111 protein-coding genes, 2 tRNA genes and 2 pseudogenes (2 of these 115 only partly in view) are annotated in these 112,166 nt (G+C 61.4%); 52 read left to right on the forward strand and 63 right to left on the reverse strand.

Features of this window, described 5'->3' with window-relative positions:
- From PCOSP_RS05885 to recX, 25 genes and pseudogenes are all read left to right on the forward strand, one after another.
- Positions 1–279, forward strand: partial view of a phage tail tape measure protein gene (locus tag PCOSP_RS05885; protein WP_139647416.1) — the 3' portion only. The gene continues 1,800 nt to the left of window position 1, outside the view; the window shows 279 of its 2,079 coding nt (coding positions 1,801–2,079); the start codon falls outside the window, past its left edge; the stop codon is at positions 277–279.
- Positions 279–662, forward strand: coding sequence for a phage tail protein (locus PCOSP_RS05890; protein WP_024779062.1), 384 nt, complete (start codon positions 279–281; stop codon positions 660–662). Before PCOSP_RS05885 ends, PCOSP_RS05890 begins: the two co-directional genes overlap by 1 nt.
- On the forward strand, positions 655–867 hold the full coding sequence (locus PCOSP_RS05895) for a tail protein X (protein WP_047701972.1): 213 nt from the start codon (positions 655–657) through the stop codon (positions 865–867). Before PCOSP_RS05890 ends, PCOSP_RS05895 begins: the two co-directional genes overlap by 8 nt.
- Positions 868–876: 9 nt before the next feature.
- Positions 877–1,893, forward strand: a complete 1,017-nt coding sequence (locus PCOSP_RS05900; protein WP_139647418.1) for a contractile injection system protein, VgrG/Pvc8 family — start codon at positions 877–879, stop codon at positions 1,891–1,893.
- 719 nt (positions 1,894–2,612) lie between these two features.
- Entirely contained in the window at positions 2,613–3,197 is a 585-nt protein-coding gene (locus tag PCOSP_RS05905; RefSeq protein ID WP_139647420.1) for a phage tail terminator protein, read from the forward strand.
- Complete coding sequence (locus tag PCOSP_RS05910) at positions 3,194–3,376, forward strand: DUF2635 domain-containing protein (RefSeq protein ID WP_007907211.1); 183 nt, start codon at positions 3,194–3,196, stop codon at positions 3,374–3,376. Before PCOSP_RS05905 ends, PCOSP_RS05910 begins: the two co-directional genes overlap by 4 nt.
- Entirely contained in the window at positions 3,376–4,872 is a 1,497-nt protein-coding gene (locus tag PCOSP_RS05915) for a phage tail sheath subtilisin-like domain-containing protein (RefSeq protein WP_464710525.1), read from the forward strand. The genes PCOSP_RS05910 and PCOSP_RS05915 overlap by 1 nt, the downstream gene beginning before the upstream one ends.
- Positions 4,873–4,938: 66 nt before the next feature.
- Positions 4,939–5,286 (forward strand): phage tail tube protein, encoded by a 348-nt coding sequence (locus tag PCOSP_RS05920; protein ID WP_464710526.1) that lies wholly within the window; start codon positions 4,939–4,941, stop codon positions 5,284–5,286.
- Positions 5,283–5,579: a phage tail assembly protein gene (locus tag PCOSP_RS05925; RefSeq protein ID WP_041020046.1), complete on the forward strand. Its 297-nt coding sequence runs from the start codon at positions 5,283–5,285 to the stop codon at positions 5,577–5,579. The genes PCOSP_RS05920 and PCOSP_RS05925 overlap by 4 nt, the downstream gene beginning before the upstream one ends.
- Before the next feature lie 130 nt (positions 5,580–5,709).
- The gene (locus PCOSP_RS05930; protein ID WP_464710528.1) at positions 5,710–7,284 is read left to right on the forward strand and encodes a phage tail protein; all 1,575 of its coding nucleotides are present in this window, start codon (positions 5,710–5,712) and stop codon (positions 7,282–7,284) included.
- Entirely contained in the window at positions 7,271–8,509 is a 1,239-nt protein-coding gene (locus PCOSP_RS05935; RefSeq protein WP_464710529.1) for a DNA circularization protein, read from the forward strand. Before PCOSP_RS05930 ends, PCOSP_RS05935 begins: the two co-directional genes overlap by 14 nt.
- 3 nt (positions 8,510–8,512) lie before the next feature.
- Positions 8,513–9,553, forward strand: coding sequence for a phage baseplate assembly protein (locus PCOSP_RS05940; RefSeq protein WP_464710530.1), 1,041 nt, complete (start codon positions 8,513–8,515; stop codon positions 9,551–9,553).
- Positions 9,554–9,935: 382 nt separating this feature from the next.
- Positions 9,936–10,445, forward strand: a complete 510-nt coding sequence (locus PCOSP_RS05945) for a phage baseplate assembly protein V (RefSeq protein ID WP_139647432.1) — start codon at positions 9,936–9,938, stop codon at positions 10,443–10,445.
- Positions 10,445–10,843: a phage GP46 family protein gene (locus tag PCOSP_RS05950; protein WP_139647434.1), complete on the forward strand. Its 399-nt coding sequence runs from the start codon at positions 10,445–10,447 to the stop codon at positions 10,841–10,843. The genes PCOSP_RS05945 and PCOSP_RS05950 overlap by 1 nt, the downstream gene beginning before the upstream one ends.
- Positions 10,833–11,872, forward strand: a pseudogene (locus tag PCOSP_RS05955) (baseplate J/gp47 family protein). The gene PCOSP_RS05950 and the pseudogene PCOSP_RS05955 overlap by 11 nt, the downstream one beginning before the upstream one ends.
- The gene (locus PCOSP_RS05960; protein ID WP_464710532.1) at positions 11,860–12,459 is read left to right on the forward strand and encodes a YmfQ family protein; all 600 of its coding nucleotides are present in this window, start codon (positions 11,860–11,862) and stop codon (positions 12,457–12,459) included. Before PCOSP_RS05955 ends, PCOSP_RS05960 begins: the two are co-directional and overlap by 13 nt.
- Before the next feature lie 11 nt (positions 12,460–12,470).
- Complete coding sequence (locus PCOSP_RS05965) at positions 12,471–13,709, forward strand: hypothetical protein (protein ID WP_464710534.1); 1,239 nt, start codon at positions 12,471–12,473, stop codon at positions 13,707–13,709.
- Positions 13,710–13,717: 8 nt separating this feature from the next.
- A complete protein-coding gene (locus PCOSP_RS05970) occupies positions 13,718–14,158 on the forward strand; it encodes a DUF4376 domain-containing protein (RefSeq protein WP_464710536.1) in 441 nt (146 codons plus the stop codon).
- An 88-nt stretch (positions 14,159–14,246) separates the two neighbouring features.
- A pseudogene (locus PCOSP_RS05975) lies at positions 14,247–14,625 on the forward strand (cell wall hydrolase).
- A 169-nt stretch (positions 14,626–14,794) separates the two neighbouring features.
- Positions 14,795–15,853, forward strand: a complete 1,059-nt coding sequence (locus PCOSP_RS05980; protein ID WP_464710537.1) for an acyltransferase family protein — start codon at positions 14,795–14,797, stop codon at positions 15,851–15,853.
- Positions 15,854–15,912: 59 nt separating this feature from the next.
- The gene (locus PCOSP_RS05985; RefSeq protein WP_464710539.1) at positions 15,913–16,335 is read left to right on the forward strand and encodes a cell wall hydrolase; all 423 of its coding nucleotides are present in this window, start codon (positions 15,913–15,915) and stop codon (positions 16,333–16,335) included.
- 11 nt (positions 16,336–16,346) lie between these two features.
- A complete protein-coding gene (locus PCOSP_RS05990) occupies positions 16,347–16,841 on the forward strand; it encodes a lysis system i-spanin subunit Rz (protein ID WP_139647681.1) in 495 nt (164 codons plus the stop codon).
- A 71-nt stretch (positions 16,842–16,912) separates the two neighbouring features.
- Complete coding sequence (locus tag PCOSP_RS05995) at positions 16,913–17,413, forward strand: CinA family protein (RefSeq protein ID WP_175385081.1); 501 nt, start codon at positions 16,913–16,915, stop codon at positions 17,411–17,413.
- 83 nt (positions 17,414–17,496) lie between these two features.
- Complete coding sequence (gene recA / locus PCOSP_RS06000) at positions 17,497–18,549, forward strand: recombinase RecA (RefSeq protein ID WP_464710541.1); 1,053 nt, start codon at positions 17,497–17,499, stop codon at positions 18,547–18,549.
- A gap of 8 nt (positions 18,550–18,557) precedes the next feature.
- Positions 18,558–19,025, forward strand: coding sequence for a recombination regulator RecX (recX, locus tag PCOSP_RS06005; protein ID WP_139647445.1), 468 nt, complete (start codon positions 18,558–18,560; stop codon positions 19,023–19,025).
- Between the two features lie 46 nt (positions 19,026–19,071).
- On the opposite strand, the gene PCOSP_RS06010 is transcribed toward recX, so the two are convergent.
- Positions 19,072–20,190: an LOG family protein gene (locus tag PCOSP_RS06010; RefSeq protein ID WP_139647446.1), complete on the reverse strand. Its 1,119-nt coding sequence runs from the start codon at positions 20,188–20,190 to the stop codon at positions 19,072–19,074.
- A gap of 235 nt (positions 20,191–20,425) precedes the next feature.
- Here PCOSP_RS06010 and PCOSP_RS06015 point away from each other — a divergent pair, with 235 nt between their 5' ends.
- On the forward strand, positions 20,426–20,626 hold the full coding sequence (locus PCOSP_RS06015; protein ID WP_024780146.1) for a hypothetical protein: 201 nt from the start codon (positions 20,426–20,428) through the stop codon (positions 20,624–20,626).
- 48 nt (positions 20,627–20,674) lie between these two features.
- Here PCOSP_RS06015 and PCOSP_RS06020 read toward each other — a convergent pair whose 3' ends face one another.
- Positions 20,675–21,097 carry a quorum-sensing-regulated virulence factor family protein gene (locus tag PCOSP_RS06020; protein ID WP_139647447.1) on the reverse strand — a complete coding sequence of 141 codons (423 nt, stop codon included), beginning with the start codon at positions 21,095–21,097 and terminating at the stop codon, positions 20,675–20,677.
- Between the two features lie 184 nt (positions 21,098–21,281).
- Here PCOSP_RS06020 and PCOSP_RS06025 point away from each other — a divergent pair, with 184 nt between their 5' ends.
- The 3 genes from PCOSP_RS06025 to PCOSP_RS06035 all read left to right on the forward strand — a co-directional run bounded on the left by PCOSP_RS06025 (position 21,282) and on the right by PCOSP_RS06035 (position 23,288).
- Entirely contained in the window at positions 21,282–22,028 is a 747-nt protein-coding gene (locus tag PCOSP_RS06025; RefSeq protein WP_175361577.1) for a tRNA-uridine aminocarboxypropyltransferase, read from the forward strand.
- Positions 22,029–22,200: 172 nt separating this feature from the next.
- Complete coding sequence (gene erdR, locus PCOSP_RS06030; RefSeq protein ID WP_055128116.1) at positions 22,201–22,854, forward strand: response regulator transcription factor ErdR; 654 nt, start codon at positions 22,201–22,203, stop codon at positions 22,852–22,854.
- A 71-nt stretch (positions 22,855–22,925) separates the two neighbouring features.
- Positions 22,926–23,288, forward strand: a complete 363-nt coding sequence (locus PCOSP_RS06035; RefSeq protein WP_041023590.1) for a diacylglycerol kinase — start codon at positions 22,926–22,928, stop codon at positions 23,286–23,288.
- Here PCOSP_RS06035 and PCOSP_RS06040 read toward each other — a convergent pair whose 3' ends face one another.
- Positions 23,289–24,215 (reverse strand): LysR family transcriptional regulator, encoded by a 927-nt coding sequence (locus tag PCOSP_RS06040; protein ID WP_024780141.1) that lies wholly within the window; start codon positions 24,213–24,215, stop codon positions 23,289–23,291.
- A gap of 121 nt (positions 24,216–24,336) precedes the next feature.
- Between PCOSP_RS06040 and fpr the strand changes: the two genes are divergently transcribed.
- On the forward strand, positions 24,337–25,116 hold the full coding sequence (gene fpr, locus PCOSP_RS06045; protein ID WP_003198368.1) for a ferredoxin-NADP reductase: 780 nt from the start codon (positions 24,337–24,339) through the stop codon (positions 25,114–25,116).
- A gap of 201 nt (positions 25,117–25,317) precedes the next feature.
- On the opposite strand, the gene tsaA is transcribed toward fpr, so the two are convergent.
- The 5 genes from tsaA to rimO form a co-directional block, all read right to left on the reverse strand.
- Positions 25,318–26,016, reverse strand: coding sequence for a tRNA (N6-threonylcarbamoyladenosine(37)-N6)-methyltransferase TrmO (gene tsaA / locus PCOSP_RS06050; protein ID WP_139647449.1), 699 nt, complete (start codon positions 26,014–26,016; stop codon positions 25,318–25,320).
- 9 nt (positions 26,017–26,025) lie between these two features.
- Positions 26,026–26,487, reverse strand: a complete 462-nt coding sequence (locus PCOSP_RS06055) for a YehS family protein (RefSeq protein ID WP_139647450.1) — start codon at positions 26,485–26,487, stop codon at positions 26,026–26,028.
- Positions 26,488–26,543: 56 nt separating this feature from the next.
- Complete coding sequence (locus PCOSP_RS06060) at positions 26,544–27,254, reverse strand: rRNA pseudouridine synthase (RefSeq protein ID WP_464710543.1); 711 nt, start codon at positions 27,252–27,254, stop codon at positions 26,544–26,546.
- A 75-nt stretch (positions 27,255–27,329) separates the two neighbouring features.
- Positions 27,330–27,803: a GNAT family N-acetyltransferase gene (locus PCOSP_RS06065; RefSeq protein ID WP_175361574.1), complete on the reverse strand. Its 474-nt coding sequence runs from the start codon at positions 27,801–27,803 to the stop codon at positions 27,330–27,332.
- 260 nt (positions 27,804–28,063) lie between these two features.
- The gene (gene rimO / locus PCOSP_RS06070; RefSeq protein WP_139647454.1) at positions 28,064–29,404 is read right to left on the reverse strand and encodes a 30S ribosomal protein S12 methylthiotransferase RimO; all 1,341 of its coding nucleotides are present in this window, start codon (positions 29,402–29,404) and stop codon (positions 28,064–28,066) included.
- 333 nt (positions 29,405–29,737) lie between these two features.
- Between rimO and PCOSP_RS06075 the strand changes: the two genes are divergently transcribed.
- The 4 genes from PCOSP_RS06075 (at position 29,738) to PCOSP_RS06090 (ending at position 35,297) form a co-directional block, all read left to right on the forward strand.
- Positions 29,738–31,579, forward strand: coding sequence for a potassium transporter Kup (locus PCOSP_RS06075; RefSeq protein WP_373682512.1), 1,842 nt, complete (start codon positions 29,738–29,740; stop codon positions 31,577–31,579).
- Positions 31,580–31,797: 218 nt separating this feature from the next.
- Positions 31,798–32,793, forward strand: coding sequence for an L-tyrosine/L-tryptophan isonitrile synthase family protein (locus PCOSP_RS06080; protein ID WP_464710544.1), 996 nt, complete (start codon positions 31,798–31,800; stop codon positions 32,791–32,793).
- Positions 32,790–33,509 (forward strand): HAD family hydrolase, encoded by a 720-nt coding sequence (locus PCOSP_RS06085; RefSeq protein WP_175385075.1) that lies wholly within the window; start codon positions 32,790–32,792, stop codon positions 33,507–33,509. The genes PCOSP_RS06080 and PCOSP_RS06085 overlap by 4 nt, the downstream gene beginning before the upstream one ends.
- Before the next feature lie 27 nt (positions 33,510–33,536).
- Positions 33,537–35,297 carry an isocyanide synthase family protein gene (locus PCOSP_RS06090; protein WP_139647462.1) on the forward strand — a complete coding sequence of 587 codons (1,761 nt, stop codon included), beginning with the start codon at positions 33,537–33,539 and terminating at the stop codon, positions 35,295–35,297.
- A gap of 113 nt (positions 35,298–35,410) precedes the next feature.
- Here the strand turns inward: PCOSP_RS06090 and PCOSP_RS06095 are convergent, their stop codons facing one another.
- The 4 genes from PCOSP_RS06095 to PCOSP_RS06110 form a co-directional block, all read right to left on the reverse strand.
- Positions 35,411–36,700 carry a virulence factor family protein gene (locus PCOSP_RS06095; RefSeq protein ID WP_139647464.1) on the reverse strand — a complete coding sequence of 430 codons (1,290 nt, stop codon included), beginning with the start codon at positions 36,698–36,700 and terminating at the stop codon, positions 35,411–35,413.
- On the reverse strand, positions 36,700–39,339 hold the full coding sequence (gene mprF / locus PCOSP_RS06100) for a bifunctional lysylphosphatidylglycerol flippase/synthetase MprF (RefSeq protein WP_464710547.1): 2,640 nt from the start codon (positions 39,337–39,339) through the stop codon (positions 36,700–36,702). Before mprF ends, PCOSP_RS06095 begins: the two co-directional genes overlap by 1 nt.
- A gap of 167 nt (positions 39,340–39,506) precedes the next feature.
- A tRNA-Met gene (locus PCOSP_RS06105) sits at positions 39,507–39,583 on the reverse strand.
- A 263-nt stretch (positions 39,584–39,846) separates the two neighbouring features.
- Positions 39,847–39,923: transfer RNA gene (locus PCOSP_RS06110), tRNA-Met, on the reverse strand.
- Between the two features lie 283 nt (positions 39,924–40,206).
- On the opposite strand from PCOSP_RS06110, the gene dinB reads away from it, so the two are divergent.
- Positions 40,207–41,268 carry a DNA polymerase IV gene (dinB, locus tag PCOSP_RS06115; RefSeq protein WP_139647468.1) on the forward strand — a complete coding sequence of 354 codons (1,062 nt, stop codon included), beginning with the start codon at positions 40,207–40,209 and terminating at the stop codon, positions 41,266–41,268.
- A gap of 65 nt (positions 41,269–41,333) precedes the next feature.
- On the opposite strand, the gene PCOSP_RS06120 is transcribed toward dinB, so the two are convergent.
- The 4 genes from PCOSP_RS06120 to PCOSP_RS06135 form a co-directional block, all read right to left on the reverse strand.
- The gene (locus tag PCOSP_RS06120) at positions 41,334–42,287 is read right to left on the reverse strand and encodes a hypothetical protein (protein WP_464710549.1); all 954 of its coding nucleotides are present in this window, start codon (positions 42,285–42,287) and stop codon (positions 41,334–41,336) included.
- 17 nt (positions 42,288–42,304) lie between these two features.
- Entirely contained in the window at positions 42,305–44,020 is a 1,716-nt protein-coding gene (locus PCOSP_RS06125) for a proline--tRNA ligase (protein WP_139647472.1), read from the reverse strand.
- Between the two features lie 129 nt (positions 44,021–44,149).
- Positions 44,150–45,709 carry an AmpG family muropeptide MFS transporter gene (locus PCOSP_RS06130; protein ID WP_175364270.1) on the reverse strand — a complete coding sequence of 520 codons (1,560 nt, stop codon included), beginning with the start codon at positions 45,707–45,709 and terminating at the stop codon, positions 44,150–44,152.
- Positions 45,710–45,753: 44 nt separating this feature from the next.
- Entirely contained in the window at positions 45,754–46,107 is a 354-nt protein-coding gene (locus PCOSP_RS06135; protein ID WP_139647475.1) for an MGMT family protein, read from the reverse strand.
- A 163-nt stretch (positions 46,108–46,270) separates the two neighbouring features.
- Between PCOSP_RS06135 and PCOSP_RS06140 the strand changes: the two genes are divergently transcribed.
- On the forward strand, positions 46,271–47,278 hold the full coding sequence (locus PCOSP_RS06140; RefSeq protein ID WP_041022880.1) for a DUF481 domain-containing protein: 1,008 nt from the start codon (positions 46,271–46,273) through the stop codon (positions 47,276–47,278).
- A 217-nt stretch (positions 47,279–47,495) separates the two neighbouring features.
- Here PCOSP_RS06140 and PCOSP_RS06145 read toward each other — a convergent pair whose 3' ends face one another.
- A complete protein-coding gene (locus PCOSP_RS06145; protein WP_024780123.1) occupies positions 47,496–47,705 on the reverse strand; it encodes a cold-shock protein in 210 nt (69 codons plus the stop codon).
- A gap of 341 nt (positions 47,706–48,046) precedes the next feature.
- Between PCOSP_RS06145 and dcd the strand changes: the two genes are divergently transcribed.
- On the forward strand, positions 48,047–48,613 hold the full coding sequence (gene dcd / locus PCOSP_RS06150; protein WP_017126297.1) for a dCTP deaminase: 567 nt from the start codon (positions 48,047–48,049) through the stop codon (positions 48,611–48,613).
- A gap of 99 nt (positions 48,614–48,712) precedes the next feature.
- On the forward strand, positions 48,713–48,919 hold the full coding sequence (locus PCOSP_RS06155) for a hypothetical protein (RefSeq protein WP_041022879.1): 207 nt from the start codon (positions 48,713–48,715) through the stop codon (positions 48,917–48,919).
- A 26-nt stretch (positions 48,920–48,945) separates the two neighbouring features.
- Here the strand turns inward: PCOSP_RS06155 and pdeM are convergent, their stop codons facing one another.
- The 11 genes from pdeM to PCOSP_RS06210 all read right to left on the reverse strand — a co-directional run bounded on the left by pdeM (position 48,946) and on the right by PCOSP_RS06210 (position 63,072).
- Positions 48,946–49,602: a ligase-associated DNA damage response endonuclease PdeM gene (pdeM, locus tag PCOSP_RS06160; RefSeq protein WP_464710552.1), complete on the reverse strand. Its 657-nt coding sequence runs from the start codon at positions 49,600–49,602 to the stop codon at positions 48,946–48,948.
- Positions 49,602–52,088, reverse strand: coding sequence for a ligase-associated DNA damage response DEXH box helicase (locus tag PCOSP_RS06165; protein ID WP_464710553.1), 2,487 nt, complete (start codon positions 52,086–52,088; stop codon positions 49,602–49,604). The genes pdeM and PCOSP_RS06165 overlap by 1 nt, the downstream gene beginning before the upstream one ends.
- Before the next feature lie 264 nt (positions 52,089–52,352).
- Positions 52,353–53,117, reverse strand: coding sequence for an ABC transporter ATP-binding protein (locus PCOSP_RS06170; RefSeq protein WP_139647481.1), 765 nt, complete (start codon positions 53,115–53,117; stop codon positions 52,353–52,355).
- Between the two features lie 13 nt (positions 53,118–53,130).
- Positions 53,131–54,249 carry a succinylglutamate desuccinylase/aspartoacylase family protein gene (locus PCOSP_RS06175; protein WP_464710554.1) on the reverse strand — a complete coding sequence of 373 codons (1,119 nt, stop codon included), beginning with the start codon at positions 54,247–54,249 and terminating at the stop codon, positions 53,131–53,133.
- Between the two features lie 18 nt (positions 54,250–54,267).
- Positions 54,268–54,978, reverse strand: a complete 711-nt coding sequence (locus PCOSP_RS06180; RefSeq protein WP_024780118.1) for an ABC transporter permease — start codon at positions 54,976–54,978, stop codon at positions 54,268–54,270.
- Positions 54,975–55,703, reverse strand: a complete 729-nt coding sequence (locus PCOSP_RS06185; RefSeq protein ID WP_041022874.1) for an ABC transporter permease — start codon at positions 55,701–55,703, stop codon at positions 54,975–54,977. The genes PCOSP_RS06180 and PCOSP_RS06185 overlap by 4 nt, the downstream gene beginning before the upstream one ends.
- A gap of 57 nt (positions 55,704–55,760) precedes the next feature.
- The gene (locus tag PCOSP_RS06190) at positions 55,761–56,543 is read right to left on the reverse strand and encodes a transporter substrate-binding domain-containing protein (RefSeq protein ID WP_139647485.1); all 783 of its coding nucleotides are present in this window, start codon (positions 56,541–56,543) and stop codon (positions 55,761–55,763) included.
- A gap of 384 nt (positions 56,544–56,927) precedes the next feature.
- Positions 56,928–58,616 (reverse strand): ATP-dependent DNA ligase, encoded by a 1,689-nt coding sequence (locus tag PCOSP_RS06195; RefSeq protein WP_175386021.1) that lies wholly within the window; start codon positions 58,614–58,616, stop codon positions 56,928–56,930.
- Positions 58,613–59,638: a ligase-associated DNA damage response exonuclease gene (locus tag PCOSP_RS06200; RefSeq protein ID WP_464710557.1), complete on the reverse strand. Its 1,026-nt coding sequence runs from the start codon at positions 59,636–59,638 to the stop codon at positions 58,613–58,615. The genes PCOSP_RS06195 and PCOSP_RS06200 overlap by 4 nt, the downstream gene beginning before the upstream one ends.
- Positions 59,639–59,784: 146 nt before the next feature.
- A complete protein-coding gene (locus PCOSP_RS06205) occupies positions 59,785–62,235 on the reverse strand; it encodes a penicillin acylase family protein (RefSeq protein WP_464710559.1) in 2,451 nt (816 codons plus the stop codon).
- A gap of 192 nt (positions 62,236–62,427) precedes the next feature.
- The gene (locus PCOSP_RS06210) at positions 62,428–63,072 is read right to left on the reverse strand and encodes a glutathione binding-like protein (RefSeq protein WP_139647493.1); all 645 of its coding nucleotides are present in this window, start codon (positions 63,070–63,072) and stop codon (positions 62,428–62,430) included.
- 155 nt (positions 63,073–63,227) lie between these two features.
- Between PCOSP_RS06210 and PCOSP_RS06215 the strand changes: the two genes are divergently transcribed.
- Positions 63,228–63,785: a cysteine hydrolase family protein gene (locus PCOSP_RS06215; RefSeq protein WP_464710561.1), complete on the forward strand. Its 558-nt coding sequence runs from the start codon at positions 63,228–63,230 to the stop codon at positions 63,783–63,785.
- 147 nt (positions 63,786–63,932) lie between these two features.
- On the opposite strand, the gene PCOSP_RS06220 is transcribed toward PCOSP_RS06215, so the two are convergent.
- From PCOSP_RS06220 to PCOSP_RS06235, 4 genes are all read right to left on the reverse strand, one after another.
- Complete coding sequence (locus PCOSP_RS06220) at positions 63,933–64,136, reverse strand: SEC-C metal-binding domain-containing protein (protein WP_003198420.1); 204 nt, start codon at positions 64,134–64,136, stop codon at positions 63,933–63,935.
- Positions 64,137–64,141: 5 nt separating this feature from the next.
- A complete protein-coding gene (locus PCOSP_RS06225) occupies positions 64,142–64,627 on the reverse strand; it encodes an LEA/WHy family protein (RefSeq protein ID WP_175364218.1) in 486 nt (161 codons plus the stop codon).
- 63 nt (positions 64,628–64,690) lie between these two features.
- On the reverse strand, positions 64,691–65,167 hold the full coding sequence (locus PCOSP_RS06230; protein WP_464711882.1) for a YchJ family protein: 477 nt from the start codon (positions 65,165–65,167) through the stop codon (positions 64,691–64,693).
- A 14-nt stretch (positions 65,168–65,181) separates the two neighbouring features.
- A complete protein-coding gene (locus PCOSP_RS06235; RefSeq protein WP_464710563.1) occupies positions 65,182–65,679 on the reverse strand; it encodes a DUF6231 family protein in 498 nt (165 codons plus the stop codon).
- A 191-nt stretch (positions 65,680–65,870) separates the two neighbouring features.
- Here PCOSP_RS06235 and PCOSP_RS06240 point away from each other — a divergent pair, with 191 nt between their 5' ends.
- The 3 genes from PCOSP_RS06240 (at position 65,871) to PCOSP_RS06250 (ending at position 67,759) form a co-directional block, all read left to right on the forward strand.
- A complete protein-coding gene (locus PCOSP_RS06240) occupies positions 65,871–66,566 on the forward strand; it encodes a PA1041 family peptidoglycan-binding anchor lipoprotein (protein WP_139647501.1) in 696 nt (231 codons plus the stop codon).
- A 169-nt stretch (positions 66,567–66,735) separates the two neighbouring features.
- On the forward strand, positions 66,736–67,008 hold the full coding sequence (locus tag PCOSP_RS06245) for a DUF1145 domain-containing protein (protein WP_139647503.1): 273 nt from the start codon (positions 66,736–66,738) through the stop codon (positions 67,006–67,008).
- The gene (locus PCOSP_RS06250) at positions 67,001–67,759 is read left to right on the forward strand and encodes a collagen-like protein (RefSeq protein ID WP_139647505.1); all 759 of its coding nucleotides are present in this window, start codon (positions 67,001–67,003) and stop codon (positions 67,757–67,759) included. Before PCOSP_RS06245 ends, PCOSP_RS06250 begins: the two co-directional genes overlap by 8 nt.
- 123 nt (positions 67,760–67,882) lie before the next feature.
- Here the strand turns inward: PCOSP_RS06250 and PCOSP_RS06255 are convergent, their stop codons facing one another.
- Positions 67,883–68,347: a CopD family protein gene (locus PCOSP_RS06255; RefSeq protein ID WP_139647507.1), complete on the reverse strand. Its 465-nt coding sequence runs from the start codon at positions 68,345–68,347 to the stop codon at positions 67,883–67,885.
- Positions 68,348–68,445: 98 nt separating this feature from the next.
- Between PCOSP_RS06255 and dinG the strand changes: the two genes are divergently transcribed.
- From dinG to pdxH, 4 genes are all read left to right on the forward strand, one after another.
- Positions 68,446–70,590 carry an ATP-dependent DNA helicase DinG gene (gene dinG / locus PCOSP_RS06260; RefSeq protein WP_139647509.1) on the forward strand — a complete coding sequence of 715 codons (2,145 nt, stop codon included), beginning with the start codon at positions 68,446–68,448 and terminating at the stop codon, positions 70,588–70,590.
- Between the two features lie 152 nt (positions 70,591–70,742).
- The gene (locus PCOSP_RS06265; RefSeq protein WP_139647511.1) at positions 70,743–71,888 is read left to right on the forward strand and encodes a serine hydrolase domain-containing protein; all 1,146 of its coding nucleotides are present in this window, start codon (positions 70,743–70,745) and stop codon (positions 71,886–71,888) included.
- 117 nt (positions 71,889–72,005) lie between these two features.
- Positions 72,006–73,118, forward strand: a complete 1,113-nt coding sequence (locus PCOSP_RS06270) for an OmpA family protein (RefSeq protein ID WP_464710566.1) — start codon at positions 72,006–72,008, stop codon at positions 73,116–73,118.
- A 24-nt stretch (positions 73,119–73,142) separates the two neighbouring features.
- Complete coding sequence (gene pdxH, locus PCOSP_RS06275; RefSeq protein ID WP_464710568.1) at positions 73,143–73,790, forward strand: pyridoxamine 5'-phosphate oxidase; 648 nt, start codon at positions 73,143–73,145, stop codon at positions 73,788–73,790.
- Here the strand turns inward: pdxH and PCOSP_RS06280 are convergent.
- A complete protein-coding gene (locus tag PCOSP_RS06280; RefSeq protein WP_464710569.1) occupies positions 73,738–74,022 on the reverse strand; it encodes a hypothetical protein in 285 nt (94 codons plus the stop codon). The genes pdxH and PCOSP_RS06280 overlap by 53 nt on opposite strands.
- 170 nt (positions 74,023–74,192) lie before the next feature.
- Between PCOSP_RS06280 and PCOSP_RS06285 the strand changes: the two genes are divergently transcribed.
- Complete coding sequence (locus PCOSP_RS06285; RefSeq protein ID WP_464710571.1) at positions 74,193–74,657, forward strand: outer membrane lipoprotein; 465 nt, start codon at positions 74,193–74,195, stop codon at positions 74,655–74,657.
- Positions 74,658–74,909: 252 nt separating this feature from the next.
- On the opposite strand, the gene nhaA is transcribed toward PCOSP_RS06285, so the two are convergent.
- Positions 74,910–76,097 carry a Na+/H+ antiporter NhaA gene (nhaA, locus tag PCOSP_RS06290; RefSeq protein WP_175363970.1) on the reverse strand — a complete coding sequence of 396 codons (1,188 nt, stop codon included), beginning with the start codon at positions 76,095–76,097 and terminating at the stop codon, positions 74,910–74,912.
- Between the two features lie 250 nt (positions 76,098–76,347).
- On the opposite strand from nhaA, the gene PCOSP_RS06295 reads away from it, so the two are divergent.
- Positions 76,348–77,442 carry a PLP-dependent cysteine synthase family protein gene (locus PCOSP_RS06295; protein WP_139647520.1) on the forward strand — a complete coding sequence of 365 codons (1,095 nt, stop codon included), beginning with the start codon at positions 76,348–76,350 and terminating at the stop codon, positions 77,440–77,442.
- Between the two features lie 188 nt (positions 77,443–77,630).
- Here the strand turns inward: PCOSP_RS06295 and PCOSP_RS06300 are convergent, their stop codons facing one another.
- The 3 genes from PCOSP_RS06300 to PCOSP_RS06310 form a co-directional block, all read right to left on the reverse strand.
- The gene (locus PCOSP_RS06300) at positions 77,631–79,244 is read right to left on the reverse strand and encodes an NAD(P)/FAD-dependent oxidoreductase (protein WP_175363969.1); all 1,614 of its coding nucleotides are present in this window, start codon (positions 79,242–79,244) and stop codon (positions 77,631–77,633) included.
- A gap of 87 nt (positions 79,245–79,331) precedes the next feature.
- Entirely contained in the window at positions 79,332–80,006 is a 675-nt protein-coding gene (locus PCOSP_RS06305) for a COG3650 family protein (protein WP_139647685.1), read from the reverse strand.
- 79 nt (positions 80,007–80,085) lie between these two features.
- On the reverse strand, positions 80,086–80,685 hold the full coding sequence (locus PCOSP_RS06310; RefSeq protein WP_139647524.1) for a short chain dehydrogenase: 600 nt from the start codon (positions 80,683–80,685) through the stop codon (positions 80,086–80,088).
- Between the two features lie 104 nt (positions 80,686–80,789).
- Between PCOSP_RS06310 and PCOSP_RS06315 the strand changes: the two genes are divergently transcribed.
- Positions 80,790–81,704 carry a LysR family transcriptional regulator gene (locus PCOSP_RS06315; RefSeq protein WP_175363968.1) on the forward strand — a complete coding sequence of 305 codons (915 nt, stop codon included), beginning with the start codon at positions 80,790–80,792 and terminating at the stop codon, positions 81,702–81,704.
- An 84-nt stretch (positions 81,705–81,788) separates the two neighbouring features.
- Here the strand turns inward: PCOSP_RS06315 and PCOSP_RS06320 are convergent, their stop codons facing one another.
- The 9 genes from PCOSP_RS06320 to PCOSP_RS06360 all read right to left on the reverse strand — a co-directional run bounded on the left by PCOSP_RS06320 (position 81,789) and on the right by PCOSP_RS06360 (position 89,649).
- Positions 81,789–82,274: a DoxX family protein gene (locus tag PCOSP_RS06320; RefSeq protein ID WP_464710573.1), complete on the reverse strand. Its 486-nt coding sequence runs from the start codon at positions 82,272–82,274 to the stop codon at positions 81,789–81,791.
- Complete coding sequence (locus PCOSP_RS06325) at positions 82,271–83,032, reverse strand: HvfC/BufC N-terminal domain-containing protein (RefSeq protein WP_464710574.1); 762 nt, start codon at positions 83,030–83,032, stop codon at positions 82,271–82,273. The genes PCOSP_RS06320 and PCOSP_RS06325 overlap by 4 nt, the downstream gene beginning before the upstream one ends.
- Positions 83,029–83,916, reverse strand: coding sequence for an MNIO family bufferin maturase (gene bufB / locus PCOSP_RS06330; protein WP_139647532.1), 888 nt, complete (start codon positions 83,914–83,916; stop codon positions 83,029–83,031). Before bufB ends, PCOSP_RS06325 begins: the two co-directional genes overlap by 4 nt.
- Positions 83,917–83,941: 25 nt before the next feature.
- Positions 83,942–84,247 (reverse strand): BufA1 family periplasmic bufferin-type metallophore, encoded by a 306-nt coding sequence (locus tag PCOSP_RS06335; RefSeq protein ID WP_139647534.1) that lies wholly within the window; start codon positions 84,245–84,247, stop codon positions 83,942–83,944.
- A 358-nt stretch (positions 84,248–84,605) separates the two neighbouring features.
- Positions 84,606–85,307, reverse strand: coding sequence for an ABC transporter ATP-binding protein (locus PCOSP_RS06340; RefSeq protein ID WP_041023136.1), 702 nt, complete (start codon positions 85,305–85,307; stop codon positions 84,606–84,608).
- Entirely contained in the window at positions 85,308–86,075 is a 768-nt protein-coding gene (livG, locus tag PCOSP_RS06345) for a high-affinity branched-chain amino acid ABC transporter ATP-binding protein LivG (protein WP_041023135.1), read from the reverse strand.
- Positions 86,072–87,325, reverse strand: a complete 1,254-nt coding sequence (locus PCOSP_RS06350) for a high-affinity branched-chain amino acid ABC transporter permease LivM (RefSeq protein ID WP_139647536.1) — start codon at positions 87,323–87,325, stop codon at positions 86,072–86,074. The genes livG and PCOSP_RS06350 overlap by 4 nt, the downstream gene beginning before the upstream one ends.
- Positions 87,322–88,245, reverse strand: a complete 924-nt coding sequence (livH, locus tag PCOSP_RS06355) for a high-affinity branched-chain amino acid ABC transporter permease LivH (protein ID WP_041023133.1) — start codon at positions 88,243–88,245, stop codon at positions 87,322–87,324. The genes PCOSP_RS06350 and livH overlap by 4 nt, the downstream gene beginning before the upstream one ends.
- Before the next feature lie 276 nt (positions 88,246–88,521).
- The gene (locus PCOSP_RS06360; RefSeq protein WP_175363965.1) at positions 88,522–89,649 is read right to left on the reverse strand and encodes a branched-chain amino acid ABC transporter substrate-binding protein; all 1,128 of its coding nucleotides are present in this window, start codon (positions 89,647–89,649) and stop codon (positions 88,522–88,524) included.
- A 337-nt stretch (positions 89,650–89,986) separates the two neighbouring features.
- Here PCOSP_RS06360 and PCOSP_RS06365 point away from each other — a divergent pair, with 337 nt between their 5' ends.
- On the forward strand, positions 89,987–90,292 hold the full coding sequence (locus tag PCOSP_RS06365; protein ID WP_024776370.1) for a DUF2288 domain-containing protein: 306 nt from the start codon (positions 89,987–89,989) through the stop codon (positions 90,290–90,292).
- Positions 90,293–90,588: 296 nt separating this feature from the next.
- Here the strand turns inward: PCOSP_RS06365 and PCOSP_RS06370 are convergent, their stop codons facing one another.
- On the reverse strand, positions 90,589–92,766 hold the full coding sequence (locus PCOSP_RS06370; protein ID WP_139647540.1) for a hypothetical protein: 2,178 nt from the start codon (positions 92,764–92,766) through the stop codon (positions 90,589–90,591).
- Positions 92,767–93,048: 282 nt separating this feature from the next.
- Between PCOSP_RS06370 and PCOSP_RS06375 the strand changes: the two genes are divergently transcribed.
- Complete coding sequence (locus tag PCOSP_RS06375; RefSeq protein WP_139647541.1) at positions 93,049–94,398, forward strand: spinster family MFS transporter; 1,350 nt, start codon at positions 93,049–93,051, stop codon at positions 94,396–94,398.
- A 183-nt stretch (positions 94,399–94,581) separates the two neighbouring features.
- On the opposite strand, the gene PCOSP_RS06380 is transcribed toward PCOSP_RS06375, so the two are convergent.
- Positions 94,582–96,099 carry an MDR family MFS transporter gene (locus tag PCOSP_RS06380; protein WP_464710576.1) on the reverse strand — a complete coding sequence of 506 codons (1,518 nt, stop codon included), beginning with the start codon at positions 96,097–96,099 and terminating at the stop codon, positions 94,582–94,584.
- Positions 96,100–96,169: 70 nt separating this feature from the next.
- Positions 96,170–97,360, reverse strand: a complete 1,191-nt coding sequence (gene pobA, locus PCOSP_RS06385; RefSeq protein WP_139647545.1) for a 4-hydroxybenzoate 3-monooxygenase — start codon at positions 97,358–97,360, stop codon at positions 96,170–96,172.
- Between the two features lie 173 nt (positions 97,361–97,533).
- Between pobA and PCOSP_RS06390 the strand changes: the two genes are divergently transcribed.
- Positions 97,534–98,427 (forward strand): helix-turn-helix domain-containing protein, encoded by an 894-nt coding sequence (locus tag PCOSP_RS06390; RefSeq protein ID WP_139647547.1) that lies wholly within the window; start codon positions 97,534–97,536, stop codon positions 98,425–98,427.
- A 7-nt stretch (positions 98,428–98,434) separates the two neighbouring features.
- Here PCOSP_RS06390 and PCOSP_RS06395 read toward each other — a convergent pair whose 3' ends face one another.
- The 13 genes from PCOSP_RS06395 to gap form a co-directional block, all read right to left on the reverse strand.
- Complete coding sequence (locus PCOSP_RS06395; protein WP_167355727.1) at positions 98,435–98,611, reverse strand: hypothetical protein; 177 nt, start codon at positions 98,609–98,611, stop codon at positions 98,435–98,437.
- A gap of 229 nt (positions 98,612–98,840) precedes the next feature.
- The gene (locus PCOSP_RS06400; RefSeq protein ID WP_464710578.1) at positions 98,841–99,200 is read right to left on the reverse strand and encodes a DUF5064 family protein; all 360 of its coding nucleotides are present in this window, start codon (positions 99,198–99,200) and stop codon (positions 98,841–98,843) included.
- A gap of 64 nt (positions 99,201–99,264) precedes the next feature.
- Entirely contained in the window at positions 99,265–100,194 is a 930-nt protein-coding gene (arcC, locus tag PCOSP_RS06405; protein WP_464710580.1) for a carbamate kinase, read from the reverse strand.
- A gap of 132 nt (positions 100,195–100,326) precedes the next feature.
- Positions 100,327–101,337, reverse strand: coding sequence for an ornithine carbamoyltransferase (locus PCOSP_RS06410; RefSeq protein WP_139647556.1), 1,011 nt, complete (start codon positions 101,335–101,337; stop codon positions 100,327–100,329).
- 67 nt (positions 101,338–101,404) lie between these two features.
- Positions 101,405–102,661: an arginine deiminase gene (arcA, locus tag PCOSP_RS06415; RefSeq protein WP_139647558.1), complete on the reverse strand. Its 1,257-nt coding sequence runs from the start codon at positions 102,659–102,661 to the stop codon at positions 101,405–101,407.
- A gap of 30 nt (positions 102,662–102,691) precedes the next feature.
- Positions 102,692–104,119 carry an arginine-ornithine antiporter gene (gene arcD / locus PCOSP_RS06420; protein WP_139647561.1) on the reverse strand — a complete coding sequence of 476 codons (1,428 nt, stop codon included), beginning with the start codon at positions 104,117–104,119 and terminating at the stop codon, positions 102,692–102,694.
- Between the two features lie 87 nt (positions 104,120–104,206).
- The gene (locus PCOSP_RS06425; RefSeq protein WP_464710582.1) at positions 104,207–105,553 is read right to left on the reverse strand and encodes a CoA transferase; all 1,347 of its coding nucleotides are present in this window, start codon (positions 105,551–105,553) and stop codon (positions 104,207–104,209) included.
- Between the two features lie 45 nt (positions 105,554–105,598).
- Positions 105,599–106,003 (reverse strand): YbaN family protein, encoded by a 405-nt coding sequence (locus PCOSP_RS06430; protein WP_464710583.1) that lies wholly within the window; start codon positions 106,001–106,003, stop codon positions 105,599–105,601.
- A gap of 171 nt (positions 106,004–106,174) precedes the next feature.
- Positions 106,175–106,765: a biliverdin-producing heme oxygenase gene (locus PCOSP_RS06435; RefSeq protein ID WP_464710584.1), complete on the reverse strand. Its 591-nt coding sequence runs from the start codon at positions 106,763–106,765 to the stop codon at positions 106,175–106,177.
- A gap of 163 nt (positions 106,766–106,928) precedes the next feature.
- Positions 106,929–109,520, reverse strand: a complete 2,592-nt coding sequence (locus PCOSP_RS06440; protein WP_464710585.1) for a TonB-dependent receptor — start codon at positions 109,518–109,520, stop codon at positions 106,929–106,931.
- A gap of 119 nt (positions 109,521–109,639) precedes the next feature.
- Positions 109,640–110,545 (reverse strand): FecR family protein, encoded by a 906-nt coding sequence (locus PCOSP_RS06445; protein ID WP_217505853.1) that lies wholly within the window; start codon positions 110,543–110,545, stop codon positions 109,640–109,642.
- A gap of 165 nt (positions 110,546–110,710) precedes the next feature.
- Positions 110,711–111,229, reverse strand: coding sequence for an RNA polymerase sigma factor (locus tag PCOSP_RS06450; RefSeq protein WP_139647573.1), 519 nt, complete (start codon positions 111,227–111,229; stop codon positions 110,711–110,713).
- Positions 111,230–111,432: 203 nt separating this feature from the next.
- Positions 111,433–112,166, reverse strand: partial view of a type I glyceraldehyde-3-phosphate dehydrogenase gene (gene gap / locus PCOSP_RS06455; RefSeq protein ID WP_041022917.1) — the 3' portion only. The gene runs 268 nt beyond the window's last position; 734 of the gene's 1,002 nt are visible here — the last part of the coding sequence; the start codon falls outside the window, past its right edge; the stop codon is at positions 111,433–111,435.

Here is a 112,166-nt window from a genome sequence, read left to right on the forward strand (position 1 = left end):
GGTAGCGAGGGCGGTGAATCCCTGGGCGAGGCTATCTACACCGGGGGTGATCGCCTCAAGTCGCCGGAACAGGTCAGCAAAGACCTCACCAGCAGCCAGACCAGTACCCAACAAAACACCATGACCGCCAACATCTACATCAACGGTCAGGATCAGGCCAGCGCCAGTCAGTTGGCCAATCTGGTGGTGCAGCAGATCACCGGCCAGTTCGGCCTGACAACCATGCCCAACTCACTGGCCATGCGCAGTGACGCGGCCCTGACCGACGGAGGTACGTGATGCGTCAGCAAATGGCACTCGGCAGTTTCATTTTCGGGCTGTCGAGAAACTTCGCGTACCACTCGCTGGTACGCACCTCGGATGGCGGCTGGAAGAGCATCGACATCCTCACCAGCAAACCCAAGTCCAGCCAGGTCGGTCAAGGCCTGCAAGGGCTGACGATTACGGGCAAGTCGATGTACGCGACCGCCATGGATCGGCTCGATGAGCTGCGTGCATTGCAGGCCTTACGCGTGCCTGTGCCGTTGGTGGATGGCATCGGGCGCAACTGGGGTCTGTGGCAGATCAACAAGGTGTCGGAAACCCAGACCGAGGTCATCGATGACGGCACGGCGATGGTGGTCGGCTGGGTGATTGAATTGACGGAGTTCGCCAATGCGTAGGGTTCGAAGTATCGCCGGTGATTCGGTGAATCTGTTGCTGTACCGCGAGCTTGAGTGTTGTGACGATGCCACCGAGCAAGCGCTCTGGCTGCTCAATCCCGGGCTGGCCGAATGGGGCCCGGTGCTGCCGGCGGGGGTGTGGGTTGCCTTGCCGGAGGTGGATCTGAAACCCGTTGCACCCGCACCGGTATCGGCTTGGGATTAAGGAGGCAACATGTCACTGGGTTTCACGCCAACAGTAGAAATCTATGGTGCGAATGCGGCACTGCTCAATGAGCGATTGCTCAGTTGGACCCACGTCGACGCGGCGGGGATCGAGTCCGATCAGTTGACCCTCGTCATCAGCCTGGAAGGGCTTGAGGGGTTACCCAGCCTCGGCGGAAAAATCGGTCTGCGGGTGGGTTACCTGGAGTCCGGACTGGTGGACAAGGGGGAGTTTGTCATTACCCGGCGCACGCCGACGCTGTTTCCCCTGCGCTTGACGTTGGTGGCCATGGCCGCGCCGTTCAGTGCGGCGGACCAGACCGGGTTCAAGCAGCGCCGGTCCGTCAGCCATGGCCCGACGACCTTGGGCGCGCTGTTTCGTGAACTGACAACCCGGCATGGTTTTTCGCCGCGTGTGGCGCCGGAGCTGTCGCTGATAAAAATCGAGCACATCGACCAGTCCAACGAAACCGATATGGGCTTCCTGACGCGCTTGGCCCATCGGCATGACGCCGTCGCCAAACCGATCAACGAATGGTATGTGCTGGCTCGGCGTGGTCAGGCGAAGTCGCTGTCGGGCAAGGTTTTGCCGGAGATCAAGCTGTCGGTGACGACGAACAATCGTCCAGGCGATCAGGCCTTTATCTCCGCTGTCCTCGATGAAACCGCCCGGGCGAAATACCAGGGCTGCAAGACCCGTTGGTGGGACGCGGCAGCTGGCAAAGTGCAGGTGGAGGAAAGTGGCATCGCGCCGTTCAAGATTCTTCGACAGCATTTCCAGAGCGCAGAAGACGCCCGCGCCGCCGGTGAAGGCGAAGTGCGCAGGCTGATGCGCGAAGCCCTCAAGGTCGCCATCGAATGCCCGGGCAACCCGGGGTTGTCCGCCGAAGGCATCGTTCTGCTGGACCCGACCTGGCCGGATTTCATGCGCGGCCGCTGGTCGATCGACAAGGTCACCGCCACCGGTGACCGGGAAAAGAGCTATCGCTGCAAGATCGACGCAACCTGCCTCGACGCCAAGGCCTGATTCTCACCCAGGATCGCCCTCAATCACGACATCCGGGAATGACGCGGGGCCTGTGGGAGCGAGCCTGCTCGCGATGAGGTCGGCACATCCGACATCTATTTCAACTGACCCGCCGCCATCGCGAGCAGGCTCGCTCCCACCCTGGATTGCTGGCGATCCCAGCATTCGGGAACACCACCGGACCTTTGTGGGAGCGAGCCTGCTCGCGAAGACGTCGGCACATCCGACATCTCTCTCGACTGACCCACCGCCATCGCGAGCAGGCTCGCTCCCACCCTGGATTGCTGGCGATCCCAGCATTCGGGAACACCACCGGACCTTTGTGGGAGCGAGCCTGCTCGCGAAGACGTCGGCACATCCGACATCTATCTCGACTGATCCACCGCTTTCGCGAGCAGGCTCGCTCCCACCCTGGATTGCTGGCGATCCCAGCATTCGGGAACACCACCGGACCTTTGTGGGAGCGAGCCTGCTCGCGAAGACGTCGGCACATCCGACATCTATCTCGACTGATCCACCGCTTTCGCGAGCAAGCCCGCTCCCACCCTGGATTGCTGGCGATCACAGCATTCGTGAATGACGCAGGACCTGTGGGAGCGGGCTTGCTCGCGAAGACGTCGGCACATCCAACATCTCTCTCGACTGACCCGCCGCTTTCGCGGGCAAGCCCGCTCCCACAGGGCTTCTGACTTTACTTGCCTATCACCGGAGCACTCTCCATGCAGATCACGCCGATCCTCACGCAGTTGCGTGAGCAATGCCCAACGCTCGCCAGTCGAGTGATCGCGGGCCTGGACCTCGTCGCGTTGCAAGCCGGCACGCCCCTGCAAACCCCGTGTGCCTATGTTCTGTCGAGCACCGATGTGGCGAGCCGGAACACGGCACAGAACGTCACGCTGCAAACGGTGCGTGACCGTTTCGACGTGGTGTTGGTGCTCGATGCCAGTGACGCGACAACCGCGCTGGATCTGTTGCACGACCTGCGAGCCGAATTGTGGCGCGGGTTGGTGGGGTTCAAGCCTGGCGCCACTTACTCCGGCATTGAATACGACGGCAGCGAACCGGTCTCCGTCAACAGCGACCGAGCGTTGTTCCGGTTGCGCTTTTTCGCTGAGTTCCAGCTGGGCCGCAATCTGGCGAGCCAGCCTGCCGAAAGCTGGCACGAACGTGAACTGGACGGATTGTCGTCCTTTACCGGGGCCACCGTGCAGGTCGATGCCATCGACCCGGCGGACCCCAACCTGAAACGTCCCGGCCCCGACGGGCGCCTGGAACTGACTTTCTCTGGAGACGTAACCCCATGAGCAAACGCATCACCGTGCTGCCGGCCCCGGGCCGTGTGGTACCGGACCCGGAAGCGGGCGATCTGTTGCCCCTCGAAGGCCGTGAAGTGCCGGACAACGCCTGGTGGCGTCGCCGTCTGGCCGACGGCGATATCACTACCAAAGCCGTGAAAGCGGCCAAACCACAGGGAGCCAAATAATGGCGATCGGATTCAGCAACATCCCCGCGGACATTCGTGTTCCGCTGTTCTACGCCGAAATGGACAACTCGGCCGCCAATAGCGCATCGTCGGCCATGCGCCGGTTGATCGTCGCCCAGGTCAACGACAACATTGCCCCGGCAGAAGCCGGCAAGCTGGTGCTGGTCTCCAGCGTCGCCCTGGCCAAAAGCATCGGCGGGCAGGGCTCGATGCTCGCCTCGATGTACGAGACCTGGCGCAAGACCGATCCGATTGGCGAAATCTGGTGCCTGCCGCTGCACAACGTCGAAGGCGCCATCGCCAAGGGCGTGCTGACCCTTACCGGCACCGCCACCGAAAGCGGTGTGCTCAACCTTTACATCGGTGGCGTACGTATCCAGGCAGCCACCGTCAACGGTGCTACCGCGGCCCAGGCTGCCACGGCGCTGGCCTTGAAAGTCAATGCGACAGCCGACCTGCCAGTGACCGCCGCGGCCGTCGACGGAGTGGTGACCCTCAGCGCCAAATGGACCGGCGACAGTGGCAACGACATCAGCCTGCAGTTCAATCGTCTGGGCAAGAGCAACGGTGAAGACACCCCCGCGGGCCTGACCACTGCCATCACCCCCATGACCGGTGGCGCTGGCGTGCCGGACCAGACCGCCGCCATCGCGGCCCTGGGCGATGAGCCGTTCGAGTTCATCGCCATGCCGTGGTCCGACTTGTCGAGCCTGAACATCTGGCAAGCGGTCATGGACGACAGCACCGGTCGCTGGTCCTGGGCCAAGCAGTTGTTCGGCCATGTCTACAGTGCCAAGCGCGGCACCATCGGCACTCTGGTGGCGGCCGGCCAGGCGCGCAACGACCAGCACATGACCATTCAGGCCCTGGAGCCGGGCGTGCCGCAACCGTCGTGGGTCCAGGCCGCCGCACTGGCCGCCCGCACCGCCGTGTTTATCTCGGCCGACGCCAGCCGTCCGACCCAGAGCGGCAGCCTGCCGGGCCTGGATCCGGCACCGGCCAGCGAACGCTTCACCTTGACCGAGCGCCAGTCGCTGCTCAACTACGGCATCGCAACCGCCTACTACGAAGGCGGCTACGTGCGTATTGAGCGTTCCATCACCACGTATCAGAAAAATGCCTTCGGCCAGGCTGACAACTCTTACCTGGACAGCGAAACCATGCACCAGTCGGCGTTCATCGTACGTCGCCTGCAAAGCGTGATCACCAGCAAATACGGTCGCCACAAACTGGCCTCCGACGGTACCCGTTTCGGCGCCGGCCAACCCATCGTGACCCCGAGCACGATTCGCGGCGAGCTGATCGCCCAGTACGCCAAGCTGGAGCTGGAAGGTCACGTGGAAAACGCCGAGTTGTTCGCTGAACACCTGATCGTCGAGCGCGACAGCCAGGACCCGAGCCGGGTCAATGTGCTGTTCCCGCCGGATTACATCAACGGCCTGCGGGTGTTCGCGCTGCTCAACCAATTCCGCCTGCAGTACGACGCTGCTGCCTGAGTGTTGTGTTTGAACGCATGAATTCAGCCCACCCCGCGTGGGCTTTTTATTTGAAGGAGAAACACCATGGGTCAACTGATTGCGGGCACCTGCTACGTCAAAGTGGACGGCGCCCAACTGACCATCAACGGTGGTTGCGAAGCGCCGCTGATGTTCACCAAACGTGAAACCGTCGTACCGGGTTTCTACAAGGAAACCGACATTGCTCCGTCCTTCAAGGTGACGGCGCTGCACACCGCGGATTTCCCGCTCAAGCAACTGGTAGCCGGCACCGACATGACCGTCACCTGCGAGTTCAACAACGGCAAGGTCTACGTGCTGGCCGGCGCCTACCTGGTGGAAGGGCCGGTGTCCAAGGGCGACGACGCCACCATCGAGCTGAAATTCGAAGGCATCAAGGGGACCTGGCAATGAGTGATGTGGTGACGTTGCGCGTGGCCATCGAGGCCCACGGCGAGCCGTTGAACGAACTGACCCTGCGTCGTCCGACGGTGCAGGAAGTCCGGGCGATCAAGGCGCTGCCGTACAAGATCGACAAGAGCGAGGAGGTGAGCCTGGACATGGATGTCGCGGCCAAATACATCGCGGTCTGCGCCGGCATCCCACCGTCGTCGGTCAACCAGCTGGACCTGGCCGACCTCAACGCGCTGAGCTGGGCCGTCGCGAGTTTTTTCATGAGTGCGGCGTCGCAGCCATCGGCGACCTGATCGCCGCCGCCTATGACCTGGCCTGGTTCTGGAAGGTTGACCCCGAACAGATGATGGCCAGGCCACTGGATGTGCTCCGTGAATCCCTGGAGCACGCGCAACGGATCAATGCGATGCAGCAGGTGCAGTGATGGCAGACACACAAAAGGTAGAGAAAAAAGCGGTGTTGCTGACCGGCATCGACGAACTGTCACCCAAGCTCGCCGGCCTTCGGGCGAAGGTCCAGGGCTTCAAGCAGAACCTCGATGCGACCGGTCTCGGCAGCCTGGACATTTCCGGGCTGCTGCCGGACGGTGGTCTCGCCAAGCCGTTCATGGAAGGGCTCAGGTCAGCAACGGCTCTCAAGAGTGAAGTCGCCGAGGTGAACGTGGTGACGGGTGCCCTGCAGGCCCCTGAAGCGCCCCGTGTGGCGGCACAGAGCCTGGATGGATTGAAGACTTCCATCAGCAATGTGTCGGTGCAGTTCGGTTCGGCGCTCGGGCCGGCGGTCAACGCCGTGGCGATCGGTTTGCAACCGATGGTCAACGGTGTGGCCCAGGTGCTGCAGGACAACCCACAGCTGGTGCAGGGCCTGGCCACCGGCGCGGTGGCGTTCAGCGCGATGCAGACAGCAGTCAGCGGTGCGAGCCAGGCGCTGGAAGTGGTCAACCTGGCCCTGAAGATGAACCCCATCGGCCTGATCGCCATGGGCATCGCCTTGGCGGCAGGGATGATCATTGCCTACTGGCAACCGATCTCGGCGTTCTTCGCCGGGCTCTGGCAACGGCTGGCGCCCATCGTTGTGCCGATGGCCGAGTTCTTCAGGGCGCTGTTCGCCTTCACCCCGATGGGGCAGGTGATCAGCAACTGGGGGCCGGTCAGCAGTTTCTTCGGCGCGCTGTGGAATGTGCTCGTGGCGGCGGCGACGCCCATCATCGGCTTTATGCAGACGTTGTTCGCTTGGTCGCCCCTGGGTTTGATCATCAATAACTGGGGCCCCCTGACCGGGTTGTTCTCGGCCATCTGGGATCTGCTCAAGGCCTTGACCGTGCCGGTGATGGACGCGCTCCAGGGCCTTTTCAACTGGACGCCGTTGGGCCTGATCATGGCCAACTGGGGCACCCTTGTGGACGTCTTCGCCGGAATCTGGGAAGGCCTGCGCAATCAGGTGTCGATCATGTTGGCAGTGTTCGGCGGGCTATTCGACTGGTCGCCCATCGAGGGCCTCACGAAGCAGTGGGGGCCAGTGAGTGAGTGGTTCAGCCAGTGGTGGGACGAGCTGCAGGGGGTGATCGCGCCGATCAAGGCGTTCTTCAACGGTGGTTTTGGCGAGGTCATCACCACGTTTACCGGCAAGGTCCAAGGGCTGACCGACGAGCAGCAGAAGACCAATGCCGAAGGTAAGGGTGAACTGGCGCCGGCGTTTTTTGGCGCGGCCAATGAATCGTCGTCGGGGCTGGCCTCCAGCTTGGCGCCGATGCCTGGCAATCTTGCGCAGAAAGCCTCGCTGGCGCCCGGTGCGCTGCCGCAGACCTCCAGTGCACTGGTGCAACAAAGCGCCGCGAACAGTCGCACCCAGCTTGAAGGCGGCCTGACCGTACGCTTCGAAAACGCGCCGGCCGGTTTGCGCGCCGAGCCTCCGCAGACCAATCAACCGGGCCTGGCGGTGAGTTCGCGCATCGGTTATCGCTCTCTGTCCGCAGGAGGTTCCAATGAGCTGGCGTGATCGTTTGTTGCCGGCGTCGTTCCGTGGCGTCGGGTTCTGGGTCGACCAGGCGAAAACCCCGGTGGGGCACAAGGGTCAGTTGCATGAATATCCGCAGCGCGACCAGCCGTTTTTCGAAGGGCTGGGCCAGCAGGCGAAGATCCATGAACTGACCGCGTTTATCGTCGGCCCCGACTGCCTGGAGCAGCGTGACAAACTGCTCAAGGCGTTGGAGCAGGGCAGTGGCGAGCTGGTGCACCCTTGGCTGGGACGGATGCAGGTCAAGGTCGGCGAGTGCGACATGACCCAGACCCGCCAGGACGGCGGGCTGGTCACCTTTGCCCTGAAGTTCTACCCCAACCAGCCGCTGCAATTTCCCTCGGCCGCGATCAACAGCCAGAAACTGCTGCTGGTGTCGGCTGACAGCTTCCTGGGTTCGGCGGTGCGGCGTTTCGAAGACGCGATGAGCTTGATCAAGGCCGCGCGGATCGGCATCGCCGACCTGCGCAACAGCCTCAAGGAGGTCTACGGGGTTATCGAGCAGGAGCTGAAGCCGTTGATCGAGGTTTATGGGCAGCTCAGCGATCTGGTCAAGGCGGTAAAGGAGTTGCCCAAGGAAGTGGCAGCCGAGTTCAAGGGATTGTTGGGGGACATCCGAGAGGTGAAGGACTTTGCCCGTGACGGCTATCGCGGCGTGATTGCCAGCGTGTCGCAACAGGTCGAAGCCATCCGTCAGGCGGACGCGCCCAAACTCACCACCGGCAAGGACACCACGGCGGCGGCCCAGGCCGTGGCCGATCTGGTCCAGGACACGCTGCTGGTCCAGGCCGCGCAATGGATTGCGGCGATGCCCGTGGCGGCGCCGGTGGTCAAGCTTGGCGCCACGCCTTCAGTGGCGCAGCAGGCCGTGCAGCCGATCCAACGCCGGGATGTACCGGTGGCCGACGATGTCCTGGCCCTGCGTGATGCCCTCAACGAAGCCATTTGGCAGGCCTCCCTCAAGGCCGATCCGGATCATTACCAGGCATTGAACAACCTGCGTCAGCAAATGGCCGCGCACCTGACGGCGGTGGCGTCATCGGGTGTCCGGTTGATCAACCTGTCGTTCAAGCAAAGCCTGCCGGCGCTGGTGGTGGCTTATCAGCAATTTGCCGATGCCACCCGGGTGACCGAAGTGATCCAGCGCAACGGCGTGGCCCACCCAGGTTTCCTGCCGCCCAACGACCTGAAAGTCTCGGGGGAGTAAGCCATGAGCGAGTTCGATAACGTCGTCACGCTCACCGTCGGTGGGCTGGACTACGGCGGCTGGAAAAGCGTGGAAATCAGTGCGGACCTGGAGCGGCAGTTCCGCACCTTCAAACTCGACATCACCTGGCAATGGCCGGGGCAGATCCAGGCGGTGCCGATCCGTCCCGGTGATGAATGCCAGGTACGCATCGGTGCCGACCTGGTACTCAGCGGCTACGTGTTCAAGGCTCCGGTCAGCTATGACGGGCGCCAGATCACGCTGAGCATCGAAGGGGGTTCCAGAACCCAGGACCTGGTGGATTGCGCAGCGATCAATCGTCCGAGCCAATGGCGGGGGCAGACGGTGCTGAGCATCGTTCAGGCCCTGGCCTCGCAATATGGCGTAGGGGTGGTCAGTGAAATCCCGGAAACGGCGCGTTTGAGCGAGCACAGCATCGTGCCGGGAGAAACCGTCTTTCAATCCATCGACCGTTTGCTGACGTTGTTCCGGGTGTTTTCCACCGACGACGCCGAAGGCCGCGTGCTGCTGGCCAAGCCCGGCAGCGCAGGGCGGGCCAGTGATGTGCTGGAGCTGGGCAAGAACATCCTTTCAGGCAACGCGCCGATGGACTACAGCCAGGTGTTCTCCGAATACCGGGTCATCGGCCAGCACAAGGGTAGCGACCAGCAGAGTGGGGCGGCAGTCAGCGAGGTGTCGGGCACCGCCACCGACTTGGGTTTCAAACGCAAGCGGGTGACGGTGATCAGCGAAAGCGCCCAACTGACCTCCGAGCTGGCCCAGCAACGAGCGGACTGGGAAAGCGCCATCCGCACCGGTCGCGCCCTGACCACCACCTACCGCGTGCAGGGCTGGCGCCAGGCCAATGGCGACTTGTGGCGCCACAACAGCCTGGTGCGGGTGATCGACCCGGTGCTGGGGTTCGATGGCGACATGCTGATTTCCAAGGTGACCTATTCACTGTCTGCCCAAGGCTCGGTGACCACCTTGCAAGTCGCCCCGCCCCATACCTTCGACGCGACCCCGGCCAAGCCCAAGTCCTGAGCCCGGCAGCGCCCACCTGTGGGAGCGGGCTTGCTCGCGAAGGCGGCGTATCAGTCACCCCAGCGTCCACTGACCCACCGCCATCGCGAGCAGGCTCGCTCCCACCCTGTTCCGGGGATGACCACAAAGTGCCCGCCCACCACAAATCCCCTGTGGGAGCGGGCTTGCTCGCGAAGGCTGAGTGTCAGTCACCTCAGCGTCCACTGACCCACCGCCATCGCGAGCAGGCTCGCTCCCACCCTGCTCCGGGGGCGGCCACAAAATCCCCGTCCAGCACAAACCCCCTGTGGGAGCGAGCCTGCTCGCGATGACGGCGGACCAGCCACCGCCAACCTCAACTGACGTCCAGCCAACCCGCAACCCGATTTCCGAAGGAACCCCAATGAGCCTACTGACCCGCCTCCTGGCGCGCGGCACTGTCGTGCTCGCCAATTCGGCCTCCAAACTGCAGTCGCTGCAGATGCGCCTCACCGCCGGCGAAGTGAACGACGACATGGAGCACTTCGAACCCTACGGCTTTACCAGCAACCCGCTGGCCGGCGCCGAGGGCATCGCCACCTTCCTGGGCGGCGACCGTTCCCATGCCGTGGTACTGGTAGTCGCCGACCGCCGCTTTCGCCTCAAGGCCCTGGCCCCCGGCGAAGTGGCGATCTACACCGACGAGGGCGACAGGATTCACTTCAAGCGCGGCCGTGTTATCGACATTGACACCGCCACCCTGAACATCCGCGCCAGCAGTGCGGTGAACATCGACAGTCCTGTCATCAACCACACCGGCAAGATCATTTCCCAAGGCGACCAGATCGCCGGCGGCATCAGCCAGATCAAGCATGTGCATGTCGGCGTACAGGCCGGCAACGGCCAGACCGGCGCGCCGGCGGGAGGCCAATGATGTTCATCAGCCAGAACCTGCACGCCGCGTTGACCCGCTCGGTACTGATCAGCCTGTTCACCTGGCGCCGCGCCGCTGACGACGATGCCGTCGATGACGAGGAGCGTTTCGGCTGGTGGGGCGACACTTTTCCTACGGTCGCCGATGACCGCATCGGCTCGCGGCTGTGGCTGCTGCGCCGGGTCAAGCTGACCCGCCAGACCCAGCTCGACGCCGAGTTCTACGCCCGCGAAGCCCTGCAATGGCTGATCGATGACGGCCATTGCAGGGCCATCGACATCATCAGCGAACGCCTCGATGCCCAGCGCCTGAACCTGCGCACGGTCCTGACCCTGGCCGACGGCCAGCGCCTGGACATCAATCCCGATAACAGTTGGCAGGTGACCTATGCCGTTTGAAACCCCTTCGCTGCCGGTGCTGATCAAACGCACCCAAAGCGACCTGGCCAGCGATTCGCTGCGCCAGTCCGATGCCCAAGTGTTGGCCCGTACCCTGGGGGCGCAGCCTATGGCCTGTACGGCTATCTGGACTGGATCGCCGAGCAGATCCTGCCGGACAAGGCCGACGAGTCCACCCTGGAGCGCATTGCCGCCCTGCGCCTGAACCAGGCGCGCAAAGCCGCTCAGGCAGCCAGCGGCAGCGTCAGTTTTAACGCTGCCGGCGGTGCGGTGCTGGATGTCGACACGCTGCTGCAATCGACCGATGGTCGCGCCTACAAAGTGACCACCGCCCGTACCACCAGCAATGGCCTCAACACCACCACCATCGCTGCGCTGGAGGCCGGCAGCCTGGGCAATGCCGATGCCGGCCTGGTGCTGACGCCGGTGCAACCGATCCTCGGTATCTCCGGCAGCTTCACCGTGCTGGCGCCGGGGCTGACCGGCGGTGTCGCCCGGGAAAGCCTCGAGTCCCTGCGGGCGCGGGTGATCCGCTCTTACCGCATCATCCCCCATGGCGGCTCGGCCCAGGACTATGAAACTTGGGCCCTGGAATGCCCTGGCATCACCCGCGCCTGGTGCCGCGGCAGCTACCTGGGACCCGGCACCGTCGGCCTGTTCGTCATGCGTGACGACGATCCGCAGCCGATTCCCAATGCCGAGCAACTGGAGGAAGTCCGGGCCTACATCGAGCCCCTGCGCCCGGTGACCGCCGAGGTGCATGTGCTGGCGCCGGTGCAGGTCCCGGTGACCTACAGGCTGCGTATCACCCCTGACACCAGCGCCATACGCGCCGCCATCGAGGCCCAGTTGCGCGACCTGCACAACCGTGAAGCCGGCCTCGGCGAAACCCTGCTGTTGACTCACATCGCCGAAGCCATCAGCAGCGCCACCGGTGAAACCGACCACACGCTTACTGTGCCCACCGCCGATGTGATTGCGGCGAGCAATCAGTTGCTGACCTTCGGAGGCTGCGTATGGCTGGAATAAGAACCGCCGGGGAATACCAGGCCCAACTGCGCAGCCTGCTGCCCAACGGCCCTGCGTGGGACCCGGAGCGGGTGCCGGAACTGGAGCAAATGCTGGGGGGCATCGCCGAGGAATTGGCGCGCCTCGATGCGCGTGCGGGTGATTTGCTCAATGAAATGGATCCGGCGGGGGTGAGTGAACTGGTGCCGGATTGGGAGCGGGTGATGAACCTGCCGGATCCGTGTCTGGGGGCCACGCCGCTGTATGACGACCGGAGGCTGGCGGTGCGTCGGCGGTTGTTGGCGGTCGGTAGCCAGACCTTGGCGTATTACGTGGAAATCGCCAGGAGCCAGGGCTACCCCAACGCCACCGTCACGGAGCATAGGGCGCCTCGCATGGGCCGTGCACGTTTTGGAGACGCGCATTTCGGCACGTGGCAGGCGCAATTCATGTGGACCCTCAATACCGGCGGGCGTCTGCTGCTCGGTCGGCGTTTTGGCGCGAGCTACTGGGGAGAGCGTTTTGGCGTTAACCCGGGGTCGGCGCTGGAGTGTCTGGTTCATCGCAGTGCACCGGCGCATACGCAGGTGCATATCAATTATGACTAAGGAGTAGATGGATGGATTATCCAAAAAGCGTTCCCAGTGCAGGGCTGGTGAATGGGAAATTTGTAGATGAAAATCCGGTAACGGGGACCCCGGGATCTTTGATTCCGGCTCAATGGGGGAATGCCGTTACAGAAGAGGTGTTGAATGTCATTACTTCTGGCGGTCTTACGCCGAGCGAAAGTAGCAATACTCAACTTCTTACGGCAATCAACGCAAAAATCACCAATGCAATTCCCGCGTCGCCACCTGATGCTTCAGTCACGCAGAAGGGGCTTGTTGAGTTGGCTACGAATGCAGAGGCTCAGTCCGGAACGGATGCCTTGCGTGCGGTCACACCAGCAGCACTTGCGTCTCGTACGGCCACGGAGTCCCGTTCCGGCATGGCGGCAATTGCTACTCAATTGGTGGTCAATGGAGGCGTTGATGATGCAACAATCGTCAGTCCCAAAAAGCTGGCGCAGCGATTGTCTGTATTTTTGCCGATTGGATACTTCTCCGGTTTGCGCATGTGGAATAGCCCTGGCGCTCCGGCAACTGTTATCAACGTAGACCCAGGTGCAGCAAAGTCTTCTGACGACCTTTTCGATATTGTTCTTCCTAACAACCTGGCTGCCGGTCTTCTGGCTTCTGGAGCTTGGACGTCGGGGTCCGGCAACCAGAAGCTCGACGTAGGCTCTCGCGCTGCGAACACTTGGTATCACTTGTTCCTGATCCGAAAGGCCGCTGATGGCGTAGCCGAGCTACTGTTTTCGCTGAGTGCTACCGCCCCGACACTGCCTGCCGGGTATTCCGGATCGCGGCGTATTGGTTCCGTCAAGACAGACGGCAATGGGAATATTGTTCCGTTTATTAATGTCGGGCGTCAGTTTTATTTCTTAACGCCGATCAAGGACTTTGTCGGTTCTGCTCCAGCCTCAACCACCGGTACCCAGGGGGCGGTCACGTTGATCCTGTCTGTGCCGCCAGGTGTTAGAACCAAGGTAATCACTCATGTTGCTATGAGTGGTATTGCCGGATTCGCTTACATGCGGCCGACAGATTCCAGTGCTGTAGCGATGGTGTTGGTTGCTGGAACTGTCTCTGCTTGGCAGGCAGGCATCGGCGGAAATACAGCGAACGTCGACTACTTTGCGTTTCCCTTTGAATGTGTGACGGATACAACCGCAGCGGTAATTTTGCAATGGAACATGGCATCAGGTGATGGCACTGCTTATTACGCAGTATCGACTTTGGGATATACAGAGCTCTAGGAGAAAAAATGCCTTACGTTCAAAGAAATAACGCCGGTGAGATTACAGGTCGCTTTGCTAATGCTCAGCCTGGGTACGCTGAAGAGTGGGTTGATGAGAATGATATACCGGTCTTAGTTGCCGACTTGACCGCGCTGATCGCCAGCACTCGTTTTGATCATGAAGTTGCCGGCACTGTCGTTAACGGATTAAGTGTTTCTACCGACCGGACAACGCAGAACAAGTTGACTGGTGCGGCGTTACAAGCCAACCGCAATGAGGACTATACAGTCGATTGGAAGTTGTCCGATGGTTCATTCATAGCGTTGACGTCTCCCGCAATTCTTGCGTTGGCGGATGGCGTCTCTGACTACGTGCAGGCGTGTTACAGCCGGGAAGCTGTGCTTCTAGCTGCATTGAGTGACGGCTCATTTACTGAGGCAATGTTAAGAGAGGGCTGGCCTGTGTGAATCGGTTCTTGTACGACGCGAATAGGCGGTACCACGCAATACACAAACAACCCGACCAGGTCGGGTTTTTTTATGCCTGGAGAAAGCGATGACGGTTTTTGAGACGGACCGCGAAGTTCTCGCCCTTACGCTTTGGGGCGAAGCTCGCGGTGAGGGCTTCGCCGGCCAGGTCGCTGTGGCCTGGACCATCCGCAATCGTGTGGAAGATGGCAAGGCCAAGTCATGGTGGGGGAGGGGTATGTTGGCGTTTGCCTGAAACCATACCAATCAGTTGTTGGAACAAGAATGACCCGAACTATCCCTACCTGAGTGGCGCCAAGCCGATCCCCCCGAAGCAGTTCGCCCAGGCGCAGCGGGCTGCAAATCTGGTGATATCGAGCACTGAGCCGGACATGACGAAAGGCCCGACGTACTACTACGCGGCCGCGATGCCTAAGCCGCCGGCCCGGGCAGCCAAGGCCACGTAGACCCTGCGCCTGGGTAATCACCTGTTCTTCAAGCATGTGCCATGAACCCCGTGGGCGTGAAGGCGTGGTCCGTCGGCGTGCTGGTGGTCGTACTGACGATGGAATGGCCCAATATATTGCCTAAGAATGCTGGTATCATTGCGGTGAGCTGAACAAGGCGCTGTTATATATGCAACGGAAAATGGAAGTAAAAAATCGTATATCCACGCTCGATGGGGTTCGGGGCTGGGGGGCGCTCTTCGTAGTAATCTACCACGTCTTTGTTCAGAACTTCCCACTTACAGCGACTTTAGCAGAGTGGCTTGGTAGGCTTCTCCCGTTTCGTGGCAATTCAGCCGTTTTTGCATTCTTTGTTGTTTCTGGATATGCGTTGTCTGTTGGTTATTTGCGTAGACAAGATTTAGGCGTGCTAGTTCGAATTGCTGTTGGTCGATATTTTCGATTGGTTGTTCCTATAGTTTTGGGGTGTGCTGTTGTTTATATATGTGTGATGTCAGGGGTTGTCATCAGTCCGGCCAGAATTGCGGCAGCAAGCGATCTATCTGTGGTTACGCATTTCGCGTTCATTGGGGCATTTATGTTCGAGCCGCCATTGGCAGGTCGGCCAATTCCGCAGCTTTGGACAATGCCCTACGAGCTTCTTGGAACGTTTCTAACATTGTTGTTTGTTTTTTTATTATCTCGTCGTAACTGGCGGTTCTACGGTTATTTCGTAATTTCAATCGTGCTCCTGATTATTCAACCAATTTATGCGGCGTTTGTGGCCGGTATCGTTCTTGCCGAAATGCGTAGTTCTACCGGCTCAGGCAGAACCAATGTACCGTATTCGGGATACGTTTTTTTTGTTTCAGTTGTTGCGCTTGCGTTCGTTCCGCAGATTGGATATCTTGCCTTAGTGGCTATTCTGGCTGCAGCCATAGTCTGGTCAGCAGTTTGCAATGTCAGAATCCGGAGCTTCTTGGATCACCCGTTCAGTCAGTTCTTGGGCAGTATTTCATTCCCAGTTTATCTATTGCACGGTGTTGTTATTCACTCGCTTGGTGTTAGGTTGAACCAACTCGTAGATGGTTCTAGCTATGCGTGGATCGCGGTTAATTCTATTACTGTTATTGTTGCTGTGATTGTTGGATGGGCTTTTCGTTGGATTGACGGTTTAGGGATAAAGTGCTCTCATGCCGTCACCAGACTACTTTTGCCAGAAAAATTCCAGCGTGTAAGTATTCAATAGCCCCTCAAAACTCTTTTAAATCCCGCCTTGAGCGGGATTTTTTTGCCTGGAGAAAAGCTATGACTGTATCCGAGAAGGACCGCGATATCTTGGCGCGGACATTATTTGGCGAGGCACGCGGCGAGGGCGAGGCCGGTCAGATTGCCGTGGCCTGGACCATCCGCAACCGGATGGAGGATGGCCGAGAAAAATCCTGGTGGGGCGAAGGCTATGCCGGCGTCTGCCAGGCGCCGTACCAGTTCAGCTGCTGGAACAAGAACGACCCGAATTATCCGTACCTGAGTGGCGCCAAGGAGATCCCGCCGAAGCAGTTCGAGCAAGCCAAGCGCGCGGCAGACTTGGTGATCTCCGGTGCCGAGCCTGACATTACGAAGGGCGCGACCCACTACTACGCGACGAGTATTCCGGCGCCGGCCTGGGCTGCCAGAGCCACGCAAACCCTGCGCCTGGGCAATCACCTGTTCTTCAAGGATGTGCCGTGAACGCGGTGAACATGAAGGTCTGGGCCGTCGGCGTGTCAGTGGCCGTGCTGCTGGCCTTCGGTGCAGCGTGGAAGGTCCAGGGCTGGCGCTATGAGGCGAAGCTGGCGCAGCTGGCCGGCCTGCACAAGGATGATCTGACCGCCATCAGCAACGCGGCAGCCGCCCAGGTACAGGCGGAGCAGGCCAAGCACCTTGTGCTCGAGCAACGGTTATCGGCCAGCGAACAAACCCACTACAAGGACCTGAGCGATGCTCAATCAAATCAAGCTCGCCTGCGTGATCGCCTTGCCACTTCTGACTTGCGGCTGTCAGTCCTCCTCGAGAATGCAGGCAGTTGCAGCTCAGTGCCTGCCGGTGCCGTCGCCGGCGGCGTGGTTCATGAAGGAGCAAGAGCCCGACTTGACCCGGCGCATGCTCAACGAATTATCGCCATCACCGACGAAGGCGACCGCGGATTGATCGCCTTGCAGGCCTGTCAGGCCTACGTCAAGGCGTTGGGTCAGTAGTCCGCCGAGCCTTGCAAGCGGCGAATGCTCGTGTACGGTAGGCTCCAATTGCGTCGAATCAGGAGAGCATCATGGACGACATCACCGAACTGGCGGCTGAGCTGGGCAGGCGTCTGCAATTGCTCAATGCCCATGTGACCACGGCCGAGTCCTGCACCGGTGGCGGGATTGCCGAGGCGATCACCCGGATTCCCGGGAGTTCTGCCTGGTTCGAGGCGGGCTACGTGACCTATTCCAATCGCCAGAAAACCCAGCAACTGAATGTACCGGGCGAGCTGTTCGAGAGGGTCGGGGCGGTCAGCCGCGAGGTGGTCGAGGCCATGGTGCGGGGTGCCCAGCAGAAAAGCCTGGCGCGGTTCGCCGTGGCGGTCAGCGGCGTGGCCGGGCCGGACGGTGGTTCGCCGAACAAGCCGGTGGGCACCGTGTGGCTTGCCTGGGGTGTGGGCGACAGGGTCTTCAGCGAGCAGCGATTCTTTCCCGGCAACCGCGACGAGGTCCGCCGACAGACGGTGAAGGCCGCGCTAGAGGGGCTGCTGCAACATGCCGCCGTAGAAATCTCAAATCAGGGGTAGGCGATCCTGAATCCCTGTGGAATAATACTGGCTACTTATACAGGTGTTGGCCGCCAGGCCTTATTGATTACGTGAGGACTTTAATGGACGACAACAAGAAGAAAGCCTTGGCTGCGGCCTTGGGTCAGATCGAACGTCAATTCGGCAAGGGTGCCGTAATGCGTATGGGCGATCAGGACCGTCAGGCTATTCCTTCCATCTCCACCGGTTCCCTGGGCCTGGACATTGCGCTCGGCATCGGCGGCTTGCCAAAAGGTCGTATCGTCGAGATCTACGGCCCTGAATCCTCCGGTAAAACCACACTGACCCTGTCCGTGATCGCCCAGGCCCAGAAAGCCGGTGCGACTTGCGCCTTCGTCGACGCCGAACACGCCCTGGACCCTGAGTACGCCGGCAAGCTGGGCGTCAACGTCGACGACCTGCTGGTGTCACAACCGGACACCGGCGAGCAGGCCCTGGAAATCACCGACATGCTGGTGCGTTCCAACGCGGTTGACGTGATCATCGTCGACTCCGTGGCGGCATTGGTACCCAAGGCAGAAATCGAAGGTGAAATGGGCGACATGCACGTGGGCCTCCAGGCTCGCCTGATGTCCCAGGCCCTGCGCAAGATCACCGGTAACATCAAGAACGCCAACTGCCTGGTGATCTTCATCAACCAGATCCGCATGAAGATCGGCGTGATGTTCGGCAGCCCGGAAACTACCACCGGTGGTAACGCGCTGAAGTTCTACGCCTCGGTTCGCCTGGACATCCGCCGTACCGGTGCGGTGAAGGAAGGCGACGAGGTGGTCGGCAGCGAAACCCGCGTCAAGGTCGTGAAGAACAAGGTGGCTTCGCCGTTCCGTCAGGCCGAGTTCCAGATTCTTTACGGCAAGGGCATCTACCTCAATGGCGAGATGATCGACCTGGGTGTGTTGCACGGTTTCGTCGAGAAGTCCGGCGCCTGGTATGCCTACAACGGTACCAAGATCGGTCAGGGCAAGGCCAACTCGGCCAAGTTCCTGGCGGACAACCCGGAGGTTGCCGCAGCGCTCGAGAAGCAACTGCGTGACAAGCTGCTGAGTCCGGTTGCCGACGTCAAGGCAGTGGCCAGTCGCGAAACCGCTGACGACCTGGTCGACGCTGATATCTGATCGATTCGATGACCGCCGTACTCGATACCCTCGTCGCGGTGCGGCGAACCGCGATGGACCTGCTCGCCAGACGCGAGCACGGTCGAGTCGAGCTGACGCGAAAACTGCGTCAGCGCGGCGCTCCCGATGACTTGATCGAAACGGCCCTCGACCGCTTGACGGAAGAGGGCCTGTTATCGGAAAGCCGATATCTCGAAAGTTTTGTCTCTTATCGCGCCCGCTCAGGCTACGGTCCGTTGCGAATTCGTGAGGAATTGGGCCAGCGCGGTTTGCAACGTCCGGATATTGAACAGGCCTTGCGTGAAAGTGGTATCGATTGGCAGGACCAGTTAATGGATACCTGGCGTCGGAAGTTCTCCGGGCATTTGCCCATCGATGCGCGAGAACGGGCCAAGCAGGGACGTTTCCTGGCGTATAGAGGCTATTCCATGGACATGATCAACCGCTTGTTCAGCGGTCGTGGCCTGGATGATTGAACAGAAACGGCCCGCTATTTTGATAGCGGGCCGTTTTTTTATGGGTTCAGGTGACCTTGATGGGCTCCCATGTCAGCGGATGTGCCTTGGAGGAGGGCGTCGCCCAGTTTTCCGGCAGGTTGATATAGTCCACCAGTTCTCTTAATCGTCCCTGGTTGCGGGCGTTGAAATTGAACGCCAGTCGCGTCAAATGGCTGAACGAGGCCTCGTCCTGTTCTTCGCCACTGCAGCCTTGCTGATAAAAACAGTCGTTCAGGCACAGGTCGGCGAACTCGATCTGTAGTTGGGCCATGGCCTGTTCGTTGAGCTTATGGTTCATGCGGATCACGAACTGGTGCTTGAGCCAGCGGCTGGAGTGGAAGTTGCGGTAGAACTGGTTGATTTCTTCCACTGCGTCTTCAGCGCTGTGCACCAGCCGCATCAGTTTCATGTCGGTGGGCAGGATGTAGCGGTTTTCTTCCAGTTGCTCGCGGATGAAATCCAGGGCGCTCTGCCAGAACCTGCCCCCTGGTGCGTCCAGCAGCACTACCGGCACCAGGGGGCTTTTACCCGTCTGCACCAGCGTCAGGACCTCCAGGGCTTCATCCAGGGTCCCGAAGCCGCCCGGACAGAGCACCAGGGCGTCTGCCTCTTTGACGAAGAACAGTTTGCGCGTGAAGAAAAAGTGGAACGGCAGCAGGTTCGGCGTGCCCTCGACCGTTGGGTTGGCATGCTGTTCGAAAGGCAGGGTGATGTTGAATCCCAGGCTGTATTCCCGACCCGCGCCTTCATGGGCGGCGGCCATGATGCCGCCACCGGCACCGGTGATAACCATCATGTCCGAACGGGCCAGCGCGGCCCCCAGCTCACGAGCCAAGCCATACAGTGGGTGTTCGACGGGCGTTCGGGCCGAGCCGAAGACGGTGACCTTGCGTCGGCCCTTGAACTGTTCGAGCGTGCGAAACGCATGTTCCAGCTCTCGCAGTGCCTGCAGGGTGATCTTGGCATTCCAGCGGTTGTGGTCTTCCTGGGCCATGCGTAGCACGGTCAGGATCATGTCGCGGTAGATGGGAAGGTTCGGGCTGTCGGGCGATACCAGGTTGAGTTGCTCTTCGACCTTGCGGGTGAGGTCGTGGCCATGGTTCTCAAAATGACGACTGAGCTGGTCATTCGGTTTATAAGGCATTCAGCTACTCCTTCTTCCTTCTGAATCCTAGACCCTCGCGTTGATCTTCGCTGCCTTGATCATGGCCCTCGAAAGTGACAGTTGGCAACCAGCAGTGGTCGGGCACGCCGCTCGTCAGATTACCGACCGGGTACGGGCCGCTCTGATTTACTGATAACAGGCGTGCCAGGCAATTCGATGCCCACGGCTGGGCCACGCGATGGATTGAGGTAGATCGGGCAAGGAGGCGGGAAAGATGACCAGGGTAACTCTGGAACTCGATAGGCAGTTGTATCTGGCGCTGTTGGAAGCGGCTCAGGCCAATCGGGTCAGTCTCGAGGAAGAATGTTGCCGCCGTCTGGAAGGCAGGGCGTGGCGTTCGCGCTATTTACAGGCGCTGGTAGCGGAGCTGCGCGCCGACGATGAGCAACGGCGCGACAGTGGCCTGTGTGGCTAATTCATGAGTCGAATCAATCGGACAGGCCGCTGGCGTGGCGTGGTTTGATTACTTCTTGGTCTTGGCCGGTTTCGGGCAATCCGACTCCTTGAAGCGTTCGGTGGCGACCGGGCGATTGGTCTTAACCTCGGTGAACTCGTAGCGCATGGTTGCACCCTTGGCCATCAATTTGCGGAAACCCGGGTTGGTACAGACTCTGGCGCCCAACTGGAAATACACAGCCTTGGGGTCAGCGCGCATTTGCTGGGCATGGCTGCTTTGCACACTGAGGTGGTTGATCAACTCGGTGCCTTCGACGGTATAGCCTTGATCGAGAATGTCTTCGTTGATTGCTCGCGGGGTGCCGACGCTGCTTTCCGCGGCGACGTTCTGCAGCATTTTGTTCAGTTCGAGTTCTTTCAGCGAGGCAGCCTGGGCGCTGAAGGACGTAGCCAGCAGAACGGCAACGGTAGGGACGATAAGGCGCAGCATGAAACTCTCCTGGTTCAGTGACGGCTATTTCGACCGGTCACATGACTGTGCGTTCAGTGGCGGCGAATTATAGGGGAGGCCGGGTGGACGGTACAGGTTTACGCGCTCTGGTAGACTGGCGGCCTCTATTGCCTTGCCGAGAGTTGTTCGTGTCGAGTTCTTTTGTCCATCGGCGTTGCCCACGATGAATCATGCCCCTAACGCGGTCGCCCGCTTGCGCGACCAGCGCATCGATGAAGGCATCAAGCCGCTACAGGCCCGTGGCTGGCGCGCTCCCCGATGCAGCGCCTGCCGGGTGATCGAGAGCCACTGCCTGTGCGCCTGGCGTCCAAGCGTCGAAACCCGTTCCGGGGTCTGCCTGATCATGACCAACAAGGAAGTGTTCAAACCGAGCAACACCGGCTGGCTGATCGCCGATGTGGTGCGTGACAACCATGCCTTCATCTGGTCGCGCACCGAAGTCGACAAGCAACTGCTGGCGCTGCTCGACGACCCGCAATGGCAACCCTACCTGGTATTTCCCGGCGAATACGTCGAGCCATCGCGCGTCACCCAGACGGTGGACCTCGATCGTTCCAGGCGCCCACTGTTTATTCTGCTGGATGCCACCTGGACGGAGGCGCGCAAGATCTTCCGCAAGAGTCCGTATTTCGACCGCTTGCCGATCCTCAGCCTGCAACCCGACAAGCTGTCGCGCTACCGTTTGCGCCGTTCGACCCGCAGCGAGCATTTGTGCACCGCCGAAGTGGCGGCGCTGTGTCTCGAATTGGCGGGGGACAACGATGCCGCATCGGCCCTGGACGCTTATTTCGATGTGTTCAGCCAGCATTACCTGGGCGCCAAACGGCAGCAGGAGATGGATGTGTCGACTCCGGCTCACGCCGAGCTGCAGCCCTTCATTCACGTATCCCAAGCGGTATTGGCCCCATAGTGGCTCATACTCAGGGCCGTGATGGCTGTGCTGCTTGACCACCCCGGCTGCGCTGGGCATGCTTGGCGCCGACCAGGTGCAGCCGAAGTTCGAAACGCTGCGCGGTGTCTTGAGTTGTTTTGGCGGGGCGCGATTGCATCGGGTCCCCCATAAAAACAGGATCATTTGAAAAATGGCCACATACGAAATCCTGATCGCCGATGACCATCCGCTCTTTCGCAGCGCGTTGCATCAGGCGGTGACCCTGGGCCTTGGCCCGGCTGTCCGGCTGACGGAGGTGGCCAGTATTGCGGAGTTGGAGACTCGGCTGACCGAAAAGGCCGACTGGGATCTGGTCCTGCTGGACCTGAACATGCCTGGCGCGTACGGTTTTTCCGGGCTGGTGCTGTTGCGGGGGCAGTATCCGCAGATACCGGTGGTGATGGTATCCGCCCAGGAAGAGGCCTCGGTGATGGTCAAGGCCCGGGAGTTCGGCGCCAGTGGGTTCATACCCAAGTCGAGTTCTCTGGAGATGATTCAGCAGGCCGTGAGGAAAGTCCTGGACGGCGACGCCGCCTGGCCACCCCAGGCGTTCGAAGCGGTGAGCGTGTCCGAGGAGGCCAAGGCCGCCAGCGAGGGCCTGGCCAGTCTCACGCCGCAGCAGTTCCGAGTGCTGACCATGGTCTGTGAAGGTTTGTTGAACAAGCAGATCGCCTATGAATTGAACGTGTCGGAGGCCACTATCAAGGCCCACGTGACGGCGATCTTTCGTAAACTGAATGTGCGCACCCGGACCCAGGCGGCCCTGTTGCTGCAACAACTTGAGTCAATTTCACCGCAGTCATAGCGTTTTTATTCACGCTTTTTTGACTAGGGTTGAATTAGCTTTCCCACTTCTTTCAATCAGTTGCCCATCCTATGTCACCTTTTAAAGGCCAAACCGGCCTGAAACGCATCCTGAATGCTTCTGGCTACTCCCTGGACGGCCTGCGCGCCGCCTTCACTGGTGAAGCGGCATTCCGTCAACTGGTGCTGCTCAATGTCATCCTCATTCCGCTGTCGTTCTTCCTGAATGTCAGCCGTGTCGAACAGGCGCTGCTGATTGCGGTCTGCCTGCTGGCCTTGATCGTGGAGTTGCTGAACTCGGCAGTGGAAGCGGCCATCGATCGCATTTCCCTGGAACTGCACCCCTTGTCGAAAAACGCCAAGGACATGGGCAGTGCCGCTCAGCTTGTCGCCTTGACCATGATTGCCCTGGTGTGGGGTCTGGTGCTCCTTTAATCAGGCAATGGCCGGCAGCACGATTTCGTCGCTGCGCTGCGCCCCGGCGGTGAATGCCCGACACAGTTCGAGGAATTCGCGCATCGCCGAGGTCTGGTATTTCTGTTTGTGCCAGATGAAATAGAATTGCCGCGCCAGGTCCATGTCCGGCGTTTCCACCGGCACCAGGCTGCCGCGCCGGAATGCGTCGCGCAACGCCAGGCGTGAGATGCAGCCAATCCCCAAACCGGATTCCACGGCGCGCTTGATGGCTTCGGTGTGTTCCAGCTCCAGGCGGATGTTCAGCGCGCTGCGGTGGTGGCGCATGGCTTGATCGAACGTCAGTCGGGTGCCGGAGCCCTGTTCCCGCAGAATCCATGCTTCGTGGGTCAACTCCTCCATGGTTGCCTGGCCGCGCTTGGCCAGCGGGTGCTGAGGTGCGCAGAACACCACCAGCTCGTCCTCGACCCAGCTCTGTACTTCGATGTCCGGGTGGCTGCAATCGCCCTCGATTAGACCCAGATCAATTTCATAGTGGGCGACCTGGTGCACGATATTGGCAGTGTTCTGCACATGCAGCTTCACTTGGCTTTCCGGATGGCGCTGCATGAAGCCGCCGATCAGCAGGGTCGCCAGGTAATTGCCGATGGTCAGGGTCGCGCCGACCGCCAGTGAGCCGAAGCCGGACTTGCCGTTGAGCAGGTCTTCAATCTCCTTGGCCTGGTCCAGCAGCGCCACCGCCTGGGGCAGCAGCTGTTTACCCAAGGCATTGAGGCTCAGGCGCTTGCCGGCGCGGTCGAACAACTGGCAGCTGGATTGCCGTTCCAGTTCGGTAATGGAAGTGCTGGCGGCCGATTGCGACAGATTGAGCTGGCCCGCGGCACGGGAAACGCTCTCTTGCTGGGCGACGGCGACAAAGACCTGGAGTTGACGTAGAGTAAATCGCATATCGATATAACCGATAACCCTTATCTTAATAATTCAGTTAACAGATATTGTCGCCGCCATTAGAATGCGATGCAAATGCGCATATAACGACGCAGGCATCATTCCCAGGAGTCCCACGTACATGAGCAACATGAACCACGAGCGTGTCCTCAGTGTTCATCACTGGAACGACACTCTGTTCAGCTTCAAGTGCACCCGCGATCCGGGCCTGCGCTTCGAGAACGGTCAGTTCGTGATGATCGGCCTGCAACAGCCCAACGGCCGCCCGCTTATGCGTGCTTACTCGATCGCCAGCCCGAACTGGGAAGAGCATCTCGAGTTCTTCAGCATCAAGGTGCCTGATGGCCCGCTGACTTCCCAGCTGCAGCATCTGAAGGAAGGCGACGAGATCATCATCAGCAAGAAACCCACCGGCACCCTGGTGCTGGATGACCTCAAGCCTGGCAAGCACCTGTACCTGCTCAGCACCGGCACCGGCCTGGCGCCGTTCATGAGCGTCATCCAGGATCCGGAAACCTACGAGCGTTTCGAAAAAGTGATCCTGTGCCACGGCGTGCGCTACGTCAATGAAGTCGCCTACCGCGAATTCATCACCGAGCACCTGCCGCAGAACGAATTCTTCGGCGAAGCGCTGCGGGAAAAGTTGATCTACTACCCAACCGTAACCCGTGAGCCGTTCGAGAACGAAGGCCGTCTGACCGACCTGATGCGCAGCGGCAAGCTGTTCCGCGACATCGGCCTGCCGCCGATCAATCCGCAGGACGACCGCGCCATGCTGTGTGGCAGCCCGAGCATGCTGGATGAAACCAGCGAAGTGCTCAACAGCTTCGGCTTGACCGTTTCCCCGCGTATGCGCGAGCCGGGTGACTACCTGATTGAGCGGGCGTTTGTAGAGAAGTAACCTGATTTGGTGGCTGACAGGCCGTCATCGCGAGCAGGCTCGCTCCCACAGGGTTCTGTGTTGATTCATATCTCAAGAACAACCCTGGACCCTCTGTGGGAGCGAGCCTGCTCGCGATGAAAGCGACTCGGTACAACTGAAAGCACCAAAAAAGCCCGCGTTGCCTGATGAAGGCAACGCGGGCTTTTTCGTTTCTGGCGGTCACGGCCGGACGGGAACGACCTCCAGCACCCGGATCAACCCCGGTTGCGGGTAGTGCCAACGGACATCCAGGTCCCAGAACTGCGCACCATATTCCCGCTCTGCTGCAGGAGCCTGGTACGCCGGGCGTGGATCCTGAGCCAGGCATTGTTCGATCAACTCCACCAGGGGCTCCTCCAGGCGCATGGCGTGGTCTCGCGCCTGAAGCAGCGCTGAGTCTGTCCACTGCACCGGAATCAACCCAGGCGCCGCGCTGGCGATGTGGTTGGTCGCCGAGCCGACGATGTCGGCGTAGGGCACGTAGGGCTTGATGTCCAGCACCGGCGTGCCGTCCAGCAGGTCGATGCCCGAGAGCCACAGCCGGCCGGCTTCGACCCGTTCCAGCTTGACCACCGACTGGCCGATGCCATTGGGGCGATGGGTGGCGCGGGTGGCAAACACCCCCATGGACTTGTTACCGCCCAGGCGCGGCGGGCGCACCTTCAAGCGCGGCTTGTCTTCCAGGGCCTGGTGGAACAGGAACAACAGCCAGACGTGACTGACTTGTTCCAGGCCCTGCACCGCATCGCCCTGGTCGAACGGCGCCACCAGCTCCAGCACGCCTCGTGCGGCCGGGGCCAGCTGGGGTTGGCGGGGGATGGCGAACTTCTCCTTGAAGCAGGAGCGGACGAAGCCGATGGGGGACACCGTGTAGGTCATGGCTCGGAGTCAGCCGCGAACGCGCAGTGTCAGCCCCTTGAGGAAGTTACGCAGCAACTGGTCGCCACACGGACGGTAGTTGGTGTGGCCGAACTTGCGAAACAGGGCACTCAGTTCCGGTTTGGACACCGGGAACTCGGCGGCCTTGAGGATCGCGTGCAGATCGTCTTCTTTCAGCTCGAAGGCTACCCTCAGCTTCTTGAGGATGATGTTGTTGGTCACCGGTACTTCGATGGGCTGTGGCGGGCGACTTTCGTCCTTGCCACGCTTGAAGATCACCAGGCCATCGAGAAAGTGCGCCATGACCTCGTCAGGGCAGAACACGAAGCCTTCTTCTTCATCTTTCTTGAGATAACCCGCCAGGTCCGCAAGGGACACGTCCAGGCCGCCCAGTTTGATGATCTCGATGACTTTCTTGTCGCTGATGTCGAGCATGTAGCGCACGCTGCGCAGTACGTCGTTGTGAATCATGTTCAATCCTGATCGATCGGCAATGGGCGCCCCAGACGGCTGCGGCGCCGAAAAAATTAGAATTTCTCTTTGGCAGACAGGTAGCGCCACTGGCCCGGCGGTACCTTGCCGATGGATACGCCGCCGATGCGGATGCGCCGAATGGCGACCACCTTGAGGCCGACGGCCTGGCAGAGCAGGGCGAGGATGCCCGGTTGCGGGTTCTTCATGGCGAAGCGCAGGCGGTTCTCGTTCTGCCAACTGGCCTTGACCGCCGGCAATTCCTTGCCTTTGTAGGTCAGGCCATGGTTCAGGCGATTCAGGCCATGGGCGACCATCTCGCCTTCGACTTCCACCACATATTCCTGCTCGATCTTGGCGGCGTCGGCGGTGAGCTTGCGCAGGATCTTCCAGTCCTGGGTGAACACCAGCAGGCCGCTGGCGTTGGCCTGCAGGTCGGCGCTGGCGGTCAGGCGCAGGAAATGCCCTTTGAGCGGGCGTTTGCCGAAGCGGTGTTCTTCGCTCAGCGTCTCCGGTTTGAGGGTGGCCATTGCCGTGTCGGTATCCATGCCGGCCGGGACATTCATCAGGATCGTCACCGGTTCCGGCGCGGTGGCCTTGGCCTCGGGGTCAAGCTCGACGCGTTGGGCGTCGACCTTGAATTGCGGCTCGTCGACGACTTCACCGTCCACGGTGACCCAGCCACCTTCAATGAACAGCTCAGCCTCCCGACGGGAACAGCCGACAAGTTCGATGAGGCGTTTGGAGAGGCGAATCGGGTCAGTCATGACAGGGCCGTAACAAAAAGAGGGGGGACATTGTACCTGCCTGGCGCCGGTTAATCGCGTGTCCATTTGTCTCGTCTACCCGCGCTGGGCCTTCAGGTCTGGCTGCCTGTAGCGCATGTGCAGCAATGGGTAGGGCTGGTTCATGCCGTCCCGTGCCGAACGGCCGACCACTTCGAAGCCTTGCTTGAGATAGAAGCCCAGGGCTTGTGGGTTCTGTTCGTTGACGTCCAGTTGATCGGCATTCAAGTGGTCCATGGCATAGCGCAGCAATTGCTTGCCCAAACCTTGGCCGCGGTGTTGCGGGTCGATGAACAGCATCTCGACCTTGCCGGCCGCGACACCGGCGAAACCGGTGATGCGCTGGCGGGCGTCCCGGGTGCAGATCAACATCACGGCATCCAGGTAACGGGTGAGCACCAGGTTTTTCAGCAGCTCGATGTAGCTGTCCGGCAGAAAGTCATGGGTAGCCCGTACCGACGCCTCCCAGACTTGGGTCAGTTCCTGATAATCGCTGGGTTTCGGTGTGTGGATGACCGAATGCTGGCGCATGCCCGCCTGTTCCTTGTGCTGGATGTCCTGGGTTTACCCATACGATAGCCGTAAAAAAGCCCCGCATCTTGTCGCAAGAGCGGGGCTTATCAATTTTTGCCTGAATATGAGAACCCTGTGGGAGCCGAGCTTGCTCGCGATAGCGTCGGATCAGCTGGTCTCTCATTCGGCTGACACACCGCTATCGCGAGCAAGCTCGACTCCCACAGGTTCCTCATCGGCTCCCACGGGTACAGCGGTGGTCCGTCAAACCAGTCAGATCAGTTGATCTGTTCAGCCCACAAATCATACTCATCGGCATCGGTCACCTTGCACCAGACCTTGTCGCCGGGCTTGAGGTTGCTGCCGTTGTCGATGAAGACGTTGCCATCGATTTCCGGAGCATCGAAGAAGCAACGACCGACGGCGCCTTGTTCGTCCACTTCATCCACCAGCACTTCGATTTCACGGCCGATGCGCATTTGCAGACGTGCCGAGCTGATGGCCTGCTGGTGCGCCATGAAGCGCTCCCAACGGTCTTGCTTGACGTCATCCGGTACCACGTCCAGGTCCAGGTCGTTGGCGGGTGCGCCGTCGACCGGCGAATACTGGAAGCAGCCGACGCGGTCGAGCTGGGCTTCGGTCAGCCAGTCCAGCAGGTACTGGAAGTCCTCTTCGGTCTCGCCGGGGAAACCGACGATGAAGGTCGAGCGGATGATCAGGTCCGGGCAGATCTCGCGCCAGTTCTTGATGCGCGCCAGGGTCTTGTCTTCGAACGCCGGGCGTTTCATGGCCTTGAGGACTTTCGGGCTGGCGTGCTGGAACGGGATGTCCAGGTACGGCAGGATCTTGCCGGCGGCCATCAGCGGGATCAGTTCATCCACATGCGGGTACGGGTAGACGTAATGCAGGCGGACCCAGACGCCCAGGGTGCTGAGGGCTTCGCACAGTTCGGTCATGCGGGTCTTCACCGGCGCACCGTTCCAGAACCCAGTGCGGTATTTCACGTCGACGCCGTAGGCGCTGGTGTCCTGGGAGATCACCAGCAGTTCCTTGACGCCGGCCTTGACCAGGCGCTGGGCTTCGTCGAGCACATCGCCCACCGGGCGGCTCACCAGCTTGCCGCGCATCGACGGAATGATGCAGAAGCTGCAGCTGTGATTGCAGCCTTCGGAAATCTTCAGGTAAGCGTAGTGACGCGGGGTCAACTTGATGCCTTGTGGCGGCACCAGGTCGATCAGCGGGTTGTGGTCCTGCTTCGGTGGCACCACGTCGTGCACCGCGTTGACCACCTGCTCGTACTGCTGCGGACCGGTCACGGCCAGCACGCTTGGATGCACGTCGCGGATGTTGCCTTCTTCCACGCCCATGCAGCCGGTGACGATGACCTTGCCGTTTTCCTTGATGGCTTCGCCAATCACTTCCAGGGACTCGGCCTTGGCCGAATCGATGAAGCCACAGGTATTGACCACTACCACGTCGGCGTCCTGATACGTGGACACGACGTCATAGCCTTCCATGCGCAGCTGGGTCAGGATGCGTTCGGAGTCGACCAGAGCCTTTGGGCAACCCAGGGATACGAAGCCGACCTTCGGATTGGCTGGCGCGGTAGTGGTGGACATGTCTAACCTCGGTGTAAGGGGATCGTCTCTTGCCGAGACAGGGCGCCTGACGCGCCTCTGATCAAAAAGTGCGCAATTCTAGCGATGGACGAGGCAGTTGACCAGCTTTATACGGGGAAAAACGACGAGTGCTGCGCTATGCTTCGCGCCTTTGTGCTTTATCGGTTTTTATAGTCAACGAAATACCTGTTACGAGATGTAAAGCGGTACATGCTGCGTCATCAAGCATAGTGCTTCGTTCAAGAAGACAGGTCTGGGAATCGGGAGTGTTGGATGGGTCATGCAAGTAGTCAGGCGGCGGGTGCCGAGCATTCGGCAGCGAAGCCGCTGAGCATGCTGGTGGCGGCGGTCGGAGTGGTTTACGGCGACATCGGCACGAGCCCGTTGTACACCCTCAAAGAAGTGTTTACCGGCGGCTACGGCGTGGCGGTCAACCATGACGGGGTGCTGGGCATCCTGTCGCTGATCTTCTGGTCACTGATCTGGGTCGTATCGATCAAGTACATGATGTTCGTCCTGCGCGCCGACAACCAGGGCGAAGGCGGAATCATGGCACTCACCGCCCTGGCGCGGCGCGCGGCGGGGGAGCGGGCGCGGCTGCGTACGTTCCTGGTGATCTGCGGGCTGATCGGCGCCGCGCTGTTTTACGGCGACAGCATGATCACCCCGGCGATTTCCGTATTGTCGGCGATCGAGGGCCTCGGCCTGGCGTTCGAAGGCATCGACCACTGGGTGGTGCCGATATCGCTGGTGGTGCTGGTGGCGCTGTTTCTGATCCAGCGGCACGGCACGGCGCGGATCGGCATCCTGTTCGGCCCGATCATGGTGACCTGGTTCCTGGTGCTTGGTGCGCTCGGCATCTATGGCATCAGCCGGCAACCAGAGGTGCTGTTGGCCGTTAACCCCGCCTGGGCCGTGCGTTTCTTCGTGGTCCATCCGGGCATGGGCGTGGCGATCCTCGGCGCGGTGGTGTTGGCGCTGACCGGCGCCGAAGCGCTGTACGCCGACATGGGCCACTTTGGCCGTAAACCGATTGCCCGTGCCTGGTTCCTCCTGGTGCTGCCGGCGCTGGTGCTCAATTATTTCGGCCAGGGGGCATTGCTGCTGGGCGACCCGGAAGCGGCGCGTAACCCGTTCTATCTGCTGGCGCCAAGCTGGGCGCTGATCCCGCTGGTGGGCTTGTCGACGTTGGCGACGGTGATCGCTTCGCAAGCAGTGATCTCCGGCGCGTTTTCCCTGACCCGCCAGGCGATCCAGCTGGGTTATATCCCGCGCATGTACATCCAGCACACCTCCAGCGCCGAACAGGGCCAGATCTACATCGGCGCGGTGAACTGGTCGCTGATGGTGGGTGTGGTGCTGCTGGTGCTGGGGTTCGAATCCTCCGGTGCGCTGGCGTCGGCCTACGGTGTGGCGGTGACTGGCACCATGCTGATGACCACCGTCCTGGTGTCGGCCGTGATGCTGCTGCTGTGGAAATGGCCGCCGCTGCTGGCGGTGCCGGTGCTGCTCGGTTTCCTGCTGGTGGATGGCCTGTACTTCGCCGCCAACGTGCCGAAGATCATTCAGGGCGGCGCATTCCCGGTCGTCGCCGGTATCGCCTTGTTCGTGTTGATGACCACCTGGAAACGCGGCAAGCAGTTGCTGGTGGAACGTCTCGACGAAGGTGCCTTGCCGCTGCCGATCTTCATCAGCAGCATCCGTGTGCAGCCGCCCCATCGCGTACAGGGCACCGCGGTGTTCCTGACCGCGCGCTCCGACGCCGTGCCTCACGCGCTGTTGCACAACCTGCTGCACAATCAGGTATTGCACGAACAAGTCGTCCTGTTGACGGTGGTGTACGAGGACATCCCACGGGTTCCGCCGCAGCGACGCTTCGAGGTCGATTCCTATGGCGAAGGCTTCTTCCGGGTGATCCTGCATTTCGGCTTCACCGACGAGCCGGACGTGCCCCAGGCCCTCAAGCTCTGTCATCTGGATGACCTGGACTTCAGCCCGATGCGCACCACCTACTTCCTCAGTCGCGAGACGGTCATTGCGTCCAAGCTCGAGGGCATGGCCCGCTGGCGCGAGTTGCTGTTCGCCTTCCTGCTGAAGAATGCCAATGGCAACCTGCGCTTCTTCAATCTGCCGGTGAACCGGGTGATCGAGTTGGGGACGCAAGTCGAGATGTAGCATCGGAACGGTCAACCAAAAGCCCCCGTTGCCTTGCGGCAGCGGGGGCTTTTTTGCGGCATTTGTCCGGGTATTCCGTGACAGGACTGTCCTGTGGTGCTTCGTAAAAATTTGACAAGTGTTTGCTTTTTGTAGGATTTTTACCCGCCCGCAGATCAAGGAGTATCTGCCGGTGGCCAAGGATTTGGCTACCGTCACCATCAAACAAGGGATTGTCTATGCAGGGTTCAACTACCGTTGCTCAACAGGTGGGCGGTCAGCGCGTGCACGAGCATCAGCCCGTCTCGTCCCAGAACATTGCCCACCAGATTCTCGAATGCCTGTTTCGCCGTCGCAGCCTCGCCCCCGGGGAAAGCGACGAACTCTCTTTGCAGGTGCTGGAACCCCATCTGGCGAAAGTCATGCGGGCAGTCGAGAGCGGTCGCAAAGTTGAAATGGTCTTGCCGGCCTTTCCCGGAAAATCCCCCAGCCGCAAGAAGACCCTGAGTCACCTGCCTGATCTGGCTGAATACCATGCCATCGACGAGCTCCATCGGCTGTGTGCGGAAATCCAGGCGATCTACGCGCCGGGTGCGCTGATCCACATCTGCTCCGATGGTTATGTGTTTGCCGATCTGGTGCGTGTTCCCGATGCGGACGTCAAGGCGTATACGGACTCGATCCAGGACTACGCCGAGCAGCACTACGGCGGTATGTTCGCCCATTTCGACCTCAGAAATGCCTACCCTCAGCTCGACTGTCTGGACGCCATGCGCGAAGAAATGATGATCGAGCACGGTCAATCATTGATCCTGTTGCAACAGCGCTTCAAGGATGACCCGCACATGATGTTGATGTATTGCGGCATCCATCGCTTCCTGTCCGAGGACTACTCGGGGCTCGAGGCATTCGCTGGCATGAGCCTCAACGCGGTGAAGAAGATCGCCAAGCCGGCCTCTCAGCGGGTGATCCAGCGCAGTGAGGCCTGGAGCGCGTTGCTGCAGGCGCGCTATCCGGATTGCCTGCGCCTGTCGATCCACCCGCAACTGGCGGTGTCGACGAAAATCGGCATCCGCCTCGTGCCGACCAGTGACCTGTGGCGTACGCCCTGGCATTCGGTGGCAATCAAGCGGCGGGGTGTGGTCACGCTCGAAAAGCGCAGCAATGTCGACGAGCGTTTCCATCGACTGGTCTTTCGCAAGGGGCGTCCTTGTCACTACGCCAGTGCCCAATGAGGGCGTCTCGGTTGCGGATCGATGCGGTGCTCTTCGATCTGGACGGTACCCTGGTGGACACCTTGCCGGACATCACCTGGAGCCTGAACCAGGTATTGCTGGAGCACGGATGTCCGGCGCTGACCGCGGAAGCGGTGCGGGACTATATCGGCGGCGGCACCACGGCGATGATCGAGGCGGTAGCGACGCAGTTTGGCATCGCCGATGCGGCCATGCTGCATCAACGTTATGTAGCGATGTACCAAGATCATCTGGTGCAGTTTTCCAAGCCTTTCAACGGTGTATTGGCAGTGCTCGAGGGCTGCCGAGCGCTACAGCTGCCGCTGGCGATCGTGACCAACAAAGCCGAGGTCATGGCCTGCCAGGTCGCTGATGCGCTGCTCGCGCACACGGCCTTCAAGGCGATCCTGGGGCATCGCGCCGGCCGGCCACTCAAACCCCAGCCGGAGGTGGCGTGGGACGCCGCTCGGCGGTTGTCGGTCGAGCCCCGCCATTGCCTGTTCGTTGGTGACACCGAGATCGACCTGCAAACCGCCCGCGCTGCGGGTATGCCCTCGGCAATGGTCGCCTGGGGCTATGGCTCGGGGTGCACCTGGCAGGCCCAGGCCCCGGACTTCTACTGTGAACAGCCGGCCGGGCTGTTACACATCCTCAAGCAACACCGTGGCGCCGCGCAGGCATTCACCGAGCGTGGCGATACCGTCAAATCCTGTTGATATACCCACTCTCAAGGAAGCTGTTCCATGGAACATAGAGACGCCTGGATCACGGCCGTCAGCGATTTGCTGGCCGGTTACCTGTTCAAGGGCACGGATGATCGTTTCGAAACACAGGGCCGGGACCATCTGGCGCACCGGCTGGGGCAATGCTTCGATCAGCGCCGTCCGGTACGCCTGATCCTGCCGGGCTTTCCCTGCAAATCCCCCAATGCCATCGACCAGACCTTCGGCGTGCTGCCGGACTATGGCGAGTTCATGGCCATCGAGCGCCTCGATCAGATGGGCCAAGCGATTGCCGCGCTGCATGAGCCGGGGTGTGTGGTATCGATCCTCAGCGATGGAACGACTTTCAACGACATCGTCGGGGTGACCGACGAGGTTCGTGCTACCTATAACCGGGCGCTGCGTGAACTGTGTACGACCCACACGATTGAGTGGGTCAGCATGGAAGACTTGTTCCCGCAGGCACAAAGTGCCGAGTCGGTGCGCGCCAGCCTGGTCAAGCAGGCCCGGTTGCCCTGGAAAAACCTGGGAGACCTGATCGAGCAGAGCCGGCACGATGAAGCCCTCGGTAGGACCCATGACAATCTCTGCAGTCATCTCTACAACGACCTGCGCCTGTGCCGCGAGGACGGGCAGAGCGAGGACGAGTACCTGCAGCAGATCAACTACAAGGCCTACCAGATGATGCTGCGCGGGCAGGCCTTGAATGCGGCGGTGGATCGCTTCTTCCCCGATGACATTCGACTGTCGGTCCACCAATACAACAATGCCGGGCCCAAGTTTACCGTCGGGCTGGCCGAAGGGTTGAGCCGCGCCGACAGCCCCTGGCACGCCGTGCCGGTGTGCAACCTCGATGGGAGCCAGCACCTGCGGGCGCGGGCCCAGGTCGACCTTGACCAGCATGTGCTGGTCACTTGGCAGGGGCGGCCGTGGCTTTACCACCAGACAGAAGGTCCCCAGGCACAAGGCTTTGAGTTCGAGCTGCAAAAGCTCCCGCTCTTTGGCCTGGTGGTCCGGGATCCGTTGGGGTTGGGTTTCGAGCGACTGTCCACGGGGCTGCTGGAGTCATTGGTGGAAACCTTCGGCTTTGTTTGCCTCAAGGGTTGTCATTTTGAGGACCAGGACAGTTTCGCCCGCAGTTGCGAACGCTTTGGCACGTTGTACGAATGGGCCTTTGGCGCCGTGCATGTGGTCAAGCCTGCGGACAAACCGCAGGGCGTGGTGCACTCGCTGGAGAAGACGCCTTTGCACTGGGACCTGAACATGCTGCCCGACAGCGATGCACAGGTGCAGCGCAATCCGAAATTCTGCGCCAGCAAGTTCATGTTGTATTGCAAGACGGCGCCGCTGCCGGGCGAAGGCCAGACCACTGTCGTCGACAGCCGGAACGTGCTGCGCAAGGTCGGGCAACGCGTCGCTCGGCAATGGCAGGCGGTGAACATCACCTACTACACCAAGATGACCTACTTCGGCGGTTCGCCGCGCATGTACAGTCTGGTGGATCGTCACCCCCGTAGCGGTGAACTCATCCTGCGTTACCAGGAGGGTACCGATTCGACGCTGCAGACCCTCAGCCAGTCCGTGCAGGATCATGACGAGGCGGCTCAACAAGCGTTGCTGGAGCAGGTCAACAGCCTGGTCTACGACCCGGAGTGCCTGATTGCCCATCCGTGGAGCGAAGGTGATCTGGTGCTGATCGACAACTATCGAACACTGCATGGGCGGCTGCCGATGTCGGCGGGGTCTGCTTCGCGGGAGTTGTGGCGGGTGCAGGTCTACTAAGACCAATCCCCTTGGTGGGGGCGAGCTGGCTCGCGAAGACGCCAGCACCGCTACAACAAAAAGCCCCTGCACGCTGTAAAGCGGCAGGGGCTTCTTGTTAAGCCAGCATCGGATTACTGATCGGCAGGCTTGGGCTGGCGCTTGTTGATCTCATCGATCAGGCGCTTGGCCAGGGCCGGGTAGTTTTCGTCGAAGTGATGGCCGCCCGGCAGTTTGATGGCTTCCCCTACGGCGGTCTTGTCGGTGCAGCCGCTTTCGTCGGCTTCTTCACCGCCGTAGATGCACACCACTTTCTCGGCCGGCAACTTGGCCATTTCCGGGCCGGTGGCGGCTTCGGTACCGGCGTTGCCGAGCCAGCCTTCGACTTCGATCTCGAAGCTGCCGGTGCGGGCGAAGGCCAGCAGGATGATTGCGTCGATCCGCTGCTGTTCGGTGGCCGGCAAGCGGTTGTAGATCGCCGGCAACACATCGGCACCGAAAGAGTAGCCGGTCAGGATGAAGCGCTTGGTGCCCCAGACCTGGCGGTAGTGCTGCATCAGTTCGGCAAGGTCCACCGCGCTCTGCTCCGGACTCTTGTGCTGCCAGTAGTAGCGCAGGGTGTCGATGCCAACCACCGGGTAGCCGATCTTGGCCATTTCATCAGCTACGTCGCGGTCCAGGTCACGCCAGCCGCCATCGCCGGAGAGGAACAGGGTTACGGTATCCCGGGCCTGGCTCGCAGGCACCTCGACCACTGGAATGGCCAGGCCACCCTTGGCCTTGTCGGTGCCGACGAGAATCTTGCGCAGTTCGTTGTTCAGCACCTGCGGCAGGTTGATGTCATAGTCGCTGATGCTGGTTTCGGCATTCTTCTGATCCCTTACGAACGCGGCGCTGGTGTCGTCGGGGTTGTCGTTCCAGGCGACCAGCCAGTGACCGTGGGCCGCGGTTTTGGGCAGCAGGTGCGTGCAGCCGGGTTTTTCCAGGGCCAGGTCCACCGAAATGGCCTTGACCTTGTCATCCTTCTGTTCGGCCAGCCAACGCCACGCGAGCACGGCGCCCGGGCCAATACCGCTGACCAGCGTCGCCGGCCCTTGCAGCTCTCTCAGGCCCGCTTGCAAAGCGCGACCCTGCAGCATGCAGTCCTTGGGCAGGATCACCTGAACGATCTGTGCCGAGCCGGCGCGGCTGAGGGTCGTCAATTGGGTGTCGCTGAGCTTCTGGTCTTCATTGACCGCCACCAGCACCTGGGCGCGAGGCTTGGTGCCAGGAATGACGCGAGTCATCGGCGCGCCGTCGGTGGGGGTCAGTTGTTCAAGGGTGGGTTGCGGGGCCGGGCGGTTCCAATACCAATAACCGCCACCGAGAATCACCGCCAGCACCAACAGGGCGGCCACTACGTATCGCCAGGAGCGTTGCATCATCAGCGTTTCACCAGTCCAGTCAGGCCGCCTGCAATCAAGGCGGCAGTATCGGCCAGCGCCACCAGCGGATCGAGTCCGGCGGGCACGGCCATGTAACGAGGTTCCCAGTCAGGCTGGAATTTGTCTTTGAAACGGCGCAGCCCCTGGAAGTTGTAGAGCTGCTCGCCACGGCGAAACACCATCGAACCCAGGCGCTGGGTCAATGGCGCACCACGACGCGGTTGCAGGCCCGAAAGCGGGACCATGCCAAGGCTGAAGCGGGCGTAATCATGGTTCTTATAATGCTGGATCAAGCCGACCATCATGAATTCCATGGTCAGCTTCGGTGCCTCGGGGTGGGCACGCATCAGGTCCAGGCTGGCCAGCTCATGGCTGTGGGTTTCCAGCAGGTTGGCGAATGCCACGGGACGGCCTTCGAAGCGAATCACGGCGATGCGGAAATGCTTGAGGTAGTCGTCGCTGAAGCGGCCCAGGGAAAAGCCTTTCTCGCGTACGTTCTTGCCAGTCAGCCAGGCATCGGAGATGACCTTGAGCTCATCCATTGGCGCGTGCCCGGGTTCATGGATCTCCAGCGACAGCCCGTCCCGGGTGCCGCGGTTCCAGGTGTAGCGCAGGTCCTTCATCTCCTTGCCCTTGGCCTCGAGGTCGAAACGCTTGAGGTCGACCCGGGCTTCCTCACCCAGCTTGATCGCCGTCAGGCCGATGTCCATGTAGTACGGCAGGTTCTCGGCGCGCACCTGGTAGAACACCGGGCGGGCGTGGTGGATGTCGCACAGGTCGCGAAACTGCCAGATCATCTCGGCCCGTTGCTGGGTCGGTCCGATCGGGTCATACAAGGCCACCAGGCTACGACCACGGCGGGCGTACATCAGGAACGCCTCGTCGTTGGGGTGGAACAGCAACGCCTTGTCACCGGTCAGGGCCAGGCCGCCGTCAGGCTGCGAAGACGACATGAGGATCGTCCTGGCCCGCTCCAGCTCTTCTGCCGTGGGCAGATGGATCACCGGTCGCGCGGTGCGCAACAGCCAGGTCAGGGAGACCACCACCAGCAGCACGGCGGCCCCCAGCAGCGAGCGCAGGCCGCGGGGAGCGTCGGCATCGAGGGTGAACTGCCACCACAGCTGATGGCTGTAGGGCACGTCCTGGTAGGCGAACAGCAGCAGCCAGATCGACGCACCAAGCACGCAGAGACTGGCGATCAGGAACAGTGGAGAAAAAGGCAGTTCGGTCAGGCGACTCGGACGGTAGAAGGAGCGCCGGAAGACCGCCAGCAGGGCCGCCGTCGAGGTCAGCAGCGTGGCTTCCTCCCAGTCAAAACCCTTGAGCAGGGAGAGCAGGGCGCCTACCAGCAGCAAGACGGTGGTCAGCATCCAGGCCGCCGACAGGCGACGGCGCAAGCCCTGGGCGAGCAACAGGCACAACACGCCCACCAGGCTGGCGCCGAAGTGCGACGCGTCCACCAACCGATGGGGAATCAGGAAACCGATGTGCTCCAAGCGTGTATCGATCTCCGGGGTCACGCCGGAAAACAGCAGCACCACACCGGACAGGAACACCAGTACCGCCAGGATCGGCGCCGCGAAGCCTGATGCCGCCCGCAGCGTCTGGCGTGTCTGGAACAGTCGCTGGGCCTCGTTGATCAACAGCAGCACGCAGGCCACCAGCATCGGCAGTAGCACGTAGATCAAGCGATACAGCAGCAGGGCGGCGGCCAGTGGCGCGGCGCCCAGTTTGTCGGCAAAGGCCGCCAGCAGGATCGCTTCGAACACCCCGACGCCGCCAGGTACATGGCTGAGCACGCCAGCGGCCAGCGCCAGCAGGTAGACCAGCAGGAACGCGCCGAATGGCGGCGTCTCGGGCAGCAACAGATACAGCACCGTGGCGGCTGCCGCGACATCCAGCGCCGTGATGATCAGTTGCAGGAAGGTCAAGCGTCGGCTCGGCAGGCGCAGGGTGCGACGTCCGGCCTTGACCAGGAGGGCATCCCGATGAGGTTGCTCCGGCAAGCGTCGACGGTAGATGCCGATGGCCAGTACGCTCATGAGCAACAGCACCGCCAGGGAGACCGCCGCCAGCAAGAACACGGGCAGGTGCAGCGCGGCGGATGCGGCAGGCAGGTTGCTGAGGGTGGCCAGGGCGGCCAGTGGCGGTAGCGCGCAGCCCAGAGACAGACTGGCGAACAACGTCATGTGGGCGACGTCCGCAGCGCCGAGGCCATGGCGAGCATACAGGCGATAGCGAACCGAACCGCCTGACAGCAGCGACAGCCCAATGGCATTGCCAATGGCAAACGCGGTGAACCCGCCCAGGACCAGGGTCTGTGGCGGCAACGTCACGCCGGCATAGCGGCTCGCCGACCATTCGTAGCCCAGCAGAATGATGAAGCCGGCCACCGTGGCGGCGACCGCACCGAGCAGGGCAGGCCGGGGCACGTCGAGAATCGAGTCGTGCAGTGCGTAAAGATCGAGTTCACTCAGAAGATGGCGACAGGCAACCAATGCAATCGCAAACAGCAATAGCGTGATGGCAAGGCCGATGGGTTGACGGTACTGGCTGATCCGGTCCAGCCAGCGCAGTCGTTCGGCCTTGATCGGTTGTGTCGCGGTAACAGTGTCCTGCGGGTCAGAATTTGCGCGCATCAATCACCTCTTGAGCTATGCGCGACAGGATGGGGGTATCCAGCCAAGTTACCAATCCCTTCGGCAGAAAATAATTACAAAACTTTTGTAATGAGGCCGATTGTAGACAAGCCAAAAAATAACAGGCACAAAAAAGGCCACTCTTTCGAGTAGCCTTTCTTGATGTTTGGTTGCGGGAGCCGGATTTGAACCGACGACCTTCGGGTTATGAGCCCGACGAGCTACCAGGCTGCTCCATCCCGCGTCTGTGAGGCGGCATTCTACAGGCGAACGCTTGAGTGTCAACTGTTAAAAGGGAGTGAAGGCAAATTAATGACCGAAGCGTCCCTTTCCTTCCTAAATACCAGAAATTAAAAGGGAAATTGTCCTACAACTCCGGGCTCGTTGGCGCCGGCCAGCGTGACGGGTGAGTGCTCCCTCGCGTAGCAAAGGAACGCAGTCAGGGGCGTTATGAAAAAGACGCACGCACAAAAAAGGCCACTCTTTCGAGTAGCCTTTCTTGATGTTTGGTTGCGGGAGCCGGATTTGAACCGACGACCTTCGGGTTATGAGCCCGACGAGCTACCAGGCTGCTCCATCCCGCGTCTGTGAGGCGGCATTCTACAGAGGATCGCCAGGCTGTCAACCCTTGTGTTAGAAAAAACTGTTCCGCTTCAAGTGCTTAGCCACTCAAAAAAGCATTGTGACCGTGCTGTGACGCAGGCGGGGCAAGGGCTGCGGCTCTATTGGGCGGTTCGGTGCGATTGAAGAAATACATTTTACGTAGCCCTTTTCCAGGCTAAGCGTCGGATCTTTCAAACTACTGGTGCTATATACAGTTCCGGATGCGATACTGGCGGTCCGACTCGCCCCATATCCTGCTTCTTTATGACGCAACGCAAAATCATCCACGTCGACTGCGATTGCTTCTATGCCGCCATCGAGATGCGCGATGATCCGCGGCTGGCCGGCAAACCCATGGCGGTCGGTGGTTCGGCGGATCGACGGGGCGTGATCGCGACCTGCAACTACGAGGCACGGGCCTACGGTGTACGCTCGGCCATGTCCTCCGGGCACGCCTTGAAACTCTGCCCGGACCTGATCATCGTCAAGCCCAGGATGGACGCCTATCGCGAGGCGTCGAAGGAAATTCAGGGCATCTTCCGTGATTACACGGACCTGATCGAGCCGCTGTCCCTGGATGAGGCCTACCTGGACGTTTCCGCCAGCGCCCATTTCGGCGGTAGCGCCACTCGCATCGCCCAGGACATTCGCCGGCGCGTATCCAATCAGTTGCACATCACAGTGTCCGCCGGTGTCGCCCCGAACAAATTCTTGGCCAAAATTGCCAGTGATTGGAAAAAACCCAACGGCCTATTCGTCATCACCCCGGACCAGGTCGAGGATTTCGTCTCGGCCCTGCCGGTCAGCAAGCTCCACGGTGTTGGCAAGGTGACGGCCGACAAGCTGAACAGGCTTGGAATTGCCGATTGCCTGCAATTGCGTCAGTGGGACAAGCTGGCGCTGGTACGCGAATTCGGCAGTTTCGGTGAGCGACTCTGGGGTCTGGCTCGTGGGATCGATGAGCGTCTGGTGCACAACGACAGTCGACGTCAGTCCATCAGTGTGGAAAACACCTACGATGTCGACCTGCCCGATCTGGCGAGCTGCCTCGATAAACTGCCGGAGCTGATGGAAACCCTCAGCGGGCGTATGGCGCGCATCGACAGTAGCTATCGGCCCGGCAAGCCATTCGTCAAAGTGAAATTCCACGACTTCACCCAGACCACCCTGGAACAGTCAGGGGCAGGGCGGGACCTGGGTAGTTACCAGTCGCTGTTGACCCAGGCATTCAATCGCGGCGCGAAGCCGGTGCGGTTGCTGGGGATCGGGGTTAGGCTGGAGGATTTGCGCGGAGGGTTCGAGCAGTTGGAGTTGTTTGAGCGGTGATGCCTTGGCGGGCTGCTCAGAAGGCTTTTTGTGGGGAGGGGATAAATCCCCTCCCCACAGGAGTGTCAGTGAGCGCCCGGATCCGCCACCAACCGTCCGCCGCTCTTGGTCAGTGCCTTCATGAACTCGGCCTGCAATTCCGGATCGTTGCGGGTCAGTTCGATCAGGCTTTGTTCCAGTTCGCTGGCTTCTTCTTCCAGGCCCAGCTCCGAGAGGCGCTTGACCCGATGAACCCACTGGCTCACCTCGTCGTCTTCCAGATCGTCGTAGATCAAGGCGTGGGCTTCCACCAGCTTGCTGCGCAAGGTGCTACTGATGCTCAGGGATGAGTCGGTGTGCACCTCGTCCTGGGCGTCTGTCACGCTGATCTGCAACTTGCCGAATTGGCTCAGGTCCTGCTCGGCAAATGGGCTTTCCAGCAGATTGAGGCGCAGCACGCCATTGCGGTCGGTGCTCAGCTCGAACGTCTGCCGGCCGGCCTTGACCTCGACCGGGCGTTCGCTCCAGGGCAGGCTCGAGTGCTCCGTGCGTTTGTCTCGCTGGACTTCATCGATGCCCGCCAGGTTCTGTTGGGCGCGGCCATGGGAGGGGGCGTTCATGAACGGGTTCAGCCCGGCGACACCGTAGCTGAGCCAGTCATGGGTCACCGTCTCCGGCAGGTTGCCGAGGGCAAACACATTGACCACGTTCGCGCCGATGCCGGCTACCACCGCCACCGCGCCCAGCGGGATCTCGTAGATTTCCCGCCAGGGTTGGTACGGTGTATAGCGATCGTAGCGACGCGTGACTTCGAATTCGGTGACTTCGAAGGTCTTCTGCTCATGGACCCGTACCCGGCGCTGCGGCAGGTCGAGCACCTTGGGTTCGCCCACATCGATCTGCAGGCTATGGTCGAGCAACTTACGCTCGACCCGCTCTTCGTGCTCGCTGCGTTGCGACATTTGGTTGGCACAGCCGCTGACCAGCAGGGCGCCGCAGAGCGCGGCGCCACCGAGGCCTAAGGTGTTTCGCTTGAACATGACGTCTCTATCTGGTGTCAGCGGCGGATACGGGCCTGGAGGAAGGAGAGCACGTCGCCAACCGGCAGCGCTTGCGGCTCGGCCTCGGTGCGGCTCTTGTATTCCAGGTTGCCTTCGGCCAGGCCACGGTCACTGACGACGATCCGGTGCGGGATGCCGATCAGTTCCATGTCCGCGAACTTGATGCCGGGGCTGGTTTTCTTGTCGCGATCGTCCAGCAGCACTTCAAAGCCGGCGGCCGTCAATTCGGCGTAGAGCTTGTCGGTGGCTTCGCGAACCAGGTCGGTCTCGTAGCGCAACGGCACCAGGGCAATCTGGAACGGCGCCAGGGTGTCGCTCCAGATGATCCCTTTCTCGTCGTTGTTCTGTTCGATGGCTGCAGCCACCACACGGGACACGCCGATGCCATAGCAACCCATTTCCAGGGTGACCGGCTTGCCGTTCTCGCCCAGCACTTCGCACTTCATCGCCTTGCTGTACTTGTTGCCCAGCTGGAAGATGTGCCCGACTTCGATGCCGCGCTTGATTTCAAGCACGCCCTTGCCGTCAGGGCTCGGGTCGCCGGCCACGACGTTGCGCAGGTCGGCAATGGCCGGAACCGGCAGGTCGCGTTCCCAGTTCACGCCGAAATAGTGCTTGTCGTCGATGTTGGCGCCGATGGCGAAGTCGCTCATCAGGGCCACCGAACGGTCGATGATGATCGGCAGCGGCAGGTTCAGCGGGCCGAGGGAACCCGCACCTGCGCCGATGGCGTCGCGCAGTTCGGTGTCGGTGGCCATGACCAGCGGGCTGGCGACGCCTGGCTGGTTGGCGGCCTTGATTTCGTTCAGCTCATGATCGCCGCGGACGATCAGTGCAATCAGCTTGCCTTCCTCTTCGGCGTGGACGATCAGGGTCTTGATCGTGCGCTCGATCGGCAGGTTGTAGCCCTCCACGAGCTGGGCAATGGTCTTGGCGTTCGGGGTGTCCACCAGGCGCAGTTCTTCCGACGGCGCAGGACGGGAGGTTTCCCGTGGCACGGCTTCGGCTTTCTCGATATTGGCGGCATAGTCGGAGCCGCTGCTGAAGACGATGTCGTCTTCGCCGGACTCGGCCAATACGTGGAACTCGTGGGAGCCGGCACCGCCGATGGAGCCGTTGTCGGCTTCGACCGGACGGAACTTCAGGCCCAGGCGGGTGAACACGTTGCAGTACGCCTGGTGCATGCGGTCGTAGGTGACTTGCAGCGAGGCCAGGTCGGCGTGGAAGGAGTAAGCGTCCTTCATGATGAACTCACGACCGCGCATCAGGCCGAAGCGTGGACGGATCTCGTCACGGAATTTGGTCTGGATCTGGTACAGGTTGATCGGCAACTGCTTGTAGCTGCTCAACTCGTTGCGCATCAGGTCGGTGATCACTTCCTCGTGGGTCGGGCCCGCGCAGAAGTCACGGCCGTGACGGTCCTTGAGGCGCAGCAGCTCAGGGCCATATTCTTCCCAGCGTCCCGATTCCTGCCACAGTTCGGCCGGTTGGGTGCCCGGCATCAGCACTTCCAGGGCGCCGGCGGCGTCCATCTCTTCACGCACGATGGCTTCCACCTTGCGCATCACCCGCAGGCCCATCGGCAGCCAGGTGTACAGGCCCGAGGCGAGCTTGCGGATCATGCCGGCACGCAGCATCAACTGATGGCTGATCACGACGGCGTCGGAAGGCGTTTCTTTCTGTGTGGCAAGCAAAAATTGACTGGTGCGCATGGTTGGCCGTTGTCGGTTGCTGATGACGAGAAGTGACGGAGCATTGTACGGGCGAGATGCCCTGGCGTACAGGCGCGTGGCCGGTCGCCAGGTGCGAATGCCGGTTTCGCCGGCGCTTGCTGAAGTTTCCTACGACTCTTCCGCCGGCCGGGTGGGGGTCGGTTCCGGGGCGGAGGGTGAGTCCTGGCGACGGTTCTCCTGGAACCAATGTAGGGCGATCAGCAGCAGGGTCGGGACGCCGAGCAGGGCGGTGATCAAGAAGAAATTGTGATAACCGAATTTCTCCACCATCACCCCGGAATAGCCACCGATCAAGCGTGGTAGCAGCAGCATGATCGAGCTGAGCAGGGCGTATTGGGTGGCGGAAAACTTCAAGTTGGTCAGGCTCGACAGGTACGCCACGAATGCCGAGGTGGCAAGGCCGGAGCTGAAGTTGTCCAGGGAGATGGTGAGCACCAGCATCTTCAGGTTGGGGCCCATGTCGGCGAGCATCAGGAACAGGATGTTGGTGGCGGCCGAGGCCACGCCGCCAATGAAGAGGATCGGCAGGATGCCGAAGCGTACGATCAACAGCCCGCCCATGCCGGCGCCGAGGAGTGTCATGATCAGCCCGAAAATCTTGCTGACACTGGCGATCTGGTCCTTGGTGAAGCCCTGGTCGATATAGAACACGTTGGCCATGACGCCCATGACCGTGTCGGACATCCGGTACGTGGCGATCAGCCCCAGCAGCAGCAAGGCCTGCCAGCGGTAGCGCAGGATGAAGTCATTGACCGGCGTGAGCACCGGCGCCAGGCCGCGACGCCCCATGGTCGACAGGCACATGGCGGTGAGGATGATATAGAGAATGGCCCGCAGGAAGGCGCGGTCTTCGAGCAGCAGATCGAGCAGGCTGACGCCTTCGAACAGCACGCTGGCAAAGTCGGTGTTGTAGAGCTGGGTGCACATCGCCGGGACTGACACCAGCAGCACGATCAGCACGAACACCGAGGCCAGTTGGTGAACGAACGTGTAGCGTCCGGCCTGCAATTGCGTACGCAGCGGCACCGGTGGCTCGCGCATGAACAGCGAGGTGAGCAAGGCCGGAACCATCAATACGCCGAACAGCAGATACGTACCGGCCCAGGCCGAGTGCTTGTAGCTGAAGCCGGTGGAGCCGAAACCCTCGGCGAAGAACAATGCGCCGGCGGTCGCCAGCAGTGCGGCGACCCGGTAGCCGGACATGTAGCTGGCGGCGAGGGCGGCCTGGCGGGTGTCATCGACGATTTCCAGGCGATAGGCATCGACCGCGATGTCCTGGGTGGCCGAAGCGAACGCCACGAGCACGGCAATGGCGATCAACCATGAGAGATGTTTCTGCGGATCGCAGAAGCCCATGCCGACCAGGCCCAGGATCACCAGGCCTTGGGAAAGCACCAGCCATGAGCGGCGACGCCCGAGTTTGCCGAGCACCGGCAGGCGCCATTGGTCGAGCAACGGCGACCAGACCCATTTAAAGGCATAGGCCAGGCCGATCAGGCTCGCGTAGCCGATGGTTTCACGCGCCACGCCGGCCTCGCGCAACCAGACCGAAAGCGTGGAAAACACCAGCATGTAGGGCAAGCCGGCAGCGAAGCCAAGCAGCAACAGCACGAGCGTCGAAGGACTGGCATAGGCGGCAAGGGCGGCGCGCCAGGTTTTACGGGGCATGGGCTGGAGTCTGCCTCAAAAATTGCGAAAACAAAGCGCGCACTCTAACCGCTGTGCTCTACCGGGCGCCAGCCATGGCATCGAATATCAACACGATTATTCAGGATACTGACCCCTTCCATCCGCAGGCGTGCGCGCTGTTCGTCCCCTGAGGCGCTGCCTGCCGGCAGGCTGATCCGACCACCGGCACCCAATACCCGATGCCAGGGCAGGCTGGTGTCGTTGGGCAGTTGGCTGAGGGTGCGGCCCACCCAGCGTGCCGCCCGACCCAGGCCGGCCATCTCGGCGAGCTGGCCATAGGTGACGACTTTGCCGGGCGGCACTTGCGCAAGGGTCAGATAAAGCGTGGTGCGGCGTACCTGCGCGGCGTCTTCGGGGTCCACTGGGATATCGGTCACGGGGAGGGTTCCTAGGAAAAGTACATGTCCGTTCGTAGGTTTATTCTGGCAGAGCGGATTGAGAAATGAACTCATCCCCCATCCTTGGGTCAGTCCTTGCTGAGGTGTCGTCCTGGGGGATAATGCCGCCTTTTCACCGCAAACCTGAGCTCTTTATACGCTTATGTTGTCCAGAACCCTGCTATGCCTGGCTGTTGCCAGCGCCTCCACGCCCTTGCTTGCCGATACCGTCTGGTTGAAGAACGGTGACAAACTCAGCGGCAAGATCACCGTTTTCGATGGCGGCAAATTGCTGATCCAGACCGATTATGCCGGCGCCGTTCCCATTGACTGGAAACAGGTCAAGACCCTTGAAAGTGACCAGCAGTTACTGGTCAAGCAGGACGCCTACACCGGCGAGAAAGCCAAGGCCCTGCACGCCGCCGAGGACGGCAAGGTAACCCTGGCCAACGGTGACGCGCCCAAGACCGTCGAGTTGGCCAGTATCCAGCAGATCCTCAAGCCCAAGCCGGTGGTCGAGGATCTGGTGTGGAAAGGCAATGTCGATGCCGCAATGGATTACCAGCGGGCGGAAAAAGATGTCGACGACTACGACATCGATTTCAAGACGACAGCCCGCCACGGTCGCTGGCGGCACACCGCCGAGGGCGAATACAACCGCGAATTCCAGGACGACGTGGTCTCCACCGACAACTGGAAACTGGAATATTCCCTCGACCGCTTCCTGACGGACAAATGGTTCTGGCAGGGGCGCCTGAATTACAAGCGTGACAAGGTCGAAGACCTGGCCCGCCAGCGAGTGGTGGGTACCGGTCCGGGCTACCAGTTCTGGGATGACGAATTGGGCGCGTTCTCGCTGGGTTCGCTGTTGAACCGCACCGATTACGAGTACCAGGACGGGGGCAAGGACAACTTCTATTCCGTCGCCATGAAGTGGGACTACAACCGCTACCTCGTAGGCAAGCGTGTCGAGTTCTTCACCAACGGCGAAGTGGGCAAGCCGCTGTCCGGCGTTGCGGAGTACGCCTATGACGCGGAGATGGGCTTGCGCTACAAGGTCACCGACTGGGCCTCGCTCAACCTCAAGGCCGAGAAAGATGTGATCGAAGGGTCCGAGGACAGCGACTTGAGCAAAACGCGCTACACCGCCGGGTTTGGCGTGACCTGGTAAGCCCAGGCAGAAATAGCCCCTGTGGGAGCGAGCCTGCTCCGGGCGGCGATCCGACGATAACGGTGTATCAGTCAACAGTATTGTTGCTGGTCTACCGCTATCGTCGGATCGCCGCCCGGAGCAGGCTCGCTCCCACAGTTTTTTGTGCCGGCAAAAACTGGCAGGCACAAAAAAGCCCCGCTTTTGAGGGCGGGGCTCTTTACTAAAGCAGGAACAGTTAGATAACTGTTACTTCTTCAGCTTGCATGCCTTTCTGACCGCGGGTAGCGACGAAAGAAACCTGTTGGCCTTCTTTCAGGCTTTTGAAGCCGTCGGATTGGATAGCTTTGAAGTGTACGAACAGATCGTCACCGGATTGTGGGGTGATGAAGCCGAAGCCTTTTTCATCGTTGAACCACTTAACGGTACCGGTTTGGCGATTAGACATGGTGTAACTCCTTGAACAAAGATAACTGCGACTCAGGAAGAACCCTGGCCGAGACTGAGTGCAAAGAGCAGGAAAAATTCTTGTAGATGGTTGGATCGAAATTCAACATATCGTGTAGAGATTCTCAGTGACACAAGCAGCACAGTGACGCCACCTTAACCCTTTTTCCGAAACGTGCCAATGGTCTTTGCGAAGGTTTCTCGATTTTGGTGACTGACGGCGTCCAGGCTCGGGAAAACACGGCGGATCGGCGAGAATTGCTTCCCACGCTTTGAACCCTGCCCCTCGCCCCGGTAAGATGCCGGACAGTTTTCTCCACCCTCGCTATTCAGGACACCGCCATGAGCATCAAATCGGACAAGTGGATTCGCCGCATGGCGCAAGAGCACGGCATGATCGAGCCCTTCGTAGAGCGCCAGATGCGCGGTGAAGGCGCCGACCGACTGATTTCCTTCGGCGTCTCCAGCTACGGCTACGACGTGCGTTGCGCCGATGAATTCAAGGTGTTCACCAACATCAATTCGGCCACCGTCGACCCGAAGAACTTCGATGAGAAGAGCTTCGTCGACATCAAGAGCGACGTCTGCATCATTCCGCCGAACTCCTTCGCCCTGGCCCGCACCGTCGAGTATTTCCGCATCCCGCGCAATGTACTGACCATCTGCCTGGGCAAGAGCACTTATGCCCGTTGCGGCATCATCGTCAACGTCACGCCGCTGGAACCGGAGTGGGAAGGCCACGTGACCCTGGAGTTCTCGAACACCACGACCCTGCCGGCGAAAATCTACGCCAACGAAGGTGTGGCACAGATGCTGTTCCTCGAATCCGATGAAGAATGCGAAGTGTCCTACAAGGATCGGGGCGGCAAATACCAGGGCCAGCGTGGTGTGACACTCCCACGCACCTGATTCTGACGAACAGTGGGAATTCCTGAACGGGCAGACACTCTATTGCGTGTACTGCCCGTTTTTTCGTCAGCGCAGCGGGCTTCGCTCAGGAGTTGCTCTATGAAGATCGATCCGCGAATCAGTGCCGAACTGGCAAGGCTTGAGCCCAATCAGATCGGCGTCATGGCCTGGTCCCTGCTGGCCCACCCTGCCGAAGCGGCAGGTGGCATTCCTGGCCAGCCCGATCCCGACACCCCCAATGAACAACCTACCGAGCCGGGTGAGCCGACCCTGCCGGACGAGCCGCCTCCTGCGCCTGTCGCTTGATGACAGCATGGCCCGCCAGCGATCTTTCAGTTGACGGGCCATATTTCGTTATCGCCAATGACAAAAATCCTGCAGTCGTTGTCCTGCTCGAGCCGATAACCGCCTGTGAAGGCGCCGAAGGCCGGCAGCAGGCTGATGTCGCTGCCTAGCCGGAAGCACGCCAGGCGCAGGCGCTGCCGACCCTTGCCGCTCAGGTGATACACCGGGTGTACGTGACCGGCTAGCACGTGGCGGCTCGGGTGCGGGTCGGGTTCGTGTTGCACGGAGAAGGGGCCCAGCAACAGGGGTTCTGGTACTACGCGGATGTTCAGCGAGGGCGGCGGGTCGCCGGCGCGCTTGTCGTGGTTGCCGCGAATCAGCGTCATGGCCAGGTGCGGATGCCTGGCACGCCAATCGGAAAGGGCCTTCAAGGTGCCTGGCGCGTTGGAGCCGGGACCGTGGAGAAAGTCGCCGAGGAAAATCAGCTGTCGGCACGGCAGGTTCGCCAGTAACCCATCCAGGATGGCGATGTTGCTGGCGGTGGTGCCGTGGGGAACCGGTTGGCCGAGACTGCGATAGGCGGCGGCCTTGCCGAAATGCACATCTGCCACCATCAGGGTCTCCTGGGCGGGCCAGTAGAGGGCTTTTTCCGGCAGCAACCAGAGCTCTTCACCGGCCAGATTGACAGGATAAGGCGCGGGCATCACGCGTCACCCCGATCGGCGGTTTTTTCCAGTTCGCTGACCATTCGCCTGATGCGATCGGCAAGCTTCTCCGAACTCAGACTTTCCCTGAACCGCTCCACCAGCAACGGGAAACCCAGCGGGGTGGGGCGCTTGATGATGTGCAGGTCCAACTGCAAGGTATTGAGGCGTTCCAAGGTCTGCTCCAGGCGACGTATATCCAGTTCTTCACGCAAGACTTCTTCCCCGGCCTGGGCCAGCAACAGGTTGTCGGCGTCGTATTGCTTGAACACTTGAAAGAACAACCCGCTAGAGGCCTGGACCTGTCGAGTGCTTTTCGGTGCGCCGGGGTAGCCGGCGAATACCAGGCCGGCGATCCGGGCGATTTCGCGAAAGCGTCGAAGGGCCAACTCGCCGGCGTTCAGGCTGGCGAGCACATCGGCCAGCAGGTTGTCGGTGCTCAAGAGCGTGGGATTCAGGTAGTGCGACCAATCCAGTGCCGTGGCACTGAGCAGTTCGAGGCCGTAGTCGTTGACCGCAATGGAAAAGGTCACCGGTTCCTGCTGGCTGACGCGCCAAGCCAGCAGGCTCGCCAGCCCCAGATGCACCTGGCGTCCGGCAAACGGGTACAGGAACAGGTGCCAGCCTTCCCGGGACTTCAGCGCTTCGGCCAGCAATGAAGTCTGCGTGGGCAGGCCGGACCAGCGCTGCTGGGTCAGCAACAAGGGCTGCACGGCTTGCATCTCCGGGCCCTCGAAGCGCCCCTTGGCGGCCTCGCTCAGGCGTGCCACGACGGCGGCGGCCAGTTCGTTGGAAAGCGGCATCCGCCCGCCGTTCCAGCGCGGCACGGCGGCTTTTTTCGCCTGGCTACGACGCACGTAGGCAGTCATTTCCTCAACCCGGACCAGTTCCAGCAATCGTCCGGCGAACAGGAAGCCGTCCCCCGGTCGCAGGCGGGCAATGAAGCCTTCCTCCACGCTGCCCAAGGTCTTGCCACCCCCACCCTTGCTCCAGAACTTCAACTGCAGGCTGGCATCGCTGACGATGGTGCCGATGCTCATGCGATGACGCCGGGCCAGGCGCGCGTCAGGGACTCGCCAGATACCGTGCTCGTCCTGCTCGACCCGGCGGTAATCGGGGTAGGCGGTCAACGACAGGCCGCCGTGGCGCACGAAGGCCAGGGCCCAGGCCCATTGCGCTTCGTTCAGGTCGCGGTAGGCCCAGGCGCTGCGTACTTCCCGGTACAGCTCATCGGGTACGAAGCCACCGCCCAGGGCCATGCTGACCAGATGTTGCACCAACACATCCAAAGGCCTGTGGGGCGATTCGCGAGGTTCGATGCGCCGCTGGGCCACGGCATCCTGAGCCGCGGCGGCTTCGATCAGTTCAAGGCTGTGGGTCGGCACCAGGGTGATCCGCGAGGTTCGCCCCGGCGCGTGACCGGAGCGCCCGGCACGTTGCATCAGTCGCGCCACGCCCTTGGCCGAGCCGATCTGCAACACCCGCTCGACGGGCAGGAAATCCACGCCCAGGTCCAGGCTGGAGGTGCACACCACCGCTTTGAGTTGACCGTCCTTGAGCGCACGTTCGACCCAGTCCCGGGTATCGCGGGACAGCGAGCTGTGGTGCAGCGCGATCAGCCCGGCCCAGTCCGGGCGTGCCTCAAGGAGTGCCTGATACCAGATTTCGGATTGCGCACGGGTGTTGGTAAAGACCAGGCAACTGCTGCTGGCGTCGATTTGTGCGATGACCTGGGGCAGCATTTTCAGGCCGATGTGCCCGGCCCACGGAAAACGTTCGAGGGCGGGAGGCAGCAGCGTATCGACCCGCAGCGTTTTGTCATTGGCCCCCTGGATGCTGATCCCGTTGCCCTGTGGGATCAGTACCTGCTCGGCATGGGCCTGATTACCCAAGGTGGCGGACACGCCCCAGACGATGAGCTCGGGATGCCAGTGCCGCAGCCGCGCCAGCGCCAGTTGCAATTGCACGCCTCGCTTGTTGCCCAACAGTTCATGCCATTCGTCCACCACGACCATGCGCAGCGTTGCCGCCGCCGTTTGCGCATCGGTCCGGGCGAGCATCAAGGTCAGGCTTTCGGGCGTGGTGATCAGTGCCGTGGGCAGGCGTCGGCCCTGGCGGGCCCGTTCGCTGGCGCTGGTATCGCCGGTGCGCAGGCCAACACTCCAGGGAATCTGCAGTTCCGCCAGCGGTGCTTCGAGGGCTTTGCCTGTGTCGGCGGCCAGTGCACGCATCGGCGTGATCCACAGGACGGTCAGCGGTTCGGCTACAGGTTTGCGTTTGCGCGGTTTATCCGAGGGCGGGGTGGTGCGGGCGAAACGGTTGAGGGCCGCAAACCACACTGCGTAGGTCTTGCCGGCTCCGGTGTTGGCGTGCAGCAGCCCGGACTCCCCACGCTTGACCGCGGCCCACACCTGTTTCTGAAAGGCGAACGGCTTCCAGCCGCGGGCGCTGAACCATTGGTTTGCGAAGTTGTTGGATGTCGCCATGCCTGCCGCGTGCGCCCTGGAAGTCTTCTTTCAAGGACCACGGCGGCAGGGGAAAGGTTTAAATAGGCGGATGGAGTTACCGCAGATTGCCCTGCAAAACCCTGTGGCGAAGGGATTTATCCCCGCTGGGCCGCGAAGCGGCCCCTCAGCCTGGCACCTCGGTTTGTCAGGGAGATTGTCTTCAGGCTATCTGGGGCCGCTTTGCGGCCCAGCGGGGATAAATCCCCTCGCCACACGTTTTTCACCCTGTTCTGGTATAGGGTTCTATTTCAGGTTGCCACTGAGGAACTGCTTCAGCCGCTCGCTCTTCGGGTTGCCCAGCACGTCTTCCGGCGCGCCTTCTTCCTCCACCCGGCCCTGGTGCAGGAAGAGCACCTGGTTCGAGACTTTGCGAGCGAAGCTCATTTCGTGGGTCACCATGATCATGGTCCGGCCTTCTTCGGCCAGCCCCTGGATCACCTTCAACACTTCCCCTACCAGTTCCGGGTCCAGGGCCGAGGTCGGTTCGTCGAACAGCATCACCTCCGGCTCCATCGCCAGGGCCCGGGCGATGGCCACGCGTTGCTGCTGGCCGCCGGACAGGAACGCCGGGTACTGTTCGGCCACGCGCGGCGCCAGGCCGACCTTGTCGAGGTAGCGGCGGGCACGTTCATCGGCTTCCTGCTTGCTGATGCCCAGCACCCGGCGCGGCGCCATGGTGATGTTTTCCAGCACGGTCATGTGGCTCCACAGGTTGAAGTGCTGGAACACCATGGCCAGGCGCGTGCGGATGCGTTGCAGTTCATCGGCGTCGGCCACGTGCATGCCGTGGCGGTCCTTGATCATCTGGACCGACTGGCCGTCCAGGCTCATGGCGCCGTCGTTGGGTTGTTCCAGGAAGTTGATGCAGCGCAGGAAGGTACTCTTGCCCGAGCCACTGGCGCCGATCAGGCTGATGACGTCGCCAGTCTTGGCCTTGAGCGAAACGCCCTTGAGTACCTGATGTTCGCCGTAGCTTTTATGCAGGCCTTCGATGGTCAGTTTGTACATGGAACAGGCATCCTCAAGGCGAAAGTAGGTAGCCGCTGCGATAGGCTTCGGCGCCGGCGACGTGGGCGATGACCATGCCGGCGGTGGCCATGCGACGCAACGAGCGGGCGTACATCAGCCCGGCATTGCAGCAGTGAACGGGGGTGACGGTGTCGTTGACCGGGTCGATGATTTCCGCCACCAATTGACCGGCCTCCAGGTACTCGCCCGGCAAGGCGGCGTAGACCAGCAGCCCGCCCACGGGGGTCGCCACCGGTTCGACGCCGGCCAGCGGCGTGGCCGGATAAGGCAGCTCGGGCAGGGGCACCGCTTCGCCGTCGATGGCGCCATAATGGATCAGGTATTCGATCAGGGCCTGGCAGTCGAGACTCGCCAACCCATGGTTGACGTCGCCCTGGCCGCGCAATTCGACGGTGACGGAAAAACTGCCCAGGGGAATCTCGAAGCGCTCGCCGAAGCGCTCCTTGAGCTGCCACCAGAGCAGGGTGAAGCATTCATCGAACGACTGGCCGCCCGAGTCGGTGGCCAACAGGCTGGCCTCGGCGCCGATGTAGCGGGCCAGCGGCTCGACCTGGGGCCAGGCTTCCGGCGTGGTGTAGAGGTGCGCCACGGCTTCGAAATCGCAATGCAGGTCCAGCACCATGTCGGCGTCGCAGGCCAGCCGTTGCAAGACCAGGCGCTGGGATTGCAGTTGCGTGGAAGCGGTCTGCCGGGCGAGAGCATCGCGCAGGCTGGTGCGGATCAGCATCAGGTTGTGCTGCGGATCCTGGGTGAGCAGGTCTTCGATCTCGTTGCCGACTTCCTCGCTCAGGTCGAGAAAGCGACGGTTGAAGTTTTGCCCGCTTTCCAATTCGTAGCGACCCAGCGGCACGTCCATCAGCACTTGTTCGAGGCCGATGGGGTTGGCCACGGGCACCAGGACGATTTCGTGTCGCAGGTGGCCGGACGCCTCGAGCTCCGCCAGGCGTTGCTTGAGATGCCAGGCCACCAGCATGCCGGGTAGTTCATCGGCATGCAGGGACGACTGGATGTAGATTTTACCGACGGCTTTTTCCGGGCCGAAGTGAAAGCTATGGATCTTGCGTGCGGTCCCCGGCAGCGGGGCCAGCAAGTCATGGATCTGGTGGCGCATTTGCTTGTGTGTCCTGGACTAATGAGTCGGCCCGAGAAAGGCCAGCCAGCGGCGCTCGGCGAGGCGGAAGAGGCCTACCAGTGCGAAGGTGACGGTCAGGTAGATCAACGCGGCGATCCCGAACGACTGGAAGGTCAGGAAGGTGGCCGAGTTGGCATCCCGGGCCACTTTCAGCACGTCTGGAACGGTAGCGGTGAATGCCACGGTCGTCGAGTGCAGCATCAGGATCACTTCGTTGCTGTAGTAGGGCAGCGAGCGCCGCAGCGCCGAAGGCATGATCACATAGGCATACAGCTTCCAGCCGGTCAGGCCATAGGCCTTGGCCGCTTCGACTTCACCGTGGTTCATGCTGCGGATCGCCCCGGCAAAGATTTCCGTGGTGTAGGCGCAGGTGTTCAGGGCGAAGGCCAGGATCGTGCAGTTCATCGCATCGCGAAAGAAACTGTCGAGCAAGGGTTGGGCGCGCACCGCCGCGATGCTGTAGATACCGGTGTAGCAGATCAACAGCTGGATATAGAGCGGTGTGCCGCGGAACAGGTACGTGTAGAACTGCACCGGCCAGCGCACGGAGCGCTTGGGCGAAACCCGGGCGATGGACAGTGGGATCGAGACCAGGAAGCCGATCAGCAGCGAGGCGCTGAGCAGCCACAGGGTCATCGCCAGGCCCGTAACGTTGACACCGTCGCTGTAGAGGAACGGCCGCCAGTACTCTTGTAGAAGCTCGATCATCGCACCGCCTCCCGTGCTCCGGCGGCGTAGCGGCGTTCAAGCCTGCGCAGAATGAAGTTGGACGCGCTGGTAATCAGCAGATAGATCAGCGCTGCCAGCACCAGGAAGTAGAACAGTTGATAGGTGCTCTTGCCCGCATCCTGGGCCGCCTTGACCAGATCGGCCAGGCCGATGATCGACACCAGCGCGGTGGCCTTGAGCATCACCATCCAGTTATTGCCGATACCCGGGAGGGCAAAGCGCATCATTTGCGGAAACACCACGAAGCGGAAACGCTGGCCACGCTTGAGGCCATACGCGGTGGCGGCTTCGACCTGGCCCCTTGGCACCGCGAGGATCGCGCCGCGGAAGGTCTCGGTGAAGTACGCGCCATAGATGAAGCCCAGGGTAATCACCCCGGCGCCGAATGGGTCGATCTCGATGTATTCCCATTCCATGAAGTCGGTAAAAGAGGTCAGCCAGGTCTGCAGGCTGTAGAAAATCAGCAGCATCAGCACCAGGTCCGGCACGCCGCGAATCAGCGTGGTGTAGAGCTGGGCGGGGATTCGCAGCAGTTTGACCGGAGACAGCTTGGCGCTGGCGCCCAGCAGGCCGAGCAAGATGCTCAATAATAGCGACAGGGCCGCCAGTTTGATGGTCATCCAGGTGCCTTGCATCAGCAGCGGGCCAAAGCCCTGCAGGCTGAAGGCGGAGAGCCCCAGATTTTGTAGGAGTTGTTCGAGCATGGAAGTGGCCTTTGGCAGTCAAAAAGCGCCCACCCGTAACCGGATGGGCGCCACGCATTATTTGCCGCTGTACAGATTCAGATCGCCAAAGTGTTTTTTCTGGATTTCGGCGTATTTGCCGTCGTCGTGTAACGCTTTGATACCTTTATCCAAAAGAGCCTTCAGCTCTTTGTTACCTTTGTTGATACCGATGGCCGTCTTGGCCGGCAGCAGTTCGCTGTCCACCGGTTTGCTGACTTCATAGTCGGCGCCCTTTGGCGATTTCATGAAGCCCAGCTCGGCTTGCAGCATGTCCTGGATTGCCGCATCAAGGCGGCCGGAGGTCAGGTCGGCATAGACCTGGTCCTGGTTGGCATAGGCCTGGGTCTTGACGCCGGCCTTGTCCAGCACGGCCTTGGCGTAGGCTTCCTGGATGGTGCCTTGCTCATAGCCGACGGTCTTGCCTTTGAGCGAAGCGACGTCTGCGCTCAGGCCCGAGCCTTTCTTGAACACATAAGCCGTTGGGCCGGAAAACAGTTCGCTGGAGAAGTCGATGACTTTCTCGCGGGCTGGGGTCACGGTCATGGACGAGATCACGCCGTCGAATTTCTTCGCCTTGAGGCCCGGGATCATGCCGTCGAAATCGCTTTCGACCCACTTGCATTTGACCTTCAGTTCCTCGCAGATCGCATTGCCCAGGTCGATATCGAAACCTACCAGGCTGCCATCGGCTGCCTTGGATTCAAATGGGGCATAGGACGGGTCGACACCAAAACGCAGTTCCTTGTATTCCTTGGCCGTGGCGGCGCCGGCGGCCATGCACAATGCCAGTGCAGAAAGGGTCAGCAGTGCTTTTTTCATTATCGAGTCCCTAAAACCATGATGAGCGCTTGTGGCGCATGAAGTTTTGTTACCGGTGCAGATAAGAACGGTAAGACGGCATAAAGGTAGCAATTTCCGAACCACAGTGCCGAACGAGCGTTTTAAAAAGCTTCGGCGACAGGCAGTGGAACGCGTTGGTGCGCGGATGAGATCGTACAACAAAAGGTGCACCGGGATGGTGCTTCGCAGGGTCGGCAAGGAGCATGTTCTGTGGCGAGGGGATTTATCCCCGCTGGGCTGCGCAGCAGCCCCCGAAAGCTGGATAGCAATATCAGGCTGATTGGGTACAACCCTTTAGGGCTGCTGCGCAGTCCAACGGGGATAAATCCCCTCGCCACAATTGATAGTGCAGCTACAGAGAGGTTATTTCAGCAGATCCTGGAGCGTTGCCAGAGTATCGGCTTCGTCAACGGTCTTGTCCTGGCGCCAGCGCAGCATCCGCGGAAACCGCACCGCGATCCCGCTCTTGTGGCGTTTGGACAAGGCAATGCCCTCGAAACCCAACTCGAAGACCAGAGTGGGCGTAACGCTGCTGACCGGGCCGAACTTCTCCACGGTGGTCTTGCGCACAATGCTGTCGACCCGGCGCATCTCTTCATCGGTCAGCCCCGAATAGGCTTTGGCGAACGGCACCAGACTGCGCTCGCGGCTGCCCGGTGGGTTGTCCCAGACGGCGAAGGTGTAGTCGCTGTACAGGCTGGCGCGTCGGCCGTGACCGCGCTGGGCGTAGATCAACACGGCGTCGACGCTGAACGGGTCGATTTTCCATTTCCACCACACGCCCATGTCCTTGGTCCGGCCGACGCCATACAGTGCGTTGCGCGCCTTGAGCATCATGCCCTCGACACCGAGGCTGCGGGACGCTTCGCGCTGGCGGGCGAGGTCGAGCCAGTCCTGGCCGGCGACGACTGGCGACGGCAGCAGCACCGGGCTTTGGGAATCCGCAATCAGGGCCTCCAACTGCTCACGGCGCTCGGCCTGGGGGCGGCTGCGCCAATCCTCTCCTTGCCATTCCAGCAGATCGTAGGCCATCACCACCACGGGCGCGTCTTCGAGGACTTTTTTGCTCAGGGTCTTGCGGCCGATGCGCTGTTGCAGCAGGGCGAACGGTTGTACGGCCGGTTGCAGCGGTGCATCGGCATCGAAGGTCTCCTCGGTCACCGGTTGCGAGGTTTTCCACACCACGATTTCGCCGTCGATCACCGTGCCGTCGGGCAACACCGATGCCAGGGCGTGTAATTCAGGGAAGCGCTCGGTCACCAACTCTTCGCCCCGGGACCACACCCACAGATGGCCATCGCGCTTGATCACCTGGGAGCGGATGCCGTCCCACTTCCATTCCACTTGCCAATCACTGGCCGGCCCCAGCAGCGCGTCGAACTGCTCGGCCGGGGCGGACAAGGCGTGGGCCAGGAAAAACGGGTACGGCTGACCGCCGCGTTGGGCATGTTCGTCCTTGGATTCGGCGGCGATCAGCTTGAGATAACCCTCGGCCGTCGGGCGATGGGACAGGTCGGTGTAACCCACCAGACGCTGGGCGACCCGTTTGCTGTCCAGCCCGGCCATCCCGGCGAGAGCCCGGGTCACCAGCAGCTTGGACACCCCGACACGGAAGCTGCCGGTGATGAGCTTGATGCAGAGCATCAGGCTCGAGCGGTCCAGTTGTGCCCACAAGCTCGGCAGTCGCAGCGCCAATACTTCAGGCGTCTCGCCGCGCAACGGCAGTAGCTTCTTTTCTATCCAAAGCGCCAGGCCTTCGGTAGAGGTATGGGGGGATTCCGGTAACACCAGGGAAATGGTTTCGGCCAGGTCACCCACGGCCTGATAACTTTCTTCGAATAGCCAGGGCGACAACCCGGAGACCTGTACGGCCAGGTCCCGGAGGATTTTCACCGGTACCAGTTGTCGGGGGCGGCCACCGGACAGGAAGTACACGGCCCATGCTGCATCCTGGGGCGGAGCCTGGGTGAAGTAGCGTTGCATGGCGGCCAGCTTGGCATTGCTGGAGGTGGTGGCGTCCAGATCGGCGTAGAGCTCGGCGAAGGCTTTCATGCTGCGCCCTCGCCGGTGGCAGGGGAGACGTCTTCTTCATCGTCGCCGTATTCAGTGCTGAAACCCTGTGCATCCAGGCCGAGTTCGCACAAATGCCGCACCAGCACGCTCACCGACCCGTGCGTGACCATCACCCGCTCGGCGCCGGTCTGTTCGATGGCCCAGAGCAGGCCGGGCCAGTCGGCGTGATCGGAAAGCACGAAGCCCCGATCCACGCCGCGCCGCCGTCGGGTGCCCCGCAGGCGCATCCAGCCGCTGGCGAAGGCATCGCTGTAGTCGCCGAAACGGCGCATCCAGCTGCTGCCACCGGCCGACGGCGGGGCGATGATCAGAGCCTGGCCCATGATCGGGTCGTTCTTCTGGATGTCACCGGCGTAAATCGTCGGCGGCAAATGAACCCCGGCCTCGCGGTAGACCCGATTCAACGGCTCCACCGCCCCATGGGCGAGGATGGGGCCCAGGCTGGCGTCGATGCCATGGAGAATCCGCTGGGCCTTGCCGAAGGAATAGCAGAACAGCACGCTGGCCCGGTGGGCGGCGATGTTCGCGCGCCACCACTGATTGATTTCGTCGAATACCTGCGCCTGGGGCTGCCAGCGATAGATGGGCAGGCCGAACGTGGACTCGGTGATGAACGTATGACACTTCACTGGCTCGAACGGCGTGCAGGTGCCGTCGGGTTCGACTTTGTAGTCTCCGGATGCCACCCAGACCTCGCCTTCATGTTCCAACCGTACCTGGGCCGACCCCAGCACGTGCCCGGCGGGGTGAAAGCTCAAGGCCACGCCGTGATGTCGCAGGCGTTCGCCGTAGGACAGGGTCTGCAGATTGATGTCCTGGCCCAGTCGCGAACGCAGAATGCCTTCACCGGGAGCGGCTGCCAGGTAATGTTGATTGCCGCCGCGGGCATGGTCGCCGTGGGCGTGGGTGATGACCGAGCGCTCAACCGGACGCCAGGGGTCAATGTAGAAATCCCCGGGCGGGCAGTACAGGCCTTCGGGGCGGGCAATGACAAGATCCATGCAATCACCGGGGCGATGGGCTTGTCAGGTAGAGGCGATGGCGGGAAGAGAAGTTCTATCGGGTTTGGGTACGACAAGATCAGGAGACAAGATAGACAAATGTGGCGAGGGGATAAATCCCCTCGCCACAGGGAGGAGTATTGCAGTTACTTACCCGGCACCAGGGTCAGCCGAGCCTTGCCATACGCCCGGTCAAAGTTCTGCGGTTGCAGCGGCAGGTTCTGGTACTGCCCCTTGATCCACGAATCGATGCCGATGAGGTAGTTGGGACTGGCCGCGTTGCCCGACTGGCCAATACCGCCCTGGACCATCAACGGTTCGGGTTGGCCGAAGTCGACGATAAAGCGCATGTCCGGTGCCTGGGTGGCGTTGAAGTCCTGGCCCCAGGCGAATGCCGCGACGTTGAGCGTGGTGGCATCGCCGCCGGCCGAGAGCGGGCCGCGTACGACCTGGCCGCTGCCGTTCTTCCACGCGTAGCTGTGCAATTTGCCCCACTGCCAGGCCTTGTGGTCGCCGCCCAATTGGCTGTCACCGGCACTGATGGTCGCCGCCAGGCTGCGGGCGAGGATAACGGCCTTGTCTTCTTTCTGCGGTGTACGCACGTCGTCCCAGAACGGGCTGTCTTCGCGTCCCAGCAAGTGATCGGCCTGGGCCGAATAGGACCGTTGGCCGTTGGCAACCAGCGCTTTCCACGCCGGGCTGCTTTCCGGGCCCAGTTCGTCGAGGAAGATCTGCTTCATGCTTTCTTGCAGGAACAGTTCATAAATGGCCGCGTCGGCGGAGGTCGGGTTGAGCCGGCCATCGAACGCCATCAGGCGGGTATAGGCTTCGCGGGCCTTGGCCCGGTCAGCCACTGGCAGGGCTTCGATGGCCTGTTTGAGGGGCTGGGCCATGCCAGGGGCTTCAAAGACTTTCTTGAGTTTGGCCGCGAATGTCGTGACCTGGTCGTATTGCATGGCGGTCAGGCTGCGGATGTCGTGCTTGCTGGCGCCGGCCAGTTCGGCCAGGCGCTCGCCACGTTCCGGCGCGGCCCAGGAGTTGGACAACTGCATGCCATAGCCGTGGGGAATGACTCGCTGGTTGGCGTTACCCAGCCAGCCCTGGCTCGGATCCTGATCGTAGGGGTGCGCCATCGGATCGGCGTAGCCCTCCCAGTCGTAGCGACCGTCCCAGCCCGGCGACGGCAACAGGCCTTCGCCTTCGCGGCGGTTCGGATAGCGCCCGGTGACTTGCCAGCCGATGTGGTTGGCGTCGGCAAACACCAGGTTCACCGCCATGGCCCGGATTTCACGGCTGGCGTCGGAGGCTTTTTCGGCGTTCTGTGCCCGGGACAGGTCGAAGAACGCGTCCAGGGTCTTGTCGTCGGTGAAGCCCGGCGTCTGCAAGGCCAGGCCGAAGCCATTGGCCATGGCCGGCCCCTGGACGCTGTTGAGCAGTGGGCCATGACGGGTTTCGTACACGGCTTCGCGAATCGACCGCTGACCTTTGATGAAGTAGGTTTCGTTGCGCACCGTCGCTGGCTGCCATTTGCCGTTGACCTCGTAGGACAAGCCGTTGCCCTGGCGTCGGATTTTCTCCAGGAACAGGTCCTGGTTGTCCCCCTGCACGTTGGTCATGCTCCAGGCCACGTCACCGTTGTAGCCCGCCAGAATCAGGGGAATGCCAGCCACGGAGACCCCGGCGGCCTGATACTTGGGCGCGCGGATCTGCACCACACTCCACAGCGACGGCACGCTCAGCGGTCCATGACTGTCGCTCGCCAGCAGGCTCTTGCCGTTGCGGCTGCGTTGCGGCGCCATGGCCCAACTGTTCGAAGACGTGGCGCCCAGCAGGTTCAGTTCGGTCAACTGGCGGGTGGCGTTATTGATTTCGTTCAGGCCTGGGATCTGGCCGTTGAGCCGGACACCCTGGAACTTGTCGGCTTCGCCTTGGGGCAGGGGTTCGTCCGGGTAGGACGGGTTCAGCCAGGCCAGTTTGTCCTGGCTGACCGTCTGGGCCATGACCAGGGCCGCGATTTCTTCCGGCAGGTTGGCCGACTGGCTGAAGTTCAGCAGGCAGAACATCAGCGCCGAATCTTCCGGTTTCCAGTATTCGGGCTTGTAACCGGTGGCGGCCAGGTCCGACGGCAGTTTGTCGCGGTAGCGGAACAGGTAGGCGTTGACGCCGCGGGCATAGACTTCGAAGAAGCGCTTGAGCCGCGGCGAAGAGGCCTTGTACAGCTCGTCGGCACTTTTCTTCAGATTGACCGCACGCATGTAGCGGTCGACGTCCAGCCGTTCGGCCCCGGACATTTCCGCCAGCCGACCCTGGGCCAGCAGGCGCAGGGTCACCATCTGGGTGATGCGGTCGCTGGCGTGGACGTAGCCGAGGGCGAACAACGCATCATGGAAGCTGTTGCTTTCGATCAGCGGCATGCCCATGGCATTGCGCCGAACCGAGACGTTCTGCGCCAGCCCCTTGAGTGGTTGCACGCCGGAAGTCGGAGGGACAGTGTCCTGGGTATTCCAGGCCTGGCAACCGCTCAAGCCGAGCACGCTGGCCACGGCGGCGGCAACGCCGAGCCGGGGGAAGAAGAAATTAGAGGCTGGCGAGGCCATGACAAAGCTCCTGCGGGAGGGGGGCGGCAAATAAAGGCGCTACGTTAGTGAGCAGGAGAGGGCCGCGCAAGCGGGGGCGGGGGTTATTTGTTGATTTGGCGATGAAACTCCGTACTCGGCGGTACGCCTGGTTTTCTGTGGCGAGGGGATAAATCCCCTCGCCACAGATAAATCCCCCTTGCCACAGGTTGCTCAGGGCTTCGGTGGATTGATCTTATCCACCAGCGCATAGGCCCTTACCGTGGCCGGGCGCTCCTTGATGCGATTGAACCAACGCTGCAGGTTCGGGAAATCCTCCAGCCGCTGGCTCTGCCATTGATGGGAGACCGTCCAGGGGTAGATCGCCATGTCGGCGATGCTGTACTCGCTACCTGCCACAAAATCGCGGTCCGCCAGGCGTCGATCCAGCACGCCATACAGGCGGGCGGTTTCATCGACGTAGCGCTTGATCGCGTAGGGAATCTTTTCCGGAGCGAACCGGCTGAAGTGATGGTTCTGCCCGGCCATCGGCCCCAGGCCGCCCATCTGCCAGAACAGCCATTGCAGGACTTCCTGCCGTCCGCGCAGGTCCTGTGGAATGAAACGACCGGTTTTTTCCGCCAGGTACAGCAGGATCGCGCCCGACTCGAACAGCGAGATCGGTTCGCCACCGTCGGCGGGCTCCAGGTCGACAATGGCCGGGATGCGGTTGTTGGGGGCGATCTTCAGGAAGTCCGGCTTGAATTGCTCGCCCTGGCCGATGTTGACCGGATGTACCTTGTAGGGCAGGCCGGCCTCTTCGAGAAACAGCGAGATTTTATGGCCGTTGGGGGTGGTCCAGTAATACAAGTCGATCATGGATGGCTCCAGATAAGACAGCGTGATGGATGGACAACAAACGACGGCAGGAAGTTGTCCTCTTTTGCCCGAAGGCTTGCCTGTGGAAGGAGGTGATGTTCCAGTGGGGGAAATTCAATGGCCGGGCAAGCGAAAAACGGAATGGAGCAGTAGACATGGCGCTAGCGAACAATGCAGCGTTGATCCTCATCGATCAACAGAAAGGCATCCTGCATCCCAGGCTCGGTCCTCGCAACAACCCCAAGGCAGAGCTGCGCATGCTCGAACTGCTGGCTTTCTGGCGAGATTCGGCGCGGACGGTGATCCATGTCCATCACCTGTCCCGCTCGCCGGATTCGGTGTTCTGGCCAGGGCAGCAGGGAGTGGAAGTCCAGGAGCGGTTCGAACCGCAGGAAGGGGAGTGGCTGATCCACAAGGACGTGCCGGACGCGTTCTGCGCCACTCACCTGGAGGCTGACTTGCGCCAGGCAGGGATCGGACAACTGGTGATCGTCGGCGTGGCGACGAACAACTCGGTGGAGTCCACGGCGCGTACGGCGGGCAACCTGGGTTTCGAGACCTGGGTGGCCGAGGACGCCTGTTTCACGTTCGACAAGGCCGACTATTTCGGCCGGGCCCGTTCGGCCGATGAGGTGCACGCCATGTCCCTGGGCAACCTGCATGGCGAGTATGCGACGGTGGTCAGTGTGAAACGGATTCTGGAGGCGGGCTGACGAGGCTGTGTCGGCCTCATCGCGAGCAGGCTCGCTCCCACAGGGGATCTGCGGCGTTCACACATCTGACGCCTGTCCTGATTCCTGTAGGAGCGAGCCTGCTCGCGCTGACGATTCAACCGGCGAAGACACGCTCCGCCGCAGCCATCAAGCCCCGTGGCACTTCTTGAATTTCTTGCCGTTGCCGCAGGGGCAAGGGTCGTTGCGGCCGACATCCTTCAAGGCGTTGCGCACCGGCTCCTGATGGGCGTGGCCGCAGTTCGGACCGTGGACGTGGCCGTGGTCATGATCGTGGTGATGGTCGTGATCGTGGTTGCAATCAGGGCCGTGAACGTGGGGTTGCTGGGTCATCGGGGTTACTCCGCAATAAAATCGGCGGCGATTATCACGCCATTGCGTTTCAGGTGCACGTAGTGGGCGATGAATAATCCGGTTTCCAGCTCACCTTCCAGACGATAGGGGATCTGTTGGCGAGGTTTCTCCAGCAGTTTCACCACTTCCCGCACCTGCGGCCACAGGTTGGTGCGGATCGGTATCTTGAAATAGCCACTTTGCCCGGGAGGGACTGTGAACCAGTGCTCATGCTCACCTTCGGTCAACAACAGGTCGCCCAGATGGATCCGGTAGGTCAGGCCGCGCACGGTCAGGTCGCTGTCGCCAGGGTTGTCGACTCGCAAATGCAGCATGAACCGCTGTTCCAGCAGCCGGGCTCGCACCACCTCGACCTTGACCAGGTGCACCTGCGGCTCGGATGCTTCGTCGGTTTGCCAGGATGCACAGCCACCGAGCCCGATAAACAGTAACAGGCAGGTGATGCGTAGCGTGTGTAATGAATGGGTCATGTCCGCGCCTCTGATTCCATTCTAGCCCGCTGATAAAGGGGCAAGCGTCGGACGTTTCCGAAATCAGCGAGCGAAGTAGCCTGCACAACATTTCTTGAATTTGTGCCCGCTGCCGCACGGGCAACTGTCGTTGCGTCCGGTCTTGACCGGCACGGTCGGGTCGATGAAGTACCAGCGCCCACTGTTCTGTACGAACGACGACTGTTCGCGGTGGCTGTGTTCTCCCTGGCCATCGTGCCAACGCGCGGTGAAGGTGACAAAGGCATGCTCCGGCTGCCCACCGAACACCTCGCTGCTTTCCACCTCGAGCCCCAGCCAGGTGCTTTTGCTGCTCCACTCAGTGATGGACAGGCGATCGAGACCCGCCTGCTGGGCGGGCAAGGTGGTGTCCACCAGGTAATCCACCAGCCCCAGCACATAGGCGCTGTAGCGCGAGCGCATCAGGGCTTCGGCGCAAGGAGCCGGGTGCCCGTCGTGGTAATGGCCGCAGCAGCCGTTCAACGGGTTGCCACTGCCGCAGGGACAAATGGTTGCGTGCAGGCTTGTGTTCACAGCTACCACCAGTATTTTCCGAAGTTTTCGGGGTTGGCCCAAAAACGTGAATTGAGCCAATCGGGGACTTGTTTGTATTCAAGCAGATCGTAGGTGAACAGGGTCAGCACCTGTTCTTCGCGCTGGAACCGCTCGCTGGCTTGCAGGGCCAGGGAAAAGAAGTCCGTTTCTTGCCAGCCACAGGCGTTGAGATCAGCCAACACGGCGATACGGCTGGCGTTGAGATTACGGATACCGCCCAGCAGTTTCAGACCGTCGCGCTTGGGCACATGTTCCAGGCAATCGACTGCCAGGGCCAGGTCGAAGCGCTGTCCGGCCACCTCCACCGGCAGCGGGCCGGGAGCGACCTGGACCACTTCGGTGTCGGGATGCGCCTGCTGGAACGCCTCGAGTGCGGGAAAGCTGCTGGCACCGATCAACAGCAGTTTTCGCGGGGCGTAACGGTCAAGCACGGCGGCCAGTGCTTGCTGGGGCGTGCGCGATGAAATGGCAACGGTCATTGAGATTCCTCGATCAGAACCGCCACGATAGCCTGCCTGGACAACGTGGCCTAGAGCGGTTTGCATTAAAACGTGCCGAACGGCCGCAAACACTGGGCAAAATCCGCGATAGCGCGGTGCTGGCGCAGATCCGAACTCGGGTCTTTACTCCCCAGAATCGGTGCAAAGCCGATCCCTCAAGGAGAAACCTGATGAGCATAGTTCGGACAGCGTTACCCCTGGTTCTGCTAACCGGTGTGTTGACTGGTTGCGCAGGTTTGCAAAAAACCGACTGGCCGACCTGTGCGGCCGTCGGCGGCGTGGTTGGTGCGGGATTGGGCGCCACTGAAAGCACCTCCTGGGCCGGCTACGGTGCGCTGTTCGCCGGCAGCATGGCCGCAGCCTATTGCTGGGTGCACGGAGACGGTGATGAAGACGGCGATGGTGTGCCCGACAGCCGTGACAAGTGCCCGGGCACCCCGAAAGGCGTGCAAGTCGACGCAGACGGTTGCCCGCCGCCCGTCCCGGCGCCGATGGCCGAGGAGCCGGTTGTCGTCAAAGAGGAAACCATCGTGGTTCGCGATGTGCATTTCGAATTCAACAAGTCCACGTTGACGGCGGCCGATAAAGAGGTGCTGAGTGGCGTCGCGACCCGTCTGAAACAGGAGTCGTCTACTGCACAGCTTCGGGTGACCGGTCACACCGACAGCGTTGGCAGCAATGCCTACAACCAGCGACTGTCGGAGAAACGGGCCAATTCCGTGGTGCAATACCTGGTCGAAAGCGGCGTGCCTCGCGCCAGTTTCGTCTCGGTGGCCGGTGCCGGTGAGAGTCAGCCGGTAGCCGACAATAAAACCGCCGATGGACGCGCCATGAACCGTCGCACTGAAATCAAGATAAACCGCTGAACCTCCAGTCATGGAGGGCTTGCCGTGGCGGGGAAGTATGCTCGCCACGGCAAGCTTTGCAGCCCATACCTGGGCTCTTGTCACATAGATTAAATTTGCTCCGCCCTCTGGCTTAACCAGCGCGCAAGCCGTTACTGTGCGTGCAAAGAATAATGTTCACCGGGGGCGTATGAAGGTGTTTTGGGGGCTGGGGCGCTTGTTGACCCTGTTGTTCTGGCTGGTTGTGCTGGTCAACCTGGTCGTGCCGTTTGTCCATCCGCTGCATGTGCTGGTCAACCTCGCCGGGGCGCTGTTACTGGCGGTCCATTTGCTTGAGCTGCTGCTGTTCAGGGCCGGTTTTCGTGGCTTGCCTTCTCCCGGTCGTGAACGCCTCAGAGTGCTGCTGTTCGGCATCTTCCATCTGCAAACCCTTCCGATCGCCGCAGAGGCCTCCCATGCGTAAATTGTGTCTGCTCGCTGCCCTTGTGTGCCCATGGGCTTGCGCTCAAGTACTCCAGGTAGAAACCCACTCGTTGATGCGTCTGCCCAATACCGCCAGTACCCTGACCCTGGAGCGGCTGGACGTGGCCGATTACGCCACGTTGCTGGTGCCGTCGAACGTCACTCAATTGTCCATCGGCCAATTGCACCTGGGGCGCGAGGCGCGGATCGCCATCGTGCCTTCGCAGCAGCCGCTGGCAATGAGCGTTACCCAGGCTGAACTGGCGGATGGCAGCCAGATCACTTCCCGCGGCGCGCCGGGCACCTATACGAAAGCTGCGCGGCCGGGACGCGATCTCAACCTGCGTTTCAATGCGTTGAATGCGCCGGTGCTGTCGGTGGATGCCCGTGGCGGCACGGGTGCGCCAGGTTATGTGGGCCTCGACGGTGCCAACGGGCAGGCCCCGGGTTGCACCTGGGGTTCGGCCGGGCGTGGTGCCGATGGCAGCAATGGCAGCGATGGCCAGCCGGGGGCGGCCGGTGCGCTGGTGCGTCTCGAACTGCCCCGTGATTACCCCGCCGAGCAGATCAAGGTCGTGGTCGATGGCGGAGCCGGTGGCGCGGCGGGTCCCGGTGGCAAGCCCGGCGTCGGCGGCAAGCCCAAGGGCTGTTTCGTCTACACCGCCGACGGCGGTAAAAGTGGCCACCCCGGAGCCGCTGGCCAGCCTGGGCCTGCCGGAGCGGCGGGCACAGTGACCGTGCAACGATTCTAAGTCCAGGAAATAAACCCTGTGGGAGCGAGCCTGCTCGCGATAGCAATCCATCAGTCACATCAGGGCTAACTGACCGGACGCTATCGCGAGCAGGCTCGCTCCCACAGGGGCTGGACGCAGTCTTCAGAACATCGGCCGGGCCGCGGCAATCGCCACCACCAGCAATCCGATCAGCAGATTGATTCCCACCAGCTTGCGGATTTTCCCCAGGGTCGACGCAGCGGTCGGCCAGTCCTGCGCCGTCACGGCGCTACGCAATGCCGGCAACTGCAGGCTCTGGATACGGATGAACAGCGCCGTCATCACCACATACAGCCCCATCATGACCTGTACGTAACGCGGTGCCGTTTCGAAACCGGCGAAGCGCACATGGATCAGGCCGACGCCGCTGATCGGCAAAAGCACCACCGCCACCCAGACCCAGATGAAAAAACGTTGAAACACTTCTACCCACAGTTTCAGCCGGGCAGGGCCCTCAAGCGCCGCCATTGCGGCGGGGCGCAGGATCATCCAGGCGAAGAACATACCGCCGACCCAGACCAGGGCCGCCAGCAAATGCAGGGTGTAAATGAAAGCAAAGGGTGTCATTGAGTTACTCCGTTCTGCGCAGGATTCATTAGCGGGGTATGATAGCCGCCGATCCGAACCACTGAAAATTTATCCAGCGTTTTTAGCGCCCGACATTCATGATCAGCACCGAACTCAAAACCACGATCCAGGGCGCTTATTCGCGTTTTCTCGAAGCCAAGAGCCTCAAGCCGCGTTATGGCCAGCGCCTGATGATCGCCGAAGTGACGAAAGTCCTGGGGGACATCGCCACCGATGACGAAGGGCGGCGCGGCGGCGATCCCGCCGTCGTGGCGGTGGAGGCCGGTACCGGTACCGGCAAGACCGTTGCCTACAGCCTGGCGGCGATCCCGACGGCCAAGGCCGCCGGCAAGCGCCTGGTCATCGCCACGGCCACCATCGCCCTGCAGGAGCAGATCGTCTTCAAGGACCTGCCCGACCTGATGCGCAACAGCGGGTTGAACTTCAGCTTTGCACTGGCCAAGGGGCGGGGGCGCTACATGTGCCTGTCCAAGCTCGACATGTTGCTGCAGGAAGGCCAGGCACAGACGGCCACGGCCCAGTTGTTCGAGGAAGAAGGCTTCAAGATCGAAGTCGATGAGGCCAGCCAGAAGCTGTTTACCAGCATGATCGAGAAACTGGCTGGCAATAAGTGGGACGGCGACCGCGACAGCTGGCCCACCACCCTGGAAGATGCCGACTGGGCGCGTCTGACCACCGACCATAGCCAGTGCACCAACCGTCATTGCCCGAACTTCGGCCAGTGCGCCTTCTACAAGGCCCGCGAGGGCATGGGCAAGGTCGACGTCATCGTCACCAACCACGACATGGTATTGGCCGACCTGGCCCTGGGCGGTGGCGCGGTGCTGCCGGACCCGCGCGATACGATCTACGTATTCGACGAAGGCCACCACCTGCCGGACAAGGCCATCGGCCACTTCGCCCATTACACGCGGTTGCGTTCCACCGCCGACTGGCTGGAAACCACCGCCAAGAATCTCACCAAGCTGTTGGCCCAGCATCCACTGCCGGGCGACCTGGGCAAGTTCATCGAGCAAGTGCCGGAGCTGGCGCGGGAGATCAAGACGAACCAGCAGTTCATGTTCACCGCCTGCGAGCAGGTGGCCGACTTCAAGCCGGGTGAGGATGTCGAGGGTCGCGAGCGGCCACGCCATCGTTTCGTCGGCGGCATCATCCCCGAGCACATGCGTGAAATGGGCATCGAGCTGAAGAAGGGCTTCGCCCGCCTGACCGATCTGTTCACGCGCCTGACCGACCTGCTCAAGGAAGGGATGGATGGCGAGGTCAATATCGGTATCGCCAGCAACCAGGCCGAGGAGTGGTACCCGCTGTTCGGCAGCCTGTTGTCCCGCTCCCAGGGCAACTGGGAGCTGTGGACGGCCTTCACCACTGAAGACCCGGAGGACAACCCGCCGATGGCGCGCTGGCTGACCCTGGCCGAAAGCGGTTCGCTGTTCGATATCGAGGTCAATGCCAGCCCGATCCTGGCGGCGGACATGCTGCGTCGCAATCTGTGGAACGTGGCCTACGGGGCTTTGGTGACGTCCGCCACCCTGACCGCGCTGGGCACCTTCGATCGCTTCCGCATGCGTGCCGGCCTGCCGAAAACCGCCGTGACCGCCGTGGTCCCGAGTCCGTTCCATCACGCCGACGCCGGTGTGTTGCGGGTGCCGGATCTGAAGGCCGATCCACGGGACGCCGCCGCGCACACCGCTGCGATCGTCCGTGACCTGCCGGAACTGGTGGAGGGCTCGCGGGGCACCCTGGTGCTGTTTTCCTCGCGCAAACAGATGCAGGACGTGTTTGACGGCCTTGACCGTGACTGGCGCAAGCAGGTGTTCATCCAGGGCAACCTGTCGAAGCAGGAGACCCTGAACAAGCACAAGGCGCGGGTCGATGGCGGGGACTCCAGCGTGCTGTTCGGCCTGGCGAGCTTTGCCGAAGGGGTGGACCTGCCCGGTGCCTATTGCGAGCACGTGGTGATCGCCAAGATCCCGTTCTCGGTCCCGGACGACCCGGTGGAAGCGGCATTGGCCGAATGGATCGAAGCCCGCGGCGGCAATCCATTCATGGAGATCTCCGTGCCGGATGCCTCGCTGAAACTGGTCCAGGCCTGCGGCCGTCTGCTGCGTACCGAAGAAGACCGCGGCACCATCACTTTGCTCGATCGTCGACTGGTGACCCAACGCTACGGCAAGGCGATCCTCAATGCGTTGCCGCCGTTTCGGCGGGAAATTTCCTGATATCGACGGCACGGTCCCTGTGACGCTGGAGCAAGCTTTCTTGCCACAAGTCAGTGTTGGCTTGGCCAGCCGTCCCATGGTGGTTTCCAAAACCACCAATGGCTGAAACAATGCGGCCACTTGAGAAAGTCTTTGTTTCAAAGGAGTTGCGGGTGCAGATTCAAGGCCATTATGAGCTTCAGTTCGAGGCGGTACGCGAAGCGTTCGCCGCGCTGTTCGATGATCCCCAGGAGCGCGGCGCGGCGCTGTGCATCCAGGTCGGCGGCCGGACGGTGATCGATCTGTGGGCCGGTACGGCTGACAAGGACGGTCATGAAGCCTGGCACAGCGATACCATCGCCAATCTGTTTTCCTGCACCAAGACCTTCACTGCCGTCGCTGCCCTGCAACTGGTGGCCGAGGGCAAGTTGCAACTGGACGCCCCGGTCGCCCGGTACTGGCCCGAATTTGCGGCGGCGGGCAAGCAGTCCATAACCCTGCGCCAATTGCTCTGCCATCAGGCCGGATTACCGGCGTTGCGTGAGTTGCTGGCGCCTGAAGCCTTGTATGACTGGAACACGATGGTCAATGCCCTGGCTGCCGAAACCCCTTGGTGGACACCGGGCGATGGCCATGGTTATGCCGCGATCACCTACGGCTGGCTGGTCGGCGAGCTGTTGCGCAGGGCGGACGGTCGAGGCCCAGGAGAATCCATCGTGGCACGGGTGGCCAAACCGTTGGGCCTGGATTTCCACGTCGGTCTCGCGGACCAGGAGTTCCACCGCGTGGCTCATATCGCCCGCGGCAAAGGCAACGTCGGCGATGCGGCAGCACAACGCCTGCTCCAGGTGACGATGCGCGAACCCACCGCCATGACCACCCGAGCCTTCACCAATCCGCCTTCGGTCCTGACCAGCACCAACAAGCCCGAGTGGCGGCGCATGCAGCAACCGGCTGCCAACGGCCACGGTAATGCCCGCAGCATCGCCGGGTTCTACGCCGGTCTGCTGGATGGCAGTCTGCTGGAAGGTGAAATGCTCGATGAGCTGACCCGTCAGCACAGCATTGGCGAGGACAAGACGTTGCTGACCCAGACCCGGTTCGGCCTGGGCTGCATGTTGGACCAGCCGGATGTGCCGAACGCCACCTACGGCCTGGGCCCGCGGGCATTCGGTCATCCGGGGGCCGGTGGCTCCATCGGGTTTGCCGATCCGGAGCATGACGTGGCGTTTGGCTTCGTGACAAACACGCTGGGGCCTTACGTACTGATGGATCCGCGTGCGCAGAATCTGGCGCGGGTGCTTGCCACTTGTCTGTAAAACGTTCTTGGGAGGGGCGCCATCGGAACCTGGTGTTCTTTTCGGTTTCAAAGCGTCTGTTTATGCGTCCCGCGCAGGGGCCTGTATTTTTCATTTACATCATTTTGTGGATATCCAATGTTATCGAATAAATCCCTCGCTCTGGCGCTGTGCTTCGCGATCACCGGTTGCGCGCAAACTCCACAAAATGATGCCAAGGGCGGCAGTGGCTGGTGGCCGTTTGGTTCTTCCGACCAGGCAGCGGTCAAAGAGGCGGTGCCAGCGGCTCCCCTGAAGCCTGCTGCCGTCGCGCCGCAGGCCAAGGCCGAGAGCGCCAGCCACTGGTGGTGGCCGTTCTCCTCCGATGATGCAGCCAACGACGCTGTGGCAAAAGACCAGGTCAAGGCTGAGGCCAAGCCTGTAGCGAAGGCCCCGACGCCTGTTGCCAAGGCCGAAACGCCAAGCGGTGGAAAGTGGTGGTGGCCGTTCGGCGGCAAGGAGCAGGAAGCCGCCAAGGCGGCACCGTTGCCCGATCCGAAAGTCACCCAGGCCTGGCTCGACGATTACGAGCCAAAGCTGCGCACCGCCATCGAGGGCAGCAAGTTCCAGCTGGAGCGTCGCGACAACGTCCTGGTGGTCACGGCCCCCGTGGACAGTTCCTTCAACCCGGATCGTCCGGCCATGCTGCTGCCGGTGACCCTTGGGCCGTTTACTCGCGTGGCGAAGGTCCTGGAAGCCGATCCGAAATCCGCCGTGCTGATTCTTGGTCACGGCGACACCTCGGGCGCTGCGCCAACGAACCTGAAACTCAGCCAGGAACGTGCCCAGTCCGTGGCGGCGATTTTTCGTCTCAGTGGGCTGCAACGTGATCGCCTGATGATGCGAGGCATGGGCTCTGTGGAGCCGCGTGCAGCCAACGACAGCGTTGAAGGTCGCGCCTTGAACCGCCGCGTGGAATTGCTGGTGACGCCGCAAAACACCTTGGTGGCACTGGTCGGTAAATACAACTTGCCGGCCCCGGCACCGGTTACGCTGGTGGCCGCCCAGGATGTGAAGCCAGCTGTCCCAGCGCCTACGACCCAGAAAGCCGCGGCCACGGCCACTAAAAAGGCGCCGGCCAAGAAAGCCGCCACCAAGGCTCCAGCGAAGAAAGCCCCGGCCAAGAAGGCCTCCCCGGCGAAGAAGCCTGAACCGGCCAAGGCCGCCACCGATGCGAAGAAAGTCGCGGCAGCCGACACCCCCAAACAGTGATGGGCGAACCACAAGGAGTGCGCCATGACCCAAACGCTGGCTGATATGCGCCGCGACTACACTCGCGATGGCCTGACCGAGGCGCAAGCCCCGGCCGAGCCATTCGCGCTGTTCCACCAATGGTTCGCCGAAGCGGTGAAAACCGAGCAGGCCCCGGTGGAGGCAAACGCCATGACCCTGGCCACGGTAGATGCCGATGGCCGTCCTCACTGCCGGATCCTGTTGCTCAAGGGGTTGGATGCCCAGGGCTTTACGTTCTTCACCAATTACGACAGCGCCAAGGGCCAGCAACTGGTCGCGAATCCGTTCGCGGCCATGACGTTTTTCTGGCCGACCCTGGAGCGTCAGGTGCGTATCGAGGGCAAGGTGGTGAAGGTCACGGCGCAAGAATCGGACGCCTATTACCAGGTTCGGCCCCTGGGCAGTCGTCTCGGTGCCTGGGCCTCTCCCCAGAGCCGTGTGATTGCCGGTCGTGGTGAGCTGGAAGACTTGCTCAAGGCCACCGAACAACGCTTCAGCGATAGCCAGCCCCACTGTCCGGAGCATTGGGGTGGTTATCGCTTACTGCCCGAGCGCATCGAGTTCTGGCAAGGTCGCCCGAGTCGTCTTCATGATCGCCTCAATTACCGTCTGCAAGGGGCGGACTGGACTTGCGAGCGTCTGGCGCCTTAGCACCGGCATAACCTGTCGCAGCGGCTTGAAGCCATTGCGGCAGGTCCCGGCGCTTGATCCCTTGTTCTCGGGAGCGGGCCAGTTGTTGCAGCATGTAGGTTTTCTTCCGCTCGTCCTGCCCCGCCAACGACAGTGCCAGATCGCGGTCCATCCAGCGTTTGATCCGCACGTACAACCACCCGTGAAAGTACAGACCGGCGATGGTGGTTGCGACGATGATGAAATAATCCATGCAAAATCCTTGAGCCGATGACGCAGGTTTCGGAAATTGGCGCTACTGTTGGATGAATTTTTCGGGTGCGCCTGTATCCCACCTGAATGAAAACAATTTTATCCCGGCCAGGCCGTGACAGGCGTCAAGCTGCGGAGTTTAATAGTTCCCTGTCTTTTGGAGTTGATGCTATGCGTAAGTCTGTTTTGCTGGTTGCTTCTTTTTCCACGATGGCGGTGTTGCTCACTGGCTGTCAGTCGAGCCTGACCGGTGACTCTTACTCCCGTGACGAAGCGCGTCGCGTGCAGACCATTCGCATGGGGACCATCGAATCCCTGCGTCCGGTCAAGATCGAAGGCACCAAGACCCCGATTGGCGGTGCCGCCGGTGCGGTGGTGGGTGGCGTGGGCGGTAGCGCCGTCGGTGGTGGTCGCGGCAGTATCGTCGCTGCCGTTATCGGTGCCGTGGCGGGTGGTCTGATCGGTTCCGCCACCGAAGAAGGCCTGACCCGCACCCAGGGCGTGGAAATCACCGTTCGCGAAGACGACGGCAGCATGCGCGCCTACGTGCAACAGGTTCAGGAAAACGAAGTGTTCCGTGTGGGTGAGCGGGTTCGTATTTCCACTGTGGGTGGGACGAGTCGCGTATCGCACTAAGCTGATTGGGTAAGCGTTTCTCTGGTTTCAATGTGCTCAAGAAAGCGGCGCTTCTTCCACTGGGAGAAGCGCCGTTTTTTTTGAGCGTACGCGTTCCCCTGTGGGAGCGAGCCTGCTCGCGATAGCGGTGGGTCAGCTGAATAAATGTGGATGTGCCGACGCTATCGCGAGCAGCCTCGCTCCCACAGAGGGATAGCGTTTGCTTCAACAAGAAGGGATCGCGATACAGCGATCCCTTCTTGCGCGGGCGTATCAGGAGGACAGTGCGGAAGGCTTGCGACTGGCCGCCGCTGCCACTGCGTAGCCCAGCAGTGCCGCGAGGATTGACCCCGTGAGGATGCCCATCCGGTCCATGCCGGCATACTCGCTGACGCCGGGCTCGAAGGCCAGGGAGCCGACGAACAGGCTCATGGTGAAACCTATCCCGCACAGGATCGCCACCCCCAGTATCTGACCCCAATTGGCGCCCAGGGGCAGATTGGCGATGCCGATTTTCACGGCCAGCCAGGTCAGGCCGAACACGCCGACGGTCTTGCCCAGCAACAGGCCGATCGCGATGCCCATCGGCACGTGGTGGGTGAAGCTTTCGACGGTGACACCGCTCAGGGACAGGCCGGCATTGGCGAAGGCGAACAGCGGCAGGATGCCGTAGGCCACCCATGGATGCAGGGCATGTTCCAGGGTCAACAGCGGCGAGGTTTCGGCGTTTTTCGTGCGCAACGGAATGCAGAACGCCAGCGTGACCCCGGCCAGGGTGGCATGAACCCCGCTCTTGAGCACGCAGACCCAGAGAATCAGGCCGACGATCATGTAGGGGCCGAGCCTGACCACGCCCATCCGGTTCATCGCCACCAGTGCGGCGATGCAACCGGCCGCCAGCATCAGCGACAAGGTCGACAGGGCGCCGGAGTAGAAAATGGCGATGATGATAATGGCGCCCAGGTCGTCGATGATCGCCAGGGTCATCAGGAACAGCTTGAGTGAAACCGGCACCCGTTTGCCCAGCAAGGCCAGCACCCCGAGGGCGAAGGCGATGTCGGTGGCCGTGGGGATGGCCCAGCCCGAAAGGGCCGCCGGATTGTCACGGTTGAGATACCAGTAGATCAGCGCGGGCACCACCATGCCGCCAATCGCCGCTGCTCCCGGCAGGACGATTTGCGAAGGCTTGGACAATTGTCCGTCGAGCACTTCACGTTTGACTTCCAGGCCAATGAGCAGGAAGAACATCGCCATCAGGCCATCGTTGATCCACAACAGTAGCGGCTTGGCGATTTTCAATGCGCCGACCTGGACCGCCACGGGGGTATCCAGCAGGCCGCCGTACAACCAGGAAAGGGGCGAATTGTTGATGATCAGGGCCAGCACCGCAGCGGCAATCAACAGCAGGCCACTGGCAGCCTCCAGCTGGAAAAAACGTGTCAGGGAATTACGTAGAGGCACGATCGCTCTCCATGGGTCAATCAAAAGTGGCTACACCCTAACCCGTACTGTTAGTTGTTAAAACAAAAGTTATATTCTTTTTTGTTATATGTCGTTACAAGACCGGCGAGGTGGTCGGGCAGTTGCAGGGCATATTGGACCTTAGCTGTACCTGTGCGTGATGTCGGTTTTTTCCTAAGCTTGTGACTGGTTTTTCCCATATCCAGTCCTGAGCGCCAGGCTTTCCCCGCCTATTCCTGCGAGAACACACATGAACGACCACCGTCAGTGGGCACGCGAAGCGATTCGCATCATTGAGGCTGATTTCCAGCGCAGTGCCGATACGCATCTGATACCGCTGCCGCTGCCGGGTTTTCCGGGCATCGAGTTGTACTTCAAGGATGAATCCAGCCATCCCACCGGCAGTCTCAAGCATCGCCTGGCTCGTTCGCTGTTTCTCTATGCGCTGTGTAATGGCTGGCTCAAGCCCGGCGCCCCGGTAATCGAGGCTTCCAGTGGCTCGACGGCCATTTCCGAAGCCTATTTCGCCAGATTGCTGGGCCTGCCGTTCATTGCGGTCATGCCGGCGACGACTTCCCGGGAAAAAATCGCGCAGATCGCTTTCTATGGTGGCCAGAGCCATCTGGTGGACGATCCTACGCAGATCTACGCCGAGTCCGAGCGGCTTGCCCGTGAGCATGACGGGCACTTCATCGACCAGTTCACCTACGCCGAGCGCGCCACGGACTGGCGGGCCAATAACAACATTGCCGAGTCGATCTTCCACCAGATGCGTTTCGAGCAGCACCCGGAGCCGAGCTGGCTGATTTCCAGTCCGGGGACCGGGGGGACCACCGCTACCCTGGGTCGCTATGTACGCTATCGGCAGCACTGTACCCGCGTACTGTGCGCCGACGCCGAGCGTTCGGTATTTTTCGACTACTACCGCAGCGGCGATGCCAGCCTGCGCCTGGAGTGTGGCTCGCGGATCGAAGGGATCGGCCGGCCACGGGTCGAGGCGTCGTTCCTGCCAAAAGTCATTGACGCGATGGTCAAGGTCCCGGACGCCTTGTCGCTGGCTGCCATGCATTACCTGGCCCAGCGATTGGGACGACGGGTCGGCGGATCCAGCGGCACCAACCTGATCGGTGCGCTGGTCGCGGCGAAGCGGATGGTGGAGGCCGGTGAGACAGGGTCGATCGTGGCGATCCTGTGCGACGGCGGAGAGCGTTATGCCACGACGTATTACGACCCGGTGTGGCTCAAGGCCCAGGGGTATGAGTTGGATGGGCTGATGAACGCCGTGGCGGCGAGTGCGGAGCGCGGCGAGGCGTTGCCGGAGACGGTGCTGCGGGTCAATATCTGAGACCTTCCGGACACTGGGAATCCCTGCGGGAGTGAGCCCTGTGGGAGCAAGGCTTGCCCGCGATGCATACGCCTCGGTTTATCTTGCTACCGAGGCGCTATTGTCGCGGGCAAGCCTTGCTCCCACAGAGCCTTGCTCCTACAGATGCTCGTTCCCATAGGGGATGGCGGTGCGCACTTGAAAGGAGATCAGCCTTCCAGGCCGAGGATATCCCGCGCCACCGCTTCGGCGATGCGGATCCCGTCCACGCCCGCCGATAGTATCCCGCCCGCGTAACCGGCGCCTTCACCGGCCGGGAACAGGCCCTTCACATTCAGGCTCTGCAGCGACTCGTTGCGGGTGATGCGCAGCGGCGACGAGGTACGGGTTTCGATCCCGGTCAACACGGCGTCGTGCAGCGAGTAGCCGCGAATCTGTTTCTCGAAGGCCGGCAGGGCTTCGCGGATGGCTTCGATGGCGAAGTCTGGCAGGGCAAGGGCCAGGTCACCCAGCGAAACCCCGGGCTTGTAGGAAGGTTCGACGCTGCCCAGTGCCGTGGACGGTTTGCCGGCGATGAAATCGCCCACCAGTTGGGCCGGGGCTTCGTAGTTGCTGCCGCCGAGCACGAAAGCGTGGGATTCCAGGCGTTCCTGCAGCTCGATCCCCGCCAGTGGGCCGCCCGGATAATCGACTTCCGGGGTGATCCCTACGACGATGCCGGAGTTGGCGTTGCGTTCGTTGCGCGAATACTGGCTCATGCCGTTGGTCACGACGCGGTTCGGCTCGGACGTCGCCGCCACCACGGTGCCGCCCGGGCACATGCAGAAACTGTACACCGAACGGCCGTTCTTGGCGTGGTGCACCAGTTTGTAGTCGGCGGCGCCGAGTTTCGGGTGACCGGCATATTTGCCCAGGCGCGCGCTGTCGATCAGCGATTGCGGGTGTTCGATACGGAAACCCACCGAGAATGGCTTGGCTTCCATGTACACCCCCCGGCTGTGGAGCATGCGGAAGGTGTCCCGGGCGCTGTGGCCCAGGGCCAGGATCACGTGCCTGGAATGAATGCGTTCACCGCTGGCCAGTTCGACACCGACCAGTTGGCCGTCCTCGATCAATACGTCCGTGACCCGCTGTTGGAAGCGCACTTCGCCACCGAGGGCGCGAATCTGCTCGCGCATGGTTTCCACCACGCCTGTCAGGCGGAACGTTCCGATGTGCGGCTTGCTGACATAGAGGATTTCTTCCGGCGCCCCGGCGTTGACGAACTCGTGCAGCACCTTGCGACCGAGGAACTTCGGATCCTTGATCTGGCTGTAGAGCTTGCCATCGGAAAACGTGCCCGCACCGCCTTCGCCGAATTGCACGTTGGATTCGGGGTTGAGCACACTTTTGCGCCACAGGCCCCAGGTGTCCTTGGTGCGCTGGCGCACTTCCGGGCCGCGTTCGAGGATGATCGGCTTGAAACCCATCTGCGCCAACAGCAGGGCGGCAAAGATGCCGCACGGGCCGAAACCGACCACGATCGGCCGCTCGCCCAGGTCTGCCGGTGCCTGGCCGACCATCTTGTAGCTGACATCCGGCGCTTCGTTGACGTTACGGTCGTCGGCGAACTTGCGCAGCAGGCCGGCTTCGTCGCGTACCGTCAGATCGAGGGTGTAGATGAAGCACAGTTCGGAAGACTTTTTCCGCGCGTCGTAGCTGCGCTTGAACAAGGTGAAGTCGAGCAGGTCATCGCTGGCGATGCCCAGGCGCTGCAGGATGGCAGCGCGCAGGTCTTCTTCGGGATGGTCGATCGGCAGCTTGAGTTCGGTGATTCGTAACATGACGGGATCCGGTTCGCGGGACGCACAACTGCGCCAGGGCGTTCTTCAAACCGGCGATTATATGCTGCAATCCCCTGTCACGGTGAATCAGTCGTTACGCGCACCGCCAAAGTAGGCGCAGCCGCGCTGAACCACGCCATTGACCCGCAACTCGGCACTCATGTGCTGGACGCTGCCGCTGGTGCTGTCGACGCAACGCTGTGGCGCGACCCACAGTTCGACTTTCTGGCCATTCGCTTCGGTACTCAGGTCGAAACGGCCGTCCCCCAGTTGCTCTTCAACGTAAGGCACCGCCAGCGCAGGCTGGCCGTCACGTTCGAGCACGAGGCCTTTGCCGCTGGCCTTGAGGCTCCACTCCGGACCGTGGCCGGCGGCGTGCAGGACCAGCCGCTTGAAGTCGACATCGTCGCAGGCCGTGCCCGAACGTTCCAGGCGATACAACTGCTCCAGGTCCAATTGGCTGTCGGCCCCCGCCGCGGCGCTGGAGACGATATGGCCGCGCACGTCAGCGAACAGCTTGCCGCGCTCATCGGCCAGGGCGGCAGCTTGTTGCAGCACGCTGGTGCCGCCGCTGTCGTTGACGATGTAGCGGCGTTGTTCCTGGCACGGCTGGAACACCAGCTTGCCGTCGGCCGCCGTGAGTTCGCCTTGCATGCGTGTCTGGCCGGCGTGGGACGCGCTCTCGCGCGGAGCGTCGAGCAGTTGGCAGCCGGCGAACAGGGGAAGGAGGGCAACACACAACAGGGAACGGGCGGCACGCATCATCGGGTCTCCAGGCAGGTGCCGCCACGTTACTCAGACTGCTCCCGCATCACAAGCGGGAGCGTAGGCAAAGTGCTATTCAACCCACGTGAAAGGTCTGGCCAGTTTGTAGTCCTTCGACACTCTTGGCGTAGGCTAACGCCACATCGGCGGCCGGTACCGGTTTGTAGCCGCGGAAGTAAGGGGCGTATTTGTCCATGGACTCCAGCAGCACGTTCGGGCTCACCGAGTTGACTCGCAGCCCCCGTGGCAACTCAATGGCCGCCGCCCGCACGAAGCTGTCCAAGGCGCCGTTGACCAGCGCCGCCGAAGCGCCGCTCTTGATCGGGTCGTGGCTCAACACACCAGTGGTGAAGGTGAAGGATGCGCCGTCGTTGGCGAATTCCCGGCCGATCAGCAGCAGATTGACCTGGCCCATCAGCTTGTCCTTCAAGCCGAGGGCGAAACTTTCCTCGGTCATATCGCCTAGCGGTGCGAACGTGACGCTGCCGGCGGCGCAGATCAGCGCATCGAAGGGGCCGGTCTTTTCGAAGAGGGCGCGGATCGAGGCGCTGTCGCTGATGTCGACGTGCAGTTCACCGCTGTTGCGGCCGATTCGAATGATTTCGTGGCGTGGCGACAGTTCGTTGGCAATGGCCGAACCGATGGTGCCGTTGGCGCCGATCAACAGGATTTTCATGGACTGTTCCTCAGTGGGTTAACCGAGATTGCAGTTTAGAGTGGTTTTTTTCATTGATAAGCGTGCTAATAGGCAACCTTTGGTTTTCTATTGGAAACAATCCAGTGAGCGAGATGGACGACCTGGCGGCGTTCGCCGTGTTGATCGAGGCCGGCAGTTTTACCCTGGCGGCCCAGCAATTGGGGTGCAGCAAGGGCCAGTTGTCCAAGCGCATCAGCCTGCTGGAAAGCCGCTTCTCGGTGGTGTTGCTGCAGCGCACCACACGACGCCTGAGCCTTACCGCGGCCGGAGCGGCCCTGTTGCCCCAGGCCCAAGCACTGCTGGTTCAGGTGGAAAGGGCGCGTCAGGCTCTCGCCCGCTTGAAGGATGATATTTCCGGGCCGGTGCGTATGACGGTTCCGGTGTCGTTGGGCGAAACCTTTTTTGAAGGGCTGCTGCTGGAGTTCGCCCACACGTACCCCAACGTGCAGATCGAACTGGAGCTCAGCAACGGTTATCGCGACCTGACCCGGGACGGTTTCGACCTGGCGATCCGCTCCGACGCCGCCATCGATGAGCGATTGGTCGCCCGGCCGTTGCTGGCGTGGCACGAGATGACCTGCGCCAGCCCGGCTTATCTCGATCAGTATGGCGAACCACAAACCCCCCAGGACCTGGCTGAACATCGCTGCCTGCTCAACAGCCACTACAGTGGTCGGGAAGAGTGGCTGTACCACCAGCAACACGAGCTGCTGCGGGTCCGGGTGTCGGGTCCGTTCGCCAGCAATCACTACAGCTTGCTGAAAAAAGCCGCCTTGGCGGGTGCCGGAATCGCTCGGCTACCGTCCTACCTGTTGAATGAAGAATTGGCGGATGGACGCCTGTGCTGGCTCCTACGGGATTTTCAGACCCGTCGTATGCCGATGTACCTGGTGCACCCCTATCAGGGCGGCCTGCCCAAGCGCACCCAGGTGCTGGCCGATTATCTGATTGACTGGTTCAAGCGCAGTGGTGAGGCGCTTGACCGACTCCAGCAATAGCGAGGCATCACCCCAACCCTTGTGGGAGCGAGCCTGCTCGCGATAGCAATCTCAGCCTCAGCACAGTTGTTGACGGACCCACCGCTATCGCGAGCGGGCTCGCTCCCACACGGCAATCAGGTGATCGATGGACAGCACGCCGGGGCCGCGGGCCATCAGGTAAAGCAATAGCGCTGCCCAGGTGCCGTGGGTCGGGTAGGCGTCGGGATAGACGAACAGCTGAATGGTCAGGGTCATGCCCAGCAGCGCCAGCGCCGAAAACCGTGTGGCAAACCCCAGCAGGATCAGCACCGGAAAGAAATGCTCGGCGAACGCGGCGAGGTGCGCGGCGATTTCCGGTGACAGCAGCGGGATGGCGTATTCGCTCTTGAACAATGGGATGGTTGAGTCGGCCAGGTGCGGCCATCCGATCTGGAAGGTGCCATCGATCAGGTCGATGGCCAGGCCCTCGACCTTGGTCTGCCCGGATTTCCAGAACACCGCCGCGATGGAAAACCGCGCAATAAACGCGATCAGGCTGTGGGGGATTTTCTCCAGCATGGTAATGGCGCGAGTGACGGGGCTGTTCATGGCGATACCTTGTCGTGATGCAAACGGGTAATGGCGCCGTGACTGATCAGCAGTGCCAGGGTTTGTGCGATGTCGAACGTGGGGGCACAGGCCAGCGCCTGCCCGAGCGGCTGGCCGTTGTGCACGTTGCGGATAAAGGTGAAGGCGCCACGGTCGAGGGCAAACACTTCAACCTCGAGGCCGTTGCGCAGGACCAATGCGCATTGCCCTTGGTTCGGGTCGATCTCGGCGAGCGTCATGTCCGTCTGATGGGCCGCCCAGATCGCGACGACTGCGAACGCTGAATCGAGCAGGTGCACGGACGGATGCAAGGTGACGCACAGCCCGTCCAGGGACGGTGGGTCGGCCAGTGCTGCGGCGATCTGCTCATGGCCCAGAGGGTGTTCGTCAGCGGCGTGATAGGCGACGGTGCGCAACCTTTCCAAACGGGCGACATCCGCCAGGTATGGCAGGGAAAACGCCGGTTCGAAGTCCTCGATAAAGTCGGCCAGATCCGCGCCATAACGATTCATCAACGGGCTGCGGGGCGCTGAGGTCTGCACATGAACGGCGGCCATGGCTCGGAAAAACTCATCCCCTACCAACTGACGGACCACCGGATAGGCGTCCGCCAATGCATTGATCAGTGAGCCCTGGACGTTGTTGCGATACACGGCGAAGCGGCTCGCCGGGTCTGCACCATTGGCGCAACACAAGCCTTCCGGGCAGGGTTGCCGGATGTCGAGCAGGGCGGTGGTGAACGCGGCTTGGCTGCTCATGCTGACCTCCCCGCGGACAGCAACAGCGCGTCGGCCTGATGGGCTTCGGCCAACAAGACATCGAAAGCCGGTACCTGGTTGTCACGCTCGATCAGGGTGGCCACCGGACCGACGCGCTCCAGGGCCTGTCGGTACAGCGCCCAGACCGCCAGGTCGATGGGGGCACCATGATCATCGATCAGCAAACGGTCGCCCAGGCTGTCGGAGTCTTCGGCAAACCCGGCCAGATGAATCTCGCCCACCGCCTGCAGCGGCAGGGCATCGAGATAGGCCAGTGGATCGCGTTGATGATTGATGCAGGAAACGTAGAGGTTGTTGACGTCCAGCAGCAGCCCGCAGCCCGTACGGCGAATGACTTCGCTGATGAAGTCAGTCTCGTCGAGGGTCGAGCGTTGGAACGCCAGGTAGGTGGCGGGGTTCTCCAGCAGCATCGGGCGTTTGAGAGTGTCCTGCACTTGTCCGATATGGGCGCAGACGCGGTTCAGCGTCGGCGCGTCGTAAGCCAGGGGCAGCAGGTCGTTGAGGAACACCGGGCCATGGCTCGACCAGGCCAGGTGTTCGGAAAAGGCTTGGGGTTGATAGCGCTCGATCAGTTCGGCGAGGCGCTGCAGGTGTGCCGCATCCAGCTTGCCCTCGGTACCGATGGACAGGCCGACGCCATGCAACGACAGCGGATACTGCTCGCGGATCAATCCCAGGAAATGGTGGAACGGACCACCGTCCACCATGTAGTTTTCGGCGTGGACTTCAAAGAAGCCGATGTCTGGCCTCGAACCGAGCACTTGCTGGAAGTGTCCGGTCTTGAGCCCCAGCCCGGCACGGCGCGGGAGCTCGACGCTGGCTGCCTGAGTGCCGATGAAAGCAGGTTCGTAAGACGTGGTCATGGTCGACACTCAGGCAGACGGTGGATCAGGACTTGGCTTTGTAGGCTTCGAGCTGACCGAAACCGGTAGGCGAGGTCTTGCTCATGGTGGTCGTGCAAGTGCCTTTCGGGACGAGCTTCCAGGCGTTGCTCTGATAGTCCATCTTGGCGGTACCAGCACAGGTGGTGCCGGCGCCGGCGGCGCAGTTGTTTTGCCCTTTCATGGCCACGCCAAAGCATTTTTCCATGTTGTCGTCAGCGGCGTGGACGGTCGATACGGCAGCGATGCTCAACGCGGAGCCGAGGGCCAGGACCAGGGCGGAGGCGGACAGGGTACGGGTGGTAGCGGACATGATGGTTCTCCAGTTCTTCTAGGGAAATGAACCGGCTTCAGCGCCGGTCTGCTGAACTAGAGAAGGGAGGTGGGGAAGTGTTACAGCGAGTTTCGAATTATTTTTGATCACCGCGAAATGTGTGTACTGAAAGGGATTAAAAGAAGCATCTCCATCCTTTGTGGCGAGGGGATTTATCCCCGCTGGGCTGCAAAGCAGCCCCAAACCAGGCAACTCGGTGAGTCAGGTAGATTGAGGCTGCTGTGATGGGGGCTGCTTCGCAGCCCAGCGGGGATAAATCCCCTCGCCACAAAGGTGTTCACATCTAGCTGGTGCAAAAAAAAACGGCCCGAAGGCCGTTCTTGTTTACCGCAACTCCTTAACCGCCCAGGTACGCTTCGCGCACTTTCGGATCGGTCAGCAGTGCTTCACCAGTGCCCTGCATCACCACGCGACCGTTTTCCAACACATACGCCCGGTCGGCGATTTTCAGGGCCTGGTTGGCGTTCTGCTCAACCAGGAACACCGTCACGCCATCCTTGCGCAGCTGTTCGATGATGTCGAAGATCTGCTGGATGATGATCGGTGCCAGGCCCAGGGAAGGCTCGTCGAGCAGCAGCAACTTGGGCTTGCTCATCAGCGCGCGGCCGATGGCGAGCATCTGTTGTTCGCCGCCAGACATGGTGCCGCCGCGCTGGCTGAAGCGTTCTTTCAGGCGTGGGAAAAGGTGCAGGACCTTGTCCATCTGTTCCTGATAATCGCCCTTGTCGGTGAAGAATCCGCCCATGGCGAGGTTCTCTTCCACAGTCAGCCGGGCAAATACCCGACGACCTTCCGGCACGACTGCGATGCTCTTGCGCATGATCCGCGACGAGTCCTGGCCCACCAGTTCCTCACCCATGTAGCGGATGCTGCCGCTGTGGGCCTGGGGCGAACCGCAGAGGGTCATCAGCAGGGTGGATTTGCCGGCACCGTTGGCGCCGATCAGCGTCACGATTTCGCCCTGGCGGACCTCCACGTTGACGCTGTGCAGGGCCTGGATCTTGCCGTAGAAGGTGGAAACGTTTTCGAACTGCAGCATTTACGCTTCCCCCAGGTAGGCTTTGATCACTTCAGGATTGTCCCGGATCTGTTCCGGCGTGCCGTTGGCCAGGGGAGTGCCCTGGTTGATCACCACGATGTGGTCGGAAATGCTCATGACCAGTTTCATGTCGTGTTCGATCAGCAGCACCGTGACGTTGTGTTCCTCGCGGAGCACGCCGATCAGGGCTTTCAGGTCTTCGGTTTCCCTCGGGTTCAGGCCGGCGGCCGGTTCGTCGAGCATGAGGATCCGCGGACGGGTCATCATGCAACGGGCGATTTCCAGGCGCCGCTGCTGACCATAGGCCAGGGTGCCAGCGGTACGGTTGGCGAACTCCTTGAGATTGACCTTTTCCAGCCAGTACTCGGCGTACTCCATCGCTTCGCGTTCGCTCTTGCGGAACGACGGGGTCTTGAACAGGCCGGCGAAGAAGTTGGTGTTCAGGTGGCGATGTTGGGCAATCAAGAGGTTCTCGATGGCCGTCATGTCCTTGAACAACCGCACGTTCTGGAACGTACGCACCACGCCCTTGAGGGCAATCTTGTGCCCCGGCAGGCCCTGGATCGGCTCGCCGTCCAGCAGGATGCTGCCGCCGGTTGGCTGGTAGAAACCGGTCAGGCAGTTGAACACCGTGGTCTTGCCCGCGCCGTTTGGCCCGATCAAGGCAACCACCTGTTTCTCTTTCACGGTCAGGGCCACGCCATTGACCGCCAGCAGGCCGCCGAAGCGCATGCTTAGGTTTTCAACCTTGAGGATCTCGCGGCTCATTTGCGCAGCTCCATGTGGGGGCGTTGCATAGGCAGCAGACCTTGAGGACGCCAGATCATCATCAGCACCATCAAGGCGCCGAACATCAACATGCGGTATTCACTGAATTCACGCATCATTTCGGGTAGCAGGATCATCACGATGGCGGCCAGGATCACACCCAACTGCGAGCCCATCCCGCCCAGCACCACGATGGCGAGGATGATCGCCGACTCGATGAAGGTGAAGGATTCAGGCGTCACCAGACCCTGGCGGGCGGCGAAGAAGCTACCGGCGAAACCGGCGAATGCGGCACCGAGGGTGAAGGCCGACAGCTTGATCACGGTCGGGTTGAGACCCAGGGCACGGCAGGCGATTTCGTCTTCGCGCAGCGCTTCCCACGCACGGCCGATGGGCATGCGCAGCAGGCGGTTGATGACGAACAACGCGGCCAGGGCCAGCAACAGCGCGACCAGGTAGAGGAACACCACTTTGCTCACCGGGTTGTAGGTCAGCCCGAAGAACTCGTGGAAGGTCTGCATGCCCTCGGCCGCGGAACGTTCGAAGCTCAGCCCGAAGAAGGTCGGCTTGGGGATGTTGCTGATGCCGTTGGGGCCACCGGTGAGGCCGGTGAGGTTACGCAGGAACAAACGGATGATTTCACCGAAGCCCAGGGTCACGATGGCCAGGTAGTCGCCACGCAGACGCAGCACCGGGAAACCCAGCAGGAAGCCGAACGTGGCCGCCATCATCCCGGCGATCGGCAGGCAGATCCAGAAGCTCAGGCCGAAGTAGTGGGACAGCAGCGCGTAGCTGTAAGCGCCCACTGCGTAGAATCCCACATAACCCAGATCGAGCAGGCCGGCCAGGCCGACCACGATGTTCAGGCCCAGGCCCAGTAACACGTAGATCAGGATCAGGGTGGCGATATCCACCGCCCCACGGGAGCCGAAGAACGGCCAGACCAACGCCACCACGATCAGGCCGATGATGATCCGGCGCTGGGTGCGTGGCAGGGTCAGGAACTGGCTGACCTTGGGCGAAACCAGCGGGCCACGGTTGGAACGCAGCGCGGCACCGACCTGCTGGCTGAACAGCACCCGCAGGAACATCAGCACCGAGCACAGCGCAATCACGCTCAGGGTCAGCGGACCGGTGCCGTGCACTTCCAGGTTGACGCCGACGATGCTCAGCTTGAGGCCGAGCACCGGAAAGGCCACGGCCCAGACCAGCAGGGCGCTGAACAGCGCCTGTTTAAGATATTTGCTCATACTTTCTCAACCTCCGGGCGGCCCAGGATGCCGGTCGGCCGGAACAACAGAACCAGGACCAGGAGACCGAACGCAACCACGTCCTTGTACTGGTCACCGAAGATATCGGCGCCGAATGCTTCGGCCACCCCCAGCACCAGCCCGCCGAGCATCGCCCCCGGAATACTGCCGATGCCACCCAGCACCGCCGCGGTAAAGGCCTTCAGGCCGACCAGGAAACCGGCGTTCGGGTTGATCACGCCGTACTGCATGCTCAACAGCACGGCAGCGACGGCCGCCAGCGCGGCACCGATGACGAAGGTCAGGGCGATGATGTTGTTGGTGTTGATGCCCAGCAGGTTGGCCATCTTGATGTCCTCGGCACAGGCGCGACAGGCGCGCCCCAGGCGGGAACGGGAGATGAACAGGGTCAGGCCGAGCATGGCGATCAGGGTCACGACAAAGACCAGGATCTGCATGTAGGAAATCAGGACTTCTTCAGCACCGCCCGGGCCGAAGGAGAAACTCCCAGGGATCAGGTTGGGGATGGACTTGTCCTTGGAGTCCTGGGACAGCAGTACAGTGTTCTGCAGGAAAATCGACATGCCGATGGCGGAAATCAGTGGAATCAGACGGTTGCTGCTGCGCAAGGGGCGATAGGCAACGCGTTCGATACTGTAGCCATAGGCACTGGTCACGACGATCGACGCCAGGAAGGCGGCGGTCATCAACAACGGCAGTGAGTGGATACCCAGCATGGCCAGCCCGGCAAGGGCAATGAAAGCCACGTAGGAACCGATCATGTACACCTCGCCATGGGCGAAGTTAATCATTCCAATGATGCCGTAAACCATTGTGTAGCCAATGGCTATCAAGGCATAGGTGCTGCCAATGGTCAGGCCATTAACCAGCTGTTGGAAAAAGTGATAGATCTCAGGCATTACAGCGCTCCTAAAAACCCGATACGCATTTCACTGGTGGAGTCATGTTCCGGCCCTGTGCTGTGTTCTGTTGTCACATTTGCACGGAGCGTTTGCCAGCGAACCGCTGGTGACGGTTTTAAGATTTTCAGGTGAACCAGCGCCCGGATCGCGGGTGTCTGGCCCATAAACCTCGTAAAACAAAGCCCACTGCTTGCACAGTGGGCTCGTTGACCGTGAGTGTCCTGTATCACAAAAAAAAAGAACGTATTTGTGAAACAGGACACTAGGCCGGGCTTACTGAGGGGAAACTTCGGTTTTCGGTTTGCCGAAGTGCCACTGGTAGACCACGAATTTGAAGTCTTTCAGGTCGCCCTTCTCGTTGAACGACAGTTCGCCGGTCGGGGTCTTGAAGCTGCCTTTGTGGAGGGCTTCAGCGACCTTGGTGGTGTCGTCGCTCTTGGCGGCCTTGATACCTTCGGCGATCAGCTCGACGGCGGAGTAGGCCGGGAACACGAACGGACCACTCGGATCCTTGCCGTCGGCCTTGATGGCCGCAACGATTGCCTGGTTCTCAGGATCGGCGTCGAAGGATTTCGGCAGGGTCACCAGCAGGCCTTCGGAAGCGTCCTGGGCAATTTGCGAGATGGAGTCGTTGCCGACACCTTCAGGCCCCATGAACTTGGCGTTCAGGCCTTTTTCCTTGGATTGACGCAGGATCAGGCCCAGCTCAGGGTGGTAGCCACCGTAGTAGACGAAGTCGACGTTGTTCTGCTTGAGCTTCTGGATGATCGAGGAGAAGTCCTTGTCACCGGCGTTCAGGCCTTCGAATACGGCGACTTTCACGCCTTTCTTCTCAAGGGTCTGCTTGACGGCGGTGGCGATACCTTCACCGTACTGCTGTTTGTCGTGCAGGACCGCAACGACTTTCGGCTTGACGTGATCGGCGATGTAGTTGCCGGCGGCAGGGCCCTGGGCGCTGTCCAGGCCGATGGTGCGGAAGACCAGCTTGTAGCCACGGGCGGTGATTTCCGGGCTGGTGGCCGCTGGGGTGATCATGATCACGCCTTCGTCTTCGTAGATGTCCGAAGCCGGTTGGGTGGAGCTGGAGCACAGGTGGCCGACGACGAACTTGACGCCATCGTTGACCACTTTGTTCGCCACGGCTACGGCCTGTTTAGGGTCGCAGGCATCATCGTATTCCTTGGCTTCGAGCATTTTGCCGTCGACGCCGCCCTTGGCGTTGATGTCCTTGATGGCTTGTTTGGCGCCGACGAATTGCATGTCGCCGTACTGGGTCACCGGACCGGTCTTGGGACCAGCGATGCCGATCTTGATGGTGTCGGCGGCGAACGAATGGCTGGCAACCCCGGCCAGAACCATAGCGGCAAACAGTTTGGAAATCTGCTTAGTAGCCTTAGTCATAGTGCTCCACTCATGCTGTTGTAGTTTTTATAGTCCTGGCGCCGTAGCAGCAGAACCGGGTCAGATATCTTGGATATCCCCTCGGAAAATGCCCCCGGCAACTGTACCGGTACAGTGTAGAGCGCCGGTTGTTGGCAAGGGAAGCTGGCGCTTGGGGGCAAAATCAGAGGGTGTCGCTTTATTGAAAGAAAAAGACAGAATAGCGGCAGGTAATGTCCGGACAAATCGGCAGTCCCTGGCTTTGCTGTGCTTTTCAATCGTACTCCAATTGCTACCGGGTTTTTCTGCCAGACCACCGACGTTATCATTCGCGCCGATTTCTTTTCCGGACAGTCCCATGAATCAAGAACCTAGCACCCTCTATGCCAAACTGCTTGGAGAAACTGCATCCATTACTTGGAAAGAGCTGGAGCCGTTCTTTGCCAAGGGTGCCCTGTTATGGGTCGAGCCAGCACTGGATTTGATCGCCGCCGCCGAGGCTGTCGCTCAGGACGAAGGCGATAAAGTCGCCGCCTGGCTGGCCGCCGGGCAACTCGCCAAGCTGTCTGAAACGCGGGCGCTGGATTTTCTGGAGCGCGATCCGTTGCTCTGGGCGGTGGTGGTTTCGCCCTGGATTATGATCCAGGAAAGGGCGTCGAATTGATCGATGCACCAAATTGGTTCGTGTTTTGATCGGATAAAAGTGTGTAGCTGAGTAGCGTGATGGCACCCTGCCGTGGTGAAACGCCACAGGGCAGGGTGACGTATACGTAACGGGAACAGTTCATGGGGCAGCCTTCGGGCTGCTCAATTGTTTCTGGATGTTGTTCCGTGGTGTTGTTTAGACCGCTATCGCGAGCAGGCTCGCTCCCACAAAGGACTGCATTCTTCCTGGAAGATCGCGGTTCAATGTGGGAGCGAGCCTGCTCGCGAAAGGGGCGTCGCGGTCTTGCAACAGCCTCAGTAAGTCTTGCCAGTATGGTTATTGAGCGAAATGACCTTGGTCTTGCCGATGCGATGACGGTAGATCTCGCGCAGGTACTTGATGGCCTTCTTCACACAATCACGGGACAGGCGGATGTCGTTGATCGAGACGAACTTGTCCTTGTCGTTGATCAGCTCGCGGTACTTCTTCTCGTACATCGGCTTGATCGCGTACCAGTTGGTGTCGAGGATCTTCGCCGGGTTCTCGAATTCGTTGAGCAGATCGTCGATCCGGTCCTCATCGAAGTCTTCATTGATGATGAAGTCCAGGATCGAGTTGTCCAGGGTGTCGTCGAAGCGATATGGATTGCGAGCGAAGCAGCGCTTGATGAAGGCCACGATCAGGGTCAGGAAGTCATCCGACAGGCACGGACTCTTGGCGATCAGGGTGGTCAGCGAGAGGTTGGCCGACGCGCCGATCACCAGGGCGTAACGCTTGAGGGTGGTGTTGGGGAACAGGCTGTTGAGGTGGGTCTTGAGCCGGTTCAGGTCCATGTAGGACAGTTTGTAGTCCTTGGGCAGCGACACGATGGACACCACCGAGGAGCAGTTCTTGAAGAAGTGCAGGTCGTGCAGGGCGGCGGCGTCGTAGCCGGAATTCTTGTACTGCTCCAGCGAGGCCCGGTAGCGCTTGGATTCGATCGGCAACAGGCTGATGCCTTCGATGGCCTGGGTCACTTTGTTGAAGTGCGGCAGGTCGATAGAGCGGAAGAACAGATCGTCGATGTTCAGGCGTGGCGGTTCTTTGTCGAACACCTTGAACTTGTCGCCGCTCGGCGCCGGGGTTTCCGGGACGACGGACTCGGCGTAGGCAATCGCCACGGGACCGGCCAGGCTCATGAACAGGTCGTTGGCGTCCAGGCGGATAGTTTCGCCGATGTCGATGCCGGCACGACGGAAATAGTTCTGGTCGTAATCGGTGGTGACCGCCTGGGCCGTCAGGATGTTGAAGATCTGCTGGGAGATGTACTGGTTGGCGTGCTTCTCCATGGCATTGACGTCGATGTTCTGGATGTTGCCGTCATCGTTCTCTTCGGCGTAGCGCATGATGTCGTTGGAGATCAGCATCATCGCGTTCCAGGGGCGGATACGGCCCATGACGCTGGCTTCGCTGCTGTCTTCATTGGCAAAGTTGTACGAGAAATCCCATTCTTCCGACAGGTACTTGCACAACAGGCGTCCGGCGTTGATGTGCAGGGCTTCGGACATTTCGCTGCGGTGATCGGAAATGTTCGGCAGCACGCAGATGCCGCTGGTGAAGATCGGTTCGAAGACAAAAGAGTGACCACTTTTGCCGTCGTGCTCGTCCATCGGCTTGGTGTCGAACGTCTTGTTCATGTACGAGTGCTGCTGGGCCAGGCCGAACTCCGAGGCCATGCCCGAACCGGTACCGCCGCCGGCGCTGAAGATCGAGAAGTACAGGCGCGACTGGTTGGCCTTGATGCCGCAGCTGTCGATCAGGTACGAGTGGATCATCTTCCAGTCGGGGCTGGAGAAGCGCTGGGTGTCCTTGTTCAGGATGATCTTGGCCAGGTACTGGCCCAGGATCGGCGCGTTACCGGCGCCACCGGCATGGACTTCCGACAGGTCCATGATCTTCATCTTGCTGTAGTCGCGCAGGAAGCCGGTTTTTTCGCCCTTGCGTGAGAATCGGATACGCCCGGCGATGTCCTTGTCCAGGTCGCCGAGCATCACCAGTGGTTCCACCAGGAACACCGGTTTGGTCGCCTTGCCGGTGCCCAGGCGCAGGTTGTTGCGGATCCATTGCGCAGGACGGTAGGCCTTGTCGCTGTAGGCCTTGTCTTCGTTGTTGAATTCGTTGAGGTAGAACTTGCGGGCGTTGTAGACCAGCTCTGCCACATCCAGGGCGATGTTGGAGCCGCAACGTCCCAGGCCGATCAGGCACACCGACGGGAATTCCTGCTGGTCACGTTCGCTTTCGTCGTCCACCAGATGGGGAGGGCGCGGGAATACGATGTCGCGCAGACCATCGAGGTTATCGAGGATGCGGTCGGTGTTGGTCTCGGTGAAATACAGATACTGCTGCGTCGCCAGGGGACGCGAGCTGCTCGATGACTTCGGGGGTTCAAGGCCGTTGGCGGCCGGGCCCAAGGTCAGATCGGATACCGCAGTGGCTGTTTTTTTTGAGGTCATTATGCGCCGTAGCCTGAACTGGTGGGTTGGACGACCGCTGTCATCGAACCATCGCGGATGAAAGAAGCTTCATGATGAATCGGCCACCGGCACATGATCTTTAATCGAGAGCCGGCAAATTGATGGCAATTGTTACAGTTTATTGATTGGCATCAATCAGCAGGTCGTGCCCCATGGTCGGGTATCAGCGCGGCGAATGATTGGAGACAGCCCCCGCACTGCTGTCTAGATTGCAGATTCCGGGCTCGGATGCCTCGCCCATAACAATAAAGAGACGGAATCATGCAGAACTCGACCCAAGCGGTGAATGCCTGGCGCATTCTGTTCCTGTTGTTTCTGGCCAACCTGTTCAATTTCTTCGATCGCACCATTCCGGCAATCATCATCGAGCCGATCCGCATGGAATGGAGCCTCAGCGACTTCCAGATCGGCATCATCGGCACCGCGTTCACCATCGTGTATGCCATTGCCGGCCTGCCGCTGGGGCGCATGGCCGATACCGGTTCGCGCAGCAAATTGATGGGCTGGGGGTTGGCGGCCTGGAGCGGGCTGACGGCCATCAATGGCCTGGTGGGCAGTTTCTGGGCGTTCCTGTTGGTGCGCATGGGCATCGGTATCGGCGAGGCCAGCTACGCGCCGGCGGCCAACTCGCTGATCGGCGATCTGTTCCCGGCCCATCGTCGGGCGCGGGCCATGGGGATCTTCATGCTGGGCCTGCCGATCGGGTTGCTGCTGGCGTTCTTTACCATCGGAGCGATGGTCAAGGCTTTCGACAGCTGGCGCGCGCCGTTCTTTATCGCAGCGGTGCCGGGGCTGGTGCTGGCGGTCTTCATGTTCTTTATCAAGGAACCCAAGCGCGGTGCGGCGGAAACCGTGCCGGTGTCCCAGGAAAAAATCGATCGGCCGATCCGTCGGGTGCTGGCGATTCCCACCTTCCTGTGGCTGGTGCTGGCGGGGCTGTGTTTCAACTTCGCCACTTATGCCTGCAACTCGTTCCTGGTGCCGATGCTGCAGCGTTACTTCCTGATGCCCCTGCACGAAGCCGCCGTGGCCACCGGGATCATGGTGGGCGTGACCGGGTTGTTCGGGCTGACCCTGGGCGGCTGGATCGCCGACAAGATTCATCAGCGCGTGGCCAATGGCCGTTTGCTGTTCGCTGCGTTCAGCCTGGTCATTTCCACGCTGACCACGGCCTGGGCGTTGCATGCCGGACGAATTGAAATCGGCGTGTTCGTTGCGGTGTTCAGCGTCGGTTGGCTGTTCGCCTATACCTTTTATACCTGCGTATACACCGCGATCCAGGACGTCGTGGAGCCGCGTCTGCGGGCGACGGCGATGGCGTTGTTCTTTGCCGGGTTGTACCTGCTCGGCGGCGGCCTGGGGCCGGTGGTGGTCGGCGGCCTGTCGGACTACTTTGCCCGCGCAGCCATGGCGGCGGCCGGCGCCCCGCAGATGACCGAAGCGTTCAAGGCCATCGGTTTGCACGACGCGATGTACCTGATCCCTGTGGCGCTGTTCTTGACCATGGTGTTCCTGTTCCTGGCATCGCGCTGTTTCGCCAGCGATGCCAAGCGGATGAAGGATGGCATGAGCGCGCAGGTGGAGCCGGGGATTGTGGTGGCGACGGCTTGAGGTGATAGGACAATGTGAGGCTTTTGTGGCGAGGGGATTCATCCCCGCTGGACTGCAAAGCAGTCCCTCTTAAAACAATTCCTTCCTTACTGGCAGATTATGATCTCAGCTTTTGGGGCTGCTTCGCAGCCCAGCGGGGATGAATCCCCTCGCCACAGGTTTTGCATGGTAGGGGGATTTTGTTTACCGAACCAGTTCCTCCCGCCCCCGCAACAGTCGGTTCGGCATTGCCAGTGCCGCCGCCAACCCCAGCAGCGACACCGCCGCGCTGATCATCAGCAGATGGCGGAACGTCGTCTGCAACTCCAGGCGCAGGGCGTCCCGGGCTTCGCCCGGAGCGGCGTTCAAGCCGTCTAGCAGGGCATTGCCGGAATGGCCTTCGCTGATCAGCGACGAACCGGCGAACTGAGCGAAACCTGAATCCTGCAGCAAAGCCAGCAGCAACGCCGACATCAGTGCCACACCCACCGCACCGCCGAGGGAGCGGAACAGGTTGGTGGTACTGGTGGCGACGCCGATATCCCGTTGTTGCACCGAGTTCTGCGAACCCACCAGTGAGGTGGGGAACTGCATGCCGGAGGCGATCCCGCCCAGCAGCATGAACAGGCTGCTGAGCCAGAACGCGTCGGGCGCCGTGCAGGCCATGCCGAGGATGGCGAAAGGAAAGAGCAGGGCACCGCTGAGGATCATCGGTTTGTAGCGGCCGGTGATCGAGGTGCGACGTCCGGCGAAATACGCACCGATGGGCAAACCCATCGCCAGCGGCAGCAGGTGCAACGCCGCGCTGTCGGCGCCGGCACCGGTCACGCTCTGGAAGCGCAATGGCACCAGTACCGTCAGGGAAATCGCCTGGAAGCTGGTGAAAAATACCGTGCACCAACACAACACCGCGCTGCGGTTGACGAACAGGTGCATCGGTAGCAAAGGCTCCCGGGCGCGGCGTTCGTGCCAGACGAATATGCCCAGCGTCACCACGGCGCACCCCAGCAGCCCCAGTACGCTACGGCTGTGCCAGGCCTGTCCCTGGCCGACCTGGGTAATACCCAGCAGCAAGGCGCTCAGGCCGATGATCAGCAACACCGTGCCCAGGTAGTCGATGATCGGCGTGCGGTGCGGCACCGAAAGCCCGACCAGGGTGCGGCGGGCAATCAGCCAGGCACCCAAACCCAGCGGCAGGTTGATCCAGAACACCCAGCGCCACGACAGGTACTCGGTCATGTAGCCGCCCAGTACCGGTCCGGCCACGCTGGCCACGGCATACATGCTGCTGAAGTAACCCTGATAGCGGCCACGCTCGCGGGGCGGCACGATGTCACCGATGATCGCCTGGCTCACGGAGATCATCCCGCCGGCGCCGATGCCTTGGATGATTCGTGCCAGCACCAGCTGTTCCATGTTTTGCGCCAGGCCACAGAACAGCGAGGCCAGGGTGAACAGCCCCATGCCGAACAGCATCAGCGGTCGGCGACCGTAGAGATCGCCCAGCTTGCCGTAGATTGGCACCGCCACGGTCATGGCGACCATGTAGCCGGAAATGACCCAGGCCAACAGGCTGAGGTCCTTGAATTGGGCGGAGATGGCCGGCATCGAGACGGCGACGATGGTTTGGTCCAGCGCACCGAGGAAAATCGCCAGCATCAGGGCCACCAGTACGCTGCGGATGGCGGGCTGCTGGATGTTGGGCGTATTGAGCTGAGTCACGGTCGAACCTGCGGGCATCACGCCAAAGAGGCGAGTGGAGACGGAGCCCGCAGTGTAAGTCGGTAGCCGGCTATTCGATAGCCTCGTAAGGAAGTCCGACATAATTTTCCGCGATGGTTTTCCGTCCGGCTTCGGAGTCGACGAAATACTCCAGCTCGGCTTCGCTGATGCGCTGGTTGAAGGCGTCGTCGTCGAAGCGGTGCAGCATCGATGTCATCCACCAGGAGAAGCGCTCGGCTTTCCAGACCCGTCGCAGGCAGATGGCCGAATACTGTTGCAGCAGGTCCACCCGGCCTTCGCGATAGACCTTGAGCAGGATGTCGAACAGCGTGCTGACATCGCTGGCCGCCAGGTTCAGGCCCTTGGCACCGGTCGGCGGGACGATGTGCGCAGCGTCGCCCACCAGGAACATGCGGCCGTACTGCATCGGCTCGACCACGAAGCTGCGCAGCGGCGCGATGCTCTTTTCGATGGACGGGCCGGTCACCAGGGCTTCGGCCAGATCGGCGGGCAGGCGGGTCTTGAGTTCGGTCCAGAAGCGCTCGTCCGGCCAGTCGGCGACTTGTTCTTCGGCGGGCACTTGCAGGTAGTAACGGGTGCGGGTCTTGGAGCGCATGCTGCACAAGGCAAATCCACGCTCGTGGCGGGCGTAGACCAGTTCCTCGTTGACCGGCGGGGTATCGGCCAGGATGCCAAGCCAGCCGAAGGGGTAGACCCGCTCGAAGACCTTCAGTTTTTCCGCTGGAATGGATTGCCGCGCCACGCCATGGAAGCCGTCGCACCCGGCAATGTAGTCGCACTCCAGGCGCCAGGTTTCACCCTGGTGCTCGAATGTCACGAAAGGCTGGTCGGTCTGCATGCCGTGGGGCTGGGCCTTGTCGACCTGATAAAGCGTCCGGGCACCGGCCTTTTCGCGGGCGGCCATCAGGTCGCGGGTCACTTCGGTCTGGCCGTAGACCATCACGTTTTTACCGCTGGTCAACCCTTTGAGATCAATGTGCACCCGACGGCCATTGAGGACCAGTTCGAAACCGTCATGCTCCAGCCCTTCGGCATCCATGCGCTGGCCGACGCCGGCCCGGCGCAACAGTTCGGCCATGCCTTGCTCCAGCACACCGGCGCGGATGCGACCCAGGACATAGTCCGGGGCCTGGCGTTCGAGGATCAGGGTGTCAATTCCGGCATTGTGCAATAGCTGGCCGAGCAGCAATCCAGAGGGGCCGGCGCCGATAATGGCGACTTGGGTCTTGAGGGTTTTCATTGTTGTTATGACTCGCATGAAGCACGCGACCAGGGCCGGTGTGGATGGTTATGAACCGAGTCCTTGCATTTTTTCCTTGCGGGCCTGTCAATTGAAGGGGAAAACTGAGCCGATACCTGTACTTTCTGCCAATCGGTGCGATTATCGCCCGCTACCCGAGGCCGATCCTCGTTATGAAAAAAACTGAGCTGCCTTCGATTCCGGTGTTCAAGCTCTACGGCGAAAGCCAGGATTGGCCGACGCCGGATTTACTGCACTGTGAAACCATCTCCAAGCGCAGTCGCGAGCATCAGTGGGAAATCAAACCCCATCGGCATGCCGACCTCTGTCAGTTGCTGTTCGTTTTCAAGGGCCAGGCGGAGCTGGAAATCGAAGGCCAGCGTACCCGGCTCGACGAGCCGGCGGTGCAGATCCTGCCGCCGCTGTCGGTCCACGGCTTTCGCTTTTCCGAAGACGTGGAGGGTTACGTGGTGACCCTGGCGGCGCCGCTGGTGACCCACCTGCAAGGGCAGTTGGGCCATTCGGTAAACATTCTGGCTCAGGCCGAGAGTTACCCGGCCGGTGACAACGCCGACTACCTCAACAGCCTGTTCAGCGCTTTGCAGAGCGAGTACATGGGGCATCAACCGGCCCGGGAAATGCTCATGCATGCGCTGGTCAACGTGATCATGGTCTGGGTCAGTCGCCAGGTCATGCAGCGACGTACCCAGAGCCAGCGCCCGCAGCGGGCTCGTGAATACCTCAATGGGTTCATTCAATTGGTGGAGGAAACCTATCGGCAGCACGTCAAGGTGGAAGACCTGGCCCATCGCCTGGGCATTTCCGTGTCGCACCTCAACGGCACCTGCCGCGAGCTGGCGGGGCAGCCGGCGTTGCAGATCATGCATGAGCGTCAGTTGCTCGAGGCCAAGCGGATGCTGACCTACACCGGCATGACCATCTACGAGATTTCCGAGGTGCTCGGGTTCTCCGACCCGACCAACTTCACCCGCCTGTTCCGCCGTCGCGTCGGCATCTCGCCCAAGGCCTTCCGGGACCGGCTCAAGACCGATCAGCCGGACGACTGAGCACGCCTCAGCGCAAGGCGTTCAGGGTCGCGTTGTGCGGGATGCAGCGTTCGAAGTTGCAACTGGCGTAGTCACGAGGCAGTTGCCTGGCCTGCTCGACCCGGTAGGCCGCTGTGCCGTACAGCGCAAGCGTGGCGGCGCAGGTCACGAAAATGGCGAGGCGTCTTTTTGTTCTGATGTTCATGGCGATGACCTCTGAACGAATACCCTGGGGTACTGTTTTCAGCATAGGTCAGCCGGGGGAGTTGCCAGTGGGGTGGAGGGTGCAATTACCCTGGCATTCAGGGCACTGATGTCCCCCTGTGAGAGCGAGCCTGCTCGCGATGGCCATACAGCCGTCACATCGATGTCGACAGGCAGGCCGCTATCGCGAGCAGGCTCGCTCCCACAGGGTAATGGGGCTGCCAGGTGGATTAGGTCAGGTGCTCGGGCCTCACTGGATCGCCCGGTTTCACATCCAGTTGCTTACGCACGTCCTCGAACATGTCGTCGTAATACGTGTGCATCGAGCCGATGCTGGCGCTCTTCGGCAGGCCGTACTTCTGCGCGATGTTTGTGGCGTACCGGGCAAAGTCGAAGGCCAGGTCCTTCGGCAGAAAAAAGGTCTCGTCCACGCTTTTGTCCTCGACCGTGCCGTGCAACCGGAATGACATGCCCGTGCCTTCCTGGAGATCCTGGGCAATTTCGTAGTCGATGCAGAGGTTGTAGCTGAAATCATCCTTGTTCAGCGCATGGCGCTCCATGTGCAGGTGACCGGGTTGGAACATGGCCATGAGAGACCCTCCTGGAAAGGCATAGAAGTAGGGCAGACCCCGGATCTGCCCTGGGAGTTTCCGCTTATCGATAAGCGATGCCTGTTGTCGTCATGCTGATGCGGGTGCCGGCGGTGCCTTGGACGATAGCATCGATGTCCGAGAGTGACCCGATCACCGCGACCTTGCCGGTATTGCGCGCAAATTCGCAGGCGGCCTGCACCTTGGGCCCCATGGAGCCGGCGGCGAAATCGAGTTTTTCCAGATCGTCGGGGTGGGCCCGGGCGATGGCTTTGCAGGTCGGCTTGCCGAAATCGATGAAGACCGCGTTGACATCGGTGGCGATCACCAGCAGATCGCTCTCCAATTGTTCGGCCAGCAGCGCCGAGCACAGGTCCTTGTCGATGACCGCCTCAACGCCTCGCAGCTTGCCGTCGGCGTCATAGATCGTCGGGATACCGCCACCGCCGGCGCAGATCACGATGCTGCCCTTTTCCAGCAGCCACTTGATCGGCCGGATTTCAAAGATGCGCTTGGGTCTGGGGCTGGCGACTACCCGGCGAAACCTGTCGCCGTCCGGGGCGATGCTCCAGCCTTTTTCGGCGGCCAGTGCCTGCGCCTCCTGCTGGCTGTAGACCGGGCCGATGGGCTTGGTGGGGTGTTGGAAGGCCGGGTCGTTGGCGTCCACTTCCACTTGGGTCAGCAACGTGGCGAAGGGCACGTCGGCGTCCAGCAGGTTGCCCAGTTCCTGCTCGATGATGTAACCGATCATGCCGTCGGTCTCGGCGCCCAGCACGTCCAGCGGATACGGAGTCACCGAAGTGTAGGCTGCCGCTTGCAACGACAGCAGGCCGACTTGCGGGCCGTTGCCGTGGGCGATCACTAATTGGTTGCCCGGATGGATCCTGGCGATCTGTTCGGTCGCTGTGCGGATGTTGCTGCGTTGGTTGTCGGCGGTCATGGGTTCACCCCGACGCAGGAGGGCGTTACCGCCCAGGGCAACGACGATGCGCATAGTGCTCTCCTTGAAAATGGAACATGGTTCCTGTGGGAGCGAGCCTGCTCGCGAATGCGGTGTATCAACCCATGAATGAGCTGGCTGATCGTCCGCCATCGCGAGCAGGCTCGCTCCCACAAAGGGACGGCCTTACAAGTCCGCCAGCGTCGACACCAGTACCGCCTTGATGGTGTGCATGCGGTTTTCCGCCTGCTCGAAGGCGATGCACGCCGGTGACTCGAACACGTCGTCCGTGACTTCGATGCCGTTGGCCAGGTGCGGATACTGCTCGGCGATCTGCTTGCCGACCTTGGTGTCGCTGTTATGGAATGCCGGCAGGCAGTGCATGAAGCGAGTACGCGGGTTACCGGTGGCTTTCATCAGGTCGGCATTGACCTGGTAAGGCAACAGTTGCTCGATACGCTCGGCCCAGGCTTCGACCGGCTCACCCATGGAGACCCAGACGTCGGTGTGAATGAAGTCCACGCCCTTGACCGCCGCTTTCGGATCTTCGGTGAGGGTGATACGCGCGCCGCTTTCTTCGGCGTAATGATGGCAGCGCTGCACCAGATCGTCGTGGGGCCAGAGGGCCTTGGGCGCGCAGATACGCACGTCCATGCCCAACTTTGCGCCGATCAGCAGTAACGAGTTGCCCATGTTGTTTCGCGCATCGCCCAGGTACGCATAGCTGATCTCGTGGATCGGTTTGTCGGCGTGCTCGCGCATGGTCAGTACGTCGGCAATCATCTGCGTCGGGTGGTATTCATCGGTCAGGCCGTTGAACACCGGTACGCCGGCGAACTTCGCCAGTTCCTCGACGGTTTCCTGCTTGAAGCCCCGGTATTCGATGGCGTCGTACATGCGCCCGAGCACGCGGGCGGTGTCCTTCATGCTTTCCTTGTGGCCGATCTGCGACGAGTTGGGGTCGATGTAGGTGACATTGGCACCCTGGTCGTAGGCCGCCACTTCGAAGGCACAACGGGTACGGGTCGAGGTTTTCTCGAAGATCAGCGCGATGTTGTTGCCCTTGAGGTGCTGCTGTTCGGTGCCGGTGTACTTGGCCCGCTTGAGGTCGCGGGACAGGTCCAGCAAATAGTGCAATTCACGGGGCGTGTGATGTTCGAGGCTGAGCAGGTTACGGTTGTGGGTGTTGAACGCCATGGTGCATCTCCTTGGGTATCGGCAGGCCCTGAACCGTGTCCGGTCAACCAGGGCCCGGGCTCGAAGGTCAGTAGTCGATCGGATCGCGAATGATCGGGCAGGTCATGCAATGGCCGCCGCCGCGACCTCGGCCCAGCTCGCTGGCGCTGATGGTGATGACTTCCACCCCGGCCTTGCGCAGCAGGGTGTTGGTGTAGGTGTTGCGGTCGTAGCCGATCACCACGCCCGGCTCCAGGGCCACCACATTGTTGCCGTCGTCCCATTGTTCGCGCTCGGCGGCGAAGCTGTTGCCGCCGGTTTCCACCACGCGCAGCGCCGGGAGCTTGAGGGCGGCGGCAACAGTGTCGATGAAGCTGCTTTCCTCGCGGCGAACGTCGATACCGCCGGGTTTGCTCTCGTCTGGGCGCAGGGAGAAGGCGACGATCTGGCTCACCACTTCCGGGAAAATGGTCACCAGGTCGCGGTCGCAGAAACTGAACACGGTGTCCAGGTGCATGGCGGCCCGGGACTTCGGCAAGCCGGCGACGATGACCCGTTCCACGGCCTGGTGCTTGAACAGGTTCAGTGCCAATTGGCCGATGGCCTGGCGGGATGAGCGTTCGCCCATGCCGATCAGCACGACACCGTTGCCGATGGGCATTACGTCGCCGCCTTCGAGGGTGGCACTGCCATGGTCCAGGTCCGGGTTGCCGTACCAGATCTGGAAGTCGGCCTGGGTGAACTCCGGGTGGAATTTATACAGGGCGGTGGTCAGCAGGGTTTCCTGGCGGCGTGCCGGCCAGTACATCGGGTTAAGGGTGACGCCGCCGTAGATCCAGCAGGTGGTGTCGCGGGTGAACTGGGTGTTGGGCAGCGGCGGCAGGATGAAGCTGGAATGCCCGAGGAAGTCGCGGAACATCTGGATGGTCTTGCCGCCGAAACTGTCGGGCAGGTCATCGGCCGAAACGCCACCAATCAGGAACTCGGCGATCCGGCGCGGTTCCAGGCTGCGCAGCCACGAACCGACCTCATTCACCAGGCCCAGGCCCACCGAGTCGGGGGTGACCTTGCGTTGCAGGATCCAGTCCAGGGCTTCGGGGACGGCGACGATGTCGGTCAACAGGTTGTGCATTTCCAGCACGTCGATGCCCCGCTCGCGCATCTTGGTGACGAAATCGAAATGGTCGCGTTTGGCCTGGTTGACCCATATCACGTCGTCGAACAGCAGTTCATCGCAGTTGTTCGGGGTCAGCCGCTGATGGGCCAGGCCTGGGGAACACACCATGACTTTACGCAATCTACCGGCTTCGGAATGAACGCCGTATTGCATTTTTTCCGTGGTCATTACACATCCTCCCGTTAAAACGTTGAGTGATCACAAGCTCAGGAAGCCGCTGTAGAGGCCATAGCCAGCTATCAGGGCGCCTGCGACTACTGCGGCGAAAATCAGCTTCTCGACAGCGGTGAACACCGGTCGGGCCACTTCGCGCCGGGCTTGGGCGAACAGCACCGCGCCGGGGGCGTAGAGCAGCGCAGAAAGCAGCAGGTATTTGATCCCGCCGGCATACAGCAACCACACCGCGTAGAGCAGGGCGATGGCGCTGATGGCCAAGTCCTTGCGGCGTTCGGCCGGGGCGTTCTGGTAGGTTTCGCCGCGCACCGCCAGCAGCAGCGCGTAGGCCGCCGACCACAGGTAGGGCACCAGGATCATCGACGTGGCGAGGTAGATCAGCGACAGGTAGGTACTGGCCGAGAACAGGGTAACGATCAGAAACAGTTGGACCATGGCGTTGGTCAGCCACAGGGCGTTGGCCGGCACGTGGTTGGCATTTTCGCGACGCAGGAACGCCGGCATGGTGTGGTCCCTGGCGGCGGCGAACAGGATCTCGGCGCACAGCAGCACCCAGGACAACAGGGCTCCGAGCAGCGAAATGATGAGGCCGACGCTGATCAGCACCGCGCCCCAGTGGCCCACGACGTGCTCCAGCACTGCGGCCATGGACGGGTTCTGCAGCTTCGCCAGTTCCGGCTGGGTCATGATCCCCAGGGACAGCACGTTCACCAACACCAGGAACAGCAGCACGGTGATAAAGCCGATCACCGTGGCCTTGCCCACATCCGAACGCCGCTCGGCGCGGGCGGAAAAAATGCTCGCGCCCTCGATACCGATGAACACCCAGACGGTGACCAGCATCATGTTGCGCACCTGGTTCATCACGCTGCCCAACTGCGGGTTTTTCACGCCCCAGATATCGGCGGTGAAAATGTCGAGCCGGAAGGCGAACACGGCGATCAGCACGAACAACGCCAGCGGCACGACCTTGGCAACGGTGGTGACGAGGTTGATGAACGCAGCTTCCTTGATGCCGCGCAGCACCAGGAAATGCACGGCCCACAGCAGCAGCGACGCGCCGATCACCGCTGCAACCGTATTGCCCTCACCGAAGACCGGAAAAAAATAACCCAGGGTGCTGAACAGCAAGACGAAGTAGCCGACGTTGCCTAACCAGGCGCTGATCCAATAACCCCAGGCCGAGGAGAACCCCATGTAGTCACCGAATCCGGCTTTGGCGTAGACATACACACCACCATCCAGATCGGGTTTGCGATTGGCCAGGGTCTGGAACACAAAGGCGAGGGTCAGCATGCCCACCGCAGTAATCGCCCAGCCAATCAGCACGGCACCGACATCGGCACTGGCGGCCATGTTCTGGGGCAAGGAAAAGATTCCCCCGCCGATCATCGAACCCACTACCAGCGCGACCAACGCACCCAAGCGAAGTTTTCCGGGGGTATCAGACATTCCATGACTCCGAAGCAACCGAGGGGAGTCACAGCGTATGTCGATTTACCATTTCAATAGCTGATCCAGGTCAGAAGGCGGAGTCGTTCACCATTGCGCTCGATGGGCGCCGAGTGTCGTTGCCGCGCGTGTCCATTGCCAGGGCGTGCCGGTGATTTTCAGCGGCACCTGCAACCGGCGAGCCGGTCCCCACGGTGTCTGCTCGATCAGCACCCCCAGGTCCTGCTCGTCCTCGGGGCGTAGCGCGGCCTGAATACCCGCGCCACCCTCGATCAGCAGTCGGGCGGTACGCGCCAGGGACAGGCGTGCCGAGCCACCTTGCCCGTTTGCCAGGCGCCGAGCCAGCAACACCACGGCGCTGGCCGCCATCAAGTAGCCGGTGCCGTGGTCCAGCGCCTGGACGGGCAGCGGTGTCGGTTTGTCGGTCTGTTTCCAGGCCATGCCGGCCTCGGCGATACCACTGCTCATTTGCACCAGGCTGTCGAAGCCGCGCCGTTGCTGCCACGGGCCGCTCCAACCGTAGGCGTTGAGGCTGACATCGATCAGGCCAGGGGCGATCTTGTGGCGTTGCGCGGCGCCGTAACCCAGGCGTTCGAGGGCGTCGGCCCGGTAGCCGTGCAGGAGGATGTCGGCGTCCTTGAGCAGTGCTTCGAACGTGGTGCGGTCGTCGGGCTGGTGCAGGTCGAGGCGGGCACAGCGTTTGCCCAGGGTGACTTCCGGGACCACGCCGGGTTCGTCCCAGGTCGGTGGATCGATCCGCAAGACGTCGGCCCCCAGGCCCGCGAGGAAGCGGCTGGCAACGGGACCGGCCAGTACGCGGGTCAGGTCCAGTACCTTGAGGCCGGCCAGTGGCTGTGCCACGGAACCGAGCCAGGGTTTGCAGTGTTCCCCGGCGGTTCCAGTGAAGTGCACCAGCGGCTCGGCATTCACTGCGATACCTTGGGGATGGGCCTGCCACGCCTGCCAGGAGCGCATCTCGGCGGCGCAGCCACCGGCGTCGACGACGGCCTGTTCCAGTTCGGTCTTGTTCCAGTGGATCACTTTGCTCGCCATGTCGGCACGATCAACACAGTTACCGAGGACCTTTTCCGCCGCCCGGCGATGATGCGGCGCATTGGTGTGCAGGCGAATCCAGCCGTCGGCCGTGGCGTAGTCGCCGGCCACCGGGTCCCACATCGGCGGCACGCTCCAGCCAATGGGGCGCAGGGACGTGGAAAACCAGAACGAAGCCAGGCGCCGGTCAACCTCGAGGTGCGGCAGGCGGCCGGTCTGTTGGCCAATGAGTTCTGCGGTCGCCTGGCCGGCCACGGCAATGCTGGCACTGGCCAGTTCCGTGACGGCGAACGCCGAAGGCAGGGCGCCGTCATGGCTGAAGGGGATCGGAGTCGTGGGCAAGCCGAGGGCGGCTTGCATGGACGCGAGTAGATCTGTCATCGAAGACCCTCCGGGTGTGAGAGGCCGAGCATAGATCAAAACGGTTTATTCAGGCGTTCGCGCTGTTGCCGGTTCCCTTGCCTCGGGACGGGACCAGATCCACAGGTTGCCTGCGCCCATGCCCATCATGGCCAGGTAAACCGGCCAGCCATGATTGAGTGTCGCCAGCATCAGTACGGCACAGAACAGCATGCCGAGGGTTGCGCCGATCTTGGCCCGACGCGGGATTACCTTGCCGTTGCGCCAGTTGTACAGCATCGGCCCGAACAGCCGATGGCTCTCCAGCCAGGCACTCAGGCGCGGCGAACTGCGAGTCGCGGCCCAGGCGGCCAGCAGGATGAACTCGGTCGTCGGCAGGCCGGGCACGACGATGGCGACCAGACCGATGGCGAGGCTTGTGTAGGCGAGCAGACCGAAGAGCAATCGGGCGGTTTTGGAGGGTGGATTCATCGTCACCTTTCAAACATGCACATATCTCCGTGGGAGCGAGCCTGTGGGAGCAAAGCTTGCTCGCGATGAACGAAACACGGTCAATGGATTGAGGCGTCTTCATCGCGAGCAAGCTTTGCTCCCACACAGTGCTCGCTCCCACAAGGGAAGGGGTGATCCAGATGTCAGTGTTCAGGCTAGCTCAGCGGCGTAGGCCTGTTCCAGCAACACCGTAAATCGGTTGAAGGCATCCAGCGCGCCTTTGTCCGCTTCGGCTTCCTGCTGTTCGGTGAGGACCACTGCGTCGAGGATACGGGTGAAGGTCTTCCAGCCTTCGGCGCGGCCGCCCGCCGGTTCGGCCAGGTGGCGGGCACCGAAGGCTTCGCTCAGCCCCAGGCCTATTGCCCGCTTGATCAGGAATGCCGCGCCCAGTTTCGAGCCTTCCGAGACGAACAACCAGCCCAGGGCCTCGGCCATGGTTGGGTTGTCCAGCGCACCGGCCACCGGGGCCGGGACATCGGTATCCAGGTCCGCCAGGTCGGCCTTGGCCGCTTCGGCCCGGCAGCGGGCCGGCAGGTCGGGGATCAGGGCGGACAGCTGCGCGTCGTTGTACAGCGCCACCAGTTCCGACTGGAACAGGTACTGGGCGACGACGAAACGGGCAAAGCTGGCCGGGCTGTCGAACGGGGCGTGGGCCTTGACCAGGGCGTCGAGCTTGCCGTGGGGCTCGTGGGTGATCTGGTTGAGGCGTTGGGAGCGTGAGGTGAAGCGTTGGGGGCTCATGAAAATTCCTTGAGTGAAAGTAGGTCGCTGTTGTGGCGAGGGGCACCACTGTGGGAGCAAGGCTTGCCCGCGATGCAGACGATGCGGTCCTTCAGAAATCGAGGCGCCCGTATCGCGAGCAAGCTTTGCTCCCACCTATGAACTGTTTGCTGTGGTCAGCGGATCAGATATCCCAGATCAGGTTGACCGCGAAGTTGCGTCCCGGCGCTGTCAGGCGATCGAGGTTGGCGGGGCTCAGCACGGCCGCTTCGCCGACGCTGTCGTAGCCACGCACGTCATCCCACAGCCAATACTTTTTGTCGGTGAGGTTGTAGAGGCCACCGCTGACGGTAATGTCCTGGGTCACCTTGTAGAAACCGGTCAGGTCGAGGATCCCGAACCCGGGTGTCTTGAACTGGCTGCTGACGCCATCCGGTGAGTTGAAGTTGCTGTCGTCGACGCGGTTTTTCTTCCTGACCAGGGTCCAGGTGAGCAAGCTGCCGTAGTCGTCTTGTTCGTAACCCAGGCCGAACACGCCGGTCAGCGGGTTGACGCTGTTGATCGGCTGGCCAGTGTCGTCGTTGCGACCGTAGGCGTAGGCCACCGAACCCTGGGTGTAGAGGCCCTGGGGCGCACCCAATACGTCCAGCTCCAGACGACCCTTGAGCTCGGCGCCCTTGATGGTGGCGTGCTTGATGTTGTTGCTCTGGAAGGTCAATTGATCGGCGCCGGGGGTGATGGCGTCTTCGTTGATGAAGTCGCGGTACTTGTTGTAGAACACCGCCACGTCGAACGAACCGGAGTCGAAACGGCCACGCAAGCCGGTCTCGTAGCTTTTGCTTTTTTCCGGTTCCAGGTTGGGGTTGGGTTCCACGCTGTAGCCGACGTCGGGGTTATCGAAACGGCCGTACAGGGCCTTGGCGGTCGGGGTGCGGAAACCTTCGGCGTACTGGCCGTACCCGGTGTACTGGTCGGTAAAGGCGTAGGTCAGGCCGAACTTGGGTGAGAAGCGATGCCAGGTCTTGTTGCTGTCGCTGACCTGGCCACCGCCGGTCGGGTCGACGGTGTCGAGAAACGCCTGGGTGAGGTGCGGCTTGAGCTGGGTGTAGTCGTAGCGCAGGCCCGGGGTGAAGGTCCACTTGTCCCAACTGATCTGGTCCTGGGCGAACAGGCTGTAGGTGTTGATGGTCGGGTCCGGGAAGTCGCTGGCTTTTGCCAGTACGTCTCGGGTGCTGATGGCACCGACGGCGGAACACCCCACGCCGACCGCCAGGCACACCCCATTGCCACTGCGCGAGCCGGTGACTTTCTGTTGCTTGATCGTGGTGCCGTAGGTCAGTGCGTGATCGGTGTCGGCGAGGCTGAAGGCCTTGTCCAGTTGTGCGTCGAAGACCCATTGCTTGTCTTCGTAGAGGGTTTCGCGGGTGCGCAGGACCCGACGGGTGATCGGGAAGTAGAATTCGGCGGTGCTCTCGTCGGTCTTGGCGATCTGGTGATTCAGGCTCCACTTGATGTTGTCGGCCAGCAGGCTGTCGAGGGCGAAGCTGTGCTCCAGGCCGAAACGCTCACGGGTGACGGTGTCGTTGCCGGTGCGCCACTGATACATGCCGCCCGGCAGGATGCTGGTGGGAATGGCCGGCTGGCCGTTGGAGAAGGGGCCTCCGTAGGCACTTTTCAGATCGGTGTCGCGATCATCCTTGTACTTCTCGTAGACCAGGCCCAGGCGGGCGTCATCGTTGTAGTGCCAACCGAGTTTGGCCAATACATTGCTGGCGCGCACGTCCTCAGGGTTGGCTGCGGTGCGGTCCAGTCCGGTGCCGTTGTGGCTGCCGTAGGATTCGGTTTCATGGCCGTCGCGCTGGCTGTAGTGCAGCAGGCCGTCGAATGCCCCACTGCGGCCGGCGACGGTGGCGGATTTGAGCCAGCTTTCGTCGGCGGAGCTGTAGCCGGTCTTCAACCGGGCACCGACGTCCTGGCCGGGCTTGATGATGTCATCCGGATCCAGGGTGAAATAGCTGACAGCGCCGCCAATGGCGTTGCTGCCATAGAGCACCGACGCCGGACCGCGGAGGATTTCCACGCGTTTGATGATTTCCGGGTCGACGTAGTTGCGCTGGGTCTTGGCGTAGGGACCGTTGAAGAAACCGTCGGGAATTGCCACGCCGTCGACCTGGGTCAGGATCCGGTTGCCGTCGATACCGCGGATGTTGTAGCCGCTGATGCCGCCGCGCTGGCCCGCGCCACCCACCGACACGCCGGGCTCGTAGCGCACCAGATCCTTGAGGGTGTTGATGTTGTTGCGGTCCAGTGCCTGGCGATCATGGACGCTGACGGTGCTCGGTACGCCGCTGATGTCCTGCTCCTGGCGGGTGGCGCTGATGGTCATCTGTTGCAGGTTCACCACGTTGCCGGCGCTGCGTTTCTCCAGGACGATGCTGTTGTTGCCCAGCTTGCGGTAGCTCAGGTTGGTTCCCGTCAGCAGGCGTTCCAGGGCTTTCTCCGGTGGCAACGAGCCGTTGACGCCGGGCGACGCGACACCTTCGGCCAGCTCGGCCGGCAGACCCACTTGCCAGCCCGTGACGGCTGTAAACGCATTCAGGGCCGAAACCAGTGGCTGTTGGGCGATGGCGAAGGTGTAGTCGCCGATGTTGCGCGCAGGTGGTTGTGTCGCGGCGGCCAGGGCGGCGGGCGCGATGCCGGCCATGAGGATGGCGGCGGTCAGCAACGACAGCGTTCGGGAAGGGGCGAGGAACCTGCAGGTAAGGCGAGAGGACATCGATAGCGCTCCGTGTCGCATCTGTTATAGGTGCAGATTGGCATCGATAGATGCGAATCAATTGCATTGGCTATAACGAGACGAATCAGCGAAGGCTATCGAGTAAAAATAATTCTCATTTAGTTCAGGATCACCAGTGCCGGGAATTCCTGAAGCTGCGAAGACGTGATGTGAGCCAGGGAGCGAACCACGTCCAGCGGCTGGTCGAGGCGGTAATTACCCGTCACCGCGACTTGGGCCAACTGCTCGTTGCGGTTGATGATCCAGCCCGGATAGTAGCGCCGCAGTTCGGCCAGGACCTGGCTCAGCGGCCGGTTCTCGAACACCAGCCGACCCTGGACCCAGGCCAGGTCGGTGCTGGCGTCGAGCGGGGCCGGGCGGTCGAAGCCGTTGGGGCCGATGCGGATGCTTTCCCCGGCCGAGAGCCGGACATGGGTGTCGTTGCGGTTGGCCCGCAGGTCCACATCGCCGCGCTGGACCTGGACCTGGGCCACACCGTCGAGGTAGCGCACCGCGAATGTGGTGTTGCTGACACTGGCGGTGACCGGCCCTGCGTCGATCTCCAGTGGCAGGCTGCGAGTGTCGGGCACCTCGAAAAACGCCTCGCCCTTGTACAGCCGGGCCACATGGCGCTGTTCGTTGAACGTGCTGGAAAACGCCGAATCGGTGTTGAGCAGGACCTTGGAGCCGTCTTCCAACTGCAGGCGCTGGCGCTCACCGACCACCGTCAGGTGATCGGCCTGGAAACGCAGGGGCAGGTCGCTGAAATTGAACAGGCCGAGAAACAGCACGGCAGCGGTGGCCAGGGGTTTCCAGTGGGCGCGCAAGCGTGACAATGCGCCCACTCTGGGAGCGGCCTGGAGCCGCCGGGCACTCTCCTTCACGTGCGGGCCATTCCAGAGGGTCTGGGCCCTGAGAAACGCTTCGCCGTGGCGAGGGTCGGCCGCCAGCCAGACCTGGAATTGCCGGGCCTGCTCCTGGCTGGGGTTGTCCAGCAGGATCAGCCAGTCCAGCGCCTGCTCCATGGCATGGGCGGTGTCCTGGGCTGATGCAGACTCGGGAGCGTGGTGATTATCCGTCACGGTGGTTCCTCGCAGTGTCTTTGCACGGCTGTTTCAAATCCGGAAACCTAGACTAGCAGGATCGGCCAACGCAATCGGCGCCGCCCTGTAGAGGTGTACTGGCGGACATCAGCCGATGTCCAAGCGTTCTGCCACGCCGATACAGATCGCCATGATCAGTTTCAGTTCCTTTTGCACGGTACTCAGGGACACGCCCAGCTCTGCGGCGATGTCCTGATAACCATGCCCATGCAAGCGGCTGAGAATGAAAATCTGTTGTTGACGCGGGCTCAGTGCTTGCAGGCTGATGTTGAGGCGCTCGAGCATCTGTTCGGCATGGGCGGCGTCCTCGGCGCTGCTCTGGGGCGCGACCACGTTGTGGACGACGTCCAGGGGGACGTCGTCCACAACGGTCCGGGACTGCATGCGCCGGGCACGCAAGTGATCCCGCGCCAGGTTGCGGGCGGTCTGGAAGACAAAGGGTTCGAGGTGCTCGACTGTGCGTTCACCCAATGCGCGGGAGACGCGCAAATAGGTTTCCTGGAGCAGGTCTTCGGCGGTGCTGGGGTTGTTGACCATGCGCTCGAGGGTGCGCAGCAGAGGGGTGCGCTGGGCGAGGAAGACGTGGTGAAAGCGCGATTGACTCACGGTAAGGCCCGATCCGGTAAGAGTAAATGATAATGCTTATCATCTGCTCTGTAGGTCAAGCCCGGATTTCATCACTACCCCAAAACCACTGTGGGAGCGAGCCCGCTCGCGATAACGGTGTGCCAGTCGACGAAAGTGCTGACTGACACGCCGCTTTCGCGAGCAGCCTCGCTCCCACAAAAGCGTTCAACGGCTATGCCCGGTTACTCGGCGTTGCACAACGCCAGGCAGTTATCGAGCATGCGGTTGGAGAAGCCCCACTCGTTGTCATACCAGGCCAGTACCTTGAGCAGCTTGCCGCTGACCTTGGTGTGGTTGGCGTCGAAGATCGACGACAGCGGGTTGTGGTTGAAGTCACTGGAGACCAGCGGCAGGGTGTTGTAGCCGAGGATCTTCGAATGTTGGCTGGCCTGGCGCAGCAGTTCGTTGACTTCTTCGGCCGACGCTTCGCGCTTGAGCTGTACGGTGAGGTCCACCAGGGACACGTTGATCACCGGCACACGCACGGCCATGCCGGTCAGCTTGCCCGCCAGTTCCGGCAGTACCAGGCCCACCGCTTCGGCGGCACCGGTCTTGCTCGGGATCATGTTCTGGGTGGCCGAACGGGCGCGGTACGGGTCGGTGTGGTAGACGTCGGTCAGGTTCTGGTCGTTGGTGTAGGCATGGATGGTAGTCATCAGGCCACTTTCGATGCCCAGCTCGCGATGCAGTACCTGGGCCACCGGGGCCAGGCAGTTGGTGGTGCACGAAGCGTTGGAGATGATCTGGTGGGACTGGCGCAGGATGTCGTGGTTCACGCCATACACCACGGTGGCGTCGGCACCCTTGGCCGGGGCCGAGATGATCACCTTGCGGGCGCCGGCGCTGATATGGGCGGCGGCCTTGGCGCGGTCGGTGAACAGCCCGGTGCACTCGAACACCACGTCGATCTTCTCGG

It is taken from the genome of Pseudomonas sp. MAFF 730105 (assembly GCF_055380705.1).

Coding starts and splice junctions, on each gene's coding strand:
- PCOSP_RS05995 (WP_175385081.1), top strand. CDS start 16,913: ATGGACGACATCACCGAACTGGCGGCTGAGCTGGGCAGGCGTCTGCAA.
- PCOSP_RS05935 (WP_464710529.1), top strand. CDS start 7,271: ATGAGCTGGCGTGATCGTTTGTTGCCGGCGTCGTTCCGTGGCGTCGGG.
- PCOSP_RS05940 (WP_464710530.1), top strand. CDS start 8,513: ATGAGCGAGTTCGATAACGTCGTCACGCTCACCGTCGGTGGGCTGGAC.
- PCOSP_RS06220 (WP_003198420.1), bottom strand. CDS start 64,136: ATGACCCAGCAACCCCACGTTCACGGCCCTGATTGCAACCACGATCAC.
- PCOSP_RS06270 (WP_464710566.1), top strand. CDS start 72,006: ATGTTATCGAATAAATCCCTCGCTCTGGCGCTGTGCTTCGCGATCACC.
- PCOSP_RS05980 (WP_464710537.1), top strand. CDS start 14,795: ATGCAACGGAAAATGGAAGTAAAAAATCGTATATCCACGCTCGATGGG.
- PCOSP_RS06300 (WP_175363969.1), bottom strand. CDS start 79,244: ATGTTACGAATCACCGAACTCAAGCTGCCGATCGACCATCCCGAAGAA.
- PCOSP_RS06440 (WP_464710585.1), bottom strand. CDS start 109,520: ATGTCCTCTCGCCTTACCTGCAGGTTCCTCGCCCCTTCCCGAACGCTG.
- PCOSP_RS06175 (WP_464710554.1), bottom strand. CDS start 54,249: ATGCGCCACCAGATCCATGACTTGCTGGCCCCGCTGCCGGGGACCGCA.
- PCOSP_RS06360 (WP_175363965.1), bottom strand. CDS start 89,649: ATGACTAAGGCTACTAAGCAGATTTCCAAACTGTTTGCCGCTATGGTT.
- livG (WP_041023135.1), bottom strand. CDS start 86,075: ATGAGCCGCGAGATCCTCAAGGTTGAAAACCTAAGCATGCGCTTCGGC.
- recX (WP_139647445.1), top strand. CDS start 18,558: ATGACCGCCGTACTCGATACCCTCGTCGCGGTGCGGCGAACCGCGATG.
- dinG (WP_139647509.1), top strand. CDS start 68,446: ATGATCAGCACCGAACTCAAAACCACGATCCAGGGCGCTTATTCGCGT.
- PCOSP_RS06400 (WP_464710578.1), bottom strand. CDS start 99,200: ATGGCCATGTTCCAACCCGGTCACCTGCACATGGAGCGCCATGCGCTG.
- PCOSP_RS06140 (WP_041022880.1), top strand. CDS start 46,271: ATGTTGTCCAGAACCCTGCTATGCCTGGCTGTTGCCAGCGCCTCCACG.
- PCOSP_RS06215 (WP_464710561.1), top strand. CDS start 63,228: ATGGCGCTAGCGAACAATGCAGCGTTGATCCTCATCGATCAACAGAAA.
- arcD (WP_139647561.1), bottom strand. CDS start 104,119: ATGTCTGATACCCCCGGAAAACTTCGCTTGGGTGCGTTGGTCGCGCTG.
- PCOSP_RS06095 (WP_139647464.1), bottom strand. CDS start 36,700: ATGATGCAACGCTCCTGGCGATACGTAGTGGCCGCCCTGTTGGTGCTG.
- PCOSP_RS05895 (WP_047701972.1), top strand. CDS start 655: ATGCGTAGGGTTCGAAGTATCGCCGGTGATTCGGTGAATCTGTTGCTG.
- PCOSP_RS05985 (WP_464710539.1), top strand. CDS start 15,913: ATGACTGTATCCGAGAAGGACCGCGATATCTTGGCGCGGACATTATTT.
- arcC (WP_464710580.1), bottom strand. CDS start 100,194: ATGCGCATCGTCGTTGCCCTGGGCGGTAACGCCCTCCTGCGTCGGGGT.
- pdeM (WP_464710552.1), bottom strand. CDS start 49,602: ATGCCCGCGCCTTATCCTGTCAATCTGGCCGGTGAAGAGCTCTGGTTG.
- PCOSP_RS06010 (WP_139647446.1), bottom strand. CDS start 20,190: ATGCCTTATAAACCGAATGACCAGCTCAGTCGTCATTTTGAGAACCAT.
- PCOSP_RS06125 (WP_139647472.1), bottom strand. CDS start 44,020: ATGCGCACCAGTCAATTTTTGCTTGCCACACAGAAAGAAACGCCTTCC.
- PCOSP_RS06035 (WP_041023590.1), top strand. CDS start 22,926: ATGTCACCTTTTAAAGGCCAAACCGGCCTGAAACGCATCCTGAATGCT.
- arcA (WP_139647558.1), bottom strand. CDS start 102,661: ATGACCACGGAAAAAATGCAATACGGCGTTCATTCCGAAGCCGGTAGA.
- rimO (WP_139647454.1), bottom strand. CDS start 29,404: ATGTCCACCACTACCGCGCCAGCCAATCCGAAGGTCGGCTTCGTATCC.
- PCOSP_RS06250 (WP_139647505.1), top strand. CDS start 67,001: ATGCGTAAATTGTGTCTGCTCGCTGCCCTTGTGTGCCCATGGGCTTGC.
- PCOSP_RS06020 (WP_139647447.1), bottom strand. CDS start 21,097: ATGCTGCGCCTTATCGTCCCTACCGTTGCCGTTCTGCTGGCTACGTCC.
- mprF (WP_464710547.1), bottom strand. CDS start 39,339: ATGCGCGCAAATTCTGACCCGCAGGACACTGTTACCGCGACACAACCG.
- PCOSP_RS05930 (WP_464710528.1), top strand. CDS start 5,710: ATGGCAGACACACAAAAGGTAGAGAAAAAAGCGGTGTTGCTGACCGGC.
- PCOSP_RS06370 (WP_139647540.1), bottom strand. CDS start 92,766: ATGACCTCAAAAAAAACAGCCACTGCGGTATCCGATCTGACCTTGGGC.
- PCOSP_RS06350 (WP_139647536.1), bottom strand. CDS start 87,325: ATGAGCAAATATCTTAAACAGGCGCTGTTCAGCGCCCTGCTGGTCTGG.
- PCOSP_RS06170 (WP_139647481.1), bottom strand. CDS start 53,117: ATGTACAAACTGACCATCGAAGGCCTGCATAAAAGCTACGGCGAACAT.
- PCOSP_RS05965 (WP_464710534.1), top strand. CDS start 12,471: ATGGATTATCCAAAAAGCGTTCCCAGTGCAGGGCTGGTGAATGGGAAA.
- PCOSP_RS06375 (WP_139647541.1), top strand. CDS start 93,049: ATGCAGAACTCGACCCAAGCGGTGAATGCCTGGCGCATTCTGTTCCTG.
- PCOSP_RS06055 (WP_139647450.1), bottom strand. CDS start 26,487: ATGATTCACAACGACGTACTGCGCAGCGTGCGCTACATGCTCGACATC.
- PCOSP_RS06325 (WP_464710574.1), bottom strand. CDS start 83,032: ATGAGCAGCCAAGCCGCGTTCACCACCGCCCTGCTCGACATCCGGCAA.
- pobA (WP_139647545.1), bottom strand. CDS start 97,360: ATGAAAACCCTCAAGACCCAAGTCGCCATTATCGGCGCCGGCCCCTCT.
- PCOSP_RS05900 (WP_139647418.1), top strand. CDS start 877: ATGTCACTGGGTTTCACGCCAACAGTAGAAATCTATGGTGCGAATGCG.
- recA (WP_464710541.1), top strand. CDS start 17,497: ATGGACGACAACAAGAAGAAAGCCTTGGCTGCGGCCTTGGGTCAGATC.
- PCOSP_RS05915 (WP_464710525.1), top strand. CDS start 3,376: ATGGCGATCGGATTCAGCAACATCCCCGCGGACATTCGTGTTCCGCTG.
- PCOSP_RS06200 (WP_464710557.1), bottom strand. CDS start 59,638: ATGGATCTTGTCATTGCCCGCCCCGAAGGCCTGTACTGCCCGCCCGGG.
- PCOSP_RS06025 (WP_175361577.1), top strand. CDS start 21,282: ATGAATCATGCCCCTAACGCGGTCGCCCGCTTGCGCGACCAGCGCATC.
- PCOSP_RS06240 (WP_139647501.1), top strand. CDS start 65,871: ATGAGCATAGTTCGGACAGCGTTACCCCTGGTTCTGCTAACCGGTGTG.
- PCOSP_RS06445 (WP_217505853.1), bottom strand. CDS start 110,545: ATGGAGCAGGCGCTGGACTGGCTGATCCTGCTGGACAACCCCAGCCAG.
- PCOSP_RS06280 (WP_464710569.1), bottom strand. CDS start 74,022: ATGGATTATTTCATCATCGTCGCAACCACCATCGCCGGTCTGTACTTT.
- PCOSP_RS06305 (WP_139647685.1), bottom strand. CDS start 80,006: ATGCGTGCCGCCCGTTCCCTGTTGTGTGTTGCCCTCCTTCCCCTGTTC.
- PCOSP_RS05990 (WP_139647681.1), top strand. CDS start 16,347: ATGAAGGTCTGGGCCGTCGGCGTGTCAGTGGCCGTGCTGCTGGCCTTC.
- PCOSP_RS06340 (WP_041023136.1), bottom strand. CDS start 85,307: ATGCTGCAGTTCGAAAACGTTTCCACCTTCTACGGCAAGATCCAGGCC.
- PCOSP_RS06195 (WP_175386021.1), bottom strand. CDS start 58,616: ATGAAAGCCTTCGCCGAGCTCTACGCCGATCTGGACGCCACCACCTCC.
- PCOSP_RS06255 (WP_139647507.1), bottom strand. CDS start 68,347: ATGACACCCTTTGCTTTCATTTACACCCTGCATTTGCTGGCGGCCCTG.
- PCOSP_RS06410 (WP_139647556.1), bottom strand. CDS start 101,337: ATGGCGTTCAACACCCACAACCGTAACCTGCTCAGCCTCGAACATCAC.
- PCOSP_RS05925 (WP_041020046.1), top strand. CDS start 5,283: ATGAGTGATGTGGTGACGTTGCGCGTGGCCATCGAGGCCCACGGCGAG.
- PCOSP_RS05920 (WP_464710526.1), top strand. CDS start 4,939: ATGGGTCAACTGATTGCGGGCACCTGCTACGTCAAAGTGGACGGCGCC.
- PCOSP_RS05950 (WP_139647434.1), top strand. CDS start 10,445: ATGTTCATCAGCCAGAACCTGCACGCCGCGTTGACCCGCTCGGTACTG.
- PCOSP_RS06390 (WP_139647547.1), top strand. CDS start 97,534: ATGAAAAAAACTGAGCTGCCTTCGATTCCGGTGTTCAAGCTCTACGGC.
- PCOSP_RS06090 (WP_139647462.1), top strand. CDS start 33,537: ATGGAACATAGAGACGCCTGGATCACGGCCGTCAGCGATTTGCTGGCC.
- PCOSP_RS05960 (WP_464710532.1), top strand. CDS start 11,860: ATGGCTGGAATAAGAACCGCCGGGGAATACCAGGCCCAACTGCGCAGC.
- pdxH (WP_464710568.1), top strand. CDS start 73,143: ATGACCCAAACGCTGGCTGATATGCGCCGCGACTACACTCGCGATGGC.
- PCOSP_RS06190 (WP_139647485.1), bottom strand. CDS start 56,543: ATGAAAAAAGCACTGCTGACCCTTTCTGCACTGGCATTGTGCATGGCC.
- PCOSP_RS06130 (WP_175364270.1), bottom strand. CDS start 45,709: ATGCCCCGTAAAACCTGGCGCGCCGCCCTTGCCGCCTATGCCAGTCCT.
- fpr (WP_003198368.1), top strand. CDS start 24,337: ATGAGCAACATGAACCACGAGCGTGTCCTCAGTGTTCATCACTGGAAC.
- PCOSP_RS06435 (WP_464710584.1), bottom strand. CDS start 106,765: ATGAGCCCCCAACGCTTCACCTCACGCTCCCAACGCCTCAACCAGATC.
- dinB (WP_139647468.1), top strand. CDS start 40,207: ATGACGCAACGCAAAATCATCCACGTCGACTGCGATTGCTTCTATGCC.
- PCOSP_RS06080 (WP_464710544.1), top strand. CDS start 31,798: ATGCAGGGTTCAACTACCGTTGCTCAACAGGTGGGCGGTCAGCGCGTG.
- PCOSP_RS05890 (WP_024779062.1), top strand. CDS start 279: ATGCGTCAGCAAATGGCACTCGGCAGTTTCATTTTCGGGCTGTCGAGA.
- PCOSP_RS06210 (WP_139647493.1), bottom strand. CDS start 63,072: ATGATCGACTTGTATTACTGGACCACCCCCAACGGCCATAAAATCTCG.
- PCOSP_RS06430 (WP_464710583.1), bottom strand. CDS start 106,003: ATGAATCCACCCTCCAAAACCGCCCGATTGCTCTTCGGTCTGCTCGCC.
- livH (WP_041023133.1), bottom strand. CDS start 88,245: ATGCCTGAGATCTATCACTTTTTCCAACAGCTGGTTAATGGCCTGACC.
- PCOSP_RS06180 (WP_024780118.1), bottom strand. CDS start 54,978: ATGATCGAGCTTCTACAAGAGTACTGGCGGCCGTTCCTCTACAGCGAC.
- PCOSP_RS06365 (WP_024776370.1), top strand. CDS start 89,987: ATGAATCAAGAACCTAGCACCCTCTATGCCAAACTGCTTGGAGAAACT.
- erdR (WP_055128116.1), top strand. CDS start 22,201: ATGGCCACATACGAAATCCTGATCGCCGATGACCATCCGCTCTTTCGC.
- dcd (WP_017126297.1), top strand. CDS start 48,047: ATGAGCATCAAATCGGACAAGTGGATTCGCCGCATGGCGCAAGAGCAC.
- PCOSP_RS06075 (WP_373682512.1), top strand. CDS start 29,738: ATGCTGGTGGCGGCGGTCGGAGTGGTTTACGGCGACATCGGCACGAGC.
- bufB (WP_139647532.1), bottom strand. CDS start 83,916: ATGACCACGTCTTACGAACCTGCTTTCATCGGCACTCAGGCAGCCAGC.
- PCOSP_RS06040 (WP_024780141.1), bottom strand. CDS start 24,215: ATGCGATTTACTCTACGTCAACTCCAGGTCTTTGTCGCCGTCGCCCAG.
- PCOSP_RS05910 (WP_007907211.1), top strand. CDS start 3,194: ATGAGCAAACGCATCACCGTGCTGCCGGCCCCGGGCCGTGTGGTACCG.
- PCOSP_RS06120 (WP_464710549.1), bottom strand. CDS start 42,287: ATGTTCAAGCGAAACACCTTAGGCCTCGGTGGCGCCGCGCTCTGCGGC.
- PCOSP_RS06155 (WP_041022879.1), top strand. CDS start 48,713: ATGAAGATCGATCCGCGAATCAGTGCCGAACTGGCAAGGCTTGAGCCC.
- PCOSP_RS06245 (WP_139647503.1), top strand. CDS start 66,736: ATGAAGGTGTTTTGGGGGCTGGGGCGCTTGTTGACCCTGTTGTTCTGG.
- PCOSP_RS06145 (WP_024780123.1), bottom strand. CDS start 47,705: ATGTCTAATCGCCAAACCGGTACCGTTAAGTGGTTCAACGATGAAAAA.
- PCOSP_RS05970 (WP_464710536.1), top strand. CDS start 13,718: ATGCCTTACGTTCAAAGAAATAACGCCGGTGAGATTACAGGTCGCTTT.
- PCOSP_RS06395 (WP_167355727.1), bottom strand. CDS start 98,611: ATGAACATCAGAACAAAAAGACGCCTCGCCATTTTCGTGACCTGCGCC.
- PCOSP_RS06335 (WP_139647534.1), bottom strand. CDS start 84,247: ATGTCCGCTACCACCCGTACCCTGTCCGCCTCCGCCCTGGTCCTGGCC.
- PCOSP_RS05945 (WP_139647432.1), top strand. CDS start 9,936: ATGAGCCTACTGACCCGCCTCCTGGCGCGCGGCACTGTCGTGCTCGCC.
- PCOSP_RS06165 (WP_464710553.1), bottom strand. CDS start 52,088: ATGGCGACATCCAACAACTTCGCAAACCAATGGTTCAGCGCCCGCGGC.
- PCOSP_RS06015 (WP_024780146.1), top strand. CDS start 20,426: ATGACCAGGGTAACTCTGGAACTCGATAGGCAGTTGTATCTGGCGCTG.
- PCOSP_RS06205 (WP_464710559.1), bottom strand. CDS start 62,235: ATGGCCTCGCCAGCCTCTAATTTCTTCTTCCCCCGGCTCGGCGTTGCC.
- PCOSP_RS05905 (WP_139647420.1), top strand. CDS start 2,613: ATGCAGATCACGCCGATCCTCACGCAGTTGCGTGAGCAATGCCCAACG.
- PCOSP_RS06225 (WP_175364218.1), bottom strand. CDS start 64,627: ATGACCCATTCATTACACACGCTACGCATCACCTGCCTGTTACTGTTT.
- tsaA (WP_139647449.1), bottom strand. CDS start 26,016: ATGACCTACACGGTGTCCCCCATCGGCTTCGTCCGCTCCTGCTTCAAG.
- PCOSP_RS06320 (WP_464710573.1), bottom strand. CDS start 82,274: ATGAACAGCCCCGTCACTCGCGCCATTACCATGCTGGAGAAAATCCCC.
- PCOSP_RS06060 (WP_464710543.1), bottom strand. CDS start 27,254: ATGACTGACCCGATTCGCCTCTCCAAACGCCTCATCGAACTTGTCGGC.
- PCOSP_RS06085 (WP_175385075.1), top strand. CDS start 32,790: ATGAGGGCGTCTCGGTTGCGGATCGATGCGGTGCTCTTCGATCTGGAC.
- PCOSP_RS06065 (WP_175361574.1), bottom strand. CDS start 27,803: ATGCGCCAGCATTCGGTCATCCACACACCGAAACCCAGCGATTATCAG.
- PCOSP_RS06295 (WP_139647520.1), top strand. CDS start 76,348: ATGAACGACCACCGTCAGTGGGCACGCGAAGCGATTCGCATCATTGAG.
- PCOSP_RS06425 (WP_464710582.1), bottom strand. CDS start 105,553: ATGACAGATCTACTCGCGTCCATGCAAGCCGCCCTCGGCTTGCCCACG.
- PCOSP_RS06310 (WP_139647524.1), bottom strand. CDS start 80,685: ATGAAAATCCTGTTGATCGGCGCCAACGGCACCATCGGTTCGGCCATT.
- PCOSP_RS06285 (WP_464710571.1), top strand. CDS start 74,193: ATGCGTAAGTCTGTTTTGCTGGTTGCTTCTTTTTCCACGATGGCGGTG.
- PCOSP_RS06185 (WP_041022874.1), bottom strand. CDS start 55,703: ATGCTCGAACAACTCCTACAAAATCTGGGGCTCTCCGCCTTCAGCCTG.
- PCOSP_RS06235 (WP_464710563.1), bottom strand. CDS start 65,679: ATGACCGTTGCCATTTCATCGCGCACGCCCCAGCAAGCACTGGCCGCC.